The organism is Thalassoglobus sp. (assembly GCF_048270125.1).
In the GTDB taxonomy this organism is placed as follows: Bacteria; Planctomycetota; Planctomycetia; order Planctomycetales; family Planctomycetaceae; genus Thalassoglobus.
The window spans coordinates 57,672-173,014 of the sequence record NZ_JBLWTN010000003.1; the positions used below are offsets into that span (position 1 = coordinate 57,672).

73 protein-coding genes (2 of these 73 cut by a window edge) are annotated in these 115,343 nt (G+C 50.4%); 39 read left to right on the forward strand and 34 right to left on the reverse strand.

Annotation, left to right across the window (positions count from 1 at the left end; genetic code table 11):
* On the forward strand, nt 1-33 hold the 3' portion of the coding sequence (locus ACN0YR_RS04735) for a hypothetical protein (protein ID WP_417848047.1). It extends 96 nt beyond the left edge of the window; only the last 33 of its 129 coding nucleotides appear in the window; its start codon lies off the left edge, out of view; the stop codon is at nt 31-33.
* A 93-nt stretch (nt 34-126) separates the two neighbouring features.
* Here ACN0YR_RS04735 and ACN0YR_RS04740 read toward each other — a convergent pair whose 3' ends face one another.
* Nucleotides 127-843, reverse strand: coding sequence for a DUF2306 domain-containing protein (locus ACN0YR_RS04740; RefSeq protein WP_417848048.1), 717 nt, complete (start codon nt 841-843; stop codon nt 127-129).
* Nucleotides 844-1,230: 387 nt separating this feature from the next.
* On the opposite strand from ACN0YR_RS04740, the gene ACN0YR_RS04745 reads away from it, so the two are divergent.
* A complete protein-coding gene (locus ACN0YR_RS04745; protein WP_417848049.1) occupies nt 1,231-2,883 on the forward strand; it encodes an Nramp family divalent metal transporter in 1,653 nt (550 codons plus the stop codon).
* 179 nt (nt 2,884-3,062) lie between these two features.
* On the opposite strand, the gene ACN0YR_RS04750 is transcribed toward ACN0YR_RS04745, so the two are convergent.
* Nucleotides 3,063-4,643 carry an aldehyde dehydrogenase (NADP(+)) gene (locus ACN0YR_RS04750; protein WP_417848325.1) on the reverse strand — a complete coding sequence of 527 codons (1,581 nt, stop codon included), beginning with the start codon at nt 4,641-4,643 and terminating at the stop codon, nt 3,063-3,065.
* A 135-nt stretch (nt 4,644-4,778) separates the two neighbouring features.
* Here ACN0YR_RS04750 and ACN0YR_RS04755 point away from each other — a divergent pair, with 135 nt between their 5' ends.
* The 5 genes from ACN0YR_RS04755 (at nt 4,779) to ACN0YR_RS04775 (ending at nt 11,467) form a co-directional block, all read left to right on the forward strand.
* Complete coding sequence (locus ACN0YR_RS04755) at nt 4,779-5,786, forward strand: NAD-dependent epimerase (RefSeq protein WP_417848050.1); 1,008 nt, start codon at nt 4,779-4,781, stop codon at nt 5,784-5,786.
* A gap of 282 nt (nt 5,787-6,068) precedes the next feature.
* Nucleotides 6,069-7,862 (forward strand): aspartate kinase, encoded by a 1,794-nt coding sequence (locus ACN0YR_RS04760; protein WP_417848051.1) that lies wholly within the window; start codon nt 6,069-6,071, stop codon nt 7,860-7,862.
* 363 nt (nt 7,863-8,225) lie between these two features.
* Nucleotides 8,226-9,302, forward strand: coding sequence for an AAA family ATPase (locus tag ACN0YR_RS04765; protein WP_417848052.1), 1,077 nt, complete (start codon nt 8,226-8,228; stop codon nt 9,300-9,302).
* 152 nt (nt 9,303-9,454) lie between these two features.
* Nucleotides 9,455-10,099 carry an RNA polymerase sigma factor gene (locus ACN0YR_RS04770; RefSeq protein ID WP_417848053.1) on the forward strand — a complete coding sequence of 215 codons (645 nt, stop codon included), beginning with the start codon at nt 9,455-9,457 and terminating at the stop codon, nt 10,097-10,099.
* Between the two features lie 234 nt (nt 10,100-10,333).
* Nucleotides 10,334-11,467, forward strand: coding sequence for a PDZ domain-containing protein (locus ACN0YR_RS04775; protein ID WP_417848054.1), 1,134 nt, complete (start codon nt 10,334-10,336; stop codon nt 11,465-11,467).
* A gap of 9 nt (nt 11,468-11,476) precedes the next feature.
* Here the strand turns inward: ACN0YR_RS04775 and ACN0YR_RS04780 are convergent, their stop codons facing one another.
* Both ACN0YR_RS04780 and ACN0YR_RS04785 read right to left on the reverse strand, forming a co-directional pair.
* Nucleotides 11,477-12,919, reverse strand: coding sequence for a sulfatase (locus tag ACN0YR_RS04780; RefSeq protein WP_417848055.1), 1,443 nt, complete (start codon nt 12,917-12,919; stop codon nt 11,477-11,479).
* 374 nt (nt 12,920-13,293) lie between these two features.
* On the reverse strand, nt 13,294-14,439 hold the full coding sequence (locus ACN0YR_RS04785; RefSeq protein WP_417848056.1) for a S1C family serine protease: 1,146 nt from the start codon (nt 14,437-14,439) through the stop codon (nt 13,294-13,296).
* Between the two features lie 441 nt (nt 14,440-14,880).
* On the opposite strand from ACN0YR_RS04785, the gene ACN0YR_RS04790 reads away from it, so the two are divergent.
* Nucleotides 14,881-15,285, forward strand: a complete 405-nt coding sequence (locus ACN0YR_RS04790) for an Hsp20/alpha crystallin family protein (RefSeq protein WP_417848057.1) — start codon at nt 14,881-14,883, stop codon at nt 15,283-15,285.
* Nucleotides 15,286-15,488: 203 nt separating this feature from the next.
* On the forward strand, nt 15,489-15,899 hold the full coding sequence (locus tag ACN0YR_RS04795) for an Hsp20/alpha crystallin family protein (protein ID WP_417848058.1): 411 nt from the start codon (nt 15,489-15,491) through the stop codon (nt 15,897-15,899).
* A gap of 180 nt (nt 15,900-16,079) precedes the next feature.
* On the opposite strand, the gene ACN0YR_RS04800 is transcribed toward ACN0YR_RS04795, so the two are convergent.
* Nucleotides 16,080-17,417 (reverse strand): Gfo/Idh/MocA family protein, encoded by a 1,338-nt coding sequence (locus ACN0YR_RS04800; RefSeq protein ID WP_417848059.1) that lies wholly within the window; start codon nt 17,415-17,417, stop codon nt 16,080-16,082.
* Nucleotides 17,418-17,765: 348 nt separating this feature from the next.
* Between ACN0YR_RS04800 and ACN0YR_RS04805 the strand changes: the two genes are divergently transcribed.
* The 4 genes from ACN0YR_RS04805 (at nt 17,766) to ACN0YR_RS04820 (ending at nt 22,156) form a co-directional block, all read left to right on the forward strand.
* The gene (locus ACN0YR_RS04805) at nt 17,766-19,052 is read left to right on the forward strand and encodes a DUF3592 domain-containing protein (RefSeq protein ID WP_417848060.1); all 1,287 of its coding nucleotides are present in this window, start codon (nt 17,766-17,768) and stop codon (nt 19,050-19,052) included.
* Complete coding sequence (locus tag ACN0YR_RS04810) at nt 19,049-19,411, forward strand: hypothetical protein (protein ID WP_417848061.1); 363 nt, start codon at nt 19,049-19,051, stop codon at nt 19,409-19,411. Before ACN0YR_RS04805 ends, ACN0YR_RS04810 begins: the two co-directional genes overlap by 4 nt.
* A gap of 666 nt (nt 19,412-20,077) precedes the next feature.
* On the forward strand, nt 20,078-20,758 hold the full coding sequence (locus tag ACN0YR_RS04815; RefSeq protein WP_417848062.1) for a hypothetical protein: 681 nt from the start codon (nt 20,078-20,080) through the stop codon (nt 20,756-20,758).
* A gap of 207 nt (nt 20,759-20,965) precedes the next feature.
* Entirely contained in the window at nt 20,966-22,156 is a 1,191-nt protein-coding gene (locus ACN0YR_RS04820) for a M14 family zinc carboxypeptidase (RefSeq protein ID WP_417848063.1), read from the forward strand.
* A 183-nt stretch (nt 22,157-22,339) separates the two neighbouring features.
* Here the strand turns inward: ACN0YR_RS04820 and ACN0YR_RS04825 are convergent, their stop codons facing one another.
* Nucleotides 22,340-23,893 carry an ABC transporter permease gene (locus tag ACN0YR_RS04825; RefSeq protein WP_417848064.1) on the reverse strand — a complete coding sequence of 518 codons (1,554 nt, stop codon included), beginning with the start codon at nt 23,891-23,893 and terminating at the stop codon, nt 22,340-22,342.
* Nucleotides 23,894-24,213: 320 nt separating this feature from the next.
* On the opposite strand from ACN0YR_RS04825, the gene ACN0YR_RS04830 reads away from it, so the two are divergent.
* On the forward strand, nt 24,214-27,564 hold the full coding sequence (locus tag ACN0YR_RS04830; RefSeq protein WP_417848065.1) for a PSD1 and planctomycete cytochrome C domain-containing protein: 3,351 nt from the start codon (nt 24,214-24,216) through the stop codon (nt 27,562-27,564).
* A 186-nt stretch (nt 27,565-27,750) separates the two neighbouring features.
* Nucleotides 27,751-29,217 carry a DUF1501 domain-containing protein gene (locus ACN0YR_RS04835; RefSeq protein ID WP_417848066.1) on the forward strand — a complete coding sequence of 489 codons (1,467 nt, stop codon included), beginning with the start codon at nt 27,751-27,753 and terminating at the stop codon, nt 29,215-29,217.
* Nucleotides 29,218-29,238: 21 nt separating this feature from the next.
* Here the strand turns inward: ACN0YR_RS04835 and ACN0YR_RS04840 are convergent, their stop codons facing one another.
* Both ACN0YR_RS04840 and ilvE read right to left on the reverse strand, forming a co-directional pair.
* Entirely contained in the window at nt 29,239-29,760 is a 522-nt protein-coding gene (locus tag ACN0YR_RS04840; protein WP_417848067.1) for a DUF2199 domain-containing protein, read from the reverse strand.
* 333 nt (nt 29,761-30,093) lie between these two features.
* Entirely contained in the window at nt 30,094-30,966 is an 873-nt protein-coding gene (gene ilvE / locus ACN0YR_RS04845; protein ID WP_417848068.1) for a branched-chain-amino-acid transaminase, read from the reverse strand.
* Nucleotides 30,967-31,792: 826 nt separating this feature from the next.
* On the opposite strand from ilvE, the gene ACN0YR_RS04850 reads away from it, so the two are divergent.
* Together ACN0YR_RS04850 and ACN0YR_RS04855 are read left to right on the forward strand one after the other, a co-directional pair.
* Nucleotides 31,793-32,113, forward strand: a complete 321-nt coding sequence (locus tag ACN0YR_RS04850) for a non-heme iron oxygenase ferredoxin subunit (RefSeq protein WP_417848069.1) — start codon at nt 31,793-31,795, stop codon at nt 32,111-32,113.
* A gap of 221 nt (nt 32,114-32,334) precedes the next feature.
* Nucleotides 32,335-32,823 carry an FHA domain-containing protein gene (locus tag ACN0YR_RS04855; RefSeq protein ID WP_417848326.1) on the forward strand — a complete coding sequence of 163 codons (489 nt, stop codon included), beginning with the start codon at nt 32,335-32,337 and terminating at the stop codon, nt 32,821-32,823.
* 128 nt (nt 32,824-32,951) lie between these two features.
* Here the strand turns inward: ACN0YR_RS04855 and ACN0YR_RS04860 are convergent, their stop codons facing one another.
* The gene (locus tag ACN0YR_RS04860) at nt 32,952-33,146 is read right to left on the reverse strand and encodes a Flp family type IVb pilin (RefSeq protein ID WP_417848070.1); all 195 of its coding nucleotides are present in this window, start codon (nt 33,144-33,146) and stop codon (nt 32,952-32,954) included.
* Nucleotides 33,147-33,736: 590 nt separating this feature from the next.
* On the opposite strand from ACN0YR_RS04860, the gene ACN0YR_RS04865 reads away from it, so the two are divergent.
* Together ACN0YR_RS04865 and ACN0YR_RS04870 are read left to right on the forward strand one after the other, a co-directional pair.
* Nucleotides 33,737-34,252, forward strand: a complete 516-nt coding sequence (locus ACN0YR_RS04865) for an Hsp20/alpha crystallin family protein (RefSeq protein WP_417848071.1) — start codon at nt 33,737-33,739, stop codon at nt 34,250-34,252.
* Nucleotides 34,245-34,634, forward strand: a complete 390-nt coding sequence (locus ACN0YR_RS04870; protein ID WP_417848072.1) for an Hsp20/alpha crystallin family protein — start codon at nt 34,245-34,247, stop codon at nt 34,632-34,634. Before ACN0YR_RS04865 ends, ACN0YR_RS04870 begins: the two co-directional genes overlap by 8 nt.
* Here the strand turns inward: ACN0YR_RS04870 and bioA are convergent.
* Nucleotides 34,617-35,996, reverse strand: coding sequence for an adenosylmethionine--8-amino-7-oxononanoate transaminase (bioA, locus tag ACN0YR_RS04875; protein WP_417848073.1), 1,380 nt, complete (start codon nt 35,994-35,996; stop codon nt 34,617-34,619). The two genes, ACN0YR_RS04870 and bioA, sit on opposite strands and share 18 nt — an antisense overlap.
* A 159-nt stretch (nt 35,997-36,155) precedes the next feature.
* Here bioA and ACN0YR_RS04880 point away from each other — a divergent pair, with 159 nt between their 5' ends.
* The 3 genes from ACN0YR_RS04880 to ACN0YR_RS04890 all read left to right on the forward strand — a co-directional run bounded on the left by ACN0YR_RS04880 (nt 36,156) and on the right by ACN0YR_RS04890 (nt 41,267).
* Nucleotides 36,156-37,529, forward strand: a complete 1,374-nt coding sequence (locus ACN0YR_RS04880) for a hypothetical protein (RefSeq protein WP_417848074.1) — start codon at nt 36,156-36,158, stop codon at nt 37,527-37,529.
* 363 nt (nt 37,530-37,892) lie between these two features.
* Nucleotides 37,893-40,043, forward strand: a complete 2,151-nt coding sequence (locus ACN0YR_RS04885; RefSeq protein WP_417848075.1) for a prenyltransferase/squalene oxidase repeat-containing protein — start codon at nt 37,893-37,895, stop codon at nt 40,041-40,043.
* Between the two features lie 201 nt (nt 40,044-40,244).
* Nucleotides 40,245-41,267, forward strand: coding sequence for a helix-turn-helix domain-containing protein (locus ACN0YR_RS04890; protein ID WP_417848076.1), 1,023 nt, complete (start codon nt 40,245-40,247; stop codon nt 41,265-41,267).
* A 221-nt stretch (nt 41,268-41,488) separates the two neighbouring features.
* On the opposite strand, the gene ACN0YR_RS04895 is transcribed toward ACN0YR_RS04890, so the two are convergent.
* Complete coding sequence (locus ACN0YR_RS04895; RefSeq protein ID WP_417848077.1) at nt 41,489-41,866, reverse strand: SET domain-containing protein; 378 nt, start codon at nt 41,864-41,866, stop codon at nt 41,489-41,491.
* Between the two features lie 191 nt (nt 41,867-42,057).
* On the opposite strand from ACN0YR_RS04895, the gene glnD reads away from it, so the two are divergent.
* The 3 genes from glnD (at nt 42,058) to ACN0YR_RS04910 (ending at nt 47,175) form a co-directional block, all read left to right on the forward strand.
* The gene (glnD, locus tag ACN0YR_RS04900; RefSeq protein WP_417848078.1) at nt 42,058-44,763 is read left to right on the forward strand and encodes a [protein-PII] uridylyltransferase; all 2,706 of its coding nucleotides are present in this window, start codon (nt 42,058-42,060) and stop codon (nt 44,761-44,763) included.
* Between the two features lie 104 nt (nt 44,764-44,867).
* The gene (locus ACN0YR_RS04905) at nt 44,868-45,983 is read left to right on the forward strand and encodes a glycosyltransferase family 4 protein (RefSeq protein WP_417848079.1); all 1,116 of its coding nucleotides are present in this window, start codon (nt 44,868-44,870) and stop codon (nt 45,981-45,983) included.
* 43 nt (nt 45,984-46,026) lie between these two features.
* A complete protein-coding gene (locus ACN0YR_RS04910) occupies nt 46,027-47,175 on the forward strand; it encodes a tRNA-queuosine alpha-mannosyltransferase domain-containing protein (RefSeq protein WP_417848080.1) in 1,149 nt (382 codons plus the stop codon).
* On the opposite strand, the gene ACN0YR_RS04915 is transcribed toward ACN0YR_RS04910, so the two are convergent.
* Both ACN0YR_RS04915 and ACN0YR_RS04920 read right to left on the reverse strand, forming a co-directional pair.
* The gene (locus ACN0YR_RS04915) at nt 47,162-48,415 is read right to left on the reverse strand and encodes a L,D-transpeptidase family protein (RefSeq protein WP_417848081.1); all 1,254 of its coding nucleotides are present in this window, start codon (nt 48,413-48,415) and stop codon (nt 47,162-47,164) included. The genes ACN0YR_RS04910 and ACN0YR_RS04915 overlap by 14 nt on opposite strands.
* A gap of 625 nt (nt 48,416-49,040) precedes the next feature.
* Nucleotides 49,041-53,507: a protein kinase domain-containing protein gene (locus tag ACN0YR_RS04920; RefSeq protein WP_417848082.1), complete on the reverse strand. Its 4,467-nt coding sequence runs from the start codon at nt 53,505-53,507 to the stop codon at nt 49,041-49,043.
* Between the two features lie 411 nt (nt 53,508-53,918).
* Between ACN0YR_RS04920 and ACN0YR_RS04925 the strand changes: the two genes are divergently transcribed.
* Complete coding sequence (locus tag ACN0YR_RS04925) at nt 53,919-55,397, forward strand: hypothetical protein (RefSeq protein WP_417848083.1); 1,479 nt, start codon at nt 53,919-53,921, stop codon at nt 55,395-55,397.
* A gap of 255 nt (nt 55,398-55,652) precedes the next feature.
* On the opposite strand, the gene ACN0YR_RS04930 is transcribed toward ACN0YR_RS04925, so the two are convergent.
* Together ACN0YR_RS04930 and ACN0YR_RS04935 are read right to left on the reverse strand one after the other, a co-directional pair.
* A complete protein-coding gene (locus ACN0YR_RS04930) occupies nt 55,653-57,038 on the reverse strand; it encodes an OprO/OprP family phosphate-selective porin (RefSeq protein WP_417848084.1) in 1,386 nt (461 codons plus the stop codon).
* Between the two features lie 263 nt (nt 57,039-57,301).
* Nucleotides 57,302-58,678, reverse strand: coding sequence for a carbohydrate porin (locus ACN0YR_RS04935; RefSeq protein ID WP_417848085.1), 1,377 nt, complete (start codon nt 58,676-58,678; stop codon nt 57,302-57,304).
* A gap of 394 nt (nt 58,679-59,072) precedes the next feature.
* On the opposite strand from ACN0YR_RS04935, the gene ACN0YR_RS04940 reads away from it, so the two are divergent.
* Nucleotides 59,073-60,518: a DUF1501 domain-containing protein gene (locus tag ACN0YR_RS04940; RefSeq protein WP_417848086.1), complete on the forward strand. Its 1,446-nt coding sequence runs from the start codon at nt 59,073-59,075 to the stop codon at nt 60,516-60,518.
* A gap of 209 nt (nt 60,519-60,727) precedes the next feature.
* Nucleotides 60,728-61,807, forward strand: coding sequence for a site-2 protease family protein (locus ACN0YR_RS04945; protein ID WP_417848087.1), 1,080 nt, complete (start codon nt 60,728-60,730; stop codon nt 61,805-61,807).
* A gap of 30 nt (nt 61,808-61,837) precedes the next feature.
* Here the strand turns inward: ACN0YR_RS04945 and ACN0YR_RS04950 are convergent, their stop codons facing one another.
* Nucleotides 61,838-63,886, reverse strand: a complete 2,049-nt coding sequence (locus ACN0YR_RS04950) for a LamG-like jellyroll fold domain-containing protein (RefSeq protein ID WP_417848088.1) — start codon at nt 63,884-63,886, stop codon at nt 61,838-61,840.
* 216 nt (nt 63,887-64,102) lie between these two features.
* Between ACN0YR_RS04950 and ACN0YR_RS04955 the strand changes: the two genes are divergently transcribed.
* From ACN0YR_RS04955 to ACN0YR_RS04965, 3 genes are all read left to right on the forward strand, one after another.
* Nucleotides 64,103-64,717, forward strand: a complete 615-nt coding sequence (locus ACN0YR_RS04955) for a sigma-70 family RNA polymerase sigma factor (RefSeq protein WP_417848089.1) — start codon at nt 64,103-64,105, stop codon at nt 64,715-64,717.
* 186 nt (nt 64,718-64,903) lie between these two features.
* Nucleotides 64,904-69,394 (forward strand): serine/threonine-protein kinase, encoded by a 4,491-nt coding sequence (locus ACN0YR_RS04960; RefSeq protein WP_417848090.1) that lies wholly within the window; start codon nt 64,904-64,906, stop codon nt 69,392-69,394.
* Nucleotides 69,395-69,489: 95 nt separating this feature from the next.
* Nucleotides 69,490-69,933, forward strand: a complete 444-nt coding sequence (locus tag ACN0YR_RS04965) for a hypothetical protein (protein WP_417848091.1) — start codon at nt 69,490-69,492, stop codon at nt 69,931-69,933.
* 89 nt (nt 69,934-70,022) lie between these two features.
* Here ACN0YR_RS04965 and ACN0YR_RS04970 read toward each other — a convergent pair whose 3' ends face one another.
* Both ACN0YR_RS04970 and ACN0YR_RS04975 read right to left on the reverse strand, forming a co-directional pair.
* Entirely contained in the window at nt 70,023-71,000 is a 978-nt protein-coding gene (locus ACN0YR_RS04970; RefSeq protein ID WP_417848092.1) for a helix-turn-helix transcriptional regulator, read from the reverse strand.
* Nucleotides 71,001-71,355: 355 nt separating this feature from the next.
* Nucleotides 71,356-71,946 (reverse strand): hypothetical protein, encoded by a 591-nt coding sequence (locus ACN0YR_RS04975; protein WP_417848093.1) that lies wholly within the window; start codon nt 71,944-71,946, stop codon nt 71,356-71,358.
* A 477-nt stretch (nt 71,947-72,423) separates the two neighbouring features.
* Between ACN0YR_RS04975 and ACN0YR_RS04980 the strand changes: the two genes are divergently transcribed.
* Complete coding sequence (locus tag ACN0YR_RS04980; RefSeq protein WP_417848094.1) at nt 72,424-73,155, forward strand: hypothetical protein; 732 nt, start codon at nt 72,424-72,426, stop codon at nt 73,153-73,155.
* A gap of 22 nt (nt 73,156-73,177) precedes the next feature.
* Here ACN0YR_RS04980 and ACN0YR_RS04985 read toward each other — a convergent pair whose 3' ends face one another.
* Both ACN0YR_RS04985 and purH read right to left on the reverse strand, forming a co-directional pair.
* Nucleotides 73,178-73,909, reverse strand: a complete 732-nt coding sequence (locus ACN0YR_RS04985) for an SDR family oxidoreductase (RefSeq protein WP_417848095.1) — start codon at nt 73,907-73,909, stop codon at nt 73,178-73,180.
* A gap of 176 nt (nt 73,910-74,085) precedes the next feature.
* Nucleotides 74,086-75,654 (reverse strand): bifunctional phosphoribosylaminoimidazolecarboxamide formyltransferase/IMP cyclohydrolase, encoded by a 1,569-nt coding sequence (gene purH / locus ACN0YR_RS04990; RefSeq protein WP_417848096.1) that lies wholly within the window; start codon nt 75,652-75,654, stop codon nt 74,086-74,088.
* 222 nt (nt 75,655-75,876) lie between these two features.
* Here purH and ACN0YR_RS04995 point away from each other — a divergent pair, with 222 nt between their 5' ends.
* On the forward strand, nt 75,877-76,701 hold the full coding sequence (locus ACN0YR_RS04995) for a class I SAM-dependent methyltransferase (RefSeq protein ID WP_417848097.1): 825 nt from the start codon (nt 75,877-75,879) through the stop codon (nt 76,699-76,701).
* Nucleotides 76,702-76,736: 35 nt separating this feature from the next.
* Here ACN0YR_RS04995 and ACN0YR_RS05000 read toward each other — a convergent pair whose 3' ends face one another.
* From ACN0YR_RS05000 to ACN0YR_RS05030, 7 genes are all read right to left on the reverse strand, one after another.
* The gene (locus tag ACN0YR_RS05000; protein ID WP_417848098.1) at nt 76,737-77,906 is read right to left on the reverse strand and encodes an MlaD family protein; all 1,170 of its coding nucleotides are present in this window, start codon (nt 77,904-77,906) and stop codon (nt 76,737-76,739) included.
* Between the two features lie 75 nt (nt 77,907-77,981).
* The gene (locus ACN0YR_RS05005) at nt 77,982-78,779 is read right to left on the reverse strand and encodes an ABC transporter ATP-binding protein (protein ID WP_417848099.1); all 798 of its coding nucleotides are present in this window, start codon (nt 78,777-78,779) and stop codon (nt 77,982-77,984) included.
* Nucleotides 78,780-78,855: 76 nt separating this feature from the next.
* Complete coding sequence (locus ACN0YR_RS05010; RefSeq protein WP_417848100.1) at nt 78,856-79,668, reverse strand: MlaE family ABC transporter permease; 813 nt, start codon at nt 79,666-79,668, stop codon at nt 78,856-78,858.
* Nucleotides 79,669-79,909: 241 nt separating this feature from the next.
* The gene (locus ACN0YR_RS05015; protein WP_417848101.1) at nt 79,910-80,551 is read right to left on the reverse strand and encodes a hypothetical protein; all 642 of its coding nucleotides are present in this window, start codon (nt 80,549-80,551) and stop codon (nt 79,910-79,912) included.
* The gene (locus tag ACN0YR_RS05020; protein WP_417848102.1) at nt 80,548-88,737 is read right to left on the reverse strand and encodes a hypothetical protein; all 8,190 of its coding nucleotides are present in this window, start codon (nt 88,735-88,737) and stop codon (nt 80,548-80,550) included. Before ACN0YR_RS05020 ends, ACN0YR_RS05015 begins: the two co-directional genes overlap by 4 nt.
* Before the next feature lie 66 nt (nt 88,738-88,803).
* Complete coding sequence (locus ACN0YR_RS05025) at nt 88,804-92,325, reverse strand: hypothetical protein (RefSeq protein ID WP_417848103.1); 3,522 nt, start codon at nt 92,323-92,325, stop codon at nt 88,804-88,806.
* Between the two features lie 358 nt (nt 92,326-92,683).
* Nucleotides 92,684-92,971 carry a putative quinol monooxygenase gene (locus ACN0YR_RS05030; RefSeq protein WP_417848104.1) on the reverse strand — a complete coding sequence of 96 codons (288 nt, stop codon included), beginning with the start codon at nt 92,969-92,971 and terminating at the stop codon, nt 92,684-92,686.
* A 156-nt stretch (nt 92,972-93,127) separates the two neighbouring features.
* Here ACN0YR_RS05030 and ACN0YR_RS05035 point away from each other — a divergent pair, with 156 nt between their 5' ends.
* On the forward strand, nt 93,128-94,447 hold the full coding sequence (locus ACN0YR_RS05035) for a nucleotide sugar dehydrogenase (RefSeq protein WP_417848105.1): 1,320 nt from the start codon (nt 93,128-93,130) through the stop codon (nt 94,445-94,447).
* Nucleotides 94,448-94,793: 346 nt separating this feature from the next.
* Here the strand turns inward: ACN0YR_RS05035 and ACN0YR_RS05040 are convergent, their stop codons facing one another.
* A complete protein-coding gene (locus tag ACN0YR_RS05040; RefSeq protein ID WP_145195002.1) occupies nt 94,794-95,072 on the reverse strand; it encodes a branched-chain amino acid aminotransferase in 279 nt (92 codons plus the stop codon).
* A 346-nt stretch (nt 95,073-95,418) separates the two neighbouring features.
* Here ACN0YR_RS05040 and ACN0YR_RS05045 point away from each other — a divergent pair, with 346 nt between their 5' ends.
* Together ACN0YR_RS05045 and ACN0YR_RS05050 are read left to right on the forward strand one after the other, a co-directional pair.
* Entirely contained in the window at nt 95,419-96,303 is an 885-nt protein-coding gene (locus ACN0YR_RS05045) for a homocysteine S-methyltransferase family protein (protein ID WP_417848106.1), read from the forward strand.
* Between the two features lie 219 nt (nt 96,304-96,522).
* Nucleotides 96,523-100,782, forward strand: coding sequence for a beta strand repeat-containing protein (locus ACN0YR_RS05050; protein ID WP_417848107.1), 4,260 nt, complete (start codon nt 96,523-96,525; stop codon nt 100,780-100,782).
* Nucleotides 100,783-100,800: 18 nt separating this feature from the next.
* Here the strand turns inward: ACN0YR_RS05050 and ACN0YR_RS05055 are convergent, their stop codons facing one another.
* Nucleotides 100,801-101,886: an XdhC family protein gene (locus ACN0YR_RS05055; RefSeq protein ID WP_417848108.1), complete on the reverse strand. Its 1,086-nt coding sequence runs from the start codon at nt 101,884-101,886 to the stop codon at nt 100,801-100,803.
* Between the two features lie 459 nt (nt 101,887-102,345).
* Nucleotides 102,346-102,801 (reverse strand): hypothetical protein, encoded by a 456-nt coding sequence (locus ACN0YR_RS05060; RefSeq protein WP_417848109.1) that lies wholly within the window; start codon nt 102,799-102,801, stop codon nt 102,346-102,348.
* Between the two features lie 158 nt (nt 102,802-102,959).
* On the opposite strand from ACN0YR_RS05060, the gene ACN0YR_RS05065 reads away from it, so the two are divergent.
* Complete coding sequence (locus ACN0YR_RS05065) at nt 102,960-103,961, forward strand: sugar phosphate isomerase/epimerase family protein (protein ID WP_417848110.1); 1,002 nt, start codon at nt 102,960-102,962, stop codon at nt 103,959-103,961.
* A 224-nt stretch (nt 103,962-104,185) separates the two neighbouring features.
* On the opposite strand, the gene ACN0YR_RS05070 is transcribed toward ACN0YR_RS05065, so the two are convergent.
* The 3 genes from ACN0YR_RS05070 to ACN0YR_RS05080 form a co-directional block, all read right to left on the reverse strand.
* Nucleotides 104,186-105,616, reverse strand: coding sequence for a DUF1501 domain-containing protein (locus ACN0YR_RS05070; RefSeq protein WP_417848111.1), 1,431 nt, complete (start codon nt 105,614-105,616; stop codon nt 104,186-104,188).
* Nucleotides 105,617-105,851: 235 nt separating this feature from the next.
* On the reverse strand, nt 105,852-108,971 hold the full coding sequence (locus ACN0YR_RS05075; protein ID WP_417848112.1) for a PSD1 and planctomycete cytochrome C domain-containing protein: 3,120 nt from the start codon (nt 108,969-108,971) through the stop codon (nt 105,852-105,854).
* A gap of 275 nt (nt 108,972-109,246) precedes the next feature.
* Nucleotides 109,247-110,086, reverse strand: a complete 840-nt coding sequence (locus ACN0YR_RS05080) for a phytanoyl-CoA dioxygenase family protein (RefSeq protein WP_417848113.1) — start codon at nt 110,084-110,086, stop codon at nt 109,247-109,249.
* 92 nt (nt 110,087-110,178) lie between these two features.
* Between ACN0YR_RS05080 and ACN0YR_RS05085 the strand changes: the two genes are divergently transcribed.
* Nucleotides 110,179-112,995: a DUF1553 domain-containing protein gene (locus tag ACN0YR_RS05085; RefSeq protein WP_417848114.1), complete on the forward strand. Its 2,817-nt coding sequence runs from the start codon at nt 110,179-110,181 to the stop codon at nt 112,993-112,995.
* A 107-nt stretch (nt 112,996-113,102) separates the two neighbouring features.
* Here the strand turns inward: ACN0YR_RS05085 and ACN0YR_RS05090 are convergent, their stop codons facing one another.
* Nucleotides 113,103-114,125: a mitochondrial fission ELM1 family protein gene (locus ACN0YR_RS05090; RefSeq protein WP_417848115.1), complete on the reverse strand. Its 1,023-nt coding sequence runs from the start codon at nt 114,123-114,125 to the stop codon at nt 113,103-113,105.
* Between the two features lie 221 nt (nt 114,126-114,346).
* Here ACN0YR_RS05090 and glgC point away from each other — a divergent pair, with 221 nt between their 5' ends.
* Nucleotides 114,347-115,343: the 5' portion of a glucose-1-phosphate adenylyltransferase gene (gene glgC, locus ACN0YR_RS05095; RefSeq protein ID WP_417848116.1), read on the forward strand. Its footprint extends 242 nt past the window's final position; 997 of the gene's 1,239 nt are visible here — the first part of the coding sequence; the start codon lies at nt 114,347-114,349; its stop codon lies beyond the right edge, outside the window.

A 115,343-nucleotide genomic window follows, 5' to 3' on the forward strand; every position in this document is an offset into this window, starting at 1 on the left:
ATCATTTCTACGAATGCTGTGGAGCAGTTCTAAAATTAATTTTTACTATTCGTGTCGTACTGAGACTTTCCTGCAGTAGTCGACACTGAGTGGCATCGGCGCTTCTACTGAGAGACGCCTGAGTGTTCAGACTCCTGATTCATTGGATTTCACGTAGCGAAACGCCTCAGCAACCGGGGGAGGTTCGTTCGGTCGGGGAAGTGCTGATTGGCTCATCGCGCTGCGACTGATGATCTCAAAGATCGCCAACGGAATAATCCAGTTGATCCAGGCGGGCAGGGCATTGGTCCACTCACTTTCCACGCCACTGGTTAGCAACGCTCCACCAACGACCCGTGTGACAACCGCGGAGCAGAGCAGGACATAACAGCGCTGCATCCAGAGTCGGTGCAAAGGGAAATTCCTGTGCACAGCGAACCACCATCCGAGAGCTGCGCTGAGTCCTGTGACTATTGAAAGCGTCGCAAATCCAAGTTTCACAGTGAGATCAGATTGGGCATAGAAGGCCATCCAGAATCCACTGGGAACCAGAAGAAGGAGTATCAAAGTGACTTGAACTTTTCCGATCCTCGAGTGCCAGCGGCGAAACCGTATGCGGAACCGATCACTCAACAGAAGCATTCCGAAAATTAAAGTGATTGGGCCTGTCAGAATGTGGGTGTAGAACGCCCACTGATAACTTCCATAAAACTCTGGCTTTCGCCCGATCAGGAAATCGGCGGAAAAATTTGGCGGGAAGTAATCGACATAAATCGTGACGATTTTGGCAGTAACAACCAGAATGAGCAGACAGACCATTCCCCGCAGGCATTTCAGAAGCGGAGACCGGTCAAGATACGGCATCTGTCGTACTCACGCATATCGATCGTTTGAGGGCACTTAATTCAAGTCGGTCAACTCAAAACGGGAAGACCACTCTTGATACGTCGGAAATAGTGTGGAACGCAGAGAAAAAATTCAGAACTCAGGGCAGCTTCACGAAGGTGGCCGACGAAATTCATGAAGATGCCTTCTCGCTATTCGCTGCGGCCTCGGACCCGGCAAGGTCTGCGAAGCCTTTTCTCAGGTTCATTTGAAGCATATTTCATTAGGAAATCTTCACAGCAAAGGGAACAAACAGGCTGAGGATCGGGCGATGATACCCTCAAGTTTCATTCTCCTCATTGCCGACGGATCAACATCCCGTTATAAGTTTCGCTGTTTTCTCTCCTTCGTGCTCACCAACGTGCTATGTCCACAGACGAATCCAACGAACCTCTCGATACTGTCCCACCTGAATTTGATCAGGAAATTTCTGTCGGCACAGAAACACCTCCGAAATCTTTGGGGGCAACGCTTCTGAAACTGGGGCCCGGGTTGGTGGTTGCGGGGAGCATTGTTGGGTCAGGCGAATTGATCGCCACGACAAAAACCGGGGCAACAGCGGGAATTGCTCTCTTGTGGCTGATTATCATCGGCTGCCTGATTAAAGTTTTTGTGCAAATTGAATTGGGTCGCTACTCGATCATCAATGGTGAAACGACCTTGAACGCGCTGAATCGCGTCCCGGGGAAGATTGGAAAAGCCAATTGGATTATCTGGTTCTGGTTCTTCATGATGATGGCGGGGATCTTGCAACTCGGTGGAATCGTTGGAGGAGTCGGGCAGTCGATGGCCATCGCAATGCCGATCACCGGCGATTTTGTCGAAGCGATAGCGCTTCCTGATGCCGGAGAAATTAAATTCTATAACGACTGGAACGACGATTTTGAAAATGGTCGTCTGAAATTCAATGAGCTACCTGTTGAGGAACAGGAGCGAATTCAACAAGGTCATGACCGCATCGGGATGGCTCTCAGCGAGATCGGCGAACGGGGAACGGCAGCCATCGCGGTCGTTCGAGCTGGTGAGAAAATTGAAGACCCTTGGACTCTCGATGACCGAATCTGGGCGACACTCGTCGGTCTCATCACAGTCGCGTTGCTCTATAACGGTCGCTACGGAGTGATTCAATCGATCTCGACCGTACTGGTGATCTCGTTTACGTTTCTGACGATTGGAAACGTGGTCGCGTTACAAATGACTCCTGACTGGAGCCTCTCTGGGGCGGAATTGATGAAAGGTTTTTCTTTCAGCTTGCCTAATCAGGGAAATAAATGGGAATCACTCGGGATTGCTTTGGCGACCTTTGGGATTATTGGTGTCGGGGCCACGGAACTGATTACCTATCCGTACTGGTGCATCGAAAAGGGGTACGCCCGCTACACCGGAAAGCGGACCGATGATGATGCATGGGAGAAGCGAGCACGTGGTTGGATGCGTGTGATGCACTACGATGCGTTTCTTTCGATGGTGATTTACACACTCGCGACAATGGCATTTTTCATTATGGGTGTCGCTGTCTTGTATCGAGAAGGCCGCAACCCGGACGGCATGCGGATGGTGAGTACACTCTCTTCGGCTTACATCCCAATTTTCGGAGAGTACGCAAAGTGGATGTTTCTCAGTGGGGCCATCGCTGTGTTGTACTCAACGTTTCTGGTTGCGACCGGTGGTCATGCTCGAATGTATACCGATGCCCTGAAGATCTTCGGGTTCATAGATCGCAATGACCAGAAAGCCCACAACCGGGCATTGTCGACATTCTGCGTCATCATTCCCGTCACTTGTGTGGCGTTGCACTGGACGGGGATCAATCCGGTTCAGGCAGTTCTCATCTCAGGGATGATGCAGGCGACCATGCTTCCGATGATCGGGTTCGGGGCACTTTATCTTCGCTACACGGCATCTGATCCACGGCTCATGCCGAGCAAGGCTTGGGATATGATGCTGATCGTTTCATTCCTCGGGCTTCTAATTGCCGGCGTCTGGGGAGTTTATCTGCAAGTCGCAAAGCTTCTTTAGACGAGTTTAGAGCAGTTTGCTGTACCTGTGCCCGTGAAGAACACGTTTCACCAGTGAAATCACTACTCGCCACGAGGCGGAGCGTGAGCGTCAATTCGAAAAATGCGATCAGCCTGTTTGAACAGTGCTGCACAATTAATTTCACCCCGCACTTGAGATGAGTGGTGAACCACAATTGCCTACTTCACGTCATCGGTCGTCATGGTTCCATCAATATCGCGGTGCAGTGACTCGTGCGGGTTCTCGTCTCGCAGCACTTCTGGTAAGCGGTGAGAACGGACGTTGTCGTAGCACTCCAGAGATGCGAATCGACGAATCGACGCAGGAATTCCGACAGCGGTGAATCCGGGATGTCCGGTCGCTGGATAAGGTCCTCCATGGTTCATCGCCGGGCTGACAGCGACACCGGTCGGCATTTTATCGTTAATCAAACGGCCGACATGTCGGCGAAGCTCTTCGGCGATGGAATCGTAGAGCGCGTCATCTTTTCCTTCAGTGTCTGAATAGATACAGCCGGTCAGATTCCCTTCCAGCAGTTCAGCAATGGCGAGCATTTCTTCATCCGAGTCAGCGACCACAATCAGCGAAGCATTGCCGAACGCTTCTTGCTGATGGCCAGCAGGATTTTCGATGAAAGATTTACCAGTTGCTCGCAAGAGTGTGTTTGCGTAGGAGCACCGGTTGGCATCCGCCGGTTCATTTCCAGTGACGATCTGCGCTCCGGTCTGTTGGATGGCAACAATTCCGGCCCGCAAGCTTCTCGCAACTCCTTCTCCGAGCAGTGTGCCAGCGGGGGTTGCTTTAAACTTTGCTGCGACCGCATTGATGAATTCTTCTGCAGAATCACCTGCTTTGACAACAACAAGGCCGGGGTTGGTGCAAAACTGACCCGTTCCCATCAGGCAACTGCCAGTAAACTCATCGACAACTTCGCTGAAGCGTTCTTCGAGAGCTCCCGGCAAAATGAAAACCGGGTTGATACTCGAAAGTTCGAGATAGATCGGATTCCCCCCTCGATCGGCAGCTTCTTTCAATACAAGTCCTGCATGTCTCGATCCGGTGTAACCAGACGCTCCCAGTTTTGGATGAGCGACGAGCTTGGCTCCATCTTCGTGGGATGTGCGATAGATCAACTGAATGAACCCGGCCGGCAGGCCAGATCGTTCGCAAGATGCCTGAGCGATTTCGGCGAAAAGTTGAGTCGTTCGAGGATGCGAGGGATGTCCTTTGGCGATGACCGGATTTCCAGCAGCCACCGCTGCTGCAAAGTCTCCTCCGGAAATGGAATTGAAGGCGAGTGGGAAGTTGTTCGGTCCGAAGACCGCCACAGGCCCGATCGGACCGAGCATGGACCGGATGTTCGTTTTGGTATCAATCGTCGGGAGTGACCAGGTTTGGTTGCGGGCAGCATCGGCAGCCTGGCGGAGTTGGTCAAGCGTTCTCACCATTTCGCCATCTTTCAGGCGTGGAGAAACAGGATAGCCGGTTTCGAGGTGAGCAGCTTCAACGATTTCGTCGATCCTCAGTTCAATCTTTGCAGCGTACGCTTCCAGAAAATCAGCGAATCGCCCCACTGGATAGGAACGAACCGTTTTGAATGCAGCGGCAGCGGCATCAATTGCTTCTTCCACTTCAGACCAGGGGCTGACCGGATAAACTTCGCTCAGGGTTTCCTTGGTCGCTGGATTGATCGCCTGAAAAGTTTCCGTTCCGGTCGAGGCTCGCCACTGTCCATTGATCAAAACTGGTTGTGAAGTCATCATGAAATCCGCTATAGAGACCTTGATTGTTGTCGAACTGTAGATTAACTGTCGCAGTCACTTTTTTCGAGGCTGTCTTTTTGAATCGTGGTTGCCCTCTTGAGAGCAATCAGAAGCGAATGGGTACAAACACTGATGAAAATTCTTGTTACGGGCGCTGCTGGATTTATTGGATTTCATCTGTCTAAAGCCCTTTTAGCTCGTGGGGATGAGGTTGTTGGCCTCGATATCCTCAACGACTACTACAGTGTGGAACTGAAGCAGGCACGCCTCGATGTTGTCTCTTCACATGAGAATTTCACTTTCGAAAAACTCGATCTGACAGATCAAGCTGCAATTGCTGCTCTGTTCGAAAGGGAACAGTTCGATGCTGTGGTCAATCTCGCTGCTCAGGCGGGGGTTCGTTATTCCCTGACAAATCCTCATGCTTACATGGCAAGCAATATCGATGGATTTCTCAACGTTCTGGAAGGTTGCCGACACAATCAGGTGAAGCATCTGGTGTATGCCTCCAGCAGTTCGGTTTACGGAGCCAATACGCAGATGCCGTTTTCGGTGAGCGACAACGTCGACCATCCGGTCAGTTTGTACGCGGCATCAAAGAAGGCCAATGAGTTGATGGCTCACTCGTACAGCCATCTCTACTCGCTTCCGACAACAGGCCTGCGATTCTTTACGGTCTACGGTCCGTGGGGACGTCCTGATATGGCGTTGTTTCTGTTCACAAAAGCGATTCTGGAAGGGCGTCCGATTGATGTATTCAACAACGGGCAGATGAAACGCGATTTCACTTACGTCGACGATATTGTTGAGGGGATCGTTCGGACAATCGACTGCACTGCGACTCCGAACCCGGATTGGAATGGTGATACTCCCGATCCCAGCAGTTCCAAAGCTCCATTTCGGCTGTACAACATCGGAAACAGTCAACCTGTTGAATTAATGACGATGATTGAAGCTCTGGAGAAATATCTCGGCAAAACCGCTCAAAAGAACATGCTGGAGATGCAGCCAGGCGACGTTCCCGCGACCTACGCAGATATCGAGGCTCTCGAAAAAGCGACTGGATTCCACCCATCAACTTCGATTGAAGAGGGAATTTCGCGATTCGTCGATTGGTATCGAGAATTCTACAAAGTGTAAAAGTCGATCATATCGCATTTCTCAAATCTGTGATCGGTTCAGGCTCGTGACACCCAGCAATTTCGCAGGTGAAACTCGCTCTGCCCGGGGATCTGACGACACGTGCGTCTGGTAGAGTCATCTGCTTTGTTAGAACGTCCTGTCAGTACGCATTTCAGTAAGCTTGATGTGCCAGGTTCAAGAAGATCACTCCTGTGACCCTTGATCACTCGAACCCTTGTCGCTCAATCCCTATCCTTCCCATGATCCATGCGATAATTTCGAAACCCCGGGGATGAAGACGTGTCGATTATTGTACAGAAGTTTGGCGGAACCAGTGTTGCCAACGCCGATAAGATTCGAGCTGCCGCGAAGAGAGCCGTAGCTGCAAAGCAGGCTGGACATCAAGTGGTGATGGTCGTTTCTGCTCGTGGAAAGAAGACTGACGAGCTTGTTCGGCTCGCTGCTGAGATGTCTGAACATCCCGCAGCTCGGGAGATGGATATGCTTCTCTCAACGGGAGAGCAGGAATCGGTTTCTCTGATGGCAATGGCAGTCCATTCTCTTGGAGAGAAGGCGGTCAGCCTGACCGGTGGGCAAATCGGTATCATTACCGACTCGACATTTTCTCGAGCTCGGATCGAGTCAATTTCGACAGATCGAATCCGCAAACATCTTGATGCCGGTGAGATCGTCATCGCCTGTGGGTTTCAAGGGATTGATCCCGAGATGAATATCACGACTCTCGGTCGTGGTGGCAGCGACACAACTGCAACCGCATTGGCTGCTGCATTGCAAGCTGACGAATGCCAGATCTACACCGACGTTGAAGGGGTCTTCACGACGGATCCGCGTGTGGTGAGCGAGGCTCGAAAAGTTTCGCTCTTGGCTTACGATGAGATGCTTGAATTGGCGTCTCTTGGAGCCGGGGTCATGCACTCTCGCTCGATTGAATTCGCCAAAAAGTTTTGTGTTCCACTTCGTGTTCGTCCTTCATTCGACGAAGGTGAAGGGACGCTGATTGCAAATACGGGTGAGCAACGAATGGTGGCCGGGCTGGCACTCGCACGCAACGAGGCCCGTGTGACTCTTGCCGATCTGCCCGACCAGCCGGGTGTGACGAGCTGCATCTTTGCCTGTATGGCGAAACGGAAAATTCCTGTCGACATGGTCGTGCAGAACGTCGCAGTCGACGGCAAAGCGACCGTCTCATTCACTGTTCAGGAAGGGGAGTTGGCAGACACACTGACCGCAGCTAACGAAGCCATCAAAATTCTTGGTGCAGGGACGATTCGCAGCGGGACAAACGTCGCGAAGCTTTCGGTCGTCGGTGCTGGAATGCGAAACCATTCAGGTGTCGCCGCTCAGATGTTCCATATCCTTCTGAAGAAGGGGATCAATCTGCAAATGATCACCACGAGTGAAATTAAAATTTCTGTTCTGGTGGAACGTGATCGATGCGACGAGGCATTGCTGGCAGTCCATGAAGGATTTTGTATGGAAACCGCCGGGCCACAAACGCCGGAAATTGGCATTCAACAGAAAACGAAATCACCTGAGTGTGATCAAAGCGAAGACCAGTTGCTTTCGCGAATTGTCAGCAAGCTTGCCAAGATGGAAGACATCGTCGTCAGCGAAGTTCAGCTCGATGAAAGTCAATCTCGCGTTACTTTGCATCATATCCCGGATGTTCCTGGAACGTGCTCCGAAATTTTCACGACCGTCGCCAACAAAAATATCATGGTCGACATGATTGTCCAGAATGTGAGCGACACCGGTCATGCTGAAGTTTCGTTCACAGTGCAGCGGACCGACTTGGAGAATTGCTTGAAGCTTGTTGAAGAACTCGCTTCCAAGTGGGCTGACGCAACAGTGAGTTACGAACCAGAGATCGGCAAGCTGACCGTTGTTGGAATCGGATTGCGAACTCATACCGGCGTGGGTGAAAGAATGTTCAAAGCCCTCGCCGATGCAAATATTAACATCCAAATGATCAACACCAGTGAAATTCGGATGAGTGCCGTCGTCGCCGCTGATCAAGGCAGAACAGGTTTCGAAGTCTTGAATAAAGCTTTCAACCTTGTTGAAGAGGCGTGAATTTCCTCTTAAGACTCGTTTGGTTTGATCATCTCAATCATCCCTCGAACCCGCTAACAAAGAGGCGGGATCGTTTTGCATCATGATGGAAACGGATTCGGTCCTGACGAATCCGTTGTTTGCTGCGGGTGATCCGATACACTGGAATTCGGAGGCTCTCGCAAGATCGCCGAAAGTGTTGTCCGAGATTTGAACGACGATCACGAGCGCTGGTTTTGTAAGAGCGAATTTGTGTCGAAGATTTTTCACAGCGTGGAACTGTCCCAAAGCAGGCTTCTACATTTTTGAGAACGATCTTAATGACACAGTTCTCCGGACCGGTCCAAGTTTTGTCTCGCCACCCTTTCGTAAGCTGAGTTCTGAATGAATCAAAACGCGAATGACGCTCCCCTGACCGACGGAAACGCCAAAATAGACGCCAGTGAAATGGAAGCACAGGCGATTCGCGGCCTGGCATCTGCGTATTCACGCATGCGCGAGGAAATTGGCAAGGTCATCATCGGTCAGGAAGATGTGGTTGATCAATTGTTGGTCGCCTTGTTCAGTCGAGGACATTGTCTGTTAGTTGGTGTTCCAGGATTGGCAAAGACTCTCTTGGTCAGCACCGTTGCCAGTATTCTTCAACTGACCTTTCGTAGAATTCAATTTACGCCAGATTTGATGCCGTCCGACATTACCGGAACCGATGTCCTGCAGGACGATCCGGAAACCGGTCATCGCAGTTTTCAATTTATGCAGGGACCGCTCTTTACGCACATCTTGCTCGCAGACGAAATCAACCGGACTCCGCCGAAAACACAGGCGGCATTATTGGAAGCGATGCAGGAACGGCATGTCACGGTCGGTTCGAATACCTATCGCTTGCCGAGTCCGTTTTTTGTGTTGGCAACACAGAATCCTATTGAGCAGGAAGGGACGTATCCTCTTCCCGAAGCACAGCTTGACCGTTTCATGTTCAACGTGATGGTCGACTATCCGACAGCTGCCGAAGAATTACGAATTCTGAAACAGACAACCGGCAGCCACACTCCCGAGCTTAAACCGGCGCTGACTGGTCAGCAAATTCTGGCGCTTCAGGAAGTCGTTAGAAAAGTTCCCGTGGCAGAACATGTCTTCGTCTATGCTCGCGACTTGGTTCGCGCGACGCGTCCGAATGAAAAAGATGCTCCCGGATTCATCAAGAAATATCTTTCTTGGGGCGCTGGTCCCCGTGCGGGGCAATATCTCATTCTAGGTGCCAAAGCACGTGCAATTCTGGAAGGCCGCTTCCACGTGACGACCGATGATGTCAAATCAGTGGCTGTTCCGGTCATGCGACACCGAATTTTGACGACCTTTCAGGCGGACAGTGATGGAATTTCTCCAGACGATGTGATCCGAAAACTTGTTTCACACGTTAAAGTGGAAGTGAAGGAAAAAGCGAAACAGGCCAAGTATTGAGTTCACTTTTGAAGTGTGGAGAGCGAGGAGTCTCTCCAAATTCCTTCCGCCGTATTTTCATTTCTCCGTTGTTGCATGCTTTGTGGTAGTTTTTTTATCGAGTTACCATTGAAAACACGGAAGTACCTCATCTCTGCTCAGTCGAGAATTTCATGACCAGTTCTGTTGCTGATCGAGAGCTCATTAAACGAATTCGTGCCGGCGAAGAGAAAGCCTGGCAAGAGTGTATTCAGCGATACGAAGGGCGTTTACAGGCGTTTGTGCAAAGCCGCGTCGGCAATCGGGCGACGGCTGAAGATGTTGTACAAGATACGTTTCTGGGGTTCCTGACGGCTCTTCCCAACTTTGATGAGACGAAAAAGATACAGTCTTTCCTGTTTGCCATCGCAGCGCACAAGCTGACTGATGTCCTCCGGAAAAATGGTCGTCGACCTACGCTGCCACTCAATGCTGGCCTCAGTTCTCAGGGAGAGTACGACCCTGTCGGGCGCGAACGTGTCGCATCAAGTATTGCCCGCAGTGTTGAACGTAAGACAGGGGAAGAAGAAGTTCTTGCGGATTGCCTGGAAGGATTGATTCAGCAGTGGATGCAGAATGGCGAATTTGAACGCCTGAAATGCATCGAGTTACTTTTTGTTCGTGGCTTCCCCAACAAAGAGGTTGCTGACTTGCTGAACATCAGCGAGCAAGCAGTAGCCAATCACAAATACTTCGTCGTGTCCAAACTGAAAGAGGCAGCGACGCAGTTCTCCTCAAATTTTGACTTCGATATGTTCGGAATTCCTTCGGAGCCATAAGCAGTACGAACCCGAAAGCTGCTTAAAGGCCGCCCGGTTCCTGCGAAGTCCCGATTCAATCCTTGTCGATTGTGGGGGAAGGGGCATTTCAGTGACCGTCAATGAGCGGCTGCGTCTGGACTGTGGTTGAGTTCAGCTTTACATGTTTTTACTTCCCATGTTACCTTATACTCTCCTTAGAACGTGACGTTCCCCCGATTTCGCTTCTGACGATATGCCCTCATGATGGATCGAATGATTCACCAAAAATATCAACTAAGACTCCGCAGGAGATCATTGATCTTGCTGTTTGTGAGTGTTGTCTCGGTCTCTCCAGGGCTCATGGCTGCGGACTCGGCGGTCATTGGTGAACTGATCACGAAGCTGGGAAGTTCCTCATTTGTGGAGAGGACAGAAGCACGTCGAGAACTGGCCCTCTCTGCAGCTGACAATCTGGAGGCTTTGGAACAGGCAGCTCTAGCTGCCGACCCGGAAACCGCACAGCGTCTCGTGGAATCACTGGAGCATGTCTTTCTGAAGGATGACGGAGAAGTTGGCGAACATGCTGAAGAGATACTGCAGCACCTTGCCAGATCAGGTGGTGCGGCGTCCGTCCCCGCTGGGCTTGTGTTACAGGGAAACGCGAGGTTACGTGAATCGAGAGCCCGAATTGCGTTGGAGAAACTCGGCGTTCAGTTCAGCTACTTCTCCCCATTTGCAATTTCGAATGGACGGGAAATTTTTGCTCAGAAAGCCGCGATTCTCCCTGAGATTGGCGTCGAACTCGGCCCTGCAGCTGTTCTGCATTCGATTTTCATTCATGAAAACTGGTCCGGGACAACCGAGGATTTGTGGCATTTTACCAGACTTTCGAATCATCGAGATCTCGCCATCTATTCGATCAAAGGGAACAATGTTGAAATCAACGATTTGTACCTTTTAGCAAGAGAGCTCCGAGGGCTCACCATTCAGGAACGAGGAGCTTGCCTGGGAGTGACCTCGAATCCATTCCCCAGCCCGTGCCAGGTGGGCGAGGTCGCTGAGGATGGCCCTGCAGACAAAGGGGGATTGGTCGCCGGAGACTATGTTTTCGCTGTTGATGAGAAACCGATTCGAAGTTTTCCACACCTGGTTCTTACTCTGCAGGATTACAATATTGGCGATGAGGTCACGTTTACGATCAATCGGAATGGTGAAGAGCTTAAGAAGCAGATCAAGCTCGGCTCATGGCGAGAAGCTTCCTTCAACCGAGATAAAATTGTCGACACTCCTCCTCCTGTCGTTGGTCCTCTCGGAAAATTGCCTGTAGAGAAACCAGCACCCAAACCTAAGGACGCGGCAGGCAATTCTCCAGACAACCAGCCGGTCGAACCAACACTTGTTCCGTAGGCTGCTCCCTTAATTGAGCGATTCAATTTCGAGTTGCAAGGGATCGTTGATCTGCTTGATTTTCTTCAAGATTTTTGACTTGAATGAATCACGAATAGCCACATGCTGCGGATCTTCTGAGTCGAACAGGTTCGTGAGTTCATCAGGATCGTTCTTGAGATCATAAAGCTCTCCGCGACCGGGATTGGCGAAGTCGATCATCAGCTTCCACTGAGGAGTTCGCCAGCAACGCATGTCGGTTTTCGCACCGTGCCTCATGCTGTATTCGCTGTAGAGAGAATTGTCCCAGGCAATGCGGAGACCTTTTAGCATCGGAGTGAAGTCTCTTCCGCGAATCTCAAGATCGTCCGGGATCTCGACGTTGACCATGGCAAGCAGGGTGGGATACCAATCGAGATTCGACATCGTTTGCGATACCGTTCGTCCTCCTTTGATTCCGGCAGGCCAGCGAATCGCTGCGGGAACTTTGAGTGCCTGATCATACATGTTTGGACGCTGCTTTGGTGCAATGTGCGGCCATGTTTTCTCGGGAAGAGTGTTGAGCATCCACTGCGCATTCCCTTTGTACCACAACGCATGATGTCCATAGTGATACCCGTGATCGCTGGTGAAGACAACGACGGTGTTGTCTGTCAGTTTCAGTTCGTCAAGCAAATCAAGAATGCGCCCGACGTTTCGATCGACGCTCGCCACGCTCGCGTAGTATTCACGAATTCGTTTTTTGACGAGTTCTACGTTCAGGTCAGGATGAACCGGCTGAGGTAGCGATGGGTCGAGATCCTGATACGGTTCCCAATCTTCGTCACGGGTTGGAAGCCATGCTGCATGCGGTTCTCGATAATGAATCGATGCCAGAAACGGTTTCTCTTTATTCTCTTGAATAAACTTCAGGGCGTTCTCGGTGACCAGGTCAACGGTAAATCCGGACATCTTCGTGTTGTGTCCGTTCACTTCCAGAACAGGATCTTTCGGTGGGCATCCCCCGGAACGAATCCCCATGAAATCGTCAAAACCCTGCAGAGTCGGATGATATCGATCAGCAGTTCCAAGATGCCATTTCCCGGATAGCGAAGTTCGGTAGCCTGCTTTTTGTAGTAGTTCCATCCAGGTGATGGTGTTCGGATTCAAGCCAAGTTCGGGTTCTTTCTTGGGATTGATCCAGTCCAGAATTTCTAGCTCGCAGGCATAGCGACTGGTCGCTAACGCAGCGCGGGCTGGGCTGCACACCGGAGTCACTGTGAAGGCGTTTTCGATGATAATGCCTTCATTGGCAATGCGATCAATATTGGGCGTTTTCAGTTCGGTGTTTCCACTGAATCCGACCGCTGTGGGAGCTTGATCGTCTGTATAAATGAAAACAATGTTCGGTCGATCAGCAGCAGAAGCGATGGATTGAAGCAAGAAGAGAGCAAGTAGAGAAATCAGCGGAAAAGGTCTCGGCGTCAGTATCATGGTGGTCTCGCTTGCATGGGGAGCAGAATGCGACTGGGAGAGGGATCAAAGTCTAAGAACAAATCCAATCTTGGTCTTCAGATTACAACAAGTATTGGAAAGGCTTAGCCCTTCGAATCCCAGCCATCAAGATACTGGAATCAGAGCGATCCTGTAAAACAGGTTTTGACTAGTTCTAACAAATCCTCCCTGTGGGCTTGGAATCCCAGTGAATCAAAACGATTTCAGAGGTGTCGTTAGCGGTTCTAAGAGAATATCATTGAACAACGCCACGTTTGAGCGTGAGAGACGGTGAAACGTGGCGTTCTGCTGTTCGTTGGCTGACTTGCCCGCAGGTCTCGAGGCAGTTCCTGCAAACCAATTCGAAAGATGCTCTAGATGCCGACACCTTTTTCGTTGACGCTTCCGCCTAGTGTGATCGAGATTTCGATCAGCTGATTGTTGCGAAGGATCGTCAACGTGACGACTTCGCCAGGTTTTTTGCTTTCGATAATTCCGAGGAACTCGGCAGCCGAGGCAATCGGTTTGTTTTCGAGAGCAACAATTGTATCTGCCGCTGATCGATCGATGATGACTGCTGGCCCGCGTCGAATTCTCCGTGGACCGCGGACTCCAGCTTTTTCAGCTGGGCCATTCGGAGTCAATTGCGACACTCGCAGTCCGTGCTCAGTGACCGTGACATGTGAGATTCCGATCTCTCCACGGATCACCCGGCCGTGCTCGATAAGTTCTGGGACAACGCGGCGAATGAGATTGATCGGAATGGCGAAACCGATCCCGGCACTCTGTTCGACGCGACTGGCAATCGCGGTGTTCATCCCGATCAATTTTGCATGTGTGTTGATCAGCGGGCCACCTGAATTTCCCGGGTTGATTGACGCATCGATCTGAATGATCGACTTGATGATCCAGTTCTGTTGAATCTCAAGTGTGCGGTTCAAACTTGAAATCATCCCGTCGCTCATCGTACGTTCGAGACCAAACGGGTTCCCAAGTGCAAAGACTCGCATTCCGACGCGAAGCTTATCGGAGTCTCCGAATTCGATCGGAAAGAGTTCGTCTGGCTTAGCATCGATTTTGATCACAGCGATGTCATTGACTGGATCGGCTCCCACTAACTTCGCTGGGTATGTCTCCTCGTTATACAGTGTCACTGCGACCTGTTGAGCGCGGTCGATGACATGGTAATTCGTCAGGATGTGTCCCTCCTTGTCGAGTACAGATCCGGAACCGTTTCCCTCTTCGGTCGTCCTCAGAAAAAAACGATCAGCGCGAACGCCAAGGGTGGAAATGTTGACGACGCTTCGGTTGCAACGTTCGTAGACTGCGACATTGACAGCTTCGTCAGGAGTTAGTCCCTCTTCATTGTAGAGACTCGATGGGGACTCCAGTTTTGGACGGACCGGTTTCGAGCTTCGCGGTGGCGCATCGAGTTGCGGCAAGACCGGCGGTTGGACTTGGGCAGCAGCGAAATTTTGAATCAGCAGGGAAAAGAACAAACTCGCAAACAGCTGTCGCATCAGTGCTCCCGTATCTTCATTTGGTTGCGACTCAAGCAACGAAGCCAGATGGCTTCATCTCAGTATAGATATAAATCGTTATTGGAATCCGCTCAACCCCGCTTCCGAAACTCGGACGCAGCTCAATTGTCTTTTTAGGCCGAACGCGTGGCAGTCTGAACGACATCTATGGGGGAGTGGAAGTTGATGCGTCCTTGTCGGGTTGCTGCCTAATTGGCGTGACTCTGTCACCTGAGGTTGATGCCATAATGGCACTTTCGTTGTTGTGTGTCGTCGCGAGTTAAGTGTTTTATTTAACGTAAAGTGTTTGTTTTATAGAGTTTAGTTGTCTTTCGTTTGTGTTTGGCATGTTGTTTGCAATGTTTGTTGTTGTCCGCTGGCTAATATTAATAAGGCTGGCCTTAACCAATTTTGACAGATTTATCTGAGTAGGAGGGAACAATGTTGACTGCCAATCGGTTTCATCAATTTTTGAATTCTGCTCGTGAATGGGAGGCCTTGATGAAAAATCATCTGGACTCCAAACCAACTTCAATCCATCGCATCGCCAGTGATGACGGGACTGTCGTTTTTGAAATCGACATCCCCGGTTTCGAGCGAGAGGATCTTGACGTTGAAGTGAACGGAACAAACTTAATGGTTCGTGCAGAGCGCCACAGCGAGGTCGATGATTCGAATATCAATTGGAAAATTCGCGAGAGGCTAAGTGGTTCAGAGGCTTACCGTTTTGAACTTCCATTCCGAATCGATCCGGAACAGACGGACGTCAATTACGAGCATGGCGTGCTGCGGCTGAAAATCCAAAAGCCGGCAGAAGAACTTCCTCGAAAGCTGACCGTGCAATAATTTTGCTCGCAGTTTCAGGAAGGCTTCTTGGCGCAATCAATTTCAGATTGCGCTCTCCGGTTTGAATGAAACAACTCTGAATATGACTAGAGCAGTTTGCTCTACCGTGTGCCCGTGCAGAACGCATTTTTTTAATGGAAATGTTGATCGCCACGAGGCAGAACCTGAATATCAATTCGAAAGATGCTCTAAGGAGAAATAACATGTCTTCAACACTTGATACAAATAAAAGTCCAAACACTTGCGAAACGAACACTCTCGAATGCGAAAAAGTCTCCACCACTCCAACGCTGAGGTTGAGACCGCGCGTTGATATCATGGAGCAAGAAGATCGCTACTTATTGAAAGTCGATCTCCCCGGTGTTCACAAAGATGATCTCGATGTCACACTGGAGAAAGAGACTTTGTCTATGAAAGGTGTTGCTCGGTACGATCTCCCTGAAGGATTTCGTGTTGTGAGTGGAAGTGGCGCTGATCGCTGCTACGAAAGAACTTTCCGGATTTCGGATGAAATTGATCGTGAAGGAATTACGGTTGAGATGAAAAATGGAGTGGCCTGGCTCGATCTTCCAAAAAGTGCGATGGCTCAGAAGACCAAACTCACGGTCAAATAATCGCGGTCAAATAATCGCAGCCAGACCCATGCAATCAAGCAGCTCGGGGCAATGCTCCTGAGCTGCTTTGTTTTTATACAGAAGGATTTTGAGAATCAATTTTCGTGTTCTGCCGCTTCCTGAACAGCAATTTCACTGGCAAAACGTCTTCTGCACGGGGACCCAGCCGGGCGAACTGCGCTAGCTCCAGTTCTTTCGGTAGCTTGTGGCCATTAGCAGTTCGTTTGCTTTCTGGTCATCGATGACCACCTCTTCTTTTGCGTTCCATCTGAGCGGTCTTTGGAGCTGATGCGACACATACCCTAGATGGCCCGGTGTGATGGAACGGTGAGCTGTCTCCGCCGGTGCCAAGCATTGCTGGCGGCTTTTCATGCAATCAAGGAAATTGCCGACATGGCTGGGAACCTCTTGAACACGAAATTTTCCGGGATTGTACTTTAGGTCCATCCACTGTTTCTCAGAGGCTGACAGCTTACCTCTGCTCACGTGCAGCCACCCGTTCTCGCCAATCCACTTGGTTCCGAGTTTATTCTGGCTGGCGATAGTCGATGTCACTCCGTTTTCGTACTCGCAACGAATCGTGTACTGATGCGGAGTGTTGTAGACATCCGTCTCCGGGAAGGTCCAGTCGACCGCTTCGACGACTGTTGGGCCATCGTTGTCGAGGTCGAGTGACCAGTGTGCAATGTCGTTGTGATGACCGATCCAATCCATCAGCACGCCACCACCGAATGCTCGATGTCCACGCCACCAGCGGTGGTGTCGAGCCTGCATGTATGGCAACATTTCAGATGGTCCGCACCATTGGTTGTAGTCGAGCCCGACAGGTGGGGCGAGAACCTCGGTGCTTCCTTGCGGTGCGTCGTAGCCGGGAGGAATTCCGACTTCGATCTCTTTGATCTTCCCCAACACACCATTCCGTACCAGGTTCACAGCATGCTGAAATAATGGTTCCGAGCGTTGTTGAGAACCGGTCTGGAAAACCGCGTTTTGCTTTTTGACCTCTTTGTAAACCTGCTGACCTTCTCCGAAGTAATGTGTGACCGGTTTTTCGCAGTAGACATCTTTCCCCGCCTGAATCGCTGCGAGTGTGCACTGTGCATGCCAGTGGTCCGGAGTGGCGACAACGACGGCATCGATCCCATCTCGTTGACAGAGGTTTTCGTAGTCAGACGTAATGAGCAGTCCTGAATAACTCCCGGACTTGTACTGCTCGCCGTAGTGACGTTCAATTTTCGTGCGTGCAGGGATTCGACCGAAGACAGTTCCTTGACCCCATTCGCGGTCGCGATAGTGCAGGTCATGAACATCGCAAATGGCAGTAATCTGCACTCTTGGATCAGCCAGGAATGCATTGAGCAAATTGAATCCACGCGAGCCCAAGCCGATGATTCCAACATTAATGCGGTCATTCGCTGCCACTCGGTTTTGACCTTTCAGTCCAGTTGAAAGAATGAAAGGAGACGCCAATGTCAAAGTGGACGATTTCAAAAACGTTCGACGTGGAATGTGAGGCATGGCGTGACTTCGTTGTAGAGTGTGTGACTACAGGTCAATTCATATTGTCGAGATTTCGCAATTGTCATGCAACCGGTATTGCGCAACCTGCTTTGCTGCTGAGAGACTTCAGTCAGGTCAATCACTGCCTCAGAGTAGTTTGGAAGACCACAGAGACGTGGAGCAGTTGGGGAGAGAAAGCGTTTGCGGATTTCCTGAGTGAAATTCATGCTGCAAGCTATTGTTTCTCGATATTTTTTTTGAAACTCTCCAGATTTTGGCATCGCCAGATTCTTACAGATTGTTCAGACTCCGTCATAGAGCGGTCGCAATTATTTGGTTTTCAGCAACAAGGGAAGGTAAGTCAGCATGGCGGAACGACAGGAGGCACTCTCTGTCGCACAGTCTTCGAGGCTTGGAAGCCTGGTCGGCTGCTTCGGCGTTCTGTTTGGTTTGGTCTTCTCGACAATGTTTTTTGGCATTGGCAGTTTATTTTTCTGGCTGACTGCAGTTCATCCTGGTCTTCAGGTCTGGGAAGCGAGTTCCTGGGTAGAAACTCCATGCACGATTATCAAAAGTGATGTCGAAGGGCGGGAAACCTATCGTGTGGAAATCGAATACCAATTCACCTTCGACGGTAATTTGCACCAAGGTGATCAATACGATTTTTTTGACATGTCCACCAGCGGAAGGACATCCAAAGAACGGATCGTCGCCAAATATAAAGAGGGCTCTGAGCACGTTTGCTTTGTCGATCCCGACGACCCCACAAAATCGGTTCTTCACCGAGGGCTCTCGGCGAAGATGTGGTGGGGACTCTTTCCGATTCCTTTTATGTTGATTGGATTGGTTGGGTATTGGGTTGTCTTCTTTGGAAGGACTCGAATCAAGAACAAACTGACACACATGCAGAAGCAGGCGCTTGGGGAGGCCAGTCTTAGTGAGGCCATGTCCGGGCGTCCTCCCTCGCAGCCATTTTCTTCAAATCGCCTCGCGAGCCACTCGGAATGGTCTGACTCAAGTTACGACGAAGAGGACCTTTTCGAAGAGCCGGGCTCAGTCACGCTGGCACAGGAGTCTTCACCGTTCGGGCTTGCCTTCTTTCTGTTGTTCTTTGCTCTGGTCTGGAACGGGATTGTTTCCATCTTCATCTTTTCTAGGTTGGAAAATTGGGCAAAGCTGGACTTAGGGTTCGAAGATCTGATTCTGATTCCGTTTGTCTTAATTGGAATCGGAGTCTTTATCGCTGCGATTTACAATTTTATGGCGGGGATGAATCCCAAGCCGGTTCTGGTCCTGAGCCGACAATTAATTCCACTCGGCGGGGCGGCGAAGTTGCAATGGCGGTTTCCGAACGGAACTGGCTCGCTTCAGAAATTGAAAATTTCACTGACCGGACTGGAAGAAGCGAGATACCGTCGAGGCACGAATACCTACACAGATACTGAAACATTCTGCAATGAAGTTCTCTTCGAAACGACTGCCTTAGATGAATTGGCAGAAGGTGAAGTGGAAGTCATCATTCCTACGGAGATGATGCACAGCTTCAACGGTGGAAACAACAAGGTTATCTGGCAAATCCACTTCCATGGAGACATTCCGATGTGGCCGGATATCAACGCCAAATTTCCGATTAGAGTGGTTCCGCACGAATGAAAAATCTCGAACTAATTTTTGCTCACAATATGACGGAGTTCGATCCTGGTGCTGAGATCGGATTCATCGCCTCTTGGGATCTGGAATCGGTTCCAGAGACGGTCGAGGTTCGGCTTGTCTGGAACACCTCGGGGAAAGGGGATCGAGATCTGAAAGTTGTCAAAACTATCCGCTTCGATTCACCTGCAGCTAACGATCAAAGAGACGTCACATTCGCACTCCCCTGGGGGCCGTACAGCTTTTCCGGGAAATTAATTTCGGTGATCTGGGCGATCGAGTTGGTTGCGTTGCCTGGTCGTCACTCTATCCGCCGTGAAATCACTGTCGCTCCACGGGGCAAAGAGGTTGTCATCGGGTAAACCGAGTCAGTGAGCGGTAAAGTACGGTTCATTCCTCTTGAAAGCACAAGGGGAAGAATTCCTTCCGCGCTCAATTGGCAGACCACAGCCTGTTTTCATTCAACGCATTTGACAACATCACTTGCTGTTACACGTCGCCACTCTCCTTGCTGAGAGCATTTCTCAGGTTGACGTGCCCGTGAAGGTCGCTTTCATACCTTCATGGCTTCTCATCGCCTGCTCCCCACGAGGCAGAACCTGCAAATCTGTTCGAAAATCGTCTAGTGCGAAAACATGAGTCTTCGTCAACGCTGACGCATTTTTCTCACTCAGACGCATTCGCTGACGAAACCGGCGCAGTGGAGCGGGAAACTCACTCGCAACCGATTGAATCGATTGTGATGACGATTCAGCAAAGATGGTGATTTTTCGCATCGGTTCTTGTGTGCATGATCGGAATAACCGGTCCCCCTTTTCTGAGTTCGTTCTCTTTCCTGACTGGACTTTTCTGAGAAATCATTTGTGGAAAGGATCAAAACAGGTACTCCTCTTCAGATGCCAAACGCACGCTCGATTTCCAGTGCTAGAGTTGCGTAACACAAATCAGACGGGCTTCATCAATCGATGTGATGAATTCATTTTACACAACGTGAAGTGACCGGTCTTAAAAAGACATTGGAGTAAAGAATGGGTTTTTTGAAACCTAACAACGCGAAATCAATCAGAGAAGATTCTTCAACACAATCTGCTCGTCACTCAGCTTCGTCTACGCAGCTTGAAGAGCATCTGAAAATAGCTCGATACGGAAGTTACCTCCTTACGGATGCAGTTCGTCCTGCATTCGATTTGAAAGTCATTCCGGGGGCTGGCTGGCGTAAAGATGTTTATCGCGATGCAGAGACGGAAATTGATGTTCCAGTCATTATGGCATCACAAACTCGCGAGAAGTTGTTCGATCTGTTTATGGATCTTCTTGTGCCGCTGGGTGATGAAGTTGATGTCGTTCTGGAAACCAGCCACGACAGTTCACTCGGGAAGCATGATGATTTGTATCGCGAGAGTATTGAATTGCCAATTCTCAAAAGCATGCTCTATGACTACGAAGATGTGCTGACCAACGATGGCTGCACAGGAATCGCAGTCTTGAATGCACAAGTTCCAATGGAAGTGCAATTCGATGAGCACAAGCTTTTGATGATGTATGGGCACGACCTTGACCCGTTCATCGAAGTGCTGGAGTCACACGGTCTCTATCAAAGCGACACAATCCGCTTCATTACGGAAGCTGAACATATTCATTCGTCCACGGAGGAACATACCGAGCAGTTCAATGAGCTGCGTTATCAGCTTGGCGTCGAATTCAGCTAAGGATTGCGAACAAACGCCAATATCTTCAATCTTGAGTACGATAATATGAGTCGATTCCCCTTCGGCTGCTTGTTGTCAACTCTGGTTTTGAGTTCGAGCTGCGCCACCTTTAAGGCCCCGTCAGCTCAAACTCCCGGGCTTGCCCAACAAGAGCTCAGTATCCCACAGGAAAGTCTTCAGCAGCCTGCTCTAAGCCAGTCTGGCGCAATGCAGTCTGTTACAGAAAAACAGTCTCCGCTCCCAGCCGAGACTGAATCCGCTCAACTATTGCCGAGTGGCTTCAAGACGCTCGATATTGAACACAGTCCATCGAGGCCGAGTCGTATCGAGTTGGGACGTCCGCAGCCGTTCCCCGGAACTGCTAAGCAGACCGAATCCCTAAGTACGAAAAAGCCGGTCACTCAGCCTGTTGCCGAGCCCGCCGTTCAAGAGGTACTTCCGCAAGCGACAACTTCGACTTCAGTTCAAGAAGTATGGAAGTCATCGATGAAAAGCGGGACGGGGCGACCGATTCAAATGTCGCACGCTGGACAAGGTTCGTATCGAATTTTGATTTTAGGCAGCATCTACGGAAACGAGCCGGAAAGTATCGAGTTACTGGACTCCGTTGCGAGTTTGTCTGGTGTGTATGCGAACTCCCCAGACTATTCGTTTGTGTTTCTGCGCACTCCGAATCCAGATGGTTTAGCGGAGCATATTCACACGAATCACCATGGCGTCGACCTGAATCGAAATATGCCTTCAACATGGTTCACTGCGACCCCGAATCGACTGACTGGTCCCCACCCAGCCAGCGAAATTGAAACCCAAAATCTCATCCAAATTTTGAAGGGATTTCAGCCGCATCGTGTGATTCATGTTCGCAGCAGTATCGGTCAACGACCACTTGTGTTGCTCAACGAAAAATTGAAACATGCGGTCGAGCCGATTCGTAAACGGAAAGACTGGAGTGCCGGAACGTTTGACGGTGAATACAAAATCGGATCAGTGGAAGAGTTTGTGACTTTGCGGACAAATGCAGAGTTGATGGCGGTCCACTTGCCACCGAAAGGCTTTCAGCAGATGTCTGCGAAAGAGTTATTAGAGCTGTCAGTCTTGAGTTTCGACTCGTCACAAACAATTCCCCAGAACAGTGCTCCCGGGAAGAGTGCCCCAGAAAAGACTTTTCCAGACAACAGTGCTTCGGAAAACAATATTGCTGACAGGTCTCAACAGGAAGTTCTGCCATTCGAGAACACGCAGACCAGGAAACCTGCTCCGCAGAAGCCTGATGGTGAACTGGGATACGTCGAAATACTGCCTCCTCCTCCAAATCGGAAGCAGGCACAAAACTCAAGTGAAATCCAAGTGACGGACGATCCTAAGTACTACGAGCTTCCCCCACCGCCAGAGCGATAAGGTCTCTGCGAAGAAGTCGCTGTCAATTCGGCTCGTCGGAGTTGTTTTGGTCCACAAAACGCGTACAGGATAAATTCTGCCGTACCGAAGTTTACCTCGGAGCGGCAGTCTTTGTTCGTATCTCAGCAGCCAAGATAAACGCCGAGAAATTTTTCTGATTGATGGCCTCGCAGGTCTCATCAGCTACGCGCCGGCGATCGTTCGTGTTCGCCGGGCAATTTCAAATTGAATCGCACCGGACACAATCGCTGTGGAATAGATCAGCGGACTCAGTTCCGCCAGTACACCTTGATTGGCTCGAGAGATTAAGGTCATGGCGCCCGCAACGAATGGTGCCAAAATCGTTCCTGTGATGAGCATGATGCCGATCGCCAGCGGAAGGGCTCCCCACTTCGAGATGAGTGAACAAAGGACTGTTAATTGGCAGAGGACGATGAGCACACACAAGCAGGCGAACAAACCTCGGGAATGGATAATCAATTCTCTGGATGATTTCTGATTTAGAAAGTACTCTGCGATAAGAATCGCGATCACTGTCGGCACAGTCGCAATCAGGCAGCCGAACATCTTCTGGTAAGTGATCTGACCGACAGAGAGTGGCAGCATCAGCAGTGTCGGCAAAGTTCCGAGCTGACGCTCTGACTGGAGAAACTGAGCTGAGTACAGCAGTGTTTCAATCGCGAAGACGATCAACAATGCGTCTCTGGCGAATTGTTCTCCGCTCGCGAACGTATAGCGATGGATTTCAGGAGAGTACTCCCGGCACAATATGATCCATAATGGGAACAGGACCATTTTTGTGGCCACGAGAAAAGGGCCTCCTCCGATAAAATAAAAATCTTTCCAGGCCAGAGCCAATGGCCAGGGACGAGCGACATAAGGGGTCCAACGGCGGGTCGGTTTTGAAGTCGTTACGCGACTTGGTTCGACCGTCTCCGGCAACCAGACGATGCGGCGGAACCAGGCCCAAGCCATCAGGAAAAATAACGTCCCCAGCAGGAATGAATACAGAACCTGCCAACTGAAGATGGCATAGTTGGAATTTGGTTCAAAGATCAGGGAGATCTGGTCAATGACCGAGGTCTTGTCGTGCAGGAGTTTCAGTGACTCGATTCCAGAACTGATACGCCCGTTCGCTTCAAGATAGCCAAGTTGAATCAGTTCTTTGCATGCGCGATAAGCGGCTGGAACGAGGCCCAGAAGAAATAATGTGAAGAGAACCATCAAACCAGAAGCTTCTCCCGAGCGACGCGAAACAACCGAGGCGAACAGGGCGAGATTGGCGATCAAGAACAGAAACGCCGAGAGTGTGAGGTACGTCGTGAAGATTTGTGTCACAGTAATTCCACCGAGTGTGATGGAGAGTAACGCAAACGGGAACTGGGCAGCAAAGATCAGGAATACCGAGAGAATTCGATTTGTTGACTTCCCTAAGAGAATCGAAAGCGGAGAGATATCCGCGAGCAACAAGAGGTTGAGAGTTCCTTCTTCCTTTTCTTCAGTGATCGAGTTCGAAAAGTGTCCCACTCCAGCCAGCGAAATGAGAGCGATGCCGAGATAGGCCATCGATCGGAAAAATTCGAGGCCGGGTGCTCCAATGATGCTGGAGCGAAAATGAGCAAAAAACAGAAAGACCAGCAGGAGAATCACGCTCGCAATACGGACCCAGTGCGCCTGCGACTTCAGCGCATCGCCACGAATGGACCTGTTGAGAAGCGTAAGAGTTCCACGAATCATGTAGGAATCGATCCCTTGGTGATGAGCGTCATGCTCAGAATGGTAATCGAACTACGAATTTGTCGCGAAGGTCGTTGGAGAAAATTTGTCGTACTGAAAAGTGTTCAGAAAAAAAGCAGCAGTACTGTGCAAGTTGTTTTAGGGAATCGTTCATGAGTAGACCCCCCGGTGGAGTCACCGGGGTAAGTGTTGAGATAGCGTTGTGATACCGAATCGTGATGACATCTCGTTTGGATCTGGAACCAGATTGACACACATGTGCTGCTCCTTCACGATATAGCTTGCCTCATTCTGCTTCTATTCGAGATTTGTGGAAAATTATGCCTTCTCTCCCAGGCTGCCGTTTCAGTTTGATTCAGTTGCTGTCAGTTGCCGTTCTGTGCAATCTGTCGGTTCTGAACGCGGAGGATAATTATGAGCTTGAAATCAAACCATTACTGAAAACGAAATGCTGGGCGTGTCATGGGGCGTTGAAGCAGGAAGCGGGTTTGCGACTCGATTCAGGATCGCTCATTCTAGAAGGTGGAGAGAGTGGGAAAGCCGTTGTTCCCGGTGATTCAGCAGCCAGTCTGTTGGTCGAACGAATTTCCTCACACGATGAATTTGAACGGATGCCCCCTGAAGGTGAACCGCTTACTCAGAAGCAGATTGGCCTCATTCGGACTTGGATCGACAATGGAGCAGCTTTCCCCGCAGCCGAGATTGAACAGGGTGATCCGAAAAAACATTGGTCGTTTCAGCCTCTGAAACTTCCCGCAGAGGGGTCTCCATTCGCGATGGAACTCGCTGCCAGTTCGAATCCAATTGATGTTTTCATCAACCGTAAGTTGAAAGCGGCGGGGCTCAGCTTCTCTCCACAAGCCGATCCCCGCACACTGATTCGGCGTCTCTATTTCGACATGCATGGTTTGCCGCCAACTTGGGAGCAAGTTAATGAATTCGTGAAAGAGCCATCAGCGAAGCACTTCGACCAGCACATCGATGCAGTTCTGAAGAGTCCACGATATGGCGAGCGTTGGGGGCAACATTGGTTAGATATTGTTCGCTATGCGGATACGCATGGATTCGAAGTCAACACTCCGCGAGCGAATGCCTGGCCCTATCGAGATTATGTGGTTGATGCGTTCAATCAAGACAAACCATATGATCAATTTGTGCGAGAACAACTCGCAGGCGAGGCTTATGGTGAAGATGCAGCGACCGGATTTCTAGTCGCTGCTGCTGTATTGTTGCCCGGCCAGATTGGGAAAGATGAACCGTCAAAACGGTTGGCACGTCAGGATTCTCTCGATGAAATGGTGGTCGGGACGAGTGCAACATTTCTAGGCCTCACTTTGGGGTGTGCTCGGTGTCACGATCATAAGTTCGATCCGCTCACAGCTGCGGATTACTATTCGATGCAGGCTTTCTTTGCGGGTGTCTATTACGGCGACCGGGAAATTCATGACGAAGAGTACAAGCGTAATGTCGCAGAGGCTGCAACGCTCGAACCGAAAATCACTGACCTGAAAAATCAAATCATGAAGTTTGAACCTCTAGCCAGGAGTGCAGAGGTTGTCGTGATCGACGATGAAGACCTGGACCGTGTGACGCTTTTGCAAAAGAAGAACGGTCATGGACAAAATCCCCCGGGGGCGAAACGTGGATACAAAGACGATCCCGGGACCGCAGGCCGGATGCCCAACTTAAGTGGAGGGCGATACACATGGTGGGACAATCATCCCGGTGAAGATGTCTTCACGTACAACATGCAACTTGCAGGTGAGTACGAAATCTGGATTTCGTGGGGAGTCCATGGAAGCGGAGTGCATACCCATGATGCACGTTACGTACTGGATTTGGACGGAGATCTTGAAACAGTTGAGGATCAAACAGAAATTGCCGTTGTCGATCAGTATTACTTCGAAGGGCAAGCTGAAGGGGAGACAGAGAAGAAGCCGCTCTGGAGTGGACTTCGGAATGCCGGACGTTATCGAATCAACGAAAGCAGCAAGCTGATCCTTCGTGGCGGCGAAACAGGGACGGGCATTACTGCAGATGCGATTGTCCTGCAAAAAGCAAACGGTCCAGCTGAACTCACTAACCGGTTCCCGCACCTTCGTCAGCCTGTCAGTTTTGAGCAGAATCTGGAACGTTTCTCTCCAGTGAAAGCGAATGCTGTTCGCTTTACAACCTCAGAAACAACTAACAACAATCGTTATGAACCGTGCATCGATGAGTTGGAGGTTTACACTTCTGACCCGGCAAGTCCGAATGTCGCTTTGGCGTCGCTGGGGGTAACGGCAACAGCGTCTGGCAATCTCTCCACCACAGGTCGCCATCAGCTGAAACACATTAATGATGGCCAGCTGGGGAATGACAAAAGCTGGATTTCGAATGAAAAAGGGGCGGGCTGGGTTCAACTCAACTTCCCAGAATTCATTGACATGGATCGTATCGTCTGGGGGCGAGATCGCACGGGGAAACTGAAAGATCGACTGCCTGTTCAGTACAAAATCGAAGTCCGAACTGGAGCAGAGGAGTGGAAAACCGTTGCGTCGTCAGCAGATCGCCTTCCGTTTGGTACAACATTCGATGAAGCGACAACTCGCTTGAGGATCGCACCGGAAGGGAAGGGGAATGAGTTACGTGGTTTCGCGAACGAACTGAAGACGTTGGAGCAACGATATCGGACGCTCACTACGCCGAGGCAAGTTTATGCTGGCGTTTTCCGAAATCCGGATGAAACACATCTATTGCTGCGGGGCGACCCGGAGCAACCGCAAGAGAAAATCGATCCTGCCACACCCGCAATCTTCAGGAAGAATGAGGAACACCAACTTCCTGGTGATTCACCCGACTCCCAACGACGCTATGAATTAGCGCAGTGGGTCGCAAGTGCTGAGAATCCATTGACGGCTCGTGTCATGGTCAATCGTCTCTGGCAGTTCCATTTTGGAACGGGCCTTGTTTCCACTCCCAGCGATTTCGGCCTCAACGGTTCACCACCTTCGCATCCTGAACTCCTCGACTGGCTGGCGCAGGAATTTGTCACGCATAATTGGTCGATCAAACACATCCACCGACTGATTCTGTCTTCAAGGACCTGGCAACAATCCAACCAGATGGTCCCTCATGCTCATAGCATCGATGCTGATTGTCGATTGCTCTGGCGATATCCTTCGCGCCGACTTGAAGCAGAAGCGATTCGCGACGGGTTGTTGCAAGCGACAGGAAATTTGAATCTCAAGATGGGGGGCCCTGGATTTGATTTCTTCAAAACCCGCGGCGGACTGAACGGTTTCCCACCTGTGTTAGAATTCAAGGAAGAAGGACTTCGGCGAATGATCTATGCTCACAAGATCCGGATGGAGCGAGTTCCGGTCTTCGGGGCTTTTGATTGTCCCGACGCCGGTCAGCCGACCCCTGAAAGAAGTCGATCGACAACTGCTATTCAAGCACTGAACTTGATGAACAGTCCCTTCATTGCCAGTCAATCGGAATCGCTGGCAATGAAACTGAATGAACTGCCATCGATTGAATTACAGGTACGAACGGCCTATGAGAAAACGCTTCAACGAGAACCGAGTCCCAAGGAGCTTTCAGCCGTGATACCCGTTGTCGAACAACACGGACTTTCAACATTGTTGCGAGTCTTATTCAATAGTAATGAATTCGTCATGCTGCCGTAATGTTCCGTCGAGCATGAAATGTACGCTGTAAGCTCTGATTCCCATTTTATTGTGGTTGCGTCGCATTGTCTCGGCTGGATGAAGAGAGACGAATCAGCAGAAAGTTGAATTTTGAAATTGCTGAGTCTGACACTTTAAGTCTGAAACTTGACGTGTCAGGCAGGCTCATACGAAATAGAGAGAGCGATGAACACCCTGAATTCGCTGAGCACTGCCGGACGGCAGTTGTTGTCGCGCCGTGGTTTTTTAAGCCAGACGGGAACGTCGCTGGGATCGATTGCGCTGGCGAGTTTGCTGCGACAGGATCGCTTGTTGGCAGGTCCGGCACCGCGAATTGATCCAGCGAGCCCACACGCACCGCGTCAGCCGCATTTCAATGCGAAGGCCAAAAATGTTGTCGTCATTTTTTGTGCAGGAGGTTGCAGCCAACTCGAAACATTTGATTACAAGCCAGAACTCACCAAGCGAGACGGCACGCCTCTCGAAGGGGGGCCAGCTGTCACTTTTCAGGGACCAGCAGGCAATCTGGCGCGTCCGCAGTACGATTTCAAACCATACGGTGAGACCGGAAAAATGGTCTCCGATATGGTTCCGCACATGGGTGAGTTAGTCGACGATATTTCCTTCATTCATACATTGACCAGCAAATCAAATACTCACGGTCCCGCTGAGAATTTTCTCTCGACGGGATTTGTTCTCGACGGATTTCCAAGTATCGGCGCCTGGGTGACCTACGGGCTCGGCTCGGAAAGTCAGGATTTGCCAGCATTTGTTGCGATTCCTGATCCACGAGGAGTCCCGCAAGCGAGTGTCAATAACTGGGGACCGGGGTTTCTGCCAGCGGTCTTTCAGGGAACTCCATTTAGCGCTTCGAATCCAATTCAGAATTTGAAAGCCCCCAAATCATTTGCCGGAGCTAAAGATCTCGCTGCTCGTGATCTGTTGAAGTTTCTCAATGAAGACCATCTCGAACGACACCCCGGCGATGGTAATCTCGCTGCCCGAATTGCCAGCTACGAACTGGCAGCCCGGATGCAATTGTCCGTACCGAAGATCAGCGACCTGACTTCCGAAACACCAGAAACCCTCAAGGCCTACGGGGCGGACTCTCCGAATGAAATCAAAGCAGGTTATGCGAAGAATTGCATTCTTGCGAGACGCCTGCTTGAGAACGGCGTTCGCTTTGTTCAGCTCTTTAATGGTGCGTATGCAAGTGCCGGGCGATTGAATTGGGATGGTCATTCAAAGCTGAAAGAACAGTACGATGTTCATGGTGAGATTATGGACCAACCATCTGCGGCGCTGTTCAAAGATCTCAAACAACGAGGTTTGCTCGAGGACACACTTGTTGTCTGGTGCACCGAATTTGGCAGGATGCCGATGTTCCAGAAGGGGGCTCAGGGACGCGATCACAATCCGCTAGGATTCACAGCCTGGCTTGGCGGAGCGGGAATCAAACCGGGGGTCAGCTACGGAGAGACCGACGAACTCGGATTCAAGGCCGTCGAAAATGTTTCGTCCGTCCATGATTTGAACGCAACGATTCTGCATCTTCTGGGGATGGATCATGAGCAACTGACGTTTCAACATAACGGATTGGACCGCCGGTTGACCGATGTTCATGGTCACGTCATTGATGAAATTCTCACCTGACGAAATTCTCACCTGATCAAGTCATTCGTCGTTTGCAGGATGCAGCACTTGCTCAGCGATGAGCTGAACCTGTTGCATTGTCGTTCCTTCCCGCTGTTCACGAGACAATGGGTGATCTGCCGACTCAAGGACAATGAGCGGTTTCAGACCGACAGAGCGAGAATGGATGAAGGCTTTGAGGTTCTGAGTTTCGGGATAAGTCGGTAGCGTGTTGGCAATCGCACCGGCAAAGGGTGGTTCGTTTTGTCGGTTTTCATCTTCCCATGAGTCGAGAATGCGCGCGAAATCTTGTTTCGGTAAAGAGACCCAAAGGTTCCAGGAGAAGACTTCGTCGGAACCTTGGATTGGAATCTCCAAATTGCCGCAAACAAAAAACTTCTCTTGGTCAATCACACAAAGATCGGGGGAGAGGGCAACCCGTTCCTCGATCTCTTCTGTTGGAATTCGGAAGTATTCAGCCGGAGCTTGTGGCCCCATCGCAAGTGGAAGTTCCGGGTGAAATTCGTTGCACACATTGCATTGAAAGCCTTGTGAGTCTGACAATCGTCCTCTCCTGTTGAGTCGATGTTGTTCGCAATCACGTTGCCGTTGCGAACAGTGGTATTCAATGCGTGCCGCGCCCGTGAAGTTCACTTTCATGACTTCATCGATTGCTCGCCACGAGGTCGAACGTAAAGACTGATGCTGGAAATACTTTAGAGCTGGTCCTGAAACTTGAAATTGCTCTCTCAAACGTTGAGGAAAGCGACGATTCCAGAGGTTTTCGGACTGGTTCTAGAGCAGTTTGCTCTACCGTGTGCCCGTGAAGAACGCATTTCTCTAGGAAAAATGCTGTTCGCCACGAGGCAGAACCTGCAAACCAATTCGAAAGATGCTCTAGGCTTCGCGGACGTATTCCTGAAATCTCTTGCGGAGTTTCTTCGTGATTTCACCGGGTGTGCCGGTTCCGATTTTTCTTCCATCGAGATCGACGACCGGGATGACTTCCGCGGCGGAGCCTGTCAGAAAGCATTCGTCGGCGGTGTAGATATCATGGCGAACCATCGCTTCTTCGCGGACATCAATTCCCGCTTCAGTGGCGAGTTCGATGACAACTTTGCGAGTGATTCCTTCGAGAATCCCAGCGTCTCGTGGAGGAGTCTTCAGCACTCCATTTTTCACGATGAAGATGTTGTCTCCCGTACACTCTGCGACTTCCCCTTTGTGGTTCATCATCAGAGCTTCAAGAGTCCCGGCGTCGGTTCCCTCAATTTTTGCGAGGATGTTGTTGAGATAGTTCAACGATTTTACACGCGGGCTGAGCGCACTCGGGTGATTGCGAATGGTGCTCGCTGTGATGATTTTCATGCCTGTTTCATACAGCTCTTCGGGATACAGGCTGATCGTATCGGCGATGATAATCACTTGAGGGTTGCTGGTACGACGGATATCAAGGCCCAGCGATCCAGCACCGCGGGTCACGACGAGGCGGACATACCCATCGACAATGTTGTTGGCAGCCACGGTCTTTTCGACGGCAGCTGTCATTTCCTCAGGGGAGATTGGGATCTCCAATCGGATCGCGAGAGCACCTTCGTAGAGTCGGTCGATATGGTCCTGATTTCGAAAGACTCTGGATGAGTAGATGCGAATTCCTTCGAAAATTCCGTCTCCGTACAGCAATCCATGATCGTAAACGCTTACAACTGCCTGGTCTCTGTCCACCAGTCGATCGTTCAGGAAAATTTTCTGTGAAGTCTTCTCAGACATGTGTCGTCTCAATTTGGGATTCGTTCCGCGAGCAAAGTTGCCACGGTCGAGATGCGAGGCTGGCAGTTTAAAATACGCGTATGTTTCTCGATGAGTCTGAATTTGGGGAACTGAATTTGTCTCTCAGGTTTCAATTCTTTCCGTTCTGAACTCTCTATCCATTGAGCCGGAACCGGCCGGGGGCAATGGACATCTTTTATTTTGGGTGCGGTTTTACACGCCGTGTTCCATAAAAGATAGCAAAAACTGGCAAGACAGAAAGAGAGCAAATAACGAGACACTCAGGCAGAGGGGCGAGTTCGGACACGATTTCCAGAGACAGTCAGCTCTGAGCGGGATAAATATGAGGCGGGGCTAGCCTTCGGTTTGAGAATCTGAGTCCCAGTGTGTGTTGGTGCGTGGAGGAACACAATCGTTGTGGATGAAGCGGACCACCAAGGGGAGGACTTCAACTGAATCGAAACGACTTTCACCAACTTGGGAGGATGTTGCCTTCGATGATAACCGCTTCTTCTCTTGCAAGGTTCGCTGAAGATGTGACGCAGACTTCGATTCAACTTGGCGAAAGAGTTTTCGAGATCACCGGCTGTATTCTGTATTGGTCACGTCCGCCCCTTGCTCTCTTGCCTGAGCCAAGCAACAATTCCATCACTGCATGGAACTCCTCTCGTTGTGACTTTTTAGAACTGATCCTGAAACTTGAAATTGCACTCTCAAACATTGAGGAAAGCGGCTATTCCAGAAGTTTTCGGACTGGTTCTAATGAGAGACCGTGCGAGTTGGACTCGATAATACGGAATTTTACTGAATACCGGTTGGATAAAAGATGAGTGATCATTTCGAAAAAGTGGGACTGGTTTCCGAAATACCGGATGTGGGGCGACTTTCGGTCATTCTGGGAGATGAAGTTTCTGCCCTCGTTTTGCGGGCAGGTGACGATTTCTACTGCGTGGAAGATATTTGCACTCATGATGGTCAGCCGATGACTGAAGGGGAGTTCGATGGCTGTGAGCTGACGTGCCCGCGTCATGGTGCGAAATTCGACGTCAAAACCGGCGCGCCGACCCGAATGCCTGCAACTGAGCCGATCAGAACCTTCCCTGTTGAGATTCGTAATGGGGAGATTTACGTCGAATATGACGATTAACGAGTTGCATACCAATTTGATTGATGGGGATGTCTCATTGAATGCATTGAAATTCACAAGAATTGAGTGACTCAGGCAGGAATTGGTCGCTATGATTCATGTGGAAGAGTTTGCTTATTCATCACAGATCTCGGGCCAGGTCGATTCTGTCTCCAATGAGATGATGAGATTCGAATTCGATGTGACAGACGCTCACACGTTGTTGAGGCGAAGCCGTGCCAATGATTCTTGTATCGCTTGATGATGGGTCACCAATCATCATCAACAAAGCTGTGGTATTTTTTGGTCGTAGCCACGAATGCGACATCGTTCTGGCTCAGAGCCGAAAAGTCTCTCGGAAGCACTGCTGCCTGGCTCAAATCAACGAAAGCTACCTTGTGAGAGATCTGGGGAGCATGAACGGTGTGCGGGTCAACGAGCAAAAAGCGGACCCAGAACTGCCATTAGAAGTTGGGGATGAGCTTTGGGTTGGGGATGTCGGCTTTCGATTTCAGCCACACACGTCTGATCATGGAATGCCAGTTCAGCGCACCGAAAAAGTCATCCCGGAAACGTCAGAGCAGATGGCACCGAAGAAGGTTGCACCGGATAAATTTCTAAATGCCCCTCCGCCCAGTCTGGAACATCCTGTGGCCATTCCTGAGGAAAGCAAAGAATTCATCATTGAAGAATCGATTCAGCAGCAGATTATCGATTCAGACGAAAATTGACCGATTGGCTGTCGAGCAAGAGATCCGTACCGGATTTCACGTTTTGCCTCGTGGCGAGCAGCCTTTGAGGTCTTGGAAGCAATTTTGATAGCCCGGTGAGTATTGAGTTTTGAAGCATTAAAAATGCTCTACTCTATAAACCCAACTTCTTCGAGTTTATCTGTCGTGTTGCCCCACATTCCCGATTGGCTATTTCCAAGCGCACGAACGGAGACGATGCAAATTCCGATGATCAATGCCAGCATCACGGCATATTCAACTGAAGTTGTGCCGCTTTCATCCTCCAAAAAGGACTTCAGCTTAGCCAGGGGGTGAGTTTTCACGGAATCAATCCAAGTTGATGTTTGATCTTGTATTATGTTTCTACATTTAACGCCGGCAGCAGTTTGACGCAGAACTCAGAAACATCGTTGGGTTCGGCTATAACAAAATGACTTTCGAAATCGGCTCAATCGCACACCAACGAGAGTGCCAAATTGCTAACAGTGTATGACGCACCCGGCTCGGTTGAGTTTTCTGATCAGTCTTTCTCTGTTTGTCTGCTGGGGCTGTCGTTACGTAACAACAACAGGGCGACTTCACAGTTTTCAACGTGAATCACAAAGCTCGGCAGAGCCTACTTGAAGGTATGTCCAGAAAATTGAGAGTCAAATCGAATCCTTTGGATTTGACGAAAATTCATGCCCGATCTGATAAACCGAGGACGTTACGCTGCCAGAAAGACAGGGATTCGAAGAATGCGACCCTCTCCTTGCAATCGGCGACGAGTGTACTATCTTCTTATTAGGGAATAGCTTACGTTCGTTTGGTGAACTTCGATTTATTTGCTGGCGCAGCATTTGCAATTCCTGAAACACGACCCGCTGGTCGATATTTCCCCCCGACAACCATTCACACCGTTGGAACCAGTACAATGCCTATATTCAGATGGGGAAGTGCTCTGGAAGCATTCCGCGATCTTGAACGTGAAGTGGATCGCTGGGTGAGGGGCATTGATATTGTTTTCGAGAATCCACGGTTCGGTCGACCGTTTCCCTCGATCAATCTCTACGAGATCGGTGAGGAATACCTGATTACAGCTGAGCTTCCCGGTACCGAGGCCAAAGACCTGGATTTGAGTGTTGCCAATGGACTGGTCACGATGAAGGGGACGCGGGATACGTTAGGGGAAATCTCAGAAGATCGTTTCCGTCGTAGCGAGCGTCTCTCTGGGACATGGGAGCGAACCATTACCGTTCCAGAGCGAATCGATGATGACAACATTCGCGCGGAACTTACAGACGGACTTCTCAAGCTTTATCTCCCGAAAGCACCATCGGTAGAGAGAAAACAGATTCATGTCATTGGGGGCAAGTCGGAAGAAGAACAGTCTACCGAGTCCCGGTCCATGGAAGTACAGAGTGAGAAGGAGGGAACGAACGATGAATGAACTCCCTACTCCTGAAGATCAGCAAGAAATCGCTGATCCTTTACAGAAGCGATGGGTCCGGACACCTCCGATCGACATCTTCGAAACGGAAGATGGCTTGGTGCTACGCGCAGACTTGCCAGGTGTCTCATCAGAGAATCTGGAACTGCAGGTTCAAGACAATCGATTAACCCTGTTTGGTCGTGTGGTCGAGGATCTCCCCGGGAATGCCGTCCTGATGCACCAGGAATACAACCATGGTGATTTTCTTCGCTCGTTCATTTTGAGTGACGATGTCGACCATGATCGTATTTCTGCCAAGCTGACGAATGGTGTCCTCGAAGTGACGTTACCAAAAGTTCCACGTGCTGAGCCGAGAAAAATCTCAATTCAAACGGACTGATTCTGTCACTTCGACGATGGCATCGATGGCAATGTCACACAGTCTCTCTACCAGTTCGCGCGGCATCGCCGGTGCGGGCATCAGGACCACAACATCTCCGAGTGGACGAAGAATTGCGCCCCGTTTCCGGGCAGCTAATGTCACCAGGTGACCGGTCCTTTGTGCGGTGGGGTACGCTTCGACAGGATCGCGACGGGCGACCAGTTCAATTCCGACCATGATCCCCTTTTGTCGAACCTCTCCGACATTCGGATGGTCAGCCAGGGGCTTGAGTTTCTCTGCAATGAGAGCTGCATTCTGTTGAACATTCTCAAGGGTCGAATTCTGTTCGAACAGGTCAATAGAGGCGAGCGCGGCTGCACAACCGAGCGGATTGCCTGTGAACGTGTGACCATGGAAGAACGTTTTTCCGGCTGCCGGTTCAGCCAGAAACGCTTCGAAAATTTCGTCGCTCGCCAAGGTTGCAGCGACCGGAAGATAGCCACCGGTGAGACCTTTGGCGACACACATGATGTCCGGTTGAACCTCTTCTTGATCGCATGCAAACAGAGTTCCTGTTCGGCCAAATCCCACGGCAACTTCGTCAGCAATGAGCGGGATGCCATAGCGGGATGTGAGTTCGCGGAGGTGCTTCAGGTAGCCCTGCGGGTGAACAAGAATGCCGGCAGCTCCCTGAACGAGAGGTTCAACGATAAACGCAGCAAGTTGGTCTCCATGCTCGGTAATGATGCGTTCGGCTTCATCGAAACAGTGTTGAATTAAGTCGGTGGCTGAGGTTCCGTCTGGACGATGCAATACCGCCGGTGACGGGACTGTGACTGTTTCGAATAGCAGCTTTCCATAGATGGAATGAAATAGTTCCATGCTGCCGACGCTGACCGAGCCGATGGTGTCTCCGTGGTACGCACCTCGCACGGTCCCAAACAATCGCCGATCTTCCGGCCCCGATTTCTTCTGTTGATGGTACTGATACGCAATCTTCAGTGCTGCTTCGACTGCAGTTGCTCCGCTGTCGGTATAAAAAACTTTGGTGAGATTCTCTGGTGTCAGTTCAACGAGTTTCTTCGCCAGTTCGATACTCGGTGTGGAGGACAGCCCAAGTAGAGTTGAGTGACCGATCTTTCCGAGTTGCTCCTTGATGGCGGCGTCTATTTCGGGGACTTGATGACCATGAACATTGCACCAGAGCGAAGAGATTCCATCAAGGTATTCAGTTCCGTTGACATCGAAGAGTGAAAAGCCTTCCCCTCGTTCAATGATGGGAGCATCTTCTTCACGATAAGCTTGCATCGGCGTGAATGGATGCCAGACGTAGTCGTTGTCCCACTGTCGGAGTTGCTCCGGAGTCGTTGGTGTAGTCATTGTCTGTTCGATTTCTGAGTTTCGTACGTTTTCGCCGGACGCTTCAATTCGCGAACGACTAAAAACAGGGCCCCTGAGACGGGATATTGTTAGTTGATGTCGTTCTTCGTGAGGGCGAACCAGTCTGGATGAGGCTATTCATTCGAGAGATGAAAGGCTGTGTTCACATCTATTCACAGAGGTCACGCGTTTCCCGCACAAAGTAGTCAACATCGGCAGTTCTCACAATCAACCGAGTTGGAACTGAGTGACAACCGGGTTGGCGAGTCGCAACAACCTGTTGAGACGATGGCTGATGTCGACTTCTCGCGACATCTCTCAGGCATTAAGATTGATAGTTTTGCCAACAATGTTTTTCTTTCGATGGTTATGAAAATCTCTGTTGAGTCTGGCTCGCGATCACGGCGTCGCTGGCAGACGATGATTTCTTGCAAGTCGGCGGTCTATGGCGTCGTTCTCGGCCTGTTGATTTTGAACGGTTGTAAAAAGTCGAATCCTTCAGCTTATTTAATTCTTCCGGAGAGGGTTCGGGCACAGACTCTATTGCTCAGTGAGATCCAAGCTGCCGAGAAGATGGCGGACGTTATCAAGTGTCCGATCGTCGTTGAGAACTCGACTGGAAAGATTCAGACGCTGAAATTAGTGGGGACTGGTTGCTCTTGCTATGGAGTCACTTTTGAAGGACGTAAGTTGCTCAAGGGGGAGTCTCTGGAGATTGCAGTGAACGAGACCGTTTCGCTGAATATTGATGCAGGACCTCCGTTGACGGAATCACTTCAAGACTATCAGACCCGGTTTGAGTTTCAGTCGGAAACCGATGGGAAGGTCGAGCAAAACGTACGGTGTGAGTTGCAGGTTTATCGAGATTTGAAAGTCTTCCCGCTTGTCCTTGTTTGTGAGACCGATCTGGGAGTGACACAAGATTTGACCAGGGAACTGACCATTGAACGGATCTATCGCAGCGAAGATGGTGCCACTGCCGAGCCGACGATTCAACATCTTCCAGAAGGGGTCTCAGTGCTGAAAACGGTTCGGTTGGTCGGACCAATTGAACTTGAAACGGGGATCTGGAAAAGCGTTTGGACTTCTTTGCTTTCTGTTCAAGTGGCAGGAGATCTCTCCGCAACCGGGAAAAGGGAAACGTACGAGGTCGAATTTGATAATCTTGAAGACAGCACAGCCATTGAGCCTGCTCAAATGCAACTCGTTCGCCGAGCTCGTGCTCCGATTCTGTTTCCAAAACAGATTCAGTTTGGTCGCATCCCTCTGGGAGAAAAACGAAGACGAACAATCTTCCTGACGCACTCGGAAGAGGCAAAATTTCAGCTCAGGCTCGAGCAGTCTCAACTGCCTGAGAATGTCTCGGTGATGATTCCAGAGGGGGCAGCGTCTCGCTTTCGTGTTGAAGTCGAAATCGAAGGTCTGGAACGGGGGGATTGGGCCAAAACTCTCCAGTTTTCCACTAATCTGAAAAAGCAGCCCACCCTTGAGATCGAATTGAAAGCAATCTTCAAAAAGCCTGATGACGATTGATCTTGCCTCATTTTTCAATCTTTTCCTACTATCCAAATAGTCTGTCAGTCCGCTCCCAGAAAAAGGAAATTTGGACATGCCAGACTCTGCTCGAAAGATGTGCTCGACAGTGCACTCAGCTGAGTAGCGTACTAGTCAACAATGTGGGACACTGCTCAACACCGTTTAACTCATTCGAAAAGTCGAGTGTTCAGAAAATTAGAAACGCTCTTGTCAGCTCTAACAAAACCTGAGCAAGTGGTCAGGAATCGAGTGCATCACGCCGATTTCAGCAGTCTTGTCAGGGCTTCTTAGCGCGGCAAATTGGTCAACACCGGGATATGGATCCCCCCCTCCTCATAGTGAAAGTGAAAAGGTCCTGAAATGAATTCAGGTGATCAAGACTGGGCCGGTCTTCCCACAACGGATCGACTCGAACGACTGTTTGAGTCAGAGACTCGCGATCTTCCTGCTGGCTTACAAAGCGCCATCAATGCGTCTCGCGATTGGCTCCTTGAGCAACAATCTTCCGATGGATACTGGCTGGGAGAACTGGAAGGGGACACGATTCTGGAATCAGAGTATGTCCTGCTACTGATTTGGCTGGGACGAGCGAATTCTCCGATTGTCGAAAAGTGTGCGCGTTACATCTTTCAGCAGCAACTCTCCACTGGGGGCTGGGCGTTGTATCCCGGCGGGCCTCTGGAGATCAGTAGTTCCGTCAAGGCGTATTGGGTATTGAAGATTGCCGGATACGATCCGGAATCAGAGCCGATGCAGCGCGCGAAACTCGCCATTCTGGCTGCTGGTGGAGCTGAACGAGTTAATAGTTTCACTCGTTATTACATGGCTTTGCTGGGGATCATCTCTTATCGGCAATGTCCGGCTGTTCCACCCGAATTGACGCTCCTGCCGAACTGGAGTCCAATCAATCTCTACGAGATGTCCTCCTGGTCACGAACGATTGTCGTTCCACTCAGCTTGTTGTGGGCCTTTCAACCAAAAACTCAACTCTCAGTCGAACACCGCATCGATGAAATTTTCTGTCAGTCTCCAGAAAAGATGCCAGTGTCGATGCCCCCTTCTGATCAGCTTGATGATCTGAAATCAAAGACCTGGATTCCCTGGGCAGCTGTCTTTCGGGGAATTGATCGAGTCTGGAAAACAGTCGAGCGTTTCCATCTCAATCCGTTTCGCAAACGCGCGATTCAAACGGCTCATAATTGGATACTGGAACGATTTGAAAAGAGCGATGGCCTCGGCGCGATTTTTCCTCCGATTATCTGGAGCATCATTGGGCTGCGATGTTTAGGGTATGAAGAAGATTCGAAAGAGATTCAGGCAGCTCTGAAAGAACTGGAGAAGTTGACGATTGAAGAAAATGACACGATTCGACTGGAACCGTGTCGGTCTCCGGTGTGGGACACTTCCATCGCAGTGAACGCATTGCGTGAAGCAGAAGTCCCTGCCGATCATCCGAAGATTCAAAAAGCAGTTGACTGGTTACTCTCCAAAGAAGTCCGTGACCCGGGTGACTGGTCGATTTCTCATCCCGACGTTGAGCCCGCTGGCTGGTATTTTGAATTCAATAATGAATTCTATCCAGATATCGACGATACAATCATGGTGACGATGGCTCTCGCTCGTTGCCTGCCTGGACAAGGTAACGAACTCGACAAAAGCTGGTCATCAAAAATGATCAAGTCGCAACCAGGGGAAGATTTTTCATCGACTGAATTACAAATGATGGTCACCGGGAAAGGTGAGTCAGTACAGCAGTTCCTCTCGAAGATGGACCGTGCCGAACCGATGCTGGCTGCCATTCGCCGTGCGGTGAAATGGGTAGCTGCCATGCAGTGCCGCAACGGAGGCTGGGCAGCGTTTGACGCCGACAATGACCGGGAAATCTTAACGCGGGTTCCATTTGCAGATCATAACGCAATGATCGATCCTCCCACTGCCGACATCACTGCTCGTACGCTGGAAATGTATGCACGTCTGGGACTGAACACTTCCGAGGAAATGTTCATGAAAGCGATCGACTTTATTTGGGACGAACAGGAATCGGACCACTCCTGGTACGGTCGCTGGGGAGTCAATTATCTTTATGGAACCTGGCAGGTTCTGGTCGGACTGACAGAGTTTGGAATTCCCACGAGCGATCATCGCATTCAGGGGGGCGTTGAGTGGCTCAAACGTTTCCAGCAAGCAGATGGAGGCTGGGGCGAAACAGCAAGAACTTACGACGAACCCAACCTACGCGGGACAGGCCCGACAACGCCGTCCCAAACCGCTTGGGCTTTGATGGGACTCATGGCGGGTGGGGCAACGAAGTCTCCTGAAGTTTACAACGGCATTCAGTATTTGCTGCAAACACAAACCTCTGACGGAACTTGGGAGGAAGAGTGGTACACCGGGACCGGGTTCCCACGCGTCTTCTACTTACGTTATCATCTCTATCGACACTATTTCCCATTGATGGCCCTGGCGAGGTACTCCCATCTGATGAATTCGGAACCGGGAGAGAAGAAATAGTTCGAAGAAATTTGAACAGGAATTTCCAAATCATGTTCGCGTTTTGAAGAACGGATTTGAAATTCTCAAGCGGTACTTTAGCCAGAGAGAAGGCGGCCTGTTTCAATTGTTTTCGAAAAGGTTTCAACTCGGAGAACAATGTCGTATTCATCCTCACGAGAGAAAGCTGCGAGTGGCAGTTGACAATATCAGGACGATCTCGTGGTGACTCCACTTCGTCAACATGATCAGCATTCGTTTCTGGTTCTGCCAGAGAACAGATTCGCTGTTGCCGCGATTCAACGTCTGGCACCGGTGACGCGTCATCGGACTGTTCAATGTGTGACCTTGATCGGCCCTCCGGGGACTGGAAAATCAAGGCTGGCTCGCGAACTTATTCGCAGCTGGGAGGCCTCTCGCAGCGACGCAAAAATCATTTCTGTGACAGCTTCCGAATTTGCTGCTCAGTTGGCTCAGGCTTCCAGCGAAAGTGCGATTCATCAATTTCAGCGGCGTTATCGACATGAAGTTTCGCTCTTCATTTGTGAAGATGTTCAGTCACTGACCGGCCGAAATGAATCACAACAGCAATTGGTCGCTGCGATTGATGAGGTGATGTCTCAGGGAGGGGCAGTCCTGCTGACCTCAACCCTCATGCCCTCTGGCATTCGCGGGCTTTCGTCACGCTTGGCGAGTCGCATTCGAGGAGGCCTGTGTGCCGATATTTCACTCCCAGAAGTTGCCAGTCGTCGGAAGTTATTGAATCATTTCCTTACTACGGAATCACTTCGACTGACGGATCAGGACGTCCACGAAATTGCCAAGTCTTATCAGGCATCACCAAGAGAGTTGGCTGGGATTCTTCAGCAAATCAAGACTTTGCAGAAGACCAAGGCCGGACAGTTAATGAGTGCCCCTGAACTTATAGAGGCACTGCATATCTCAAGGAAATACTCGTTGCCAGAGATCGCTTCAGCGACTGCAAGGGTGTATGGAGTTCGGGTTGTCGATCTGAAAAGCCCACGCAGATCGAAGACGATTTCCCAGGCCCGACAAGTGGCAATGTACCTGACGCGAGAGCTGACAGATTTGAAGTATCAAACGGTCGGCGAGTACTTCGGACGGGGCAATCACAGCACTGTGATTCATGCTTGCAAAAAAATTGCAACTCAACGAAAAGGCGACCCGGTGCTTTCCCATCATATTGAATCGATCGAAAAACGCCTTCTGAACAAGATGTCCTGAAACAACTTCATTCGATGTTTCAGGTTGTTCGGCTCGCTGATTAGAGCATCTTTCGAATTGGTTTGCAGGATCTGCCTCGTGGCGAACAGCATTTTTACTAGAACCAGTCCGAAAACCTCTGGAATCGTCGCTTTTCTCAACGTTTGAGAGAGCAATTTCAAGTTTCAGGACCAGCTCTAGAGAAATGCGTTCTTCACGGGCACACGGTAGAGCAAACTGCTCTAGTCGATCACTGGAAAGTCGACTTCTGCGTTGTTGTCCGGGTCTCCGTTGTAGTTGACGGTGATCTCTTCGCCTTGCTCGATATCGCGAATCGCAGAGAAAATTTTCGTTTTGCGACCAACATCGTCGTACCGTGCATTCGGATTGTAACTGTGGTTGTAGATGGAACCGTAGCCGAGCGCGATGGCAGATTTTGTTGTCGTATAGACAAACGCATAGTCAGCCAATTCAGAATCGGCGATTTCGTCCCAGGTCACAATGAGGATCGGGACTTTCTCAATCACGGCCCCTTTGGAAATGAACTGTTTGGCGAAAACTCCACGTCCTTTTTTGGGGCTGTTGCGGACTTCAATAAAATCTGGGTGACTCAGAGGCATTCTTATATCGTTATTTTGGGAAGGTCTGAAATTTTGGGAATCTGTGGTGGGAGGGGTATCTTCTCGAATTCGTAAACTGTTTCAAGTATCACTCTGGTAGAACCACGATCTTCTCGCGAGAATATCCAAGTCAGATCCTGAATTTCGTGACCCGCACTGACTTCATATGCAACACAATTGCATTCACTTCTATGTTTGAACCGTTGAAAGATTTGAAAGTCGTCATCGCGGCGCGTAAAGCTCGAATCGCTGCCATTCGGGAGAAAGCAAAAACGCTCAACGATAACGGTGTCCCCGGAATTCAGATTGCATCTGTCATTAGCGATGGGTTCGATGAATTTCTTTGTACACTCGCAGACGAAACCTCCGCTCAATTTTCTAAAGAATGCTGTGAGAAAATCCCTGAGCAGGGAGCCATTGTGGCCATCGGAGGAACCGGTCGCGGTGAGATGGCTCCCTATTCCGATGTCGATTTACTTTTCCTGAGTGACCGGTCAGCGACACCAGAGTTTTCCGAATTTGTTCAAGCTTTCGTACAAAACTGCTGGGACTCCAAAATTCAGCTCGGGCATGCCACGCGAGATGTGGCGACTTGCGTGACCCTCGCAAGACAAGACCCCCAAATCGCCACGCCACTTGTTGAAGCACGTTTGTTGTGGGGGAGTGAGTCTCTTTACAACCGCCTGATCGCGCAATTCAAACAGCGTGTCTTATTTTCCCGTCGCCGAAAGTTCATCGAAGATTGTCTCGAAGCACGCGAAGTCGGTTGGTCAGAGTATGGTCCTCCGGCACAAGAACTCGAGCCTGATATTAAATCTTCATCGGGCGGCCTGCGAGATTTGCATCTCATCCGCTGGATCGGATATGCCCGCTACGGCGTGAAAGATATCGACTCTTTGAGGCTGAAAGATGCGCTGACAAAGGAAGATGCTCGAAAACTTAAACTGGCTTGGGAATTCCTGACGAAGTTGCGCATCGATCTGCATTTGAGTAGTCGAGGAGCACATGACCGGTTGACCAAAGATGAGCAACTTCGAATCGCCAGAGATCGCGGGTTTCCGGGCAATGAACGTCAACGTCCTGTAGAAGAGTTCATGCAGGAGTATTTCCACCATAGTTCAGAACTGGCCAACATCACCCGGAGATTCGTGGCCATGGAGCGTCCACGTTCGATTGCCGAACGAACTCGGGATGTTGTCGTTGGTCATCGTGCTGAAGGGATGTTCTATGTGGGGACAGATCGGATTGAAGTTGCAGACCGATATCTGAAAAGAGTCTGCAAGAATGTCGAATCGATGCTCAAGCTCTACAGAGCGGCAGCACTCTATGGAGTGCTCCCATCTCCTAAAGTCGCTGAAGCAATTAAAAGAAATCTTCCCGAAACTCCTCCAGAAATATCAGCGAACGCCTCGAAAGCATTCCTGGAAATTTTCCGATGTACTTCGGCACTCGGTCCAATTTTACGAAGCATGTTTGAAACTCGATTGCTGGACCTTGTCATCCCGCAGACAACGCATATCCGCAATCTCCTGCAGTTCAATCAGTATCATCATTTCACTGTCGATGAGCATACGCTGCGATCGGTTGAAGCGGTCACAAGTTTTGAAAATGACGAAGGACCAGTCGGGGCAGCCTACCACGAGATACGCCATAAAGAGGTCCTGCATTTAGCCGTTTTCCTTCACGATATCGGGAAGGGAATGGGGGGCGATCACAGTGAAATCGGAGCCGAGATCGCCGTCGAAGTTGGACACCGTTTGTTGCTTCCGAAGCATCAAATCGAGCAAATTCAACTGTTAGTCAAGCTGCATCTGGAAATGGCAGACATTGCGTTTCGTCGCGATATTACGGATCTGGATCAAGTCGTCAGCTTCGCTCAAAAAATCGGATCGCCAGATGTTCTACGTATGCTCTACGTGCTGACTGTTGCAGATGTCACAGCCGTCGGGCCGGGAACCTGGACGAATTGGAAAGCGAATTTGCTCACTGAGTTTTTTGATCGCTGTCTCGTCAAGTTAAGTGGGAAGCGATACGGATTCCACGAGCAACAGCGAATTCAGGAGACGAAACAGAGCGTTGCGGAGATTCTTGAAAAACGAGATGAAGATTTCTGTTCAATTAACTGGATCAGCCGACAGCTCACTGGCTTTTCAGCCTACTATTTGACATGCACTCCACCGAAGCAAATTGCGGATGACCTTGAAGTCATTCAGCGACTCGGAAAGGAGAACGTTGAGGTCATTGCAAGCTGGAACTCTGAAATCAGTTCGATGGAATATCGGGTGATTACCGGCAACCCAAACTATCAGTCGGGTTGCTTTCACAAAATGACCGGAGTGATGACGGCTAAGCGGCTGAGTATCCTGTCTGCGGACATCAATACAACGGCGGATGGATTTGTCATTGATAGTTTTCGTGTTGTGGACCCGGATTATACTGGCGAACCTCCGTTGTCTCGAATTCAAGACGTTGCCAATACGCTTCGCTCTGTTCTCAGCGGAGACATTTCTGTTGAACAGCTGTTTGTCAAAAACAGCCGTTTTGGAGCTGCTGCCCCGGAAGCACCAATCTCAGAACTTCCACAGCGGGTGCAAATCGACAACGACTCTTCCGATACGCGAACAATTTTTGACGTCTTTGCGACAGATCGGCCGGGCCTTTTGTACACGCTTACAAAAGCACTTCATGATCTGAACGTCTCGATTGATATGGCGAAAATCTCTACACACTTCGATCAGGTGATCGATGTCTTTTATGTTCAGGAACTTGATGGAACGCGAGTTCGTGGCGGGGAACGACTCGAGCAAATTCGCTTAGGTTTGCAAGAGGCTCTCGATGATTTCGATAAGGGAGGTCACCGGCGATTTACTCCCAGTTCGGGTTTCGCATCGCGGTGACCACTCCGGGGAATTTGGGGGGCAAGTATCGCAGATCTGTTCGAACGAGTGAAGCAGTCTTGAACAGTCAAACCAGTAAAGTTGACGCCAGTGAAGAGTGAACATTGAAACGTATCGGTCTGTTATTTGAATACGCAACTTTGAATGGAGGGGAACAGTCGATTCTCGCCGCCATCAAAGAGCTCCATCGCGTCAAATGCGAATTCGTTGCTCTTGCTCCGAGTGAGGGACCACTCATTGAGGAACTTGCTTCACAAAACGTCCTGATTGAAAACCTGCAGCTTCGATCAAAATCCGGAGAACGTATTTCACAGCATGATCTCATCCGACAGCTCCGAAAAGTAATCGATACGCATCAGCTTGATCTGCTCCATGCGAATAGTTTGACGATGGGGAGAATTCTCGGCGGAGTGACCAACGAGTTGCCGATCCCGACATCGACTCACATCCGTGATATCATGTCGCTGAGTCGATCTGCAATTCGTGATTTAAATCAGCATGCTCGGCTGATCGCTGTCTCTAATGCGACCCGCGACTATCATATCGGTCAAGGTCTCCGTCCCGATCGAGTCGAGACATGCTATAACGGAATTGATCTGGAACTCTTTTCGCCAAGCCCTGCGACAGGTGCTCTTAAGCAAGAGTTGGGACTTCCGGAGAACGTGAGGCTCGTTGCCACGATTGGGCAAATATGTTTGCGAAAAGCGCAGGGGGATGTCGCCGATGCCGCCGCGATGCTTAATAAGAGATTTCCCGATCTGCATTTTTTGTTGGTAGGGGAACGGCATTCTCTAAAACGCGAGAGCCAACAGTTTGACGAACAGATCACGCAGACTTTCGAAGATGCCGGGATGGGGAAACGATTACATCGACTCGGATTTCGCAGCGACATTCGCTCGATCTTGAATGAAATTGACCTGGTCGTTCACGCGGCTCGGCAAGAACCTCTCGGACGAATTTTGTTGGAAGCGGCAGCTTGTGAAGTTCCAATTGTTGCCACAAAGGTCGGAGGGACGTGTGAAATTCTCACGCATGAAGAATCCGCTCTACTGGTTGATGCGGAAGACCCAGCTGCGATCGCGGAGCAAGTGGAACGGTTGCTAACCTCTTCAATTTTGCAGCAACGACTTGCAGGACAAGCCCGGCGAAAAATCATTGAACGGTTTGATATTTCCAGCAATGCCGACAAACTTTCGCAGACTTGGGCGAACATCTCTTGATGTCGAGTCGTTAAAGTACAAACAAAGAGTGGCGTTGAACCCCATGAAAATACTGGCTCTGAATCCGTTTCATTCTGGAAGCCATCGGGCGTTTGTTGATGGCTGGGCAAAAGAGAGCCGTCATGAGTTCACACTGTTTACGCTTCCGGGGACTCAGTGGAAATGGAGAATGCGGCACGCTGCGACATCGTTTGCATTGCAGATTCGGGAATTTCTTGAAAAGGAACCACACTCGTGGGACGTCATCTTCACGACCGATATGCTCAATGTGGCGGAGTTAAAAGGGCAGCTTCCGGAGTCGGTCCGGTCTTGCCCGGTAGTTCTCTACTTCCATGAAAATCAATTTGAATATCCAACACGTCTTGAAGGTGAACAGGCTCAACGAGATGAACATTTTGCGTTTACAAATCTTGTCTCTCTGCTGAGCGCCGATCAGGTTTGGTTCAACTCAAATTACCATCAGGGAAATCTTTTGAATCATGTGCGAAACCAGCTCTCCCGGGTGCCGAAACTCGCTCAGAGTGATGCCGCTCGATGGAAGGAAGAGCTTGAGAAAGTGGAGCAGCTTGCAAAGGTTCATTCACCGGGAATTGAGCGTGTTAAAGCGAGGATTTCCTCCGGCGGACCAATTCATATTGCCTGGGTTGGAAGATGGGAACACGATAAAAATCCTGAGCAATTCTTTGAAGCATTGAGTCAGCTGCGGGGGAGCGGACTGGCTTTTCAGCTCAGCGTATTCGGAGAATCGTATCGCAACACGCCGGAATGTTTCAGTAAGGCGCATGAAGAATTTCAAGCGAATATCGTCCATTGGGGCTTTGCAGAATCGAAGGAGCGGTACTTCGAGTTGCTCGCGCAGGCAGATGTGGTGGTCTCGACAGCAATTCATGAGTTTTTCGGAATTGCAGTTTTAGAGGCAATGAATGCCGGTTGCGTGCCGATTCTACCGCAGCGATTGTCGTATCCCGAACTCGTCAGAGATGAAGCCCGCTTTTTCTATGATGGAACAACAAATGGTCTCGTCGAAAACTTAAGGCGACAGGCACAAAGGAAGCTCGATTCCCTGGCTGCTTTCCAAGCTGATCAACGTTTTGCTGTTGAGTTGGCTCAACGGTTCGAATGGAGAATCGTAGCGGAAGCCATGGATGCGGAAGTTGAGTTTCTTCTCGCGAGCAAGCTCAGCGGCGAATAATCACTTCTGAACCGATGGTGAGCAGGTCGTAAAGGTCGGCGACATCTTGATCGTGCAGCCGAATACATCCGCGCGAGTCTGCTTTGCCAATGGAGTCTGGGTCGATAGTTCCATGAATTCCGTAACCTTCAAGAGTTCCAGCTTCGTCACTGATGGCCAGCCAACGTTCTCCAAGTGGATTCGTGGGGTCATCGTTTTTAATGACGATGTCGGGACCGTAATAAATAGGGTCGACAACTTTGTCGGTCACTTTGAATTTCCCAATCGGGGTTGATCCATCTTTGCCAATTCCAACCGGCATGCGGACCACGAAGTATCCATGAGCATGGACGGTCACTTCAAATTTGGTCAAGTCAACAACCGCACTGAAGGGGCCTTGAATGACCTTCAGTTTCTTTCCAGCTTTGATTCGTTGAGCGTCAACTCGATTGATTTTCGAAAGATATTCCCAGGAAACCTGGTGTTGTCTGGCGATGGTTTCGAGTCGGTCACCGAACTGGATTTCATACGGTTCCATGTAGTGGGGGTGTGGTTGAAAATAAATTCTGCGTGACAACAGATTTAGACGATGCCAGAGTTGTCGTCGGCGCTCCGGGTATTCCCAATACCAGGTTGAGAGAGTCCGCAATGCGGCAACATCGTCTCCGGATTCGATGAGTTGATCGACTTCCGTGAAGTCGAATTGAGCTGAAAGTGCTGGCGATATGACTGGCAACTCAGTGGAGGCTTCGGGCTGTGCTCTGAAAGTGAGCCCTGTCGAATGGTGTTCTTCACCTCGGGGCTGACTCCCCAGATTTGTCTGTTGAATGCTTGTTTGTTCGATTTTATACCCGTGCTGTTGGATACCGCTTGCTGTTTGAATTTCCAGATCACGGGTGGAGGCACTGTTTCCGTCCATCGTCCCGCTCGTCTCACCGCCGACTTCACTGATCGGCTGAGCAGCACGGTTTTCGGGAAGTGTTTCATCAAGAGGCTCTTCAGACTGTTGCGGGGCCATCGCAACATTATGTTTTTTCTCTGAAGATTTTTGCTCAAACTGTTCAGGAACTCTGACAATAGAACCGCTTTGAGGGGGGGGCGGCATTGTTTCGTCAGAGATCGCTGGGGGAAGATTCACAGTCTGTGGAGTTTGAGAAAATATCCCAAACCTCCAGACTGCAACGCCTCCGGCGCAGACCAGAACAGCGAACCAGAATTGAAAAGTTTGCAAAGGATGTCGACGTGGTTGATACTCAAACATAAGCCGCTCGCGACGACAGAAGCCGTATCTATTCCGCGGCGAATTAATATGGAGGATGCACGACTGTTCACCGCGGAGAGTCGAAACAGTCATCCTTGACTTTATTAACACTTGCGTGTTCTTCGCAGATCTCAAAAATCAAAAAGCCCTCACTTTTGTTTCCGCAGGAATCATTGAACTCTGATTCGGAACGGGTTGCGCAGGGACGTTGAAATAGGCATCATCCCGCGAAATCGCAGGTTGCCGGTTGAGTTTCCACAATTGATGCGGCTGCACCCACTCTAACATTTGGCAACCACTTGCCAAACAACATAGAGAGAGTGAAATCATGAAGTAGCGACGCATGGGAATCCTTCCCAGCTCGTGAATAATTGATAGTAGTGAGGGGAGAGTGAGGAAATGAACCGGAAAGCTAACGCAAGTCACGTTTTGTGCCAAGAGGAAAATTTGGTTCTCTCACGAATCGACTTTGCATTGTGCAACTGCTCGCGGCTTGAGCGTCAGAGGGACATCACGTTTCGACGGAAAGCGAGCAGGGCGCGAAACGAAACCTTGTTTTTCAAAGAATTTCATTGGTTTGAGATGAGAGACTCGGTGTACGACGAAGGAATCGTCCAACTCGAAACTACTCGGGATTATCCGGGTGGTGGAGGGTGCGGGCAATGCGAAATCCAAGGTACGAGATTATTCCACCTTGCCCCATGACGATTCGGCTATCTGATTTCAGTGCTCCGATCGGCACATTTGAAGCGATATGCGACTGGAAAGTGCCACCACGGAATGGGACTGCATATCGAACAGAACGATTCACCTTAAAACTGCGAACCACATCATCGTGATTGTGACACCACTCGCCAATGTTACCGCACACGTCAAAGAGCCCGAGTTGGTTTGGTTTCAACAACCCCACAGGATGGACTTGGCTGTTCGAATTTTCGAGGTGCCATGCGTAGTCGTTCACCAGATCGTCTGTCGATCCAAAGTGGTAGTAAGTGCGACTTCCTGAACGCGTGGCCAGTTCCCATTCCTTCTCAGTCGGAAGCCGGTACCCCTTACGTTGAAGGTAATCGACTTTAGGGTGTAACTGTCTTTTGACAGCTTCATAGCACAAATCGTCATCGCTCATTCCCGACTTTTTTGTCAGCCAGTTGCAATACTTCATCGCATCGCTGATCTCAAGGTAACCGGCTGCGGATTCAGGTGGCGTGTTCGGTCTGATTCTCAGTTTGTAATCCTTTTCAAATTCAGCGAAGTGTTTGACGGTGACTTCTGTCGAGGAGATTCCGAACGTCCAGTTTACGGAAAGTTGATCCGAATCATCTTGCAAGGTTATCGTTCGGTATTCTGGTGGGGGAACGATCATCGTGAAGCCGGATTCAGTCGCATACCATCCCTGAGAGATTTTTTCGGCGTCACGTTCAGAAGTTGATGGGACTGAAGGTGTCTCTCCGAATTTCTTGAGCACCCACTGTGACGAGGAGTGGACTTCAGGGTCAGGGTCTTCGATGAAAAGTTTCGTTGAGACCTGTTTGAGTTCATTCTGTTGCACCGTTGTGAAACGATGCGGTTCGATTGACCCTAAGACCTGGAGGAGACCTGCGCTGAGGTCCGGGTTGTCTGACTTTTTAAGGTGCGTGAGCAAGCGTTCCGGGTTGACACGGCTTCCAGCCAGCTTGTGCACGAATTGGCTGCGAAGTGATGGGTCGGATTGGCGATGGAAGTAAGGGAATGGAAAGTCCGTTTCTCCGAGATGGACGAAAGCGGCAAGCAAGTTGATTTTGGATTTCTGGTCGAGTGAGTCCGGGTTGTTTTCAATCTGCAGCCGCTTCTGATGAAGCGCTTGGAGGTGACCTTCAGGGATGTCGATGATTCTGTCTATGAGAGTTGAAAGTTGTTCGTCATTGGCGCGCAGAAGAAGTTCCGAGTAGGTTTCGGGATCGTCTCGCAAGAAAATTGACAGAATGAACGCAGCTTTGTTGATATCGGATTGAGGACCTTGAGCATCAAAAATCCTTGTCAGTTTCTCAGTCAGATGTTCCTGATAAGGAGTCAGCCAGTGTGTCCAGTTTTCAAGAGAAACCCCCGATTTGGCGATAAGGCCATCAACGACTGCCTCGCTGATGGCAGCTTGAATTTCATCGTTGTTCAGAGTCGCATCCTGATTCGTGGCTAACAGGGCGCAGGCAGCTTGAAAACGCAACTTAGAAGGAACTGTTTGCGACTGGAACAGATCCGTGTAGGAATCGAGTGAAACGTCACGCTCATCCAGTAGTGCAGTGAAAATCCGAAAATCTTCGAATGAAAATTCTGGCAATAGTCTTTTCAGTTCGGCTGCGGCCTCTTCTTCGTCATCGAGAAGAAGCAAAGCAAGTCTCGCTTTTGAGGCGGACCCTGAATTGGAAGCTTGGAATTCACTGAGGACCTGCTCCTTCATTCGTGGAAATCGCTCTTCAATGGAGTTCACGATCAGCGGAACATTCTCAATGTTTGCCTGCTTGAGTTGCACCAGCAGTTCCGTATCTCGCTGCTTTCTCAGGTCGAGAATCATCACAGTTCCCAGGACTGCAAGAAGGATGACAGCGGTCAAGGCCCGGGTGGCAATTTTCCGGAGAGCCGTCTTCATCATTTCTGACTCTAGCGATGACCACTCAGAGGGTGAGGTTCCAGAGCGGATGTATGCGACTTCAAAGAGTCCAGGAAGTTGCCGGGCCTCTTTTTTCAGGCTCCAAAGAGAGGCATGGTTTCGAAGTTTTTGTCTCGCGCGTCCTGTATGTGTCTGCAGTTCTTCTTCTTCCAGCCAACTTCGGATTGAGGGGACCAGATAGTCGTGCGTCAGTTGGTAGCAGATTTGATCTTCATCGTCTGACCCTTCTCGATGGATCGGTGAAATGATTCGCAACTCGTTGTCGAGCGTTTCAATGACTTGTGCAAAACGTTGCGGTTTATTCTCGTATCCACAAACTTCCTGTAACTCTTTGTAGTTCAGCCCCTGGCCTTTTAAGTTATTTCCTTGTTCTGGGAGTAAAGCATTGAGAAGTTTTTTGATGGCGGGAATCAATGAGCGGTATCGGCGTGGACAGACTTCCGGGTCAAATCGTCGCCTCAGGTAGGTGCGTCCCAAAGCTTTGAAATCATCAAGATACCCGATTGTTTCAGAGTTCCACGGTAACTCTTTTGTGATCTCAACAAACAGAGAGAGCCAAACAGGAGCGACGCGACCGTTCATTTGAATCAGCTCGACACCCCGTTCAATGAAGGCAGACCTCTCCGGATCTTCCAGGTCTCCTTTCTTTAACAGCGTTCCGAATTTGGTGAGCACCGTTTTGGCATGCTCGATTGTGAATTCCGGGACAGCCATGGCGTTGTCTCCCTCATTGAGAGAGGCCTCGACAATTCGCATGAACTGCGAGAGTTCGACCCAGTAATCATCACGGACAATGAGCAAGCACTGAATGGAGTGCCCGTCACATTGGCGCAACGCTTGAACCAGTTCTTGCTCGGAATCAATTTGCCGACCTTGCAGCCATTGCTCAAACTGATCGATGACGATAACGACTTTTTGGTTCGCGTGTGGCAGAGGACGCTTTCGGATGCGACGCGTCATCTCTGGCAGATCGGAGACTGCTTCTAAATCCAGAAAGACTTTTTTCAGTTGAGAGGCGAGATCGATTTCTGTTTTCTTTTCGGACGCCTGAATCAAAACTGGAGTTGCAATTCCGGCAAGCTTGGGGACGAGGGCAGCATTTACGAGCGAAGATTTTCCGCTTCCTGTTGCACCGTAGATGACACCGATTCGAGGTTCGCAATCAGGATCTCGACCATCGATGCGGTTCAGCCAATGCTGAACCTGTTGCGGGTGGCCTTCACTCGACAGTTGCCCCGGAAGTAATTCACTGAAGAATTCAGCATCATCTTTTCGAAAAGCCCGCAACCCTCGGTAGACTCGATTGATCTGGACTTCTGATTCGGGTTGCGCGTCAGGGTTTTCCAGGAATTTTTCAAGTTCAATCTGGAATTCACGCGCAGAGGAGTGACGTTCGGAAGATCGTCTTTGAAGAGCTTTCGAACAAATTCGATCTAATGCTACCGGGACATTCGGTTCGAAATCGCTGGGGACCGGGGGCTTTCTCATCCATTCAGTTGAGTTGTCAGCTAAGCGATCTCCAAACGGACGGACGCCTGTGAGCATTTCAAAAAGCACGACCCCCAGGCTGAAGATGTCCGAACGGGCAACGATCAGGTGTCCATCGCCGCTGAGTTGCTCAGGGCTCATATACGCCAGCGTCCCCGCGATTTCACGATTTTGAACGACTTCATCTTCGTGAATTGCCAGTCCGAAATCTGTCACGTAGGGAGTATCGTCGACATCAATCAGGATGTTTCCGGGCTTAATGTCTCTGTGCAGAATCCCATGCGTGTGCATGTGATGGATTGCTTCTGCGATTTTTGAGACGAGCCTCACGGCCGTTTCGATTTGAAACCGTTCCCCCTTGAGGATTTCCGCTAAATTCCGTCCCTGAATATATCGAGAGATAATATAAACCTGACCATCATCAGTCAGACCAGAAGCATGAACCGGGACGATATTGGGATGTCCCATTTTCGCCAATAACTTGGCTTCCAGGCGATAGCGTTCCGCATCACTTTCGGATTTCATTCGCGATGGATGAGAGACTTTGATGGCGACCGGGCGATCGAGATGTTCATCCCAGCATTTCAGGACGACACCAAACGATCCGGCTCCGATGCGATCCAACACACGGAAATGACCGATTCTCTCTGGAAGCCTATGCGAATTGCCATCGTCGAGGACAGCAATTGTGGACGTCTCTCCATACGGCCAGGCACGCTGAGTCAGATCTTTTGCAAACAGTTGAAGCTGCAGGCACTCTGGTTCGTCGACAAAGTCAAAATCCGATTTTTCTTCGGAAAGTCGATCCATGGAGATGGTGTGACTCCCCAAATCCAGTGATGCGATGCGAGCAGTGCATTCTTGGCAAGCTTCGAAATGCTGCTCGACTTGAAGGCTGAGTTCCTCTTCAAGACGCCCCTTGAGGAACTCAGACAATTCGAAGTCTGTCGGACAATTCATCTCAGCCCTTCAGGTCCAAATATAAATGACACACATCTTGAACATCGGTCATGCTGCGATCATTGAAGCATCTGATGTATGAATGACTCGCTGACAGTGGATTTTCCAGCTGGAAAAACAGGTGAGTCGTGTTGAACAGTGGAGTTGTTCAACACACGATTTGAACCAATTTCGGCTCGTCGGTCGAGTGTGAAAAGAAAATGACCAAGAATATGGCGTGATTTGCGTTTTGTTCATCGCTCAAAAAAATCAGGTAGTGGAGCAAGAAGAATGTTTTCTGATTGCAGAATTGGTAATCTGCTTTGAACCTTTCCAATGCTTCGAGGGGTGAAGTGAAGTTGAACATGGTTTTTTGCGGCTTCGAGAGTCGTTGAAAACTTTCCATGATTAATCCTGTAATGTGATGGTCCTATGAAATTGAACTGTTCCAGTATGAACTGCCATCACCTTCCCCTTGTGCTGTTGGGAATGGTGACCTTCTTCAACGTCTCTCAGGCCAGTGCCCAAGACAATTTCCCTGCCTTAACGGCGAAAATTCCCGCGAGTGCGAACGCGCTGATTTTAATCGATGCGGACGCGCTAAGAACGAGTCCGCTCGGCAAGCAGGAGAAGTGGGCAGATAAAAATGAAGCAGCTTACGTGAACTCACCTTTCTATCTTCCACCCGAGGCAACGAAAATTGTCGTCGGTTCGCAGGTGAACTCAAATCATCAGTTGAAGCAGGATTGGGAAGTCGCGGTGATGAATCTTTCGGAGCCAATTTCCAGCCGAGCAATCGCTCGAGCAGAAGGTGGAGAGGTCGATACGATCGCAGGTATGGCAGCTGTCTGGAGTCCGAGTGACGCCTACTTTGTTCAGTTTTCCAATCAACTACTCGGGATCATGGCTCCTGCGAACCGACAAAAAGTCGCTCGCTGGGCAACGACGACAGAAATCGAATCATTGGATCCAGCAGGTGCGCTGGCAGATTCTGTAAATGATATCAACGACAAGACGCAAATTGTTTTAGCAATCGATCTCAAAAATGCCATTGTTCCGCATCAACTTCGTGAAGGGCTCAGTAATTTTGAAATTCTGAAAGATGATGCCGCCGCTCAAGCCAGTTGGCAACCGGTTGTCGAAAGCTTAACGGGAGCGAAACTGGCGATTTCCGTCACGACTAAAATTCAAGGCCGACTCGAAATTCAGTTCGCCTCCGATCCGTCCCCGTTAGGAAAGAAGGCGAAAGAGGGAATCATCCAGGTGTTCCAGAAATTTGGAGTTGCGTTTGAGAATCTGGAGAACTGGAGTCTCAGCCAAAGTCAGAACAATCTGGTCCTGGAGGGAGAGCTTTCACTGACAGATCTGCGTAAGGTGATGAGTTTGCTGCAACTTCCAAGTTCGAACTTCAGCGCCCTTGCAGGGGTGGAGCCGGCTGAGGCTGATGATCAGGACAAGGTGGTGAAAGCATCGCAGAAATATTTTAGTTCGGTTTCGACACTGCTCGACGATCTGCATCTGGAGTTCAAAACAAATCGTGATGCTCGAAAGAACTTCGCAGCGACTTACATGCAACGGTACGCAAAACGGATCGACGAGCTACCAATTCTGAATGTCGATGTGGAACTCGTCGATTATGGCCTGTCCGTCTCGGAAACTTTACGCTCCACATCGGTGACTCAAGGCCAGGCGAATATCGAAACAGGAGTCAGAAAGTCGGGAGTCTATTCATCAAATTACTCGAACGGGTACTACAACGACTACCGGTCCAGTGCGAGCATCAAAACTCAAATTGCCCGACAAGAACAGGGGGAAGCAAGCAAAGTACGCTTCTCAAACTGGAAAGAGATTCAGGATGCGACTGCCGAGATTCGCGTCAAAATGACACAAAAGTACAACGTGAACTTTTAGAACTAACCCTGAAGCCCGAATTTACTCTCTCAAACACTAGAGCATCTTTCGAATTGGTTTGCAGGTTCTGCCTCGTGGCGAACAGCATTTTTACTAGAAAAATGCGTTCTTCACGGGCAAACGGTAGAGCAAACTGCTCTAAGAAAAGTGACCATTCCACAAGTTCCGGATTGGTTCTATTTTGTTTTCAGCGTATCTCCTGCCCGTGAAGAATTCTTGCGAGTTTTTGTGGACTGTTTGCCACAAGACAGGAGTTCAAAACTCAAGCTGTAGACGTCCGGAGAGCACCAGACTATCGGCACGTCCGACAGTGGGGGCGTCCAGCTTGACCGGAATCATGTTGAAGATGACTCGTGCGTAGCTGTTGAGATACCAATTTAGTCCGAACGTCAGCGTTTGCATACGACCTCCCTGGACATCAAGGTCATTCAGGTCGATGATGGCCCAACCTGCAGTCAGCTCGAATGCTCCGATTCCGCAGTCGCCGAGTTCCTCATCAGGGATGACGCCTGAGAAAATTCCGCGTTTGCGATTGTAGACTGCTGACTCACCAGTCAGCAGCAATCCCGCTTGAAAGTATCCCCCGGAAAAATTCACGGGGTCCATATTTGGTCGATTCACAATTGACCAGCGATACTCTGCCTGAGTGCGGAATGGTCCATACTGAGAAGCGAGTTCCAGGTTGAAGAGATGAAAGTTGTCTGTCGGAATATTTCCGGTGTCAACAAATGCAGGAATACCCGTTGCAGAATTGTCGCTTGGATCAGAAACGAAGAATCCTGGCTGAACGGCATATCGAACACGATTATTCGCGGGGTTCCCGAAACTGTAGCCCCCACCGAGATGAACTAGAACGTCATCGTTGTTGACTAAGAGAACGGTTTCTCGTGTCGCAAAGGCCCAGCCTCCATTGTTACCACTTGAAACTCCATATGAGTCTGTGGGAGTTTTGAAGGCGGAAAAGGCATAAGTTCCGTTCTCATTGGGAAATGTTCCGAAGCTCCGAAGGCCCGTTTGTCTAAATGGGGCAAATGCGAAGGGAAGTTGCCGCTCCATGAACAACAGCTCTCGCCCGCTCGACTCGGCATCCATGCCGAATGGTTGTTTGAAGTAGCCAGCTTCCACGTGGTCAACAAACTTTGCACCGGAGAAGATGACCGCGACGTCTCGAAAACTGGGATGTCCGGAAGCAGCAAAGTCCAAGTCGATCACGTAAGACGTTTCTTTGCGAACGTTTCCGCTTGCCCGCAATCGAACACGTCGCAAGCCGGTTTCCGTATTAACTTTTCCTACGGCATCGACGGTTGCCTGGTCCTGAATGATCCAGCCCGTGTCGAGTTGCAGAAAGCCTCCCCATTCAAGTGTGGGGTACTCTTTCTGACCATTTGAAAAGAGTGGTCGTCCCGATTGCACGAATTCGTAGTCATTGAGATCAGTTCGAGGAACCTCGATAACGCTGGGGACTACTTCCGGTTGGTTTCCACTCTCAGTTGTTGTGATTGCTTGCGGCACAGGTGCGGCAGCAGGCGGAGGCACGAGAAGTGGAGCAGAATTGTCTACAGCATCAGGCTGTGCAGAGATTTGTGCCGAACAACACGAAATCCAGACAATCGAAGCAAGAATCGACGCTGGAAATCGCATTTCGGATGCCGTTGATAATCGAAGAAGGACAGGCTGCCGCTTCGATTCCAACATACCGAATCAAAGCAATTTTGCCTTATCGGATTAATCGGCATCATTTTGTGCTGAACTTCAAATTAGTTTGAAATTCACTCAAGTTTGTACAAAAGACCTGCCATGGATTAGAGCAGTTTGCTCTACCGTGTGCCCGTGAAGAACGCATTTCTCTAGGAAAAATGCTGTTCGCCACGAGGCAGATCCTGCAAACCAATTCGAAAGATGCTCTAGAACGAGATGTTCGATCGCAGGCCCATCACGTAGGCTGTATCCACTCCCGATTGCCCCGGGAAAAGAATTTGCACGTCAGGAGTCACGTCGAACCAGGGTGTGATTTGAGCACGATAGTAGAGTTCCAGCCCGTGACCGTCGCTGACGCCTCCTAAGGCGAGATCCAGGATCGGGCCAATCTCATCACTGATTCCGTTGTAGTACCAGCCAGCTCCGAATCCATCGTTTTTACGACCAGGAAGAGGGCTTGATCCTCCAACTCCGAAACTCAAGAACCAGGCTAATGGATTCGCTTCGTCATCGCCGAGTCCTGCTCGACCAAAGACCCCCCAACCACGTGTTGGATCACAAGGATCTGTCACCAGATACTGATCGAAGTTGTAATACATCGACCATGAACCGGAGGTCTGGTTGATGGGAACATTCGGGAGAATGATTCGAGGATCTTGTCCCAGGCTCGTGTAGTCTCTGCTGCTCCAGGTTCCCGCGAAGAGCTGATGTCCCGGCTTTCCGAAGAAATTTGTCGGAAGTCGGAGTTCGGCAGCCATCGAAATACCTTCCGCAAACAGATCGCTGATGCCGACTGTTGAGGCTGTATCTTCAGGGTTCATAAGAGTAAATGTGAAAATTGGCTCGCCGTTTTCCATCCAGACAAATCCGGCACCGAGTGTCGAATAAGGAACGCTTCGCAAGACGATGGGGTTGACCACCATGCCTAGATTTGAGAACTGCTTCGTTCCGCGATCATGGGCAAAAGCGTTTGCATCTCCGTCCAATGTATCCATCTTTCCGAAGAAGACTGCAAAGTTTTCAGAAAACGCCTGTGTGAAAAGAACGTTTGTCAGGTAAATTTTGTCTGAGTCAGGAACGGGGAGAGATGAGGAGATCGTAGTCGGCATAAAAGAACCGGTTGATCCATCGAGTGTCTGGCCAAATCGGTGTTCTGCCCGCAACTTCACAAACAGACCTTCCTGTAGTCCGAGTTTGCCAGCATCGATATTTACGATGTAGTCGCCATGTCCGCTGTACCGAAATTTGCGGTCTAAGCCCCCCTCGACAACTCCGAAGCTGAAGGTCGTCAGATCAGCCTGAAAAGTGATTCCAGATTCAGCCAGATCGGTTCGAGTCCCTCCCCAGTCACCTGTCAGGTATGGAGAAGTCGTAGAGAAACAACCTTCGTCAAGGACTCCGCAGCAGGCATCACAGCCTGAGCCGATTGAATTGGACTTCAGGCAAAGATCTGGATCGCCGAACAGACAGGACGCTTCATCGGCCATCGTCAATTGACTCGAAGCGACCACTGCGATCGCAATTCCGAATGTCCAAAATCCTTGAAGGACGGACTTCAAATTGATCCCTGACAACCCACACATATCTCATCATCCTTGAAAAGAGAGAATCCGGTCTCATCTGCATCGGATTGCGAGTCAGCATGAATGTAGGGTTATGCTGAAGCTGCCGGGGAGTTAGGGGGCTGACGAGCTAGATGTAGCGATTGTAGGGTTTGTAGTATTTCTTTCTGTCGAAATGATTCCCTCACGAAGAGACGCGGCGCTCTATCAAATTTGTCGAACTTAAGTTCGAGTCCTGACTCGTGATGAGGGGCCAGTGTTACAACAAATTTGTGGCGAACCGCAGATTTACTGGCGAAATCGTTCAACATCGACGAAATTGGGGCTTTTTCGTACAATGAATAGCCCCCCAAATGGATCGCGTTGACGCGATGTGCTCTTCGACTCCCTCACTTCAGCAACACGCCGAGTCCTTATGTTTTTTCAGCCCGCCATTCCTAGTTCTTCCACAGTCTCTCGTCGAGAGATGTTGCTTGAGTCCGGAACCGGATTTGGTGCCTTGGCTTTGGCTTCGCTTCTTCCTCAATCGGCCCTTGGTGATGCCTCCGCTACGATTTCACATATCGCTCCCCGCGCCAAAAGTGTGATCTTCCTGTTCATGGAAGGTGGCCCCAGCCAAATGGACCTGTTCGATCCGAAACCACAACTCAATAAGCTGGCTGGGAAGCCGCTGCCTCCCGGATACAAACGTGTTGTCACAGCCATGGGGGAACTCAACTCACCGTTGCTCGCATCTAAACGGAAATGGAAGCAATACGGCGAGGCCGGGACCTGGGTCTCCGACTGGATTCCTAATATTGCGCAGTGTGTCGATGACATGGCTGTGATTCGTTCATGCTGGACGAATGGAATCAATCACTCGGGCGGTGTTTGTCAGATGAATACCGGAACCCCATTAGCTGGACGTCCTTCATTAGGGGCTTGGGTGAATTACGGGCTCGGTACAGAAAATCAGAACTTACCTGCCTTCGTTGTGATGACTGATAACAAAGCACAAGTCACCAACGGTCCTCGAAACTGGGGAACAGGATTCATGCCCGCCAGTTATCAGGGAACCAAACTCGATGTCGGCAATGAGCCCATTGCGAATCTCAACAATCCTGAAGGAATTTCGGTTGAACGGCAACGAAACAAGTTGGGCCTGTTGAACTCGCTGAATCGTGACCACTTCAAAGATCGTACATTTCAAACAGAATTAGAAGCCAGAATCAAAAGTTACGAGCTCGCATTTCGCATGCAAGCGAATGCTCCAGAAGCGATTGATCTTGAATCGGAAACGGCTGCCACACAGCAGCTTTACGGTTTGGACGATCCGAAAACCGAAGCATACGGAAGGAACTGTCTACTGGCCCGGCGACTCGTTGAACGGGGAGTTCGGTTTGTTCAACTGTATCATGGGGCCGGGAGTAAGTGGGACGCACACCGTGACATCGAAGGGAATCACACGCGAATGTGCGGGCAAAGTGATAAGCCTGTTGCCGGTCTGATGAAAGATCTGAAACAGCGAGGCCTCCTCGATGAGACACTTGTCGTCTGGGGAGGCGAGTTTGGCCGGACTCCGATGAGTGAAAAAGGAAATGGCAGGGACCATAATCCGACTGGCTTCACAATGTTTATGGCAGGCGGAGGTGTTGCTGGCGGACAGACAATCGGTTCGACCGACGACCTTGGGTTCCACGCTGTCGAAGACCGCCTTCATGTTCACGATCTTCATGCCACGATTCTCTATCTGATGGGAATCGATCACATGAAGCTAACCTATCTGCACAAAGGTCGGCCGGAACGTCCCACACAAAACGAAGGTGATGCCTACCGACTGATAACTCAGCGTCCCTTGGTCCGCAAAGAGCTTTCATCGTAGTTTCACACTGCTTTACCGAAACTTCACCTGTCCCGCTTCATCGAGCGATTAGAAATTCACTCTCCATAGGATGGAGAGTTGTCTCGTGTTGCGCTCGCTGATTGGCAGATGAAAGGCCAAGCTGAACAGGGACACTTCCTTCCCATCCTGTTGCGAATCTACGAGGATTGGCGCAGTTCGAAACTCTCTCAAGCTGTTGTGAGGACGCAATGAAGTGGTCATGGAAACTGGGCGAAGTTGCTGGCATTGGCATCTTCATGCATTCGACGTTCCTGATTTTGATCATCTGGATCGGCGTGAGCTATTGGCGTGTGGAACAGAGCGCCATAGCGGTTGTAGAAGGTGTCGGTTTTATTCTTGCTCTGTTTGGTTGTGTGGTCCTTCATGAATTGGGGCATGCCTTTGCTGCCAGAGCGTTCGGGATTCAGACTCGCGACATCACTTTACTCCCGATTGGTGGTGTCGCTCGACTGGAGCGCATGCCCGAAGATCCCTGGCAAGAATTCATTGTCGCCCTCGCGGGTCCGTTCGTGAATGTATTGATTGCGGCCATCCTCTTTGTGGGCCTTTTTGTGACCGGAAGCTTGGGAACTCTGGATGATCTGATCGCAACGAGCGGTTCGTTCCTGATGCGATTAATGTTCGTCAACATCGTGCTGGTCGTCTTTAATCTGATCCCCGCTTTTCCAATGGATGGCGGCCGGGTTTTGCGGGCGATTTTGGCTTCACAAATGGACTATGCCAAGGCGACTCGAATCGCTGCCACAGTTGGCCAGACGATTGCCATCGCTCTCGGATTTCTCGGCCTGATTTCGAATCCTGTACTCGTCTTAATTGCTTTGTTTGTCTGGATTGGAGCAGGCTATGAAGCTGCTTCTGTGACACTCCGCTCCGCCGTCAGTGGCATCACGGCTAAAGTTGTTATGCTGACTCATTACGAGACTTTGACACCACAGGATTCAGTCCATGATGCCGTCGACCTGACGTTACGTGGATCCCAGAAAGACTTTCCCGTTATCGACAACCAGGGAACTGTGATCGGTGTTCTGACACAATCTGGAATGTTGAAAGCGATCACCTCAACCGGTCCCGACACACAAGTTGTTGACGCAATGATCAGAGATGTTCAACCGACCACGACTGGGGAAATGTTGGAGTCGCTGTTAGTTCGTCTCAAAGATGAAGAATGTCAGACTGTTCCCGTAGTTGAACAAGGACAGCTCGTGGGGATCGTCACAATGGAGAACGTCAGCGAATTTCTACGAATCCAACAGGCCATCAACGCTTGAGAACTTTGCCGAGGAATCTGGCGAGCCCAGTTAGTCTTTGCTCTCGTTGCGGAGTTCAGAGATTTGAGTTGCGCTGATCTGTCCCTGAAAGATTCTGACATCGTCAATCCAGCCGTCGAAGTTGCGGCCAGTTCCCGCGCGATGCCCTCCGATGATGAGGCCGCCAGTTTCACATGCGGGGCCGGGAACTGGAAGCGCATGTTCGCTCACCTGTTTTCCGTTCACGAATAACCTGAGCCTCTTTTGATCAAACGTGAACGCAACGTGGTTCCATTTACCAAGTAACTGATCCCGATCAAGCAGCATGTTAAACGGACCTTGCGAACCTGTGGTTGGTGCAGCTTCTGGTTTCAGAGCGGGTTTCACTGTGTATGTATAAAGTTGCAGGTTGATCTTGTCGGGCTGATCGGTCGCTCGCATTCCGAGTGACAGGTTCCAGGCTCCGGTCTGATTCGGTTCCCCCTCTGCGGTGCTTTCCAGTAAGAATGATCTTGAACTGGAACCATGCTCCGGGAGAGTTTCCGGTTTGAACCACATGGAGACAGTGTGCGCAGCGGAGTTGTCGTCAAGAAAACTTCTTGGGACGGTCAAGTATTGTTGCTTGTTTCTGGAAAAGTGAACAGATCCTCCGAGAGCTCCATCCAGTTGAGTGATCGTTGGTCCGTTGACAGGAGTTGCATCAATGCGACTCCCCAGTGGAGACTCATTCTTGAAGTCGTTGTCGAAGTTCCAGTGAGCACGCAATTCGGGAGATGTTTTCTCACCGGAATCGACTGTCATCGCATTCAGTTCGATTTCAACCTTGCGATTCAAAACTCCATCAGGTTGGCGAAACTCAGCAATCAGCTTTGCATTCTCAGTGGTCCCGTCTGCAGTCAGTGTCAGAAATTGCCAGCCCTCGACCAGCGACCACTCGAGTGAAGGATGATAGACGTTCAGTGATGTGATTGTCCGAGTGTGTCCCGGTGAGATGATGAAGTCGTGCAGATCATAACCGACTCGCTGGGGATGAATCAGATGACGGGCAACATGAATATCTCCTCCGAGGAGTACGACTCCACTGATCTTCTGTGTCTTGATGAAATCCAATAGGGCATCACGTTCGTACCAGTATGTGAACATGTCGTCGGTTTCGCGGTTCTTCTTGTCCTGCCAGATCGCTCCCATCGAGAGCACTTTGAAAGGAGCCTTGGACTCTTTCAGACTCTTCAACAACCACTTCCACTGTTCCGCTCCGAAGCAAGTCGGCTGTTTTGGATCAACCGGAGACGGTTCGGTTTGTGAGAAAAATCGAGGGTCAAGCAAGAAGACTTCCATCATTCCCAGATCGACTTTGTGATACACACCTTCACTTCCGTTTCCATATTGTGAGTGAGCACGGTATTCCACAAAGCCCTGACGGGTCTTCCCCTTACCGTTCATCATGTTTAAGCCGTTGCCGTTATTGAGACCAAAGTCATGATCATCCCAGGTGCCGACAACAGGTGTGTGAGCAGCCAATTTTTCAAGATCGGAAACCTGCAAGAGCTGGCGTTGTTTCTCCCGTACGATCGCCAGATCTGAAGTGTCGATATACGGGGTGTCTCCCATCAGGAAGACCGTGTCGACGCCCAACTTCTCCATCTCGCTCCAGATGCCATTCGGTTCGATATCAACACAAGAGGCGAAGCTCGCGGAGACCCGATTCCCTTTCCGGGCTGGGTCGACTGTGGTGAAAGTGTGATTTTTCCCTGCAGCGACTGGTTCTTTCTGGTTCCCGCGGATTTCATCAATTTGATAGCTGTAGTTTGTTGCCGGCTTGAGACCTGTGACTTCAAATTTTGCGACAAAGTCATTCGCTGCAAGAGCGGTCGTTGTCACTTCCTTTATTGGTTGACCATTTTTCAGAACGGTCAATTGCAACTTTGTCTCGATCTTGCCTGGCCGATACAGAATTCGCGCGGTCGTCGGTTCGACTGTTCCAACAATCGGACCAACGACTTCGTCAGCCACAGCGATGCTTCCCAGTGAAGCGAACGAGATGAGACCAGTGAAGAGGGCAATCGACACGACTTTCGAAATCACAACTGGATGTTTCACTGCAGAAGACTCCTGACGCGGCCAGTGCGGTCGCTGGATAAGGTTCCGGAAGGGGAGGGAACGATAGAGTAGGACATTCGAACATCAAATTGAATACCCGACCGCAGAGCATTCTCTCTCGCGGTGATCTCTCGCAGAGATTTTGTTCAGTGAACTCGGTGTCTGGATGGTCAGATTCTTCGATGAGTCTCAACCTTCAACGACTGAGATCATATTGTGGTTTTCACTGGACCCGGTCGCGGATATGCTGATGGGATGAACTCAGACACTTCTCAGCATGTCACTCAAATTCTTTCGGCTCTCAATTCAGGGGAGCAGCAGGGGACCGATACGTTACTCCGGATTGTTTACAACGAGCTTCGTCGGCTTGCGGCAGCTCGGTTGAAACAGGAAGCATCCGGGCAAACTCTTCAGCCAACTGCACTGGTACATGAAGCGTATTTACGTCTGGTGAAAGGAGGCGAGCAACAGTCGTGGGATTCACGTGGGCATTTCTTTGCGGCAGCTGCCGAAGCGATGCGACGAATTCTCATTGAAAATGCGAGGCGAAAAGCAGCTGTGAAACATGGGGGAGACCTGCAACGGCTCCAGCTGGACGATGCCGACGCAGTTGTTTTGGCGACGGATCAAAAACTTTTGGAAGTCGACGAGGCAATCACAGAGTTGGAGAAGGTGGAACCATTGAAAGCGAAGTTAGTCAAGCTGCGATACTTTGCCGGACTGGAAGAATCCGAGGCCGCGGCAGCTCTGGGGATTTCCCGAGCGACAGCTTCGCGGTGGTGGACTTTTTCTAAAGCCTGGCTTTATGCACATATGAACGACGAGTCGTAACGTCTTGTCAGATAATGTGTTTAGAGCCAAAATTGAGTCAACGAGAAGTGCAGTTCAGATGATTTGACAAATTTCATGAGGCGCAACGAGACAAAAAAACGCATGACCTGTCGGACCGTAATCACATTCCCGCGAGGAAGAAAGCGGCATCCATATCCGCAAGTGATATGACCTTGGAGAGAAAATATGTCCGACGCAACCCCCAACGAGCCTTCTGAAACGTTTCAGGAAACATCTGTCGATCCGAACTCAATTGAAGGCATTTTTCTCACCGCGTTGGCAAAGTCAACTCCGGAAGAATGCGAGGCGTTTCTGCAGGAATCTTGCGGAGACAATGCAGAACGTCGACAGCGAATTGATGCCCTCTTGCGTGCTTACAACGACGCTGGAAGTTTTCTGGAGACACCTCCCCAAGGTGTGCCGACGAGTCACGATCCACTGAGCTTCGACTTTCTGGAACCTTCTGAAGATCCCGGGTTGTTGGGGACTTTGGGACCATACGAAATCTATGAAGTGATCGGTCGTGGCGGAATGGGCATCGTCTTTCGTGCTCGAGATCCGAAGCTGAACCGTGTGGTCGCCGTAAAAGTTCTCGCACCCGAACTGGCAGCCAACCCCAATGCCAAACGACGATTCGTTCGCGAAGCTCAAGCCGCTGCGGCTGTCTCTCATCCCCATGTCGTCACAATTCACGCAGTCGATGAAGATGAGAAAATTCCTTACCTGGTCATGGAATGTGTCGTCGGGCAGTCGCTGCAACAAAAACTCGACAAAGTCGGATCGTTGCGATTAACTGAAGTACTACGAATCAGTAAGCAGATCGCTGAGGGACTTGCTTCAGCGCACAAACAGGGACTGATTCATCGCGATATCAAACCGGCAAACATTCTCCTGGAGAACGGAGTTGAGCGAGTCAAAATTACCGACTTCGGATTAGCGAGGGCCGTTGATGATGTCTCAGTCACTCGAACCGGCGAAGTCGCTGGTAGCCCGCAATTCATGTCTCCCGAACAGGCGATGGGGCAGCGTGTCGATCAACGGAGTGACCTCTTCAGCTTGGGCTGCGTGATGTATGCAATGTGTGCCGGACGCTCACCGTTTCGGGCGACCAGCATTGCAGCAGCCATTCGCCGTGTGTGTGACGACCAACCGCGACCGATCGAAGAAATCAACGCAGAGGTTCCGGAATGGATGATCGTGATTATCGAGAAGTTACTCGACAAAGATCCCGCTAAAAGATTCCAGACGGCAGAAGAAGTGGTCGCAGTTTTAGAAGACCACTTAGCTGGAGTTCAAGGATCGATCCCGGTTCAGCAACGTGCCTATCGAACTAAGCCAGTGACAACGCCCAGTGCGCAACCCCCAACGAATCACTCACCCAATCCTCGTGTTGTGGTCGGAAGCATTTTGAGTGTTCTTGGAGTGATCTTGTGTCTTGGTGGAATTCTGCTGACCGCTGTCAATTTGAGTAACGAAGTACAAATCGCAGGAGTCGGTTTCTCTCCGCTGTGGGCGATTTTTGTGGGAGCTGCTCTCGCCTTTGCCGGTCAACTATTAAAACAGAAAAGAGTGACGTGTACGAGTTGGCTGATCATATTGCTGGTCTTGCTCGGTCCTGCTGGCTTTGCAATCTGGCTGATTAAAAAAAATGATTTTGAAGAAGCTGACCGTAAAGCGAGTGAAGAAGATCCGATCGCGCCCACGCAGGAATTTACCCAACACGTTTCTGAGGGACCGCCGTTGTTGGATCGACTTTCGTCGAGTTTGATGCGGCTCGCTTTGCTCGGACCAATCTTTTTGCTGATCGGGTTTTGCATCTGGGCCATGATGCCAAAAATGATCGAAGGCGAACTGGTGCAGTTCATTATTATGGGGATCGGGCCAGCGTTGTTTGGAGCAGCGATCATCGGTTGGTTTGGGAGCCATTTGAAGAATGATGAATGGGGTTGGGAAGCCTACTACAAAGGTGTTTGTGCCGGGTTCCTCGCCATACTTCTTCCTCCTGTCTGGCTGGTTGGGATTCCGATTGGGTTTGCATCCCTATGGATTTTGAATCAACAGGAAGTGATTCAATCCTTTCGTGAAAAAGGAAAGGGAGAAGCTGTCCAGGTTTTTATCCCAAGTTTCCTGTTGGATATTGGAACTGCCATCGGAGCATTGGTTTCCTCATCCCTTTTGATTCTTATTGCGGTGAATGCGGATGGTCTTTTCAGTTCAGTCAATTTTATTGAGGGAATGCTCTCCTTTCTCGGTCTGTCGCTACTGCTGCTTCCTTTTCGAGGGGAACTTTTCCGAGGGCGTTTTTTGAGAGATCTCAGTCTTTGCCTGGGAGTGACCCTCCTTGCAGGTCTTGGGTTTGCAGTTGTGAGAGAGGGAGGAATCGGAATTCCAGAATTGATTGTTGTCGGAACAATTGCTTCCATTCTGTTTCTTCTACCAATATTCATTGTGTGGAAATTTCTAATTGCTCCTGCTCAACAACGAAGTGAGACACCGACGATTCCACTCACAAGACCAATCGCTCAGAAGCAACCAAAGTGGTCGTTGGGAAGACGGCTGCTGATTGGGGGGCTTGTTGGAATATTCATCGTTGGAATTCAGTATGCAGCTCCTCAATTGCAACAGGCGTTTTCCCCACTCGGTTCGCTTGTGGTTGAACACTCTGGATCGGTGAAACCGGAAGCAATTCTGATTGATGGAAAGCAGGTCCGTTCAGCAAAGCAGTCCGGTGATATCACTCTCTTCAAAGGACTCAAGCCGGGGCTTCACAGAATACAGATTACTTTGAATGGGGACCGGGATGAATTCGAGAAAATGAATAACTACGAGATCAACATTCGACCAGGTGCGACTCATAAGATTCCACTGCGTCGCTTAGTCAAAATGAATGCAGGGATGGAACTCGGACCGGCATCGGGCGAGTACGGAGGATTGATTTTAGAAATTCAAGACCCCGGTTTGAGAGTTCTTCTTATGAGTTTTGAGTCCAACGATACCGGATTTCGTGGCAATCTCTTGGGGCAAGGAGAACATCAAGTTTCTGTCGGGAAGTATCAAGTTGTTGTCATCGATGAGCTTGCCGGTTGGTTTCTGAATCTCAAAGATGAGCAAAACAACCAGTCTTTCAAGCAGGTTTATGAAGTGGTCAACAAAATTTATGGAGAGGGTTTTGGTGGAACATCGGGTTACGGGGGAGCTGGGGTTTCTGGTAACCGTTCTTCTGTCATGAAGTCCGCCGGGTATCGGCCAGGACTGTATGACAGTCGTTCTGGGACCTGGTCCATCATTCAATACTCGATTGGTTCGGTCGAAATCAAGCCGGGGCAGTTCGAGTCCGTCGTTGCCAAACGAGATTTGAAAGCGATCGCGCGTCAACACGATGACTTCGTCGATGGTAAGTTTTATTGGTTTTTGTGGAACGGCGATAAGTATTCCTTCTCAGCTGCTCAGTCGCAGGTGATTCAAGAATTACTGGAGGCGTATGCGAACGGCAATGCAGCAGTCATGGAATCAGATGTACTGAAAAAACTCAACGCGGACCGGGAGGAACCGGTCACTTCGCTGGCGGAAGTTTTCAACGACGGGAAACATCCTGGCTGGAAACAATTGGTCGACTGGACCAAGCGGGATAATGACGCTTCTCTCAAATTGACGAAGTTGATCAATTCGTCAGTAAAGAACAGCTACGGAAGTGGTAGCGGGATGAGCCAATTTGGTGGCCCCTCGACAGCCCCAACGAAACCCAAAGAGACAGGAGCGGTTATCCTGACGACCACTGATCAAGGCTTGACTGTTAATGTTTCAAAAGATGAATTTGGCCCATTCCAAAATCTGTCTAAACAAACAACCTCGCTTCCAGTCGGTACATACTACGTGATGGTGTTCGACAAAATGTTCGGCTGGGGATCGACGAAAACGAAAGGACCGGTCACACCTCCATCCTACTACGGTGGACAGCTTGACGTGACAAAAGGCGAGTTCACAGATCTGGAGGTCAGGCGCGACTGGAAAAAACTGGCAGCCCAAGACCCCGCCTTGATGGAAGGGTTTTACCCCTTTGTCTGGAATGGCAAGGACTTCGTTCTTTCGAAACAACAGTCCGGAATTGTGCAGCAACTCTTCAAAGCGTTTGCGGATGGAAAGATCGCTGTTGATGCGCAGGAACTGGTCGAAAATAAAAATGCTGCTGAAGAGATCAAGCGTATTTTCAACAACGGTAATCACCCAGCGTGGGTTGAATTGGTGGAATTACTGGACGGCGAGAAGGTGCGACTCAATTATAGTTTTGGAATCGTGCACCCAACATATTCAGTCCCTGATGGAATGCAGAAAACCCAACTTGATTTCCTAAGTAATGTTGGAGTTGCGGAAGACCTGCGAATGGGTCGAAAACTCAACATCCTTGTCACGTTAGAAAACGAGGATGAGCCAATGTCACTTATTCAGAATGCAGCTATTTACGGTTGCAGGCATCACTCAGATGGTGCATACCAAGAGTTCACAACAAATCTCTTAGCCCTGCTTACGGAAGAGCAATCAGAGGCGTTCGAACTCGCAAAGAAGATCGCTGATGTAAAATATCAATGGGGTGAAATTCTTTGCGAATTCCCTCAACCAACGCTCAACGAGAAGACCTACAAAGCCTTGAAGGCAAAAGCCGAATCGATGGAGTATTAACTTGTGGCTGACGGATTGGTCTGTCAACGATTTCATCGCCATGGTAAAAATCGAATGACGACACCGTCGGACGTTCGACTTTACAGGCAAAACTCATGGATAAGACAAAACAGTTTCTCGCAGCCGGAATACTCTTCGCCGGATTTTGGATGACCTATCACACGACTGCAGAATCACGCGCTGAAGATGTAAAACCGATTCCGACTGAAACGGTGAAGAATTCCGTTCGTCAAGCGATGCAACGCAAGCTCGTTCTTTCCAAGGAAATCTTGAACGGCCTGGTGTTGCAGGACTATGACAGCATCGAAAAGGCGGCAGCTGAGATGAAGAAGGTCAGTCTTCAATCGCCGAAGCAGATCGAGGGAGATGAGACAGAGAACGAACTTTACCAGCATTTCCGCTTAGAGTTTCTGAGAATTAACAGCCTGATGGAAAAGATGGCACAGGAAAAGAATCTTGAAGGAGCTGCGTACGCCTATCAAAATCTTAATGCCAATTGTCTCGCCTGTCACAGCTATCTGCATGGCAAAGACGAATAGGATGAAACAATCTTCCTCGCGAGAGTCTCCAGGCTCGCAGGATCATGAGCCGGATTTTGAGCTTGGCTCATCTGGGAGATGAAGCCCCGTCATGCTTTGTAAATCTTTGCCATGCGTTGTACTCGGGTCGTGATTAAATCGACCAGCGACGATGGCTGAAGGACTTCCGCCTGATCTGCATATCCCATGATCCACCAGGAAATTTCGTGGATGCCGTCTACATTCACATGGAAGTCCATGGTCCCATCGGGATTCCAGACGAGCCGTTGAGTCTTGTGCCAGGAGACTTCAGCGACGTTCTGAGCAACCAGCGGTTGAAACCGTACAACGACATCACATCGCGCACCCCGCTCACGGACCAGATTCCAGGCATTCCCGAGATATCGCTGTAATGTGAATCGAGGTGGAGGCGTGAATTCGTCATCAGTGATTTCTGAATCCTGAATTCTGCCGACATGAAAAGTTCGGACTGCCCGATGCATCGAGGATCGTCCGATGACATACCACGCTCTTCGTTGAAACAGGAGCCGGTACGGACTGACCAAAGTGCGAATCACTTTTCGGTCATACAAACTGTTGTAGCGGAGACGGATCTTCTTTCTCGACGTGAGTGCTTCAAGCGTCCGTTCGTAGTGTTGCTGGCTTCCGTCGAGCTCCGCCTGTGGCTCAGTGTTGATTTTCACACTGGCGGTCAACTCACCAACATATTGCCGCAAATGATTCGGCAGGTTTGATTGCAGTTTGAGTGCCGCATCTCGAGAGACACCCTGAAAGGGGACACCTCGTTTGGGGCTCCCCATTTCCTGAGCCAAAAGCATTAGGGAAAGAGTTTCAGCGAGGGTGAAATCGGTCGGCGGCAAGTAAGTTCCGGAAGAAATCCAGTAACCGGTTTTGCTGGCATCGTACAAAACAGGAATCCCGGAATCCTGCAGGGTTTTGATATCACGAAAAATGGTGCGACGACTCACATTACAGAAATCTGCAAGTTCTTTCGTGTTATAAATTCTGCCTGATTGCAATCGCTCCATCAGATTGAGAAGCCGCCGAATCTTTCCAATCGAACTCATTCACAACTACTCTTAAAACGATCCATGTTTCAGTTTGTCTCTAAGAGCATTTTTCAATGCTTGTCGAGCCTGTGAAGTTCACTTCCATGACTTCATTATCTGCTCCCCACGAGGCAGTACGCAAAGACCCAGACTGGATTTACTCTAGAGCAGTTTGCTCTACCGTTTGCCCGTGAATAACGCATTTCTCTAGTAAAAATGCTGTTCGCCACGAGGCAGATCCTGCAAACCAATTCGAAAGATGCTCTAAGAGTAGCGGACCTGCATGAGGCGGGTCAAACAGGAACAGCAGCGCACATGATGTCGATTGGAACAATGAGCCTGAGTAATCGACTGATTTGCAGGAGAGTGATCATTACCAGACGATGTCGACGTTGAGACTTCGCGGACCGCGAGGATACCATGGGCGGCGATAGTCGTAGTAAGGGTAACGAGCATGGAGGCGGCCTGCTGTCGACGGGCCGACGAAGACACCTTCCGCGCCTGCGGGATTGACTCCAGGGTAGTGGGGAACGCCCCAAACATGACCATTGTAATACACGGGAGTCGGCTGCTGATAGGTGTGTGTCACAACAGGTGCTGGGGCTTGCTTCGGAGCGACCACACTCGGTTGATTCGATGCTGGTTGACTCACTTGTGACGCTGCCTGTTTGGCGTCAGGAACCTCGGGAATTTCTGGTTCGGAGACAGGCTGCTCATGAGAGGCCGTATTTGGCGCAGCTGAGGTTGGGATTGGAGGGATATTGGCTTCAGGCGCAGGAGCCGGAACACTTTTTTCTATCGGAGCTTGAGATTCTTGCGGTGGAACCGGGGCGGGTGCAGTCTCCGGAGAGGGAAGTTGTGGAGCTGGCGACGGTGGAACAATGGCTCGCTCTGGCAACGTAGGACCTTGGGCCTGTGCGAGAGTTGCCATCGACACGACAAGAAGAAGGCTCAGGTATTTCATGGTTCGGTCTCCGGTGATCTCAGCAATAAATGAATGCGCCTATAACCGGTCATTGAGATTGGGACTCGCCCTTTCTGGACAAGCCAGCCAGTGCCCCTCTCAGCTGAAGTGATAGAACGCTTGAGAGCATGTTCTCGCGAACTGTGACTGTGACGAAACGGTTCTCTCAGGGAAAACGCTAACTCCACGAGGTACATCGCGAATACGTTCTCGAAAATGCTCTGATCTTGTGACCTTAAAATCTCACCCAGACCAAAGTAGAGGCGACTTCAGTGAAAATTCGCTGATAGCGGAAACATTTTTCAGTTTGAGTGGGCTGTAACGATTACACGACGCCCTCGGAAAACCTCTCATTAAAACCGGCAAATTCAAGCAGCCCGGCAGTTTTGTTGCCGATCAACTAAATAGGGATAGCGCTGCCAGATGATCTCGTCGACAAATTCGTAGCGCGTTCTCGCATCACCGCAGGAGAGAATGATGAAGCGTCATGTATGGACACTTTTTTCCATTGCAGCTGTTTGCACAAGTGCCTCTGCTCAAGAGCAAGTTGTGCCTGCAGGGGCTAAGCATTACAGCGGTGGGCAGCAATATGTTGACTCCGGTCAATATGTAAATGAGGGCCAATTCGTTGACCAAGGCCAATATGTACCGGATGGTCAATTCGTTGAAGGGGGCGACTTTGTCGGCGGTGCGTCAGTTGGCAGCCAGGAACCGTTGTTTACCTACGACGACCAGGAACCATGGAAGCATGGCTACATTAAGGTGATGCCGTACTATCACGGGTACCATTCCTTCCGTCCCTACAACTATCATCAGGTCTTCGGGCAATCGACGACGGCTCAGGGCTTCGGTATGTCTCCTGTGATGCCATACTCTCAGCAGTTCTGGCATCGTTACGAAAAGATGGCTGACCTGTCTCAAGGTAACCATGAGCCAGTCTATCCGGGCACGCCTCCTCCAAGGTTACACGACCACTACCCAAAGCCGATCAACCAACCGGCTCCAGTGGACGAACCGAGTGCGCGACTTATGCTTCCTTATCAGGGAACTTTGCAGCCAGGCCAGAGTGATGCTCTACAGCAATCGCAGCCTCAAAACTACTCTCAGATTTTTCAATCCAGACCACAACCGGGACTGATTGCGCCAGCGCAATATCAGAACAATCGCCCCGCCACACAAAGACCAAGTTTGCCAGCACCACGGTATTGATCCCGACGAGCTTGAACAGGTTCTAGAAAAATTCCTGTGTGGTTGGCTTAATCACGATGTCGGGCACGTGGGCACGTGGTGGAAGCATGGCGATCGAAACGACCAGCGAGGCGACGTCGCTCGGCTGAAGGATTCGAGCGCGATGTTCGGCTCCAACCGGGTTTGGACGAGCGTCGAGAATTGGCGTTTCGACTTCGCCCGGATACACGTTTGTGACGCGGATGCCACGGTCTTTTTCTTCTTGCCCGACGAATGTCCCCAAGGCGGTCATCGCAAATTTCGAGGCCACATATCCAACTCCACCGAGGAGATTTGCACGAACCCCAGCGATGGACGAAATGTTGATGATCAGTCCATCTTTCCGTTCACGCATTTGAGGTAAAACTGCGTGCATCGTGTTGAAGGCTCCGGTCGCATTGACCTGCATCAGCTTGTCCCAATCCTCAGGAGCGACCTCTTCCATGGTCCGTTTTACGACATTGATCCCGGCACAATTAACAAGAATGTCAATTTGACCAAGCTCTTTGTTTGCCCAGTCGAAGAGCTCCTTAACACTGTCGCGGCAAGCAACATCAGCGGTCTTATAAAGGATGGAATTTTCGCCGGAATAGGAGTCCGCAACTTCTTTCAGTTTCTCCTCGCGTCGACCGGAGATAGCGACCTTGCAGCCTGCGTCTGCTAAAGCGACAGCACAGCCGGCTCCAATTCCGGTCCCTCCACCTGTCATCAATACTGTTTTTCCGGCAAGCGACATCTTGATTCCTTGTTGAAAATTATCAGTGCAGCGACATCATACTATTCGAAACGTCGTCGAGCCACTTTACTGCTTGGTGTTCAGGTTCTGCCTCTTGGAGAACTGTCCATGAAGTCAAGAAAGTGAACTTCACAGGCACGAAAAACACTGAAAACGCACACAAACGCCATCGAAATTTAATGTTTGAAGTGTCGGCGTCCGGTAAAGATCATTGCGATGCCGTGCTCGTTGCAGGCTTCGATGACTTGTTCATCGTTGCGTGAACCTCCCGGCTGAATTGCAGCCGTCACTCCAGCTTTAGCTGCCTCATCAATACCGTCGCGGAATGGGAAGAACGCATCCGAAGCGACGACCGCTCCCTGACTTCGCTCGCCTGCTTTATGTCCCGCAATGAACGATGAGTCGAGGCGACTCATTTGTCCGGCTCCTACTCCGACGACCATCCCGTTTTTGGCAAACAGAATCGCATTTGATTTGACATGTTTGCAAACTTTCCAGGCGAAGTTCAAATCACGCAGTTCGTCATCGCTCGGAGTTCGGTTCGTGACAACTTTGTAGTCGTCTTCTGAGTCAGGTTGATCATCGCGCTGTTGTACGAGCAAACCGCCGGAGATTTTTCGGTACTCGTAAGTCGTCCCCTGATCATCGAAGAATGCAGGACATTGCAAGAGGCGGACGTTGTTCTTCCACTTTGGCTTTGTGCGAAGAATTTCCAAAGCAGCTGGTTCGTAACCGGGAGCAATAATCGCTTCAACAAACCGGCCCGGCTCCGCAAGAAGATTCGCAGTGGCAGTATCGAGTTCTCGATTGAAGCCCAGAATCGATCCGAATGCGCTCACTGGATCGCCTGCGTAAGCATTGACAAACGCTTCGGACAACTCGCTGCCGATCGCACAGCCGCAAGGGTTCGTATGTTTGATGACCACAGCGGCCGGGTCTTTGAATTCGCGAGCAATTGCGAAGGCGGCTTCGACGTCAATCAGGTTGTTGTAAGAAAGCTCTTTCCCGTGAAGCTGCTCGGCTCCTGCGATGGAGGCGGCAGGGGGATTCGGTTCGACATAGAAGGCAGCTGACTGATGGGGGTTTTCGCCGTAACGAAGATCGTTCTGTTTCTCGAAAACGAGCCCCAACGTCTCAGGGTATTCGGACTGCTCGTTGTTGATTTTCGAGAAGTAGTTGGAGATCGCACGGTCATAGCGAGCGGTTGACTCAAAAGCTGCTCCAGCAAGTTGCCGCCGAAGTTCAAGTGTCAAACCTTCTCCAGAAACCTGCTCCAGGACTGATTCGTATTGGTCCGGACTGGTTAAAATGCCGACGTATGCATGGTTTTTGGCTGACGAGCGGACCATGCTTGGGCCGCCGATGTCGATCTGTTCAATCGCTTCTTCGACCTGCACGCCCTCTTTGGCAATGGTTTGCTCGAATGGATACAGGTTCACCACGACCAGTTCGAATGGGATGATTCCATGTTCCGCGATGGCAGTTGCATCATCCGGAAGGTCAGGCCGTCCGAGAATCGCTCCATGGATTCGTGGATGTAATGTCTTCACACGCCCTCCCATGATCTCGGGGAATTCCGTGTATGAAGAGACATCAATGACGTTGATTCCCTGATCTTTGAGGAATTTGGCGGTTCCTCCAGTCGAGAGAATCTCAAAGCCCGCGGCAACCAGACCTTGAGCGAACGGTCCGAGACCTGTTTTATCACTGACGGAAATCAAAGCACGACGTGCGGCACGGCTCATGGGAATCGATATGGGGCTGAAGAGTTTGCTGGCTGAAATAGGAAGACGACAACGGTCTCACTTATAGATCGCACACGTTACCGCAGTCCCGTTCGGGATGCAAATCTTCACGATTCGTCCCAAAATTGACAGATTTTGCACGTCGACGAGTGAACGTTTGACTCGTTATGGTTAGCGTGTCAGAGAAGTTTTATTTTCCAACTCCCATCGTGAACGCAGTTTATGAATTCTGCTGAACAGGAAATCGAGAAGGGGCAGCGGTTTGCTTTTGGAGCGAACTGGCAGGAGTTTCTACGTACGCTCGATGACGATCGTATTGAAATCGCTGAGGCGTCCTTGAGGGAACTGCTTCAAGTTGAGTCGCTGAACGGGAAGACATTCGTTGATGTCGGATCCGGTTCCGGGTTGTTTTCGCTTTGTGCCCGTCGACTAGGAGCGAATGTTTACTCTTTCGACTTTGATCCACAATCGGTCGCCTGCACGCGAGAACTCAGGTCTCGCTATTTCGCTGACGATCCAGATTGGCAAGTCGATTCCGGCTCGGCATTGGATAAAGAGTTTCTCAAGTCGCTCGGGACATTTGATGTCGTCTATTCCTGGGGGGTGCTGCATCACACAGGGAAGATGTGGACCGCTTTGGAAAATGTCGTTCAATTGACGCATCCTCGCAGCCGATTAGCGATTGCGATCTACAATGACCAGGGGCTTCGTTCAGAATTGTGGTTATGGGTCAAGCGGATTTACTGCTCAGGAACATTGGGGCGATGGAGTATGCTGGCGGTGTTTGTGCCGTACTTTTTTTTGCGAACCATCGCGGTCAGCGTCGTGCGAGGCCACAATGAATTCGCGAAGTATCGACGCAACCGCGGGATGTCGATTGTCCGAGACTGGATCGACTGGCTGGGCGGATTGCCGTTTGAAGTCGCCAGCGTGGAGGAAATCGTTTCGTTCTACGAATCGAAAAACTTTCGGTTGATCAATTCGAAGGAAACAAAACGGCTTGGCTGTAACGAGTTCGTATTTATACGTGATGACGAAGACGAATAGGCCGAACTTCACCGCAAACTGTTCTTCCGTTTGTATTAGCGCTGCGGAGCTGAGAACCCGGCTGGCTGAATCTCTGAAGATTCCTTCAGCCCCGAACTGCCGCGGACTGCTCCTCGTATTCCGAGAATTTCGGGATGTCTTGCGATCCTGTCGCTGAAGATGCGGAAGTCTTTCAGGATTGGATTGAGATTTGTCAGCAAGATGCTCAATGAGGCCGCTGAGTGATTCAGGTTTTTGTAGAGCTCTGGATCGGAGGCGAGTTGTTGAATCGTTCCATCTTTGTCGTTGAGGATTTGAGAGAACTGATTCAGTTCCGTCAGCAAACCTTCCAGTTGGATCAAGCTCCCGGAAAGTTTTTTGACGATCAAATCACTTTGCCCTGCGAGAGGAGCCGTTGCTTGATTGATGTTTTCCATGTTCTCGCTGAGCTTGACAATCGTCTCTTTGGCGGTGGTAATGGTCAGCCTGGCTTCTTCAGCGATGACTGGCAGTGACGCTGCTGTTTTCTTCAAGTCAGATTGCAACTGTGGATCAGCCAGAAACTTGTTGGCATTGCTAAGCGTCAGCGTGGCGGATTCAAGGGTTTCTCCTGCAGTGTCAAACGTTGCGGTCGCCGTTGTCATCGTCTTGGTGAATGATTCGAGGGCCAGAGCGGTTCGTTCAATGACTTCGTCCAGCGAACCTTCCTTGGTTTCCATTAAGTTGTTCAAATTCTGTCCGACCTTGTGCCATTCACGACTGGTGTCGGTAAAGGAGGCCAGCGATGTGTTCACGGTCTGCTCAAGTCGGTGCACAATTTCCATTGGGTTGGTCGGTGCGGTTCCTTTTAAGCGAGAGTTTGGCGGAATCATTTCACTCGCCTTGCCAGCAGTAAATTCAAGCTTGGCATCACCCAGTAATGACTGCACGAGTGTGACCCGCGAGTCGACGCGGATCTGGCGGTCCTCATCGATTTCTACGACAACTAGAACTCCACCGTTCAGATCATCCAGTACAACTTCTTTGACTCTTCCGATGTTGATGCCGTTTTGTTTCACTGGACTGCCAGCGTACAACCCGGGAGCCTCATCGAAATGGATCGCGATCGGATACGATTTTTCCCAGTAGGATCGGAGTTCGCTGAATTGCAGAACCAGGACAGCTCCGACGACCATCGAAAAGACGACAAAGAGTCCGACTCGAAATTGTAATTGGCGTTCAGACATTTTAATCAAACACTCTGGAATGTTAAAAATGAAAAGATTGATCGTTTGGCAGCTCAGGTGATTCCGACAGCGGTTTTAACTGGCTGCGAGGAGTTCCTGTAAACGCTCGCCAGCTTCTCCGCGAACAAAATGGGACACACGCGGATCAGGATTTTCAAAGGCGTCTTCGGCTGTGCCGTCGAATATGATTTGTGACTCATCCGCAGCTAAGCGGACGAGTGGGTAAAACATGACGACGCGATCAGCAACTTTTCGAAGCGTGTTCATATCGTGCGTTACGACGATACTTGTGACGTTGCTTCGTTCTCGAGTTCGAATAATCAGCTCGTTAATCACATCGCTCATGATGGGGTCAAGACCTGTAGTCGGTTCGTCGTAGAGCATGACATCCGGATCGAGTGCTAATGCTCTTGCGAGGCCAACACGCTTTCGCATCCCTCCGGAGAGCTCAGCTGGTTTCTTCAAGGAGACTGCATGTGGATCAAGTCCCACATCTTTCAATCGATCCTGGACAATGCTGGTGATTTGTTTTTCGTGTAACTGTCGATTTTGACGTAACCCGAAGGCGACGTTTTCAAAAACTGTGAGGCTGTCAAACAGGGCCGCTCCCTGAAACAGATATCCGAATCGCAACCTTTCACGAACAACCTCTTTTTCGGTCCGCTCTGCGAGAGTTCGACCATCCCAGTAAACTTCTCCGGTTGTTGGCTGCAGCAGGTTCATCATCAGTTTCATCGTGACACTCTTGCCACAGCCAGATTCTCCAATCAGGACGAGAGTTTTTCCTGTTTCAATTGACAGTGAGACGTCCCGCAAGACCGACTGTTCGTCGAACTGTTTGGAAACATTTTTGAGTTCGATGAGTGAACGCATTTGAGTGGGGAGTTCGAAACTGGGAGTAAGGAATTTTCACCACACTTCAAGTGTGGACCGCAGAACAAGGACTTTGTTAGATCATGTGGTAAATGTTCATCATCAAGTAGCCGAGCAGGAAATCGATCGCGAGTATGGCCACGAAGGAATATACAAAGGCTTCAGTTGCTGCCTGACCTACACCTTCGGCACCGGCACTGCTGTGAAATCCTCGATGACAGGCAATCAACGAAATTGAGGCACCAAAAAAAACGCTCTTCAGAATTCCGCTGAAAAGATCAAAGTTCGTGACGAATCGTCTTGAGTGATGCCAGTAGAAAAAACTTTCGACATCAAGGACTTGTGTACTGAACCACCACCCGGAAAGGACTCCAATCCCATCGGCGCAGAGCGTCAGCATGGGGATGAGTAGCACGCAAGCCAGGAATCTGGGAACGACAAGGTAGGCAATCGGGTTTGCACCAAGAGCGGTCAGTGCGTCAATTTGTTCGGTGACTCGCATTGTGCCCAGTTGAGCTGCCATCGAGCTTCCTACACGACCAGCCAGCATCACAGCTGCCAGCACGGGACCGAGTTCTTTCAGCAAAGTGACGTTGACCACTGTGCCGAGCTGACTTTCCATGTGCATCATGGCGAACTGTTCATAGGCCTGAACCGCCAGCACCATGCCGATGAAGCCCCCGGTAATCATAATCACGGGAAGACTGAGAACACCGATTTGATACATGACCGGCCAAAGCACATTCCCGCGCGGCCAGCCCGGAAGAATCCAAGAGAGCATCCGCATCCCGAACAGAGTGATGTCACCTGCCAGGGAGACGAAATCTACAACAATTCGTCCCAAGCTATGAATCGGCGATTCTTGGCTTGTCGTCGTCCGTGAGTTCATCTGGTTTCTTGCAGATCCTTCTGCAGTACGGGAGTCGATCAGCGATTTTGCAGAGTCTACACCATTGAGCCGAATGACAGCGAGACCGATTTCTTGGCGAGGTTCTTGATTTGTAACGTGTTTGGTGGGAGAGGTTTACGATGAGTCGTGCCCTGTCGCGTGGCGGGGGATCTATGAAGTCGTGAACGTCTTCTTCACGAGTACGACAAATATTGATAATGCTCTGAGATCGAGCCAGCTACTACCAGCAGGAAAGAGTTGGAGATTCGCTACGGAGGTTACACCAGGAAATGTGCGTCAGGTTCCCTGCGATGTTTGGAAAGTATTGATCGACGAGTCCGGCTTGAGTCGCATCTCGATAAGAAAGGCCTTTCGGAAGATCAACAGATTTCACGAGAACCAATTGCGATTTGGGGTGTAAAGAACAGATCCAGGCAGCGATTGAATCACTCGTCACATCCCAGGAACTGGGCAGGGGAGAGTGATTCAGGGTCATGGCTGCAGCATCGAAAATGGGAATCGATTGCCGAGTCCAGCAGCGGTCAAATTCCTCGGGCAAAGCCGTCAGCACAAACTTGATTGAAAGACTGGCGACGAAACGTGACGAGAGGCTGAGAGTATGTGTTCCGATCTCGTGAGAGGCTGCATCACCCAAATGATGCAACTGATCAAGCTCGCGGACAGCATCGGCGAATGGACCTCCGCCGGGGATGAGAATTGGATTAGCAAAGTGATGATGTTCAAGAAAATCTTCCAGCCTTGTCCCCAGGTCCGGCAAGTCAAACAGGCTTCCGCCGAGTTTGATAATTGTCGCCGGGTATTCTTTGAAGATGTTTAGCATCGAATTGTGAGTCAGCAGCGAAGCGTTCAACAGAGATTTCACGATGTGGCAGTGACGACTGTTCTTGGCTGTGCGACAGCGACTTTGACTAGCCCGCCGAAACAGAATAACCAGAAGAAAATCCAGGCCAGCGATGATGGAAGGAAGAAGAATCCGATGAGTCCGATCACGATCGCCAAGTTCGAAACAACTCCGAAGAATGCACGGGGTGATTTTGCATTTCGGAAACTTTTGAGAATCCACAATCCGAAGATCAAGCTGACAACGCACCAGCCGAGTCCCCATAGCCAGCGGTTCGTTTCGGCCGCCTGCACATTGAGTGTGAGTGCAGGGTTTCCGCCAACTTTCGAGAACGAGAGGGTTTTCGCATTTTTGGGGAGATTCATTTGAATCGACAGGCCACCTGCGGAGGACCAGGGGCGTGTCACTTCGGGAACACCGCCGTCGACACTGGCCTGTAAACTCTCACCGAGCGCGTCATTACTGTTGAGATCTCGTCCTGCCATACCGCCAATTCCACCACCCTGAATGCCGCTGGTTTCTTCGAACGATTGCGCCTGATTAATCACGATGCCATTCAGATCTACAAATACAGTCCCCGCCTGGCCTTGCTGCTGGCCCGGTGATTGTGCTCCTGGATTGTTGGTGAAGTCGTTGGCAATTATCAGCTGTTGGCCGGCAATTTGCGTCTTGAGTTTGGAACGTGTCGCTGCCGCTTTGCCTGGAGTTGCGGATTCATTTTTCTGGGCCAATCCGTCGGTCGATGGATCGAAAAAGTTAAAATTGGAGGTTATCCCTTTTGCATCGACACTTGTGATTCCTTGCATCGTGTTATTGCTGAGTATTTCCGTATTGTTGTCAACAATGTATGCCCGCCCCTTGTTTTGAGTGAGGCCAGAGTCAAAGGTCGACTCGTTTTCAAGAGTCTGGTCACTCAGCTCGATCGCTTTTTCTGCCTCTTTCTGAAGGTTGCGACTGTTTTGCAAGAGTTGCTCTCGAAGTTCAATCGCTGCACCATCCTGCACAGTGTTGGCAGCATACAGATCAGTGTTGGAGTCAAGGGAAAGGTTGAGTTGCTTCAGGTTTTTCTTGGCTTGCATGCGTCGTGATTTACTAATTGATTTGTCGTTCGCCATGCGGGACATTTCAGAGAGGTCGGACTGAATACGCTCAAGCGTCTGTTGTTCGACCGCTAACCAGGAGTCGCTGGAGTGTGGAGTGAGGTTGGTTGATGCCACTCCAGTGACAGCTTTGACGTCGACTTCTTTCGGGAAGTGAACTGTCCACAAAGTTTGGGTCACGGGGAGACCAAATTCTGCTGAATCGTTTTGTGAGAGGACTGCTGGCGAGGGAAGCGTGAAGTTTTTCCCTTGTAAGGCAAACTCCGTTCGAAGCGGATTTTTGAAGCGTCCAGCGAGGAGGACTTCAACATCGAACGACAAGTCCGCGGCACTCGTTTGCGGGAGTGCAATCAGGTGAGTTGTCTGCTCATTGATTTCAGTGATGACGGTTCGTGATGCCTGACCCCGAACAAAGACGGAGAGAATCCGCGATCCTTCAGGAACACGCAGTGCCAGAAACTGTCTCCCGCGATTTCGAATACCGTACGTTGCCAACGTTCGCCAACTTCCATCGAGTTCTAAAACTGTCTCAAGGTGAGCAGTCAGTACAAGTGCTTTTGAAACAGTCAATTCTTCCATGCTCTGAATCGTCCAACTCGGAAGTTTGTCTTCGCGAACACGGGTAATGCCCATCGCTTGCTGCACGAGCTTCTGATGAACAACGAGCGGGAGTTGCTCGACCGAGACAGAGTCAAACTGGTCCAGATCGACCGGGACGAGTTGATTCGGTGAAAGGTTCACAAGAATGGCGTATTGCTGTTGGATTCGCAGGGGCTGAAATTTTCCGCCATCGGCTGCGGTTTCGAATTCCAGATATGGTGTTGCGATCGTCAGGTCGGCAGGTGCGGGAATCGTAGCTGCGATGGTGAGCATGTATTGATCACGCACGGGATCAACCAATGAGACACGCCAGCGTTTGCGGTTGTTTTCAATTCCTTCGCTTTGAACTTCGCGGATAGCTGGGCCTTTGATATCCAGGTTGTCCAGCCAGTCAGGAGTAATGAAAATGAATTCATCCGTGGCGGCTTGAGAAATGTTCCAGCGAAGCGTTAGCCCATAGTCAACTGTGGCATCGCTGACGGCGATGAGTGTGACGGCATCGGCGGCGAGTCGTGGAGTTGCGGACTGAACAGTGAGAACAACATTTTCCGGTTCCTGTTCGTGAGTCTCAAATGCGAATTGAACAGGTTGCGGGTCCAGCTTCTTGTAGCTGGCGGAGAGTTGCCCCGGTTGCAATGACTTCCAGTCACCCGTCTGAGCAACAGATGCCTGATACGCGGAGTCGAGCCAAATACCGAGTTTTGCGGATTGACCGATGGCATTCATTGCGTGGGGAAGGTGAATGACAACATCGGTGTCCTCAGGTTGTTTGACGATGTGTCCTTCAAGCCCCGCTTCGACGCGGCCCAATCGCGGAGTTGGAAATTCGATGGTGAGAATTTTTCCGGATTCCCCATCGTGGACATACCAGTCGGACGCATGGGCACAGACGACACTCATCGGAAGGTATCCGTCCGGGATGGCGACATCGACGCTGCGGCGCGGGGAACCGGTGAGAGTCCAGGCGATACGCGAGGCGATCAGTTGTTTACGTCGGGCGATATGAACACCGTGTTCAATTTCCGTTTTTGATTCGGACTCTCGGCGTTGCAGTGCAACGTTGAGTTCAAGCGGTCGAGATGAGGAGCGATAAGCGAAGTTGGGTAATTGAGTAGGTTGTTGCGGGGAGACGACTGGCTTGTAACGCGAGACGTCAATCTGGTTCAGACCGCTGGTCGAGGTGACCTGAAGTTTGAGGTGCGGGACTGTGAAGAGACCAAGCTGAATGGTTTCTCGTGAAATTCCCTGAGGGGAGATCGTCGGGACTGCAATCGAAACGGAGGCATTGCCAATGTCGAGCTTACGGAACAAGTTGACATGGAATTCGGTTTGGTCAGTCACTTCTCGCCGGAAGAAAACTTTGAGCTCTTTCCCGGCCTCGGCGTCATTCATTTCCCAACCTCCAACATCCTGACCAGCGATATCCCGGACGGAGAGGCCGTCAGGGACTGTGAAGATCATGTCGTTGAGGAGACCCTGTCGAACGCGCGCCTGAAAGCCGTGGCTGACGTTCATCCCGGAGTCATCGAACGTTGTTGCAATAGCTGTTTCAACTTGAACGATTTGATTCTGGTCCCCCATCTGAGCTTCAGGATACCAGGAGACTGTTTTCTTTCCTCCTCGATCAACCGGGAACTCGATACGTGTCGTCTCTTCTTCGGTGACGCGACGGTAGGCACGTTCCAGCCCGTTGACTCGGACACGAAGTTCGTCGTCTGACTTGGGAAGTTCAAAACTGAATATCCCGGAGGCTGCCGGGAAAAGATGGACGTTAAATTCTCCCGCGGCTCCGTTCACGCTGGCGGGAAGGGTCAGCAGGGCGTCGACGATATGGATTCCTTGCCCTTGAAGGAAGATGCGTGAGACACCATTTTCAGCAGCTTCAACGGCTGCCGGTTTGTCTTCGATGGTCACGTTTTCGATCGCACTGCCCGGCAGCGGGAGGTTGAGAGTGACCGGCTTGTCAGTCATGACTGACACGACCCAGCGAGTTTGAATTGCGATTTGGTGTTTCGTGCCAACCGATTTCAGACTGGCAGAATAATTTGCTTCAGCGATCGTAACGGGGACCGGGCTCTCAGTGAGAATGGCATCTTCAGGGTGAGAGGTCTCCCAGAGTTGACGGTAAACGTCTTGTGGAATCCAGACTCGATGAGCAGCGTCGATTTCGTCCAGTGATTCAAACGGGACAACCACGAAAGGAGTTCGTTTGATTGGGGAAGATGGGGGTGAGGGTGCAGTTGCTGGGGCCACGGGAGCGACTTGCGGTTTCCCTGTGCTTTGTGCCAGCGATTCTGAATTGATCGAAATGAGGATTGAACCAGCGAGAAGTAAGAACATTGCTGGACAGGATCTCTTTGATAACCAACCGCAGCAGCATTTGCAGCATTGTGAACACCAGCGGAGCCCCCACAAACCAAGTGTGACGATTCCGCCATACAGCATCCCGGCGAGCAACAGTTGCCAGGTCGCCGGAACAATCCAGGCGATTGAGATCGGCAGAAGAATTGTCAGGCCGATCCAGAACAATTTCATTCCAATGTTTGCATTTCTCAACCACCATCCGAGAAGAGAAATTCCGAGGAGGATCGACCAGACGAGCAGGTTGCCCGTCGTCCGGTTGGCAAACTGGACACGCAGATTGATTTCGTCCGAGGCAATTCCATTGCCTTGATAATGAAACTCCTGCGAGCGAGTTCCGTCAGGAATCTGGAAGTCAAACGTCATCGAGAGTAGCCCGCCGGTCGACATACGACCACGAGTGCTTTGCCGTCCAAAACGTTGATCCGCTGGAGGGCGATCAAAGCGGTCTTGAGCGAGTTCAACTTGTTCACCTGGAGCGTTCGTCGCTTGGATGGAATCAATAGGTGTGCGACTTTGAGCTGCGATGTTTGGTGCAAATCCACCAAAGGTTGGCTCTGCCAGTTCAAAGCTCCCTTGTCGGAATGGGATATCGGAGTTGTTATCGAACGGGTCTTGGTTGGGGAAGCCAACGATTGTATTCGAACTCCAGCTTTCGCGGTTTTGAATATTCAATGTTGTGGAAGGGGCGGATATCCCTGATTGATTATCTTCCGTTTTTTTCTCGTCCATTTTGGATTCAAGGTTTCTTTTGGCGAGTTCTTCACGGGCTTCTGGTGCCGCCTGCATTGATGGGAGAGGCGGAGCCTGCGGTTCCGCAGTCAATGCGGAATCGACTGTGAGTGTTTCGTAAACGCTCGGCCTGCTTTCAGGCTTTGCGAAATCACCTTCGGCCCCAACGCTACCCATAAGAGTTTCCCCTAAATCAAAAATTGACTCTGTGCCGGAGTCGGACTGGATTTCATCACCCAGATGATGTGTCGAGGCGGCCTGCCTCTCGTTTGAGGCCGATCGCATCGGGGCGCTGAGTGTCAGCATGAAGAGTGTCACGCAGACTAACAGCATGATTGCAATTCCGGTCCAGATACTGATCCTCGATCCTGATGTTGATAATCGGCTGACAAATGAAGATCGGCGAATGAGCCAGAGTGGAAGGAGAATGACGAGAGCGAACAGAATCGCCGAGCTGCGATTGAACGTGGTGCGCTCTGTCGGGAGGCGGAATAACTTTAAATATTCATCAAAGAATGAGAACTCGAACAGAGAGCCTACCGGTTCAAACAAGCCGTGGCTGCCGATGAGGAGCGTGTCTTCGGGGACATGGAGCTTCCAGTCCTGAGTTAAAATCTCGACATCGTGCTCGACTCCGCTGCCATCGACAACATGCAGCGATGGCGGAACCGCCTGGAATTCTCCCATCGTGTTTATGGCGGACGTGAGAGTGGAGTAGACAATTTGTAGCGAGTGAGCTTGCTGGCTCAGACCGGATAGTGGGATTTGAATTCCCTCGGGCGACTTACGGATTTCGACCGGCGATTGATCGATGAGTGTCGACCACAATGTCGCTCCTTCGGGGAGTTTTACAAGGAGAGACTGTGCTCCGATGGCTGTGAAGGAAACCGTCGCTTGATGTTGAATGTTGCCTGCTTTGCTGAGAATACTCTCCAGTGTCGCGGAATGTCCAATCACGGTCGGGACAGCGGAGCGGTCGAATTTTTTAGTGGTAATGGCAAGCTGCCAGTCGGGGTGAATAAATCGATAGCCAGCAACCACTCGCTCTTGCGGTTGATAGCTTGCCTTCGGGAAATCGACGGGATCAACTGAAACCAATGGTTTGTCATCGGCAGCAGTTGCATTGATCTGAACGTGTTCTTCCGAAGCTGACTCGACAGCGATGTAACCACTGACGAGCTGCGCTTGCGGGAATTTAAGTCGCGATGGTTGGTATGGACCAGCTTCCGCGCGTGGCGTTCTGGCTTCGGTGGCGAGATGGTAGGTGCCTTTGAGATAGCGATCAAAACGAAGCGTCCAGGTTCGGTATCCGTCTACGACTTCGCCGGGTGTTTGTTCAACGAGCCGAACTCGTTGCGAGTTCTGCTGTGAAGTGTATGGAGTCAGCGAAAAGCGAAGGGCATCGCCAGCCGATTCGGAGACGAGAACCGTGAGTTCGCGATATCCTCCGCCAGTCGCTTCAATGTTGGCCTCAAGGCGCGTGTAGAGATTCTCGGGGTCGATCCGAAAGAAGGTGATTGTTTCCGCTGTGAATGTTGCGGGTTTTCGTGAGACGTCAAGTTCTCCACTGAAGACGGAGTCCTGATAGGTGAATCCAAGTCGAACTTGTTTCCCGAGCGACTGCAATTTTTCATTCAGGAGTGTCAAGTCTTTCTGACCGGCGGGGTCGAGGCCTGTCACATTTTGAGAGATGACATCGAAGTCATTCTCAGCCGAGATGCCATACAGGGCTTCGACCATGTCGGCTTGTGGTAAGGTCAGTTCGGGAATCACGATTCGTGTGGTTTGATCTTTGAGCGGCCAACTCTCAGGAATGGTTCGTGAATAAATCAGAATATTACGAGTTTGCCCCGGTGAGAGCGGGGGGGTGAGCGGAATACGAATTTCATTGGTGCCGGCTGCGTTTGAAATTGTTTGCCATGTTGCGGGGTTGCCGTCGACCTGAATCGTGGTGACGTCCCAGTCTGCGGGCATCTGGGCCCGGAAGTCAAACAGTGGAGCCAATCGCGTTTCGACGCTGATGGTCGTAAATAAATTTAACCGCGACTGGGTGACGTCGAGGACGTTTGTCATCGCGGCTTGAACTTCCTGCTGTTTCAAATTCGCGACGAATCTTAAATCGAAGTCTTCAGCCCAGATCTGGTAGTGGGCCTGAGATTCCACGACCGGTGAGCCTGTTGGTGCCGTTGCCTGTGTGGTGGGAGTTTCTTGGTTCACAGCCCGTACTCCAGTCGATTCAATCGCCTGCAAGCGGACCGATTGAGGATGTTGAACAACAATGGTCCCGGTGTGTGAATTTACATTCGGAATGACCAGAGTCGGGACGGACCAAGGTTCATCGGGACTTGCTGAGAGGATGCCTTTGAAAGTGACGCCACGCTGGCCGTCGAACCCTTGACGATATTGCAAAGTAATTTGCGTTTTTGTCTCGTCGTCGGGAGCGTCGGCGAGTTCCCAGGATTCAAGGCCTGTCGATTCGACTGCAGTAATTTCCAGGGACCTCGGGATGAGGCAAGTGAGGCGATCGATTTCCTGCCCGAAGACCTGCAACTCAGTTTTCGCAATCCAGGTCAATTCACTCGGGAGGACTTTGATTCCCATCGCTGTGCTGGCAAACGTAAGGACATCGGCTCGGGTCGCCTTTCGGCGGTCGGTGATGTTCAGGCTCAGCAGGTTTTTTCCACCGACGGGAATTGTGTAGGTCGCTGGCTGATCTGCTGGCGTCGGACGGTCGAGAGATGTTTGAGATGCTTCCAAAAACTTTCCAGCTGGGAGCGTGATGCGAAACTCACCGGCAGCTTTGTCGACAAGATGGAAACTTGCTGATTTGTCGCTTCCATTTGCATGGAGCGGCGTCGAGACGACAATTTTCAGAAGGTGCTTTCCCGGTTCGTTCAGCAGGAGGCGTAGAACGTTCTGTTGCTTTCCGTCACGAGCGATGGATGTGGGCTTGTCGTCGAGCGTCGCCTTTTCGATATTCCAACCGGTGATATCAAAGCGTCCTTCACTCCACTGAGATTCGAATTGCGAAACTGCGAGTACGAGTTCGCCGACCAGCCGGTCACCTTCGACCTGAACGTCATAGTTTGCGGAATGGAAAATCGCTCCTTTGGGAGTCGCGTCACTTGTTTTGCCTTCTTCAATGGCGCGTTTGAGAAGTCTTTCGAATTCCTCGGTCGACAGAACCGCTCCGAATCGATCACTGTTAATGATCGATCCCAGTTCTGTTTCCGGGACGTAGACACGCTGAAGTTCCTGGAGTTCTTTTGTCGAAAGTGGCTTTGATTGCGCCGTTACTGGAGAGGTCCATAGTTGAGCGATGACCAGCAATGCAGCAGCGTTTCGCCACCATCGCCACAGCGAGTGTGGCGAGGAAAGAGAAGAACCTGATGAGAAAATCGAATGAGGTGTCATGATTTTCAGCCTCAACACTTTGGAAAACGAAACACAAACTGAGAACGGAGAAAAAGAATTGGACAACTAATCAGAACCGGGCGGGTCTGTGTTGTTCTCCGTTTCCGAGTTGTCTTCTGGTTTCTCAGGTGTTGTTGTTTGTGATTCATTCGGTGATGTCGGTTCAGTGCTTGTAGCAGGAACAGCACCGATCGCAGTCGGAGTGACGACCACCGATTTTGAGTTGAAAGATCTCAATAGATTGAACAGGCCATGTACGACCCAGAGTCCGATGAGTAGTAAGAGTCCGTAACGGGCAGCGTGCATTCCCTGGCTGAGGGCGTGGCTGTCTGAAAGTCCATACAACGCCGCAGCGAAGGCTGCGATGAGCAGCATTCCCAGTTTGTTCTCCCAAGAGGTTCGCAGGAGAACCCAGCCGATCAGGGCAATGGCGATACTGACGATCAAAGTCATGGTCACGTGATTCCACCACATGACTTTGATTTTTTGTGCCCCTCCCAAATTCGTGTAGATATACGGGACACGCCCATCGGTGGGGAATTGAGCTACTCCGCCGGGAAAACTTTTTCCCTGCTGAACCCATTTGTCGAGTCTGTCAGTACGGCGGCTGGCTTGTTCTCCAATGAGCACGGAATTTGAGTTACGGACTTTTTTAAGGTTGAAGTTATTCGGGTCTCCGACGAGCGAGTATTTCTCCGGGACCCAGACAACGACTTTCAATTCTTGTGCCACGCTCGATTCTCCATCACCAATGACTGGTAACGGGAGCGAAATGCGTCCACGTCCGAAGGTGCTCTCACCAAGTGGCGGATTGACACGCCATAAGAATTGGAACGTCAGCAGAAACGGTTCCTCTGACGATTCTGTTCTCGCGACATTGACCCAGAATGGAGTCCAGTCGGGACCGATTGATTCGGAGTCGAGAACCTCTGCTTTTTCGAGTTTGACTTCTCGGTCATTCAGGAATGTCCCAAGAACTTCGAGGTTCACTGGCAGGTGAACGAGCAAACGTTGACGTTCGGTTGACTTGACGTTGAAGCGGCAACGGTAAGTCGCTTCTGCATCTTCCCCGGAGACGATTTCCACAAGTCCGCGAGAGATGACGGTTGAAACGACTTCCTGAATGTCGTGGCGGGCCTGTGTGAGCTTGACCGTGGGTCGGTCGTTAGGCTTTGCGTTGAAGTATCGGTAAGCGAGCGTTCCTGATTGTGGAAGCGTTTTGAGTTCTCGGAGATCAATCAATTCGATTTCGCCCCCGTTGGCTTCGGCGGAAATCGACAGCGAACGTTCTTTTTTGACCAGCAATTCACCCTGAACGTTTGCGAGATCGTTGGTGGTTTCGCCTGCGTCGTTGACTTGTCCAAGTGGTCGAATGAGTTGAACCGTCAGCGAGTTTTGTGCGCCGCTTGGGGCGTCAGCAGGTGGCTCATCGGCATCGGCGCCCTCTTCGGCAGGTGTTTCGCCACCTGATTCAGTGACGTCATAAGTGATAATGAAACGTTGCCGCCCGAGGACTTCTCGTTGAGTTTCAATGGTCCAGATGACCCAGCCATCGACGGGATCTGAGGCGGTTCGTTGTTTGATTGGCGCAGACGCCTGATCACCCGGAGAGGTTTCAATTTGAATCTCTTTTGAAATACTTTCTGGGACTTCAAAGCGGAAGGTGTCGACACCGGAGTATTCGATAAGGTAGTCGAGCTGTGTTTGAATTTGAGTCAGTTCCGGTTGAACATCAACAGTCGTTCCGACCTGAGCAGAAAGGCGAGTCAGCTTTCGTTTGGTCCGGACCGAAATCGCCAAGGGGCGGCGACTGAAACTCCAGGCTGAATTTAATGAGACAGCTCCGGTGCGTCCTTGATTCGCGGGAAGCGGCTGTGCCCCTTCGAGTCCATCCTGATCAGTGATCACTTCGATGGCATCTTTGGCGTAAACGAAAATCGTACCTGTTTCACGTTCCGCGCCCAGAGGTTCGATGAGTGGCAATGCTTGGGACGTTTCGTCTTCAGTCAGTTCTCGATGCGAACGAATAACGAGTTGAATGGCTCCCTGCGTCCGTTCATTGAGGGTGACCGTCAGTTCGTTTTTGTCCGTGTCGACGTTGTACTCTTTCATCTGAGGGGACTGCACGTTGTCGACCGTCAGATCCTCGGGGAGTGCCAGTTTTAGTTCGAAGATCCCGGCTCGTTCAACGTTGTATTGCAAAGTGTTACTGACTTGCAGCTCATCGTCCTGGAACGTCAATACGATTTGGTGACCAATCATCAGCCGAGGTTCAACCGGTTTCGCGTTCAATTTGAGAGCGAGTTCGGGTGAGTAAAACTTGTAGGTGAGCGCATTGGCACCTTTGAGTCTCGCGTCAACGTTTTCGGATTCGATCCGCACAACACCTTGCTGTTCTGCGATGGTGAGATTCACATCGGCAGAATGTCGGATGGCGAGTTGCCCACTTTCTCGAACGGCATCCATGGCATGGATACCCAAAGCGGCTGAGCCTTGTGTCCAGCCAGCCACGTCAAACTGGCCATTCTCAAGTTTGCGTTCAGTGTGGACCTCAACGGTGACAGGTTTCTCAACTGCAGAGAGAAACTCAATCTGAACAATTTGATTTCCCTCAGCTTCGGTCGTCTCCCAGTTCTTAATGCGAGCAGATGCGGTGACATCAAGAATTCGATGATCTTTCGGGACCACAATTCGGCATTCGGACATCGAGCCGCGAAGAATTTCGAAGTTCAAATACGCGTCGGTGTGAATCAATCCATCTTCCAGCGTGACGAGCGTATGGTTGGTGACGCTCGATAGCAGGTTCATTTCTGGTTTGAGGCTGGTTTGTGGATGCCATTGAATCGTGACGGTTTTTGTTGATCCGATATTCGCGCGCAGATGTGTAACGTCTTCCTCGGACGTTGCATCCATTTGTGCAGAGTCGAGTTCGATGATCGTCGGGGTGACTTTGATCGCCTGATCTTTTTTAGGGACCGTCACATCAAGAGTCGAAACTGCGACTGGTGGAGTGTTGAAGACGAACCGACGACCGTCGGGGGATTGGCTGACAGGGACCGCCATTTCAACAGTGACTGTTTTGTCACCGGGGGAATCGAAGAATAATTCGTATCTTCCCGCACCGAGGCCTCTCGCCAGAACATTGTCGCCACTAATTTTCCCGACTGCTGCTTCGCCAAAATCGACGATTTGCCAGACCCAGGATTTTCCGAGCACTTTGATTTTCAACGTCGCGGTGACGCGAGCAACTTCACCGTCAATTTTCACAACGTAGTCTGAGGATGTGATAATGGCTGCCGGTGAGGCGGGTTCTTTTTGATGATTTTTCCAGACTTCGAGCATCGCTTTGAATTCTGCATACGGCAGAACAACATTTGACTCGGGATTCTGAAAAGCTCCGTCGAGGTCTTTGAACGGGATATAGATGATACGCTCACCCGTGGGAGTGATGACCTCTTTAGGGGTTGTGGCCTCGGCAGGATTCTCGCTCGAATCTCCGGCGTCCTGCCCGAAGAGGTTGGGCGATGACGACACAAAAAATGCCAGAAGGGACAAACTAAATGCTAGAACGACTTTATGTCTCATCACGTGAGCCTCGTGGTCATGACGATATCACAATACAGGACGGCCTCTCAGTTTACGCGATTTGAGTAATTTGCGTAAACAGGACTGTCTCCTAAGAGGCTACCGAATCTGACGCTCCTCAAATCAATCTCTCTTCACGTTTTCACGATGTTTTACGAATTTTTGACAAGTTTCTTAGAAACCTGAAAGGTTCGCCCGGATTCTCGCACAATTGAATTGGTGTTCGGGCTCGACTTCGTGTCGCAGAGAATTGTCACATTTGAAATTGCCGCAGTTGAAAATGCGCTGTTGAAAGTGTCACTGTTGAATACTGTTAAACGGCAACGTGATTTTCACGGGGAGGGCAAACTTCGAAAATCCTCTATTCGAGGATATCCGAGAAATGCGGTTCGCGATCGACGAGAGGAAGCACCTGAGGGTGATAGATTTCGGTGTACGCTTTCGCGGTTTTGTGAACTTCCCAAGTCTCTTTTGATTCCCACCGTTCGATGAGCATGAAGATTTTAGGATCGTTCTGGGAGTGACAGACCTCGAAAGTCTGGCAGCCAGGTTCTTGCCGAGAGAGTCGACCAGCTTCTGCCAGGAGTCCCTGCACTTTGTCGATGTTGGTTTCGTCTTGAACAGTTAAGATGACGTTGATTGCAAACATTTTGACCAGTTCCGATTTTCTTGGTAGTCATGGATACATCGCTTCGTTCTAATTCTTGACAATAGCGATTCGCTTCGCAGCTAGTATAGCTGCTCGAAAATACTTCGCTCTCTACTCAGCAGTCAAATCGACACCAGGTCACATCGAGGGGCTTTTATGTCAGCGGAATTGTTACAGAAAATTGAGTCAACTGAAGCGGTGATCGGAGTCGTCGGGTTGGGATATGTTGGCCTCCCGCTGATTGATGCCTTTTTCAACGCCGGGTTCAAAGCGTTGGGGTTTGATGTCGACGACAAGAAAGTTCAGGCGTTGAACTCGGGCCAAAGTTACATCAAGCATGTTTCGTCGGAGCAGATTCAGAAGTGGCGAGCGGACTCAGAGTTTGAAGCGACAAGTGATCTCACTCGGCTTTCAGAGCCAGATGTTATCATTATTTGCGTGCCAACACCCTTGAACGATAGCCGCGATCCTGATCTCAGCTATGTCTCCGGGACGGGTGAAAGTATCGCAGCTGTACTCCGACCGGGGCAATTGGTTGTTCTCGAAAGTACGACGTACCCCACAACAACACGTTCGGTGTTACTGCCAATATTGGAACGGTCGGGGCTGACACCGGGAAAAGATTTCTTCTTAGCCTACAGCCCGGAACGGGAAGATCCCGGAAATCCAATTTACTCAGCTGCAAAGATTCCGAAGGTCGTAGGCGGGATTGATGAGCCGAGTCTGGAATTGGCTTCGAAGCTGTATTCACATGCTGTGGTCAATGTCGTGCCAGTGACGACAACAGAAATTGCTGAGGCTTCCAAGATTCTGGAAAATACGTACCGCGCGGTGAATATCGCACTCGTCAACGAGTTGAAGATTCTCCTGGATCGGCTCGACATTGATATCTGGGAAGTGATCGCGGCAGCGAAGACTAAACCTTTCGGGTTTCAAGCATTCTATCCGGGGCCGGGACTTGGTGGTCACTGCATTCCAATCGATCCGTTTTACTTAACGTGGCTGGCACGTCGACATGGTTTGACGACACGATTCATCGAACTTGCCGGTGAAGTGAACTCGCGGATGCCAGAGTATGTGATTAGCCAGCTTTCGAAATTCATGAACGAAGTTGGCAAGCCAATCCGCGGAAGCAAGATCTGTTTGCTGGGGCTGGCTTATAAAAAAGATGTCGATGACCCTCGTGAAAGCCCTTCGTTTGTGCTGATGGAATTGCTGCTGGAATGGGGAGCAGACCTATCATACAACGATCCACACGTGCCCAAAATTCCTAAAATGCGGCATCATGATCTTCCGGAATTAATAAGTCAGGAACTGACAGCTGAATATTTGGCTGAGCAGGATTGCGTCCTCATTGCGACCGATCACTCTGCTTACGATTACGACTTCATCGTCGAGCACACTCAGCTTGTTGTTGATACACGCAACAGCACACAGCATGTGGCGTCTGGGCGAAAGAAGATCCGAAAAGCTTGACGTGATACGCAATGTCGGCGATGACTTTTGTCATGCGCATAAAAAATGCCCTCATCCGTCGATGAGGGCATTTTTGGCAAGTCACCAACCCCACGCGGTACTTGCCGGGTGTCGGGACTGATTCGCCTGTGCGAGAACTGGTTCAATCAACTTGATCTGCGGATTCTCGACGATTGAGAAGTCCATTCGATGCAGAGAAGACTGGGAAGTTCAACTTTCTGTGGGAGGCGAATCGGCAATCAATGTGAGAGCATTGAGAGAGGACGCAAAAGACGATGTTGAAAGTGAGAGTCAATCAGTTTTCTTTTTGCTGAGTGCTTCACTTTCCTCGCGAATTTGTGAGAGCTTATTGGACGTCGAACTGTCCAGCACAGAAGTCGACGGTGTCGTAGAAGTCGCTGCAATCGACCCAGCCTTTGTGTCCTTGCATTCCTCTGACTTCGTACGATTGCTGAATCCCGCTGAATGCGGAACCGACGTCTTCCAGTTCGTTGTTGATGTTCAGTGCCAGTTCTGAGAGTCCGACGATCATTCCGAGGACGACAATCGTTGCGACAAGAACAAGTTCAGCAGAAACAATGAAACCGGCTTCGTCGTTGAGGAGTGAGTTGAATAGAGCGTTCATCGTGGGGTTCCTTGTGTTGGAAAGAATTGTTTTTGATGAAAGACCCTAAAGCGAAGCCAGTGCCAAAACTGTTCAGGCAGGTTGTCATTTTGATTACCAGACGAGCTCTTGGTTCTCGTAAGTGGTTGTCGTGTAGCTGCTTACGAAATGTTTAGAAATCTGAATCCTCTCCTGGCGTTGCCTGATGCTTAGAAACCTCAGTGATGTTTTTTTGCTACGTCGATTTTGCGAGGATCTTGGAAGCCGATCTGAGTTCGCTGTAAAATGTGATTTGGGATGAAGTTACAATTCGTGATGCCAGAATGCATCAGTGTTGCGGGAAGGCCACTTTTGAGGATCGATCGCTATGCCGGACCAACTCATTCATGATCGGCTTCAAGAAAAATCTATTATCTTGATGGATGGAGCGACCGGAACTGAATTACAGCGACGCGGGTTTGAATTGCAATCTCCCGGGTGGTCGGCAACTGCTATTCGAGAAGCCCCAGAGATTCTGTTGTCGATTCATCACAACTACGTCGCGGCAGGAGCAGAGATTCTGACGACGAATACTTTTCGAACTCACTCACGGAATTTGAAGGAAACAAGCTGGGCGAATGATGCGAGGCAACTGACAATTGATGCGGTCGAGATCGCTCGGCAAGCTTCGAATGGGCTCACCTATCTCGCTGGCTCGATTGCCCCGCTGGAAGATTGTTATTCGCCAGAACTGACGCCCTCAGAGTCAGAACTTGAAGCGGAACACGCTTTGATGGTTGAGAATTTACTCGCTGCGGGAGTTGATTTTCTCTTATGCGAAACACAAATCACCATCCGAGAAGCGTCGATCCTGGCAAAGCTTTGCCAGCGAAGTCGAGAACCCTTCATGATCAGCTTTACCTGCGGACGGGATGGAAAATTGCTCTCAGGAGAATCTCTGGCCGAAGCGGTGAAGAGTGTGATGTACTTTGGGCCAGAAGCAATCCTTGTGAATTGCATCCCAATCGATGAAGTGCTGCCTGCTCTTCAGAAGATCCACAAGACTGCCCCTGAAATGGTTCTTGGCGCTCAGGCGAACACTGGCAGGATGGGCTCCGACGGAACTTGGGAGTCAACCGAGGGTGAGTATCCGGCAGTTTACGCCGAATTCGCAATGACCTGGAAAGAGTTTGGTGCCCGCTTGATTGGAGGCTGCTGTGGAACCGGTTCGCGGCACATAAAGTTTTTGAGCGAAACAGTTTGCGTCGATTAAATTAGTCTTGCGATTCCCGCGAATAGTGTTGGATTTCTGCCGCTTTGGGCTCTCTTTTGGCGAAAGTCGATCTTCCTGCTGTGATTCTCTTTAAGTAGTTTCCGGCGATCATCCTCTCTCCACATCTCGATTACACAGATCCTCTCGCGAATGACTCGCGAAAGCATCTCACGTACGCAATTCCTGCGTACGCACATCCTGATTACCCCCCATCGACTCATGAGACGAATCGCAAACTTTTTTGGCTTACGCCGCTCCGGTCCTGACACCTGTTCAGAGGCTGCTCGCGAATCGATTCGGGTTGAGGGAGCAACGATGACCAACCAAATCCACCAGTCAAGACGACAAACGCCGGTTCAATCTCCGGCGTCTCAAGATGGAACCTGGGGTATGCATATGTCCTTGCTTCAACGAGCGAGTCAAGCCACTCGGCTTTTCAATCGAGCAAGTCTTCAACAAGTGTCCGTGAAAACCGGTCGCTATGTGGCGGCCTTCGCACTCGCATTAGGAATTGCCTCGCCGACATTCTCGGATGATCAATTTCCGGGGGACATCGATTACACGATCCCCGTCAATGCTCACTCGATTCCAGACTACTCTGGGTCTCTCAATTCACAACCCACAAATGGGGTTGGTGGATTTGGAATGATGGGACGAGCAGGGCATGAAGCTGGCGATACCGTCGGACGAGAAGGTTCGCTCAGCTACTTCGACCTTTCTCCTTACACCTTCCATGGAGACACGATGTTCTTCGGGGATGGTCGACTGTTTGTGACCAACCGAGGCAAGATGGGTGGAAGTGCCGGTTTGGGGATGCGTCATTTCTTCCCTTCCAAGAATACCGTTCTTGGTTCGACCTTCTACTACGATCATGATGAGTCTCGTGGAGTCACATTTGAGCAATTCACAATTGCTGGTGAACTCCTGACAGAATTCTTCGACATTCGTACAAACGTTTACATCCCCTTTGGCAAGAAACAACAAGTGACTGCCGTTCGATTTGAACCTGGCACTCAAATGTTTGTGGATGCAGTCGGCCCTGGCGGTGGAGTGCAGGGAAGTAATATCACTTTCCAGTCTCGAACATTTTCCTCTTCAGCTTTAGAAGGGTTCGACACTCTTCTTTCGACACCGATTCATGGGGCTCTCGCCGAGAAACACAATCTGGAAGTCTCTGCAGGAGCTTACCACTATCAGGCACGCGGGCTCGATTTGGAGAAAGTCACCGGGTTCAAACTTCGAATGGATGGGGACTTCCTTGATCGACTCTCACACATGTTCCTCGAAGTGACGAGCGACAACGTCTTCAATACGAATGTTGTTTTCGGAGCAGATGTCAACTACTGGGGGCACCTGGATCCAAAACCTCGTTTGGGAAAAAGTCAGTACAGCCGTATGGCAAGCTGGGTTCGAAGAAGCCGAACCGTTTCAACGTTGGATAACAGCGCCTTGAACGCACCTGAACTTGCGATTAATCCTGATGATGGTGATCCCTACTTGATCTACCATGTTCGAAACAATCCAAATCCACCACCTGGAAACTTCCCGGCACCCCTTGGAAATGGATCACTCTCGATGCCATTCCAGTACATTCAGGAAGCGATCGACGAGTCTCCATTTGCAGATATTGTGTTTGTGCAAGCCAACAGCGTGTTTGATGGAGTGGTCGATGGTAATGGAAATGCCACAGCAGTCTTGCGAGACAATGTGCTTGTGCTCGGCGAAGGTGTTCCTTTAACAATTCCAGTCGTCGGAATCGTAAATGAAATCGACTTGCCAACAGTCACACCCGGACCTGCATCACGACCGATTATCCAAAATGTGACCGGTCCAGTGATCACGATGGGGAACAACAGCCGTTTTGCTGGCTTTACCATTCAGGATTATGCTGATGGACCTGCGATTCTCGCATCTGGAATTGACAGTGCCGAACTCAACGAGCTCATCATCAATAATTCGACTGGTCCTCTCGGGTCCGGAATTGAAATCGACTCTTCAACAGGAGGCTTTGTCCTGGAGAACATTTCGATCTCAAATACATCGGGGAACGCGTTTAGCGTGACTGGTGGTAATGCAACCGTGGTCTTCAATGGTGAGAATACCATCACGAATTCAAGTGGTCTCTCCGTGTTGATTGAAGACGCTGGAGGAAGTGTCAACATGCGGAACACCACCATCATGGACAATGGCGGTGAGGGAATTTTAGTTCGAGGAACGACAGCCACCTCATCGAAAGCGAACGTAACGTTTGATCAAATCGAATTGTTAAACACGAATACAGGCCGGAGTGGGGCATTTCAAGTTGAGAACCATTCCGCTGGGGTCACCGTGGCAAACGCCATGACAATTGACACACCTCTCACTGGTGGAATTTCAGTTTTGAACCTCCAGTCGACAGGTTCAGTTGTCTTCCAGGGAGCTGTCACAGTCACAGACCGAAACGATCATGGCCTCCTGGTTCAAGATATTGCCGAAGGTCCAGATCCGTTCAACCCCGGAGCTAACCGAGCTGGTCTGGTCACCTTCCAGGACACCTTGACGATTAACGGCTTGGGAGCAACTCCGTCAGCAACGGCAGCGATTGAAGTGCAGTCCAGCTCTGGAACCATCACTTTGAACAATGTCGCGATTGATACGAGCCTCGCACAGGGGATCGACATTCAAGGCATCCTGGACACCGGGACGACCATCGGACGATTTGTTGTTGTCGGTCAGACGTCCATTCGAAACGTCCTTGGAAACTCGATTAACATTGAAAACATTCAGAAATCGATGTACCAGATCGTCTTCACCGATGTGGACATCAACAATCGTGGTACTGTCGGAATTGATGTTGATACAAGCTCGGCGTTTACTCAGTTCCTTGGCTCTGTTTTGATTGACAACCAGTTGGGAACAACCGCTCCTGCGATTGTTATCAATCAGAATTCAGGTGACATCGGATTCAATCTCGTCTCTGTTCAGAATGCACTCGGAGCATTGTCTACCGATTCTGGCGTACTGATTACCGACAACACGAATGCTGATCCGAATGAAGTGGCAGATGTCAGTTTCACAAGACTGAATGTAGAGTTTTTCGGAAACGCTGCAGTTGACGATGATACAGCGGTCCGCATCAATGGGAACGATAACGTTCAAGTTTCAACCGGTGTTTTGGAGGCAACTGACGCGGCTGCGATTCGAGTTTTTGACAACGTCCGACATAACCTGATGTTTGAATCGATTACTGCATCGAACGACCGGTTCGGTATCTTTGTCGGAAATAGCCCAGGCTCATTCATTGTCACAGGTGTTGGTCAAAACGCTGGTTCAGGTGGTGAAATTTCCCAAATGACCGTGGACGGTGCTCACTTCAACGACACGCAGTATGTTGATCTGGGTTACATGGACTTCTTGGGAAATAATCTCGCGATTCATGGGCAAACCATCATTGTCGAAGGAGCTGGTCTAGACCCTGAAGTTTTCCTTCGTGGTCTCGACATTCGCAACTCGGATAGAGAAGCGATCTTTATGGATAATGTTTCCGACTTCACCTTGATGGATTCCACACTTGTGAACAACGGGACAGCTGCGAACCAACAACAAATTGACTTCCTGGCAACCATTGACGAAATTGACATTGATGGTGACGGAGTCGATGACGATCCAGATGACCTCGTGGTCTACAATGTAAACATTGTGAATAACAGCATCATGGATGGGCAAACCACTCTGGCCGGAACCGATATGATCTCCTTGCGAACAGGTGGAGCGATCGGAAAAGGAGCACCGTTGAACTTTGCCTTGCTGAACAACGGAATCCCTGGAGGAATGACTTTCGCAGGCTTGACTCCGAACCGTGCAAACGGAGCAGCTGTTGATGTCACCTGGACAGGGCAGAGTCAAATTGCAATGGACTCAAATACAATTCTCTTTGCGAATGGCCCGAATAATCAGACCGGAGTGGAGCTGAATATCGATGGGATTGCTGACGTCCTGTACTCCAATAATGATCTTGCTTCATCAGGAATCAACGATATTGGACTCGACTTTACCTTCCTGGAATCAACAAACCTCATCATCAGTAACAATCTTCGTCGAGACGCAGACAATAATGTGATCGCCGGAAGTGGCTTCCAAATGACTGGGAATGGAGCAACAGGAATGTCGCTCACATTCCAGAGTGGCGGGAACAATATCGCAATCGAAAACAACCAAATCAACTTGGCAGGCTTCGATAGCACAGGAATTGCCTTTGAGCGAATCTTCGCAGCATCAAATGTGGCGATCAACGGAAACGGCATCTTCATGGTCACCGACTTTGACAACGCGAGAGAGGAAGGAATTATCTTCCGCGATGTTCGAGGCGTCATCAATCTCAACGGGAACGTGAACAACGTAATCCCACTCGGATCATTCTTCCCGTTCTATCTGGACTTCTTCATCCCAGCCGGAACGAGCAATGGTCAGATTATTGTGAACGGAAATGCTGTTCCATAAGCTCAAGCGGTTGGCAGTTCAATCACACGCCTCGGATGTTGAATCCGCAGGCGTGTTTTTTTTTCGCAGTGCTGAATTGCTTTCACAGTTTCTGTGTTGAATCAGCTGAGCAGCTATACTGATGGCAATTTCCGGGACGGTTTGTGAGCCGATTTCCAACCCGATCGGAGCGCGAACCCGGTCGAGCAACTCGGCATCAATCCCATTTCGAATCAGGTCATCGAAGATCAATTTAATCTTTCGCTTCGAACCGATCATCCCGACGAATTTTGGATTCCGCTTGATGATGTGAAACAGGGCCTCTTCATCATGATTGTGACCACGTGTTACAATCACACAGTAAGTTTGCTCGTCGATTTTCAGGTTCGGGAGGACTTCGTCGAACTCCCCAACGACCCAGTTCTTCGCTGTCGGGATGTTTTCCTGGTTGCAATAGATTTCACGGTCATCAACAACTGTGACTTCGAAATCAGCATCCGTTGCGTAAGTTGTCAATTGTCGCCCGATATGACCGGCACCAACTACGATCAGTTTGATCAGCGGCAAGCGTGGCAGGTACGAAACCCCTTTGAAAACGCTCGGTCGCGGGCGAAGCTTGAGTGGAGGAAGATTTTCTGTCACAAGTCTGGGAGGAGTCTCTCCCGTTGAAGAGGTGACAAATGTTTCATTGTGGTCAAACAGAAATTGAGTCCCGGTGATTCCGATTGAGTCATCGAGCAAGACCGCTTCAGTCAGTCCTTTCCCAGTCTGTAGCAACTCCAGGGTTGTCTGAAGATATTTCAGATTGGTCTGGGCAGCGACGGGACTGATCAGCATCTTCATCCGACCACCACAGATCAGGCCGTCATCCCAACCGTAGTCATGGTTCAACTGAAACGAGACGACCTCTGACGTTCGTGTGGCGAGGTTCTCGAGCGCCTGACGTTTCACTTCCGCTTCGACACACCCTCCGCCGAGGGTTCCGACTTGCGAACCATCCTCGTAGACAAGCATCGTGGCGCCCGGCTTTTGCGGGGTTGATCCACGGGTCTCGATGAGAGAGGTGAAAACGACATCCTTTCCACTCTCTCTGGCAGCAATGATCGCTTCCAGAACGTTACGCATTTTGTATCAATCAACAAGGTGTAGCGACAGCGTGTAGCAAAAGGGAGGAGACTCCAGGGCCGGGTGAAATTCTCGACGCTGACGATCTCGCTTATTCACGACGATCGCACAGCCACGAACATGACACCCACTCTCAAAATTGTAGGCGGGCCGTCGTTGCAAAGAAAGGAGTCTCGAGGGTCGCACCGATCGCTCATTGACGTTCTCAACAGAACCGCAACCAAAGTCGTGGTCAAGCTTGAGCAGTTCTCAATATTGCGGCCGCGGTCTGTCTCGTGGTGAACAGTAATTTCACTGGTGAATGAAGTTCGAGGCGGGCAGGTCTGGCATTGAAAATTCTCTCATCAGTGGAGCGGGGTACGGGCATCAACAGGCCATGCAAGTCGCGGAATCGACGAGTCGTTCCCGTACTCTGATTTTCAATGATGCCTCGGCTTCATGCTCGGCTGACTGAGTCGATTAAACTCCCCGGACTCGCAGGAAGCCTGCGATCGCAACGACCACGGTTGCCAGGATCAGTGTGAGTAATGTCCAGGATTGCGAATTCTGTCGCATCTTTTCAAATGCTTTCGCACGCCCCGGTAGCACCGATACGATGAAGAAGACGACAAAAGCGAGGAGGATTTTGATTCCCATATACATGTGATATTTTGAATCACCAACCGCCTTGTGTTCTGGAATCGCGACTGCGACGTAGTTGTAGAAACCGGTGAAGATCAATAAGCCAATGGCCATTCCTACATAGGCACGCCATTTCTTCATAATCCGTTCTTTGAATGCCTCGTGCTCCGCTTCGGGGAGCTCCTTGGCAGCAGGTTTGAGGACCATGAAAATAAACAGTGATCCACCAAACAGAAGAATGGCAGCGAGAATATGTAAAACGCGTGAAATCACGTGAACAGGGAAAAGATCCATCGATAGCGACCTGTTGAAAGGAAGTTTTTTTTACAATTATGCACGAAGCATGTTCGGAATGGTAGCTACAAGACGTTTGATCTTTCGACCGTTCTCGGGTACTTTCTGAGGGAATCTTTGCATCCATACCAGTCAGATTATCTTTGAGGAGAATTACTATGGGGCGTCCGGTTACCTTGTTTACAGGCCAGTGGGCAGATCTTCCGTTGGAAGAACTTGCCAGAAAAGCGAAGGAGTTCGGCTACGACGGGCTCGAACTGGCCTGTTGGGGTGACCACTTCGAAGTCGATAAAGCCCTCTCCGACGATACCTATTGCGCCAAAAAACGTGACCTCCTCGAACGTCACGACCTGAAGCTGTTCGCGATTTCGAACCACCTCGTAGGTCAGGCAGTTTGCGACAATATCGACCAGCGGCATCAGGCGATTCTTCCCGAATACGTTTGGGGCGACGGTGACCCCGCCGGTGTCAACGAGCGCGCCATCGAGGAAATGAAAAACACCGCTCGAGCAGCTCAAAAGCTCGAAGTCAGTGTCGTGAACGGGTTCACCGGATCAAGTATCTGGCCTTACCTGTACGATTTTCCCCCAACACCAACATCGATGATTGAAGCAGGCTTCCAGCAGTTTGCAGATCGCTGGAATCCCATTCTGGACGTCTTCCAGGAGTGTGGCGTCCGCTTTGCTTTAGAAGTTCATCCGACAGAAATTGCATTTGATATTTACTCCGCAAAAACGGCGCTGGATGCAATTGGGCACCGTGAAGAATTTGGTTTCAACTTTGATCCCAGCCATTTGATTTGGCAAGGTGTTGACCCTGTAGAATTCATTCGAGAGTTCCCAAACCGCATCTATCATGTGCATATGAAAGATGCTGCAACGACCCTGAATGGGCGCACAGGAATTCTCGCCAGCCACCTCTCATTTGGTGATCCACGACGTGGTTGGGACTTCCGTAGTGTCGGTCGTGGCGGAGTTCGCTTCGAAGAAATTATTCGCGCACTCAATGCCGTTGGTTACCCGGGTGATATGCCACTTTCTGTCGAATGGGAAGATTGTGGAATGGACCGCGAACAGGGGGCTGCCGAAGCTGCCGACTTCTGCCATAACATTGACTTCAAATCAAGCGGCGTCCGCTTCGACGCTGCCTTTGGTGATTGATCGATCGAGATAGAAAGGGACCGATAAGACGAGACAGTAGTCTCACCTTATCGGTCCCTGATTTTTACACTCGCTCTCATTCGAGGGCTGGAGCGAATCGTGTTGGAAGCCAAGTGTTCAACACTGGTCACAGCCATCGCCAGAGCCGACTTGACCTGCGAAAGAAATCCTTCGCCTCCGGAGAACAGTTCACGGTTGAATGTTATCGCTCTTCGGTGATGCCATTATGCGATGATATCTGTGACGACCTTTGCAGGACGAGAGTGAGTGATGATATCGAACCGGTTATTGTGCGGGAATTTCAGTTGCTCGTGGTCCAGACCGAACAGTCGCATGATCGTGGCTTGGAAGTCATTCGGGGTCACAACATTTTCGACTGCTTTGTGTCCGAATTCGTCGGTCGTCCCGTAGGCCATCCCGCCACGGATTCCGCCACCAGCCATCCAGATGCTGAACCCTTGTCCGTTGTGATCCCGCCCAGCCTTTTCGGGAGATGGATCACCCTGAACGACAGGGAGCCTGCCGATTTCTCCTCCCCAGTGGACGAGTGTCGAATCAAGCAGACCTCGCTGTTTGAGGTCCGTTACTAGTGCGGCAGCTGGCTGATCGGTTTTCTTGCAGATGCTTGCTAAGCCTCGTTTAATGTTGCTGTGGTTATCCCAGGGTTGGCCACTATGGAACAACTGCACGAAGCGGACACCTCGTTCGACGAGTCGTCTGGCTATCAGGCAACGAGTTCCGTATTCCTGCGTTTCCTTTTGATCGAGTCCGTACATCTTTTGTGTCGCTTCTGTTTCCTGCGACAGGTCGAGCGCATCGGTGGCAGCGGTTTGCATGCGGGCTGCCAATTCGTAACTGGCGATACGAGCATCGAGTTCGGCTTCGTCGGGATGTGTCTTGGAATACTGCTTGTTCAACTCCTGCAGGAAATCGAGATTCTGTCGCTGAATACCACCTGCCAGATGAGATGGTGGTTGTAGATTCAGAATACGTGGTTCGCGCGGCCTGAGAACGGTTCCCTGGAACATGGCGGGCATGTATCCGTTCGACCAGTTCGTTGCTCCATCGACTGGAAGACCACCAGGATCAGAGAGAACCATGTAGGCAGGCAAATTTTGTGACTCGCAGCCGAGTCCGTAAACCAACCACGATCCAAGAGTGGGCCGACCCAGTACGCCGGGGATGCCGCCGTGGAAGTATCGGATAGAAACTTCGTGTCCGTTCGCTCCCGTGTGCATGCTGCGGATCAGGCACATGTCGTCCACAATGTTCGCGGTGTGAGGCAAAAGTTCGGAGAGTTCCGTGCCACATTCACCGTGCTTTTGAAATGCGAACGGGGTTCCGAGCAACTTCTTGCTGGCTGCATTTACGAAGCTGAAATGAATATCGCCACTGTAATCCGTGCCACTGTACTTGGTGAGTTCTGGCTTAGGATCAGTGAGGTCCATGTGGGATGGACCACCATGTTGGAACAGCGAAATCATCGCTGTCGCGCTCGGTGCGAATTGAGGTTTTCTCGGAAGCAAATCATTGTGCGGACGCGCAACGAGAGCCTCTGGAATAGCGTGAGCCTGTTCCTGTTGCATCAACCAACTAAGAGCAACAGCTCCCACGCCCATTGCATTCTGGTTCAGAAATTCACGTCGAGAAATCATGGAGCACCATTATGTCTAAATTGATGTCTTGTTCTTGGTTGCGAGTCAGCTGCAGGATCGATTCTGGAATTGATCCTGCAGCCTGAATTGACTCGCTCAGATAGAGAAAACTGATTGTTTCTAAAGTGATCGGGCGGGTTCTGATATTCATCATTTCGTCCTGCCTGGTGGTGAGCCGTCTATAAAATCAAAAAAGTGATCTTCACAGGCACGACAAGGATTGAAAATGCTCTTATCAGTCGATGTACAAGAATTCGTTCGAGGTCATTAGCATTTGGCACAAGTTCACAAGAGCCTGCCGATGAGCAGTGCTCCCCTCGGGGATTCCTTGCGGGTTCGTTTCGAAGCTGGAAATTTGCTGGGCTGCAAATGTGACAGCCAGATTCAATTCGGACTGTTCGGGTTTGCGGCATAAGGCGAATTCCCAGGCTTGCTGGATTTGAGCAGGCAGCTCACGACCGTCTGGGAGTGGTCCATGGAACTGTGCTTTGGAGTCAAATGTCTGTGGAGTTCCCTCTTTGGGTGTGAATTCCACTTCGGAAGTCCAGGTGAAGGAATCAGAGTTTTCATTAGCCAGGCAGTCGAGTACGAAGTCAATCGTTTCACCTGCGGCCACAGTGTGAACTTGTACTGGAGTTGGTTTCGATCCGTTGAGAACACTCCATTCACCGAGTAAGCCTTGCACTGAGGAGACGATGCGTCCACGTACGCCATCACCATTCGGGCTTCCATGGCTCAGTTTGCCGGTAATCTTGAATTCACCAGCTGACTTCGCAGTCCAGCGACGAATCGAACCTTTGTCCGGTTTGCCAGGGTGTCCACCGGTTGAATTCACGAAAGACCAGCCGATGGAAGCGTCGGGAACTTTCTCTCCCCCTTGCCAGCGATTGTCTCCCCACACTGGGTATGGAGTAAAGATCATTCGCTTGGTTGCTTCGTCATACATGCCATACCCGTACGACCACGAAGAGGCCGAGTCGGGGATTTTGGGGAGAGCTGCGAGACGTTCAGCGTTGAGTGGAGGAGCATCTTTCATTGCACGATCTGCAAGTTTCCCAGCTTGATCGAGAATAAATTCACCATTGAGCAGCATGAGTGATTGAGTCGCAACGGTCGATGAAGACCGCGATTCACAGTTCACTTCCATGACTGGAGCGTCGAACATTTGCAGCATCGCGACGGGTTGGGATCGCCGTACTTGAACATACAGGCTGCGGCGGGATTGCGCACCATCGACCACGACCTGACCGGTTTCGTCTTCTTTAATTGCGGCAGGGGCGCCGCCGATCTCAGCACTTAAGCTTCCTGAAGCTGCCAACATACGATCCCGGACAATTTCTGCATCGAGTCGCTGCAATGACTTCCGCCAGTAAAATCGGTTTTCCTGGTCGAGCTCGTTCTTTGCAGGATCGCGAAATGTGGATTGTCGCCAAGTTGTGGAAGAGAGAATCACTCGGTGTAATTTCTTTAAGCTCCAACCTTCTTCCACGAACCTGGCAGCCAGCCAGTCGAGTAGCTCTGGGTGTGAAGGTTCTCCACCCAGCTTGCCGAAATCTCCTGCAGTGGGAACAAGTCCGACGCCGAAGTGGTGCATCCAGACTCGGTTGACAATTGTCCTGGCCAACAATGGGTTTTCTTTTGAACTGAGCCAGTGAGCAAATGCAAGACGCCGGCCACTTGTGGCGAGTTCAGGATTGTCTCGAGGGAACGGTTCTGCTTTTCCTTCGGGCATCACAACGGCAATCGGTCCCGGCTCGATCTCCTGTTTCGGTTGATTGTGGTCTCCGCGATGAAACAGCTTTGTAACGACCGCATGGTTTGCGGGCTCTGCCAGGACTCGCAGAAACTCTTCGGGTGGTTTCTGTTTGCGAATTTCAGCAATCTGCTTGTCAAACTCTTTCAGTTCTTCGGCAGCTTTAGGGAGGTACTGATAGAGCACTCCTGGAGTGATCTTCACACTCGGATTCTTGTCGAGTAGTTGCTTTTGTTCCGGGGTGCGTTCTTTGTCAGCTGTTTCGTATGCTAATTTCAATTGCTCGCGTAGGGGCTCTTCATACTTCAGCAGTTCCTTCTCAAGTGCCTGCTGCATGTATTCTTTTTGCTTAACACTTTTCTCCGCAGCGATCTTTTGAACTTCAGCTTCGATCTTGGCAGCCGCTTCACGGTCGGCTTGGGTATACAGTGAAACGAGACGTTGAGGAGGTGTCTTCCATTGCTGCCAATCGAGTGCCGGTTCAAAGACAGAGCGGACGGCGAAGTAGTCGGCATGGGAAATCGGATCGTAGCGGTGATCATGACACTGAGCGCAGTTCAGACTCATCCCCATCAGCGAATTGCCGACAATCTTCATGGTGTCGGCAATCACTTTGTTTCGTGCTTCGGGGCTGTTGTCGCCCGAGCCGGTTCCGTCGGCAGCGAGTCGTAAAAAACCGGTCGCTGTCAGGAGTTCGATTTGTTCGGATGTCCAGTCTCCCTGTTTCGGTCCTGCGAGTTCGTCACCAGCAAGTTGCTCAGCCACAAAGCGGTCGAAAGGTTTGTCTGCGTTCAGCGAGTGAATCACATAATCACGATATTTCCAGACCCATGGGCGGGTAGCATCTTTGTTAGTAAACCCTTCTGAATCGGCATAGCCTGCGACGTCCAGCCAGTGTCGTGACCAGCGTTCGCCATAGTGAGGCGAAGCAAGGACTGCGGTGAGCAACTTGTCGTACCAGTCGGCATCAGTCGTTTCGAGCCAGTGCTTCAGTTCGTCCGGTGAAGGGGGGAGACCGGTGAGGTCAAAGTAGACGCGTTTGATGAGTGTCAGTCGGTCCGCATCTTCGGAGAACGACAAGCCCTCTGGCATCGCAGCGAGGATCAGCGCATCGATCGGAGTGCGGACTCTCTCTTCTTTCATCTCCGGAATCGCAGGAGGCGTGATCGGTTGATAGGCCCAGTAACTTCGTTCCTCGACACTCAACGGAACACCATCACCAATCTCTTCTGGTTCTGGTCGATGCGTGAGTGCTCCACCTTGTATCCAGCGTTCCAGAATCGCAATCTTTTCGGCGGGGACACGCGCTTCCCCGGGTGGCATTTCGCCAGATATTAATCGCTCTAACAGCAGGCTGGCAGGTGCGTTGTCCAAGTCAATCGCGGGGCCAGAATCTCCGCCTCGTTTCAGAAACCGGACAAGACGCAAGTCGAGATTGGCTTCCATCTCTGTGGTTGCACCGTGACAGTCGAAGCAGAACTCTCGAAAGATCGGTCTGATCTCTGACTCAAAACGAGGGATATCCACATCCTCTGCATTTCCAAGCTGAGGAACACAGAGCAGACAGAAAAGGGTTGACCACCAAGGCGCAGGTTTTCTCACGGTCACTCTTCTTCACAGGAGGGAGGGAATGGGGCGGGAACTGAAGGACATGGCGCCGCAACAGTCGTGGATCGCATGTTGTTATTGTCCCACAACTAATTAGTGAGATCAATAGTGGACGAATTTACAGAAAGGCTTTCGCCCTTATTCGAAGTAGACATTTAGGGAATTGTGCGGGCCGATCGGTTGTGAGGGATGGTTCAGGTACAAGGGTTCTAATAATTCCTGAGGGCATGAAAGCGACCTTTACTGGCACAACAAGCATTGAAAATGCTTCAATCATTTTGTGGACGTTCGCGATTCGCCCAATGTCCGCTGGCATCTTGGCCATTCACAAGAACCCCCTTTTCGTTCCAGTTCATGGCAGCGTGGACATCGCAGGCCGCATATCGAAGAGTCAGTCCACAACGGCGCCGGTCGCTGTTGTTGGCTTCTGATCCGTGAAGCAGAAGATCCGAATGCAACGAAATCTGCCCCGCTTTGAGTTCATCGTAAACGACAGCCCCATATTGTTCAGGATCTTCAACAGTTTGATTCAGAACATTATGTTCCCCCGAGTCGCTGGGGCGATATGTTAAATGCCCGACGTGGTGGCTTCCCGATACGAACTTCATACAGGCGTTCTCGATGTCGGCATCATCAATCGCCAGCCAGACGGTGAGTGCTTTGGAAGGGGAGAGAGGCCAGTAACTCGCATCTTGGTGCCAAGCGACTGATTTGCCATCATGCGGCATTTTGCAAAAGAAATGTGAGCCCCACCCCACAATATTTTCTCCGAGAATGTCGGTGACGCAGGCGACAATTTTCGGATGTTTGAGCAGATCATATACTTGCCCATATTTCAGGTGAGCCGAACTGATTGAATAACTGTCTCCCCCTTCGGCAATGACCCGGTTTAGTAGCTCGTCGAAATAGCTGCGAATTTCATTGATTTCAGCGTCATCGAAAATCGGAATCGGTCGAACATAGCCCTCGCGGTTGAAGTGTTCGACTTGCTCTTTAGAGAGAATCTTCGGCGATGTCACTTTGCTGGGGTAGAAGGAAAGGTCCCGTTCCATCTGGTCCAGTTCTTCCTGATCGGGGATCATTTTGAAATTGCGAGTTGCGTCAGACATCGAAAACCTCGATTGCGTTAGTATAAGGAGCGGTGAATATGATAGCCTTTTAGTTCGGCAATAAAAAACTGATCCTGATTTTCGATGTAACAATGACTCCACGACTCACCCCGCTCTCCTCTTATCGAATCGCTGTTGTTGTTTTCTTCTCCCTTTCTTTCCAACTGCTTGGCTCACTTGCACTGTGTCATGCAGAGGATGAAGAAAATTCCGTATCGGAGGTCGGTCTCGATTTCTTTGAGAAGAAGATCCGCCCCGTACTGGTTGAACATTGCTACGAGTGCCACTCTGCAGATTCGAAGATCGTTCGAGGTGGATTACTTGTCGACAGTGCAGAGGCCTTTCGAAAAGGGGGCGATAGCGGAGAGTCCGTCGTCCCCGGAAAACCGGGAGAAGGGACGCTTCTCGATGCATTGAAGCATGAAACTTTCGAGATGCCGCCAAAGCAGAAGCTCCCCGAGCAGGTGATCAGCGACTTTGAAGCCTGGATCGCCATGGGAGCCCCCGATCCAAGAGAGGCGACATCGAAAGCGGCAGCCAAAAAAATGGGAATGGATCTGGAAACAGGCCGTCAATTCTGGAGCTTTAAACCTCTCAGGAAAGTCACTCTGCCGAAAGTTCAGCTCACTGATTGGCCACAATCAAAAATCGATCAGTTCATTCTCGCGAAACAGGAAGAGCATGGTCTTCGCCCCGGGGCCGATGCTGGCGACCTGACGCTTCTCCGTCGTTTGTATTTTGATTTGACAGGACTTCCTCCGAGTGCCGAACAGGTTCTAGCATTTCAATCGAACCAAAGTGACGCACGGTGGACTGAGGTGATTGATGAATTATTTGCTTCGAAGAATTTCGGAGAGCATTGGGGACGGTATTGGCTGGACCTTGCCCGGTATTCGGAATCGACAGGCGGGGGAAGATCGTTGCTCTACGGCGAGTCGTGGCGATATCGCAACTATGTCATCGACAGCTTCAATGCCGACAAACCTTACGACACATTCATTCTGGAACAGCTTGCCGGAGACCTTCTGGAAGCAGAAAATTATGAGCAACGGCAGCAGCAGATCATCGCAACGGCTTTTCTCGCTTTGGGGCCTCATAACTACGAGAACCAGGACAAGGAGCAGCTGCGAATGGATATCGTGGATGAGCAAATCGACACGACCGGGCGCGTCTTTTTAGGGATGACGATTGGCTGTGCCCGCTGTCACGATCACAAATTCGATCCCATTCCAACGAGCGACTATTACGCTTTGGCGGGGATTTTCAGAAGCACAAACTCATTGGTTGATGGAAACGTTTCAAGGTGGGTCTCAACTCCACTTCCTCAGTCGCAGCAGCAAACTGATCTCATTCGAAAGCATGAATCGAATCTTGCGGAGACAAATGAGGCTCTCCGGAAACTCCAGGCTCGCATGACTCAATTGAAAGTCGGCTTGCCAGCGATCCTCGTCGATACGGACCAGGCGACGTTGGTTGGGGACTGGACGGAAAGTCAATCAGTTAAAGGGTACATTGGTGAGAATTATCGGCACTCCTCAGATCTGACCTCAAGTGCGACTTATGAGATCCCGCTTCAACCGGGACTGTATGAGGTCCAGATTAGCTACACCCCTTCATCGAACCGTACGCGAAAAGCAAAAGTGACGGTTCAACATTCAGAAGGGGAAAAAGAGTTTTTGATCAACCAACAGCTGGCCCCCAATGAGGATGGAACCTTTCATTCACTCGGGGAATTTGAAGTGGGAGAACTGCTGACTGTACAGATTCGTCCGACGGAGATGTCTCCCACAATCATTGATGCTGTCCGTTTGATTTCGAAATCCGAGGTCAACGGCGAGTTAGCCGACAAACTTCAAAAAGAGTTGGCAGAAGCAAACGTCGAGCTCACTGCACTGCAGGCGAAGCTGAAAAAACTGGAGGCCAACGCTCCTGAGAAGCCGCCGTTGGCAGTCTCTGTGGAGGAAATGGAACAAGCAGAAGACTACTTCGTGTGCATCCGTGGCAACGTCCATAATTTGGGTGAACCGGTTAAACGTGGCTTTTTGTCAGTGATTCAGAGTTCCGAACCGGTTTCCTTACCTGACGATACAAGTGGTCGACTCGAATTCGCCAACTGGATTGCGAGCCCGGAAAATCCGCTCACGGCCCGAGTCTTCGTGAATCGTGTCTGGCATTCCCTGTTCGGAGTTGGGCTGGTTCGAACGGTTGATAACTTCGGTGTGCCGGGCGAAACGCCATCTCATCCGGAGCTGCTTGATTTTCTCGCCAGTGAATTCGTCGAAAATGGTTGGTCCATGAAGAAATTGATTCGCCAGATTGTCCTCACTCGGACCTATCAACTCGACAGCTCGTTGTCAGCAGTTTCAGCCAAGGACCCAGAGAACCGCTACCTCACTCACCAGAATCGAAAACGCCTGAGAGCAGAATCGATTCATGACGCTCTTCTTTCCATGAGTGGTGAACTGGACCCAACCCCAGCAGGGAACTCAATGCGGCCCGGGACGAGAAGTGAGTACGGGTACAAATTCGATTTTGGAAAACGGGCAGTGTACTTGCCCGTGTTTCGTAATCGACTCCCGGACCTTTTCACCGTCTTCGATTTTCCAGACCCAAATTTGTCTCAAGGCCGCCGGACCTCCAGTACAGTCTCACCACAGTCGCTCTTCCTGATGAACAGCGAATTTGTGCACATGCGTTCTGAAGAAACAGCAAAGCGAGTGCTGGCAATCGAAGGCGACACACCTCAACGACTCGAATGGCTTATCCTGACAACATTGAATCGATATCCGACCAGCGACGAACAAAGATTGTTCGGAGATTTTCTGGAAGACGACCCGGAGTCTCTCGAAGCATGGTCACAAGTCTGCCAGGCACTCTTTGGAAGCCTCGACTTTCGATTTGTCGAATAGCACACGTTTCAATTAGGTTTTTAGTCTCCCTTGAGACCCCGCTGAGCCACTGGGCGATACAGAAAGCGTCGTTCCGTCTTGCCTGCTTTCACACCGTTAGAGTGAAGTTATAAGTTCGCTTTTTCTTTGTTGTTTGGCCATTTTTTTGCGAGCTCTTGCCGAACTCGCTCTGCGACGCGGTTTGCTTCGTCGGGCGGTTCGTACATCCAGTCTTCAATTGTTCCATCGAAAGGTTTTGCGAACGAACCTTCGATCATGGCCGTATGAAATTGTTGGAATTTCTTCGCTGGACGTTTTTCATCGAGCATCTCGATAAAGACCGGTTGCCCGGTTGCGGTCGCTTCGGAAATCATCGAGACGGAATCATTCGTGACGACGCAGTATGAGCAGAGTGCGAGTGCCGACAAGTAAGGATTTTCTCCTTTTCCGTCCCACACAAAATGATCTTCTCCGAAAGTTTGCCTCAGCGCAGCTGTCGCTTTGGAAGGAGTCCGTCGGGATGGAATTATCGCCAGTTGAAGATCATCGCTGGCTGCGGCTTGTAGGTGCTCCGTCAATTTCTGGACGTCGTTGTCATCGAATGCATAATACTTGTTGGGGCCACCGAGAAGGACTGCGATGAAGCGGGATGTCAACTTGTCCAAACCGCTGACTGGTCCGATTCTGGCAGCCTCCTGAAGTTTTTCCAGAGAGAGATGGTGCATCGCTCCGAGGGTTTGAATGACGTTTTGTCCCTGAAGTTTATCGTGCTCCGGAGCGACGATGAGATCGAAGCTGCTTCGGCTGCGCTGTGGATCTTGGAGATGAATCAGAAACGCTGAGTTGTTGTAAGATTTCTTGAATGACAACGCAGCCAAAGCAGCCTGTCGGCCACAACTCATAAGGATGTCTGGTGAAGGGAGTTGTGAAACATTCTCTGTCGTGCGAAACGTTGCCGGCTTGAGTGAGACGAGTGGCGAAGGGAGCAGCCTCCACGGAAATCGAATGCGGGCGTCGAAGGGGATCGATGTCACTCCAATCGCTTCCGCCAGCCCGCGTAATTGACTTTGATGCCCGGCCGCTCCATCAGCAATTGTCCAGCATGTCAAAGAGGAAAATGAAGGAGTGTTGACGTTGGCTGTGTCAGTCATTTTCTCGTCTCAACTCTTCTTGAGATATCGCTGCTGGAAAGCATTCATCCATTCGAGATAATAATGGAATGATGCCGTTCGACATACCCGAATTTGTGAGCCCGATAATGAGAGTTTTCAACGCAAATTGCTGGAGTTCGGAATCGCCATTGACAATCTGGTGAAATCGGATCAAATCGAAAGAGAGCTAAGAAACTTATGCGAAATTGAACATATATTCAGTGAGTGAAGGCATGCAAAATGTACTGACTCTCATCCTCGCAGGGGGAAAAGGGTCTCGACTGGAACCATTAACACTCGATCGTTCTAAACCCTCTGTTCCCTTCGGAGGAATTTACCGCATTATCGACTTTGTGCTTTCGAATTGCATCAACAGTGAGCTTCGTCGTGTCCTGTTGCTGACTCAGTACAAGGCTGCCAGTCTGGATCGCCACATCCATCTTCAGTGGGATTTTTTATGCCGTGAACTGGGGGAATTCATCGAAGTTCTGCCACCGCAGCAACGTGTCGGCGAGCATTGGTATCGGGGGACAGCTGATGCCGTTTACCAAAACATTTATACCATTGAACAAGCTGATCCAGAGACCATCCTGATCCTCTCTGGTGATCATATTTACAAGATGGATTACGAGCCATTTTTGAGGGATCATCTCAATTCCAATGCGGATTGCACCATCGCCTGCCTCCCTGTTCAACGTGAAGAGGGGCGCGATTTCGGAGTGATGGGAGTTGACAGCGAAAACTGGGTTCAACGCTTTGAAGAAAAACCGGACGACCCGTTTCCGATTCCCGGTGATTCGAGTCGATGCCTCGCTTCGATGGGAATCTATGCGTTCAAAACCTCATTCTTGTTCAATGAACTGTGTCACGACGCGGCATTGCCGAAGAGTTCGCACGATTTTGGAAAAGACCTGCTTCCCCGCATGATTCAGAAGAGTCAGGTGCGTGCGTACACTGTCAAAGATGACAATAATAATCCAATTTACTGGCGCGATGTCGGAACGATCGATTCCTATTATGAAGCGACCATGGATTTAATTTCCGTCGAACCGAAGTTGAATCTTTATGACTTTTCCTGGCCAATCCGAGGCTACAATCCTCCGATGCCACCACCGAAGTTTGTGTTTGCGGATGAAGATGCCACACCGCCCCGCGTCGGACATGCGATTGATAGTCTCGTCGGGCCGGGCAGTATTATTTCTGGCGGCAAAGTGACAC

What these genes read in the sequence shown, in the direction of transcription:
- ACN0YR_RS04740 (WP_417848048.1), bottom strand. Translation starts at nt 843, where the DNA reads ATGCCGTATCTTGACCGGTCTCCGCTTCTGAAATGCCTGCGGGGAATG.
- ACN0YR_RS04745 (WP_417848049.1), top strand. Translation starts at nt 1,231, where the DNA reads ATGTCCACAGACGAATCCAACGAACCTCTCGATACTGTCCCACCTGAA.
- ACN0YR_RS04750 (WP_417848325.1), bottom strand. Translation starts at nt 4,643, where the DNA reads ATGACTTCACAACCAGTTTTGATCAATGGACAGTGGCGAGCCTCGACC.
- ACN0YR_RS04755 (WP_417848050.1), top strand. Translation starts at nt 4,779, where the DNA reads ATGAAAATTCTTGTTACGGGCGCTGCTGGATTTATTGGATTTCATCTG.
- ACN0YR_RS04765 (WP_417848052.1), top strand. Translation starts at nt 8,226, where the DNA reads ATGAATCAAAACGCGAATGACGCTCCCCTGACCGACGGAAACGCCAAA.
- ACN0YR_RS04770 (WP_417848053.1), top strand. Translation starts at nt 9,455, where the DNA reads ATGACCAGTTCTGTTGCTGATCGAGAGCTCATTAAACGAATTCGTGCC.
- ACN0YR_RS04775 (WP_417848054.1), top strand. Translation starts at nt 10,334, where the DNA reads ATGATTCACCAAAAATATCAACTAAGACTCCGCAGGAGATCATTGATC.
- ACN0YR_RS04780 (WP_417848055.1), bottom strand. Translation starts at nt 12,919, where the DNA reads ATGATACTGACGCCGAGACCTTTTCCGCTGATTTCTCTACTTGCTCTC.
- ACN0YR_RS04785 (WP_417848056.1), bottom strand. Translation starts at nt 14,439, where the DNA reads ATGCGACAGCTGTTTGCGAGTTTGTTCTTTTCCCTGCTGATTCAAAAT.
- ACN0YR_RS04790 (WP_417848057.1), top strand. Translation starts at nt 14,881, where the DNA reads ATGTTGACTGCCAATCGGTTTCATCAATTTTTGAATTCTGCTCGTGAA.
- ACN0YR_RS04795 (WP_417848058.1), top strand. Translation starts at nt 15,489, where the DNA reads ATGTCTTCAACACTTGATACAAATAAAAGTCCAAACACTTGCGAAACG.
- ACN0YR_RS04800 (WP_417848059.1), bottom strand. Translation starts at nt 17,417, where the DNA reads ATGCCTCACATTCCACGTCGAACGTTTTTGAAATCGTCCACTTTGACA.
- ACN0YR_RS04805 (WP_417848060.1), top strand. Translation starts at nt 17,766, where the DNA reads ATGGCGGAACGACAGGAGGCACTCTCTGTCGCACAGTCTTCGAGGCTT.
- ACN0YR_RS04810 (WP_417848061.1), top strand. Translation starts at nt 19,049, where the DNA reads ATGAAAAATCTCGAACTAATTTTTGCTCACAATATGACGGAGTTCGAT.
- ACN0YR_RS04815 (WP_417848062.1), top strand. Translation starts at nt 20,078, where the DNA reads ATGGGTTTTTTGAAACCTAACAACGCGAAATCAATCAGAGAAGATTCT.
- ACN0YR_RS04820 (WP_417848063.1), top strand. Translation starts at nt 20,966, where the DNA reads ATGCAGTCTGTTACAGAAAAACAGTCTCCGCTCCCAGCCGAGACTGAA.
- ACN0YR_RS04825 (WP_417848064.1), bottom strand. Translation starts at nt 23,893, where the DNA reads ATGATTCGTGGAACTCTTACGCTTCTCAACAGGTCCATTCGTGGCGAT.
- ACN0YR_RS04830 (WP_417848065.1), top strand. Translation starts at nt 24,214, where the DNA reads ATGCCTTCTCTCCCAGGCTGCCGTTTCAGTTTGATTCAGTTGCTGTCA.
- ACN0YR_RS04835 (WP_417848066.1), top strand. Translation starts at nt 27,751, where the DNA reads ATGAACACCCTGAATTCGCTGAGCACTGCCGGACGGCAGTTGTTGTCG.
- ilvE (WP_417848068.1), bottom strand. Translation starts at nt 30,966, where the DNA reads ATGTCTGAGAAGACTTCACAGAAAATTTTCCTGAACGATCGACTGGTG.
- ACN0YR_RS04850 (WP_417848069.1), top strand. Translation starts at nt 31,793, where the DNA reads ATGAGTGATCATTTCGAAAAAGTGGGACTGGTTTCCGAAATACCGGAT.
- ACN0YR_RS04855 (WP_417848326.1), top strand. Translation starts at nt 32,335, where the DNA reads ATGATTCTTGTATCGCTTGATGATGGGTCACCAATCATCATCAACAAA.
- ACN0YR_RS04865 (WP_417848071.1), top strand. Translation starts at nt 33,737, where the DNA reads ATGCCTATATTCAGATGGGGAAGTGCTCTGGAAGCATTCCGCGATCTT.
- ACN0YR_RS04870 (WP_417848072.1), top strand. Translation starts at nt 34,245, where the DNA reads ATGAATGAACTCCCTACTCCTGAAGATCAGCAAGAAATCGCTGATCCT.
- bioA (WP_417848073.1), bottom strand. Translation starts at nt 35,996, where the DNA reads ATGACTACACCAACGACTCCGGAGCAACTCCGACAGTGGGACAACGAC.
- ACN0YR_RS04885 (WP_417848075.1), top strand. Translation starts at nt 37,893, where the DNA reads ATGAATTCAGGTGATCAAGACTGGGCCGGTCTTCCCACAACGGATCGA.
- ACN0YR_RS04895 (WP_417848077.1), bottom strand. Translation starts at nt 41,866, where the DNA reads ATGCCTCTGAGTCACCCAGATTTTATTGAAGTCCGCAACAGCCCCAAA.
- glnD (WP_417848078.1), top strand. Translation starts at nt 42,058, where the DNA reads ATGTTTGAACCGTTGAAAGATTTGAAAGTCGTCATCGCGGCGCGTAAA.
- ACN0YR_RS04910 (WP_417848080.1), top strand. Translation starts at nt 46,027, where the DNA reads ATGAAAATACTGGCTCTGAATCCGTTTCATTCTGGAAGCCATCGGGCG.
- ACN0YR_RS04915 (WP_417848081.1), bottom strand. Translation starts at nt 48,415, where the DNA reads ATGTTTGAGTATCAACCACGTCGACATCCTTTGCAAACTTTTCAATTC.
- ACN0YR_RS04920 (WP_417848082.1), bottom strand. Translation starts at nt 53,507, where the DNA reads ATGAATTGTCCGACAGACTTCGAATTGTCTGAGTTCCTCAAGGGGCGT.
- ACN0YR_RS04925 (WP_417848083.1), top strand. Translation starts at nt 53,919, where the DNA reads ATGAAATTGAACTGTTCCAGTATGAACTGCCATCACCTTCCCCTTGTG.
- ACN0YR_RS04930 (WP_417848084.1), bottom strand. Translation starts at nt 57,038, where the DNA reads ATGCGATTTCCAGCGTCGATTCTTGCTTCGATTGTCTGGATTTCGTGT.
- ACN0YR_RS04935 (WP_417848085.1), bottom strand. Translation starts at nt 58,678, where the DNA reads ATGTGTGGGTTGTCAGGGATCAATTTGAAGTCCGTCCTTCAAGGATTT.
- ACN0YR_RS04940 (WP_417848086.1), top strand. Translation starts at nt 59,073, where the DNA reads ATGTTTTTTCAGCCCGCCATTCCTAGTTCTTCCACAGTCTCTCGTCGA.
- ACN0YR_RS04945 (WP_417848087.1), top strand. Translation starts at nt 60,728, where the DNA reads ATGAAGTGGTCATGGAAACTGGGCGAAGTTGCTGGCATTGGCATCTTC.
- ACN0YR_RS04960 (WP_417848090.1), top strand. Translation starts at nt 64,904, where the DNA reads ATGTCCGACGCAACCCCCAACGAGCCTTCTGAAACGTTTCAGGAAACA.
- ACN0YR_RS04965 (WP_417848091.1), top strand. Translation starts at nt 69,490, where the DNA reads ATGGATAAGACAAAACAGTTTCTCGCAGCCGGAATACTCTTCGCCGGA.
- ACN0YR_RS04970 (WP_417848092.1), bottom strand. Translation starts at nt 71,000, where the DNA reads ATGAGTTCGATTGGAAAGATTCGGCGGCTTCTCAATCTGATGGAGCGA.
- ACN0YR_RS04975 (WP_417848093.1), bottom strand. Translation starts at nt 71,946, where the DNA reads ATGAAATACCTGAGCCTTCTTCTTGTCGTGTCGATGGCAACTCTCGCA.
- ACN0YR_RS04980 (WP_417848094.1), top strand. Translation starts at nt 72,424, where the DNA reads ATGAAGCGTCATGTATGGACACTTTTTTCCATTGCAGCTGTTTGCACA.
- ACN0YR_RS04985 (WP_417848095.1), bottom strand. Translation starts at nt 73,909, where the DNA reads ATGTCGCTTGCCGGAAAAACAGTATTGATGACAGGTGGAGGGACCGGA.
- purH (WP_417848096.1), bottom strand. Translation starts at nt 75,654, where the DNA reads ATGAGCCGTGCCGCACGTCGTGCTTTGATTTCCGTCAGTGATAAAACA.
- ACN0YR_RS04995 (WP_417848097.1), top strand. Translation starts at nt 75,877, where the DNA reads ATGAATTCTGCTGAACAGGAAATCGAGAAGGGGCAGCGGTTTGCTTTT.
- ACN0YR_RS05000 (WP_417848098.1), bottom strand. Translation starts at nt 77,906, where the DNA reads ATGTCTGAACGCCAATTACAATTTCGAGTCGGACTCTTTGTCGTCTTT.
- ACN0YR_RS05005 (WP_417848099.1), bottom strand. Translation starts at nt 78,779, where the DNA reads ATGCGTTCACTCATCGAACTCAAAAATGTTTCCAAACAGTTCGACGAA.
- ACN0YR_RS05010 (WP_417848100.1), bottom strand. Translation starts at nt 79,668, where the DNA reads ATGAACTCACGGACGACGACAAGCCAAGAATCGCCGATTCATAGCTTG.
- ACN0YR_RS05020 (WP_417848102.1), bottom strand. Translation starts at nt 88,737, where the DNA reads ATGACACCTCATTCGATTTTCTCATCAGGTTCTTCTCTTTCCTCGCCA.
- ACN0YR_RS05030 (WP_417848104.1), bottom strand. Translation starts at nt 92,971, where the DNA reads ATGTTTGCAATCAACGTCATCTTAACTGTTCAAGACGAAACCAACATC.
- ACN0YR_RS05035 (WP_417848105.1), top strand. Translation starts at nt 93,128, where the DNA reads ATGTCAGCGGAATTGTTACAGAAAATTGAGTCAACTGAAGCGGTGATC.
- ACN0YR_RS05040 (WP_145195002.1), bottom strand. Translation starts at nt 95,072, where the DNA reads ATGAACGCTCTATTCAACTCACTCCTCAACGACGAAGCCGGTTTCATT.
- ACN0YR_RS05045 (WP_417848106.1), top strand. Translation starts at nt 95,419, where the DNA reads ATGCCGGACCAACTCATTCATGATCGGCTTCAAGAAAAATCTATTATC.
- ACN0YR_RS05050 (WP_417848107.1), top strand. Translation starts at nt 96,523, where the DNA reads ATGAGACGAATCGCAAACTTTTTTGGCTTACGCCGCTCCGGTCCTGAC.
- ACN0YR_RS05055 (WP_417848108.1), bottom strand. Translation starts at nt 101,886, where the DNA reads ATGCGTAACGTTCTGGAAGCGATCATTGCTGCCAGAGAGAGTGGAAAG.
- ACN0YR_RS05060 (WP_417848109.1), bottom strand. Translation starts at nt 102,801, where the DNA reads ATGGATCTTTTCCCTGTTCACGTGATTTCACGCGTTTTACATATTCTC.
- ACN0YR_RS05065 (WP_417848110.1), top strand. Translation starts at nt 102,960, where the DNA reads ATGGGGCGTCCGGTTACCTTGTTTACAGGCCAGTGGGCAGATCTTCCG.
- ACN0YR_RS05070 (WP_417848111.1), bottom strand. Translation starts at nt 105,616, where the DNA reads ATGATTTCTCGACGTGAATTTCTGAACCAGAATGCAATGGGCGTGGGA.
- ACN0YR_RS05080 (WP_417848113.1), bottom strand. Translation starts at nt 110,086, where the DNA reads ATGTCTGACGCAACTCGCAATTTCAAAATGATCCCCGATCAGGAAGAA.
- ACN0YR_RS05085 (WP_417848114.1), top strand. Translation starts at nt 110,179, where the DNA reads ATGACTCCACGACTCACCCCGCTCTCCTCTTATCGAATCGCTGTTGTT.
- ACN0YR_RS05090 (WP_417848115.1), bottom strand. Translation starts at nt 114,125, where the DNA reads ATGACTGACACAGCCAACGTCAACACTCCTTCATTTTCCTCTTTGACA.